A 113,303-nucleotide genomic window follows, 5' to 3' on the forward strand; every position below is an offset into this window, starting at 1 on the left:
CCCCGCTGCCTTCCTCCCCCCCCCCCCCCCCCCCCCCCCCTTCCCCCCCCCCCCCCCCCCCCCCCCCCCCCCCCCCCCCCCCCCCCCCCCGCGCCCTGACGGAATGCCCGCCGCTGACCCTGGTGCCGCCGATGCGCCTGGAAGTCGTGCAGGTGGAAGAGGGCGGGACCGTACTGCTGCTGACGTTGCATCACACCGCTCTCGACGCCCCTTCGGGGCTGCGGGTGCTCGCCACGACCGCCGAACGGTACGGCGGCACGGCAGCCCTCCCGGTTCCCGGGCGGGTCCGGCCGGAGCCCTCGGGTCCGGCTCCGAGCGGGACCGGTGCCACCGGCCGCACCGTACGGGCACGGCCCGTACGGGTCGCGCCGGACTCCCGCCCCGGGTTCGTACGCGCGCGTGCCGTGGGCAACGACATGGTCCAGGCGGACCTGCCCGTTCCGCGGCGTGCGGCGCGAGACGGAAGCCTGCCGCCCTGGACCGTCAACGACCAACTCCTCGTCGCCACCTCACTGATGGTGGGGCGCTGGAACCTCTCGCAGGGCCGGCCGGCCGGTCCGGTGCGGCTCACGATGCCCGTGGACGACCGTCCGCGCGGTACCGACATGCCGATGGGCAACGGGACCCGGCTCGTCGAGGTGGCCATGACCTCCGAGGACCCGCGCGACACGGAACTGCTGCTCGGCGACCGGCCGGACCCGGAGGCCGTGACCCGGCTGCTGCGCACCACCGCACGGCGCACCGGCGCGCTGAAGTCGGCCGACGGCACCCCCATGGGCGCGGGGGCGAGCCTGCTGACCGCACCGCTGCTGCCGGTCGGTGTCCGCGGCGTGCTCACCCGTGGCGCACGGCGGGCGGCGGCGTCCTGGACGTCGACGGCGCTGGTCACCAACATCGGACGCGTGCCGTACGCGCTCGACTTCGGCGACGCGGGACGGGCGACGGCCCTGTGGTTCTCCGCACCGGCGCGAATGCCGAGGGGGCTGAGCGTGGCGGCGGCTTCCACCGGCGGGCGACTGCACGTGACGTTGCGCTGGTCGCGGGCGCTGCTCGGTGACGCGGCAGGCGCGGAACTGGCGGTCCTGTTCGCGGAGTCGCTGTCGGCGACGTCCTTCCCGCAGGACGACACACCGTGTCCGGACGCCACACCGACGGAAACCCGCTCCACAGGACAACCACAAGAGGCCGTGATGACCATCTCAGCCACCGACCCGGCAGCCACCGACCCGGCAGCCACCGGCTCGGAAGGAGCCGGCTCGGAAGGAGCCGACAAGTCGCCAGCGAAGAAGGAGACTTCACCGTCCCCGCCCACCCCCGGGCTGCGGGACTTCTACGAGAACCCCACCGTTCCCGTCGCCTCCGGGGAGGCCCGGACCCTGCGGCAGGCCCGGATGCTGGCCGACGCGCTCGGCCCCGTGGGGCCCGGCCGCCCGGCCGCGACCGTGCTGGACGTGGGCTGCGGGGACGGTTCGGCGGGCGCGATCGCGGCTCGCGTACTCGGCGGGCACCGCATCGTGGGGATCGACTGGTCGCAGGACGCCCTGTGCCGGGCGGCCCCGCGCCTGAGCCAGGTCGTCCGCGGCGAGCTGACCGGCAGCGGGCTGCCGTTCGCCTCCGACAGTGCCGACGCCGTCCTGTTCAGCGAGGTCGTCGAACACCTTGTCGACCCGGACAGTGCCCTCGACGAACTGCGCAGGGTCCTGCGCCCCGGCGGGCATCTCATGCTCTCCACACCGAACCTCGGCGCCTGGTACAACCGCGCGCTGCTGCTCGCCGGAGTCCAGCCGGTGTTCTCCGAGGTGAGTCTGCGGCGCATCCACGGCAGACCGGGCAGCGAGGTCGTGGGCCATCTGCGGCTGTACACGGCACGCGCGTTGCGCGAGTTCGTGGCCGCGTCCGGGTTCGAGGTGGTGACGTTCGCCGGCGCGCCGTTCCACGGAGTCCCGCGCCCGCTCCGGCCGCTGGACAGGCTGGCCTGCGGGGTGCCGTCCCTCGCGTCCATCCTCCTCGTGCATGCGAGAAAGGTGTAGTCCGTGGTGTGGGGTGTGGCCGCCGCGCTGGTGGCGAACGTCCTGTACAGCACCGGCTTCGTCCTGGAGAAGCGGGCACTGGCCGGCATGCCGCCGTTGAGCGCCGCACAGCCGGGCCGGGCCCTCCGGCTGCTGGCCGGCCGGCCCTTGTGGATCTGCGGGGCCGTGGCACTCGGCCTGGGGTTCGCCGCCCAGCTGGCCGTCTACCGCACCCTGCCGATCGCCGCCGCCCAGGGTCTGTTCCTGTCCGGTCTCGTCCTCCTGATCGTGCTTTCGTCGGTGGTGCTCGGCGAGCGGCCCTCCGGCCGCGAGCGGCGTGCGGTGGCCGTCATCGGTCTGGCGCTTGCGATGGTGGTGGCCTCGCTGTACGAGACCAGCGAGGAGATCAGCCGTACCGCTCCCACCGGAATCCTGCTGACCCTGTGCCTTCCGACCCTCGCGGCCGGTCTCGTGCTCTACGCGGCCGCGGAGCGGCGCGCCCGCCGACGGCATCGGCAGCCGACCACCGGAGTGGCCTACGCGGTCGCCGTCGGTCTGATCTACGGCGTCAGCTCGCTCGCGATCAAGGGCGTCTCCGGACAGCTGGACACCGAGGACCTCGTGAGCTCCGTGCCCGCCGTGCTGGCCTCCCCGTACCCGTACCTCCTGCTGCTGACAGGCGTCAGCGGACTGGTGCTGTCGCAGACCGCTCTGCAGCGCTGCCGGGCGTCCCTGATCGTCCCGGTGTGCTCGACCGTGAGCTGCGTGTTCTCCATCGTGAGCGGCACGATCGCGTTCGACGAGCCGCTGCCCGACGACCCGTTGCGGCTGTTACTGCGTCTCGGCGGCACCGTACTGGCGCTGACGGTCCTGCTCACCCTGCCACGACACGAGGCGCACACCCCCACTCCCGAAGGAACCCGCTCATGAAGCCCGACAGCCCGCTGCTGAAGATCCTCGCCTGCCCGCTCGACAAGGGGCCGCTGATCCTGGACGAGATCGGCGGCGCGCTCTACAACCCGCGCCTGCGCCGGCACTACCCGATCGTCGACGGCATCCCGCAGCTGCTCCCCTCGTCCGGTGTGCCCGCCGTCGGGAGCGAACACGACGAGTGAGGTTCTCCCGGCCCACTGCGTGACAGCCCGGTCATGGCGGGCCTCGCGGTCTCACCGGCGGCGGCCGAGGACGGGAGCGGGGCGCGGCGACCTGGGCGTTCGGCTAGGTCGGGCCGGCGACGCAGTCGTGGCAGTTCCGCGCTGCTCCCGCCGTCCGACCGCGGTCGGCTTGCAGGGCGGCGGCGACCGTCGCATAGTCCGAGGTATGGACGCGCGCGAGGCGGCGCTCCGGCAGGCGTACGACCATGCTGTCCGGTGGCTGGCGAGCCTGCCCGACCGCCGGATTCCCGCCCGCGCCTCGGTCGACGAGATCGTGGGCGCGCTCGGTGCCGAACTGCCTGCCGGCCCCGGCAGGCCCGCGGACGTCGTCGACCTGCTGGCCACGGCCTGTGAGCCGGGGCTCACCGCGTTCCCCAGCGGCCGCTTCTACGGGTTCGTGGTGGGCGGCACCGAGCCGGCCGCGCTGGCTGCCGACTGGCTGGTCAGCGCCTGGGACCAGAATTGCGTGATGCGCACCGTCTCGCCCGCGTACGCGGCGGCGGAGGAGATCGCCGGCGCCTGGTTGCTCGATCTGCTCGGCCTGCCGAGGGACAGCTCGGTGGGCTTCACCACGGGTGCGACGATGGCGAACTTCACGTGCCTGGCCGCCGCGCGGGACACGGTGCTGCGGCGCGTCGGCTGGAACGTCGCCCGCGACGGCCTCGCAGGTGGCCCGCCCGTGCGTGTCGTCGCCGGCGAGTCCCGGCACATGGCCGTCGATCTGGCCTTGCGCTACCTCGGGCTCGGTCGGCCCGAGCCGGTGGCGGCGGACGATCAAGGACGCATCGAGCCCGAGGCCCTGCGGGAGGCGCTGACGGCGGGCGGACAGACCCCCACGATCGTGATCCTCCAGGCCGGCGACATCCATTCCGGCGCCTTCGACCCCTTCGCCGCGAGCATCCGCGCGGCGCGCGCGTCAGACGCCTGGGTGCACGTCGACGGCGCGTTCGGACTGTGGGCAGCGGCCTCACCGCGCTTCGCCCATCTGACGGCGGACTGCGCGCACGCGGACTCCTGGGCGACGGACGCCCACAAGACGCTGAACGTCCCCTACGACTGCGGACTCGCGATCGTGCGCGACGCGTCCGCGCTCCGGGCGGCGATGGGCGAGCGTGGCGACTACCTCATCCAGCACGAGCACGGCGACCCCATCGACAAGGTGCCCGAACTCTCGCGGCGCGGAAGAGCGTTCACCGTGTGGGCCGCCCTCAGGTCCCTCGGCCGGTCAGGCGTCTCCGACCTCGTCGAGCGGCTGTGCCGCCACGCCTCCGCGTTCGCCGCCGGCATCGCCGGGATCGACGGCGCCACCGTTCTCAACGAGGTCGCGTTCACACAGGTCTGCGCCGAGTTCGGCAGCGACGGACGCACCGACCGGGTACTCGCCCGGCTGCTCGACGACGGCACCGCGTGGATCAGCGGCTCCACCTGGCACGGCAGACGCGTCATGCGCATCTCGGTGAGCAACTGGTCCACCACCGACGACGACGTGGCCCGCACACTCGACGCGATCCGGCACGCGGCCGCCGACACCTGACACCCGTCGAACCGCCCGTCGCAACGCCCGTCGAACCGTCCGTCGCACGCAGCGCGCTGCCCCACTCACGAGCTCGTGCACGGCAGGCGGTGAGACATCGGGCCGTCGATGACCGGGCCCCACCGAACGGGCACGGACGGGTCGGCCGGCGGGGACAAGGCTCAGGCGAGGGCGTTTACCGCGAGGGCGAAGGCCCGGGGAAGCCGGGCCGCGGTCGGCACGATCTTGTCTGCCAGTCGAGGGCGTTGTCGAGCTCGCAACAGGCACTCGGTCAGCAGCCGATGCCGGAGGGTCGCCTGTTTCCACGCAGCCTCGTACGCGCGGGGCGAGCCGCGACGCAGCTGATCGACCAGGACCCTGGCACCGGCGAGAGCCAGTGAGACGCCCTCACCGGTCAGCGCGTCGATGTAGCCGGCGGCATCGCCCACCAGCAGGACCCGCCCCTGGACGCGAGCGCGGACCTTCTGGCGGAGGGGACCCGCACCACGCACGGCGCCGACCGCGGCCTGTCGCGGCAGGGCGGCCGCGAGTTCGGGGAAGCCGGCCAGCTGTTCGTCGAACGGCGCACGCAGTGAGGTCAGGAGCGCCACGCCCAGGAGCTGTGGCCCGAGCGGGGTCACGTACGCCTCGCCGTGGGGACCCCAGTGGACCTCGACGTACGAGGAAGGCGGCGCCACGGCGTAATGCCGGCGCAGCCCGTAGCGCGGGACACCCTCGCCGGGCATGCCGAGCCCGAGCGAACGTCGCACCGGCGAGTGCAGTCCGTCAGCGGCGACGAGCCACCTGGCGCGCACACCCGTGGCACCGTCGGAGACGCCGGCGGTGTCCTGACGCACGTCCCGCACGCGTACCGGCAGGACGGGGACTCCGGCGGCGACGACGGCCGCGTGCAGGGCGGCGTGCAGGACGGTGCGCCGCACTCCGAGGCCGGGGCCGAGCCGGAACTCCGCCTGGGCGTGGTGCGGGCCCTGCCGGTAGCGGATGCCGACGATCGGGCGGCCCGGCACGTCCAGTCCCAGCGCGCTCAGTTCCCTCACCGCCCCAGGCATCAGCCCCTCTCCGCAGGCCTTGTCGACGGGCAGGCGTCGCGGCTCCGCCAGGACGACGTCCAGCCCCGCCCGCACCGCGTACAGCGCGGTGGCAAGACCCGCGGGGCCGCCGCCCGCGATCAGCAGATCGTGCATGCGGCTCACGCCACGCCCACCCGCCCCAGGGCGGTGTTCTCACACCGGATGCGGACGGTGAGCAGCGCCGCGTTGGCCACGGTGAAGGCGGTCGCTGTCAGCCACGCGGAGTGCACCAGGGGCAGTGCCACGATCTCCGCCACGACCGCGACGTAGTTCGGGTGGCGCGCGAAGCGGTACGGTCCTGCCCGCACGAGACGGGCTCCGGGGACCACGATGACCCGCGTGTTCCAGTACGGGCCCAGGGTCGTGACACACCACCAGCGCAGCGCCTGGGCCAGGACGACCACGACCAGCATGGTCCAGCCGAGTGCGGGCAGGAACGGCCGGTGGGCCAGCCAGGCCTCGGTCAGACAGCTCGCGAGCAGAGCAGTGTGCAGGGCCACCATGACCGGGTAGTGACCGCTGCCGTACTCGACCCCGAGACGGGCCAGGGTCCAGGCCGCGTTGCGTCGGGCCACGACGAGTTCGACGAGGCGTTCCGCGGCGACGGCCGCCAGGAGAAGCGTGTACCAGAGCATGTTCCGTGATTCCTCACCAGCGCAGGAGGACGAACTCGACGCAGAAGCCGGGGCCCATCGCCATCATCAGGCCCCACGAGCCCGGTGAAGGAGGGGCGTTGGTGGTGACGTCCTCCAGGATCCGCAGTACCGAGGCGGAGGACATGTTCCCCGACACGGCCAGGGCCCGGCGAGCCGATTCGAGGGCATCGTCGGGAAGGTCCAGGGCGTGTGCCACCGCTGTGAGGATCCGCGGTCCCCCGGGGTGGCAGATCCAGGTCCCGATGTCGTCCGGAGTCAGGCCGTGGACGGCCAGGAAGTCCCGGAGGTCCGGGCCGATCCGGGCTCCCACGACGTCGGGGATGGCGGCGTCCACCACCGGTCGGAACCCTCCTGCACCGATCGTCCAGCCCAGTAGGTGCTCGGTGTCCGGGTAGAGGAGGCTGCGGGTGGCCACCACCACCGGGCGACCGGACCGGTGGTCGCCGGCCCGCGCGGCATGCGCGACGACCGCCGCCGCGCCGTCGCCGAACAGGGCACCGGCGACGAGGTTGGCCGGCGAGTCGTCACGCTGCTGCAGGGTGAGTGAGCACAGCTCCACGCTGAGCAGCGCGGCCACCTCGCCCTGGTGGCCGCGCAGGTAGTCGTGGAGCCGGGCGAGACCGGCCGCTCCCGCAACGCAGCCGAGCCCGAACACGGGGATCCGCTTCACGTCCGGCCGCATGCCCATGCGTGAGGCGAGCCGGGCGTCGAGCGACGGCGCGGCGATTCCGGTGATGGAGGTGCACACCAACAGATCCAGTTCCGAGGGTGCCAGCCCGGCGGCTTCGAGCGCGGACGTCAGAGCCCGTTCCCCGAGTTCCAGACCGGCCGTCATCCATGCCGCGTTCGTCTCGCCGAAGTCGCCCAGAGACGCGTACTGGTCGATGGGTAGAGCGAGGTGACGGGTCCGCACCCCGGCGGCTCCGTGCAGGCGGCGCAGCACTGTGCGGTCCGCTCCGGGGGCCAGGCAGAGGTCGCCGATCAGCTCGGTGAGTTCGTCCTGGGCGTACCGATGCTCCGGCAGGGCCGTTCGGACGGCGGCGACGACGCTCTGCCGCCCGTCGGGATAGGGCCGCGCATCTCCGGCGCCGTCGGCATGCACCGCCGGAGGCGTGACGGGGGCGAGCCGGTCGGCTGTGGGGACACGCATCCGGGATGTCTCCTCACGACCGACGGCGCGATTACCTTGCTCCCGTGTCTCTATACCTCCCTGGTCTTCCGGTGCGAGCGACACACCGGCTCGCGACGCTGCTCCACTCGTGCCACCCGGAGCCGACGCTCGCGGTGACGGTGTTCGTCACCGCCCTGGCCGCCGCGTCAGGGCGGGGACCGGGGGCTGTCATGGCGGTCGGAGCGGCGGTGCTCGCCGGTCAGCTCTCGATCGGATGGTGCAACGACGCGGTGGACGCCGGCCGGGACTCCGCCAGCGGTCGGCGGGACAAACCGATCGCGGCCGGGGCTCTGCGCCCACGGACGGCCGCCACGGCCGCCGTGGTGGCGCTCGTCGCCTGTGTGCCGCTCTCCTTGCTCAGCGGCCCTGCCGCCGCGGCGGTCCACCTCACGGGCGTGATCGCCGGCGGGTGGGCGTACAACCTGGTCCTGAAGGGAACCGCGGTCTCCCCCGTGCCGTACGCCGTCGGGTTCGCGTCCCTGCCCGCATTCGTGACGCTCGGCCCGCCGACGCACGCCTGGCCTGCCTGGTGGGCCGTGGTCACGAGTGCCCTGCTCGGCGTCGGCGCCCACTGGGTGAACGCGCTGCCGGACATCGCGGACGATCTCGCGACGGGCGTCCGCGGTCTGCCCCAGCGCCTCGGCCCCGAGGCCTGTCGCCGACTCTCACTGGTCACGATGCTGGCCGCGGTCGTTATCGTCACCGTGTGCCCGCCCGGGACGGCAGGGGCGACAGGCTGGGCGTGTGCGACGGCAGCGGGATGTGTCGCGGCGATCGGTACTGTCCCGAGGTGGCGCGAGGGAAGCCGATGGCCGTTCCGGGCCGCGATCGTGGTTGCGGGGCTGGCCGTCGTGCAGCTGCTGTCACGGGGCTCTGCCATCGTCTGAGGCCGGAGAGCAGGTTGGGTTCGCTCACGCGTCGGCGAACGAGGCAGGGGCGTCGTGCCCGAGGTCGTCCCGGCACTCTACGGCTGGGCGCTTGCGGGGGTACGCACGGCGAGCAGGACGATGTCGTCTTCGGGTACCGGGTGCGTCAGCCGGTCGTTGATCCGGTGGAGCAGTTCGTTCAGTGGTCGGTGCCCGTGGCGGGCGAGCAGGGCGATGAGCTGCGCGACGGCTTGGTCCATGTCATGGCCGCGACGTTCGACGAGCCCGTCGGTGTAGAGCAGGAGCGTCGAGCCGGGAGACAGGGGGCGTCGGTGCTCCGTCCGGGCGAACGGGCCGAGTGACCGGTGCAGCAGTACGTCGTGCTCGAGCAGCTGGGTCACGTGTCCGTCGGGCGTGCGGAGCAGGGGCGGCGGGTGGCCGGCGTTGGACCAGGTCAGCATCCAGTCGGGGCTGCCGTCGGCGGGGTCGAGTCGGGCATGTACCAGGGTGCCGCTGGTCTCCATGGGCAGCACCGAGCAGGCCGCGTCGAGGGCGGTGAGCGCGGTGGCCGGGCTGTGGGGAGGATGGTCGAGGGTCGCCTGCCGCAGCATGCTGCGGACCTGCCCCATGATCGTGGCGGCGTGCATGTCGTGGCCGGTGATGTCACCCACCGTGACCATGAGTGCCGTGGCCTCACCGTCGGAGGCGTGAGCACGGGGCAGGTGGTAGGCGTCGTACCAGTCTCCGCCGATCATGTGGTCGTCCGCGGCCGGCTGGTAGAGGGCGCTGATCTCGACGGGGTCGGTGAGGGGGAGGTCGGTGAGCAGGGCGGCCTGGAGCTCCCGGGCGACGGAGATCCTCTCGTCGAGGTACAGGGCGCGTTCCACCGCCTGCGCGATGTAGCCGGACGCGGCGGTGAGCGTGGCCCGCTCGGTGACGCCCACCTGGTGCCGCTTGGCCCAGCAGATCGCGAGGACGCCCAGAAGGGCGCGGCTGCCCCAGAGCGGCAGGCACAGCATCGTGGTGAAGCCCGTGCGGTCGAAGAGGTCGGCTGCCTCGGCGCCGTAGCCGGCGGCCACTGCTGCGCGGTCGGCGACGAACACCGTACGCCGCTCACGCAGGGCCTGGGTGCTCGGGAGGAAAGCCCCGTCTGCGGGCAGGTCGAGGATTTCGCGTTCCACGGCACGAGCGCCGTCGGGGTCGGGGACCCAGTGCAGGTCGTCCTTCCCGGCGACCAGCAGCCCCACGTAGGAGGGCTTGCCGACACCGCCGAAAAGGTCCCTCAGGCGTCGTCGCACGTCCTCGAGACCGGACGTCTGGGCCAGCTCCTCCGACGCCCTCAGCAGCAGCTCGGCATGGTCCAATCCGGCCTGGGCTTCATGTTCCAGGCGTTGGGCGTCACTCCGGGCATGCTCGGCGGCGGCCCGCGCGGTCTCCAGCACCTGCTGCGCGGACCGGCTCTGGGCCGACAGGATGCGCAGACACAGCTCCGCGGAGCACGCCGCGGTCAGGTCCTCCAGGTCGGACAGCTCCCCCGGCCCCCATGCTCGTGGCTGATGGTCGATGGCGCACAAGGAGCCCAGCACGACCCCGTCGGCGTCGGTCAGCGGCATTCCCGCGTACGCGGCGACTCCGAGGTCCGTCACGGCTGGGTGGGTGGCGAACCGCTCGTCCGAGGGGGCGTCCGACACGGTCAGGGGCCGCCCCGAGGCCACCACGTAACGGCAGAACGAATGCGAGAGTGGCAGCGTGCGTCTCCCCGCCCATGGCTCCGGCAGGCCGATCAGGCCGGGCAGGATCTGCCGGTCCTCCTCCACCAGCGAAACGAAGGCCACCGGCACGCGGAGCAGCCGTGAGACCAGCCGGGCGAACCGATCCATCCCGGTGTCGGAAGCGGCCGTCAGACCGGCCCAGCGCAATGCCCGCTGCTGGGCGTCGACGGGGTCCGCTTCAGGTTCCCGGCCCTGCTCCGGCATCCCACCTCCGGACCCCTGCTCGTCCCGAAGCCTTCAACGGCATCGTAGGGCCGTCGGGGCTGTCGGTCGCGCCGGAAGGCGCCGACGGGGGCGGGGAGAGCCTTACCGGCCCTACTGCCGAGGCAGTGGCCGATGCAGTGGTTGTGCACCTCGCCGTCGGCCGGGTCGGGTTCCGGGAGGGCACGGGGGTTGCCCGTGGGGCGGTGGCGTGCCGAGCCGGGCCCCGGAAGGGCACACACGTGGGGTGTGCCGCCGCCACGAATAAGCCGTCCATCTCCTTCTCGGAGGTGAGGCCCGCTTCGTAGGGAAGATTCGGCGCCGGGCCTTTCGCCGGCATGTGGGGAGGAGACCGGGGCACACGGTGTTCCGGAGGTGACAATCATGGTTCCCGTGCTTCTCGTTCTTCTGCTGATCCTGCTTCTCTTCGGTGCCGGATTCGCACTGAAGATTCTCTGGTGGATCGCGATCGCCCTGCTCGTCGTCTGGCTGCTCGGATTCGTCGCCCGCCCCAAGTCCGGTAGTGGCAGGTGGTATCGGTGGTAGGGATCCGTTCGACCGATCCGCGCCGGAATCCCCTCCGGATGAGGCGAATAGGGGGATGAAAGCCGGGTAGGCGGAATTTCGACGAGACGTGAAGTGCGTCGCGCACGACGTACGGAAAGCAGAGACGGCGGGAATCTCCTCGCCGTCCTCCCTTTACCGGAGGAGTTGTTTTCGCGTGACTGAGCATGGGTGGAGTTTCAAGTCGACCTCGGGCCACCTGGCCGGTGCCGATCTCACCGGCTACAAGGTGGAGGCCACCGACGGGAGCATCGGCAAGGTCGACAAGCACTCCGACGAGGTCGGTGACGCCTACCTGGTCGTGGACACCGGCGTGTGGATCTTCGGGAAGGAGGTCCTCCTGCCGGCGAGCACGGTGACCCGGGTCGATCCGGAGGACCGGAAGATCTTCGTCGACCTGACCAAGGAGCAGGTCAAGGACGCCCCCGAGTTCCACCGTGAGAAGCACCTCGGCGACTCGGGGTACCGCGAGGAGCTGGGCACGCACTACGGCCTCCCGCCGTTCGGCGGACACCCGCTCTGATCACCGGGCGCGGTGTGGGGGTGTGGGGCCCGAACTCGTCGAGTTCGGGCCCTCAGACGTGTTGGGCGCGGTGGAAGAGGGCGTGCAGTCCATGCCGGCGCAGCGCAGCCCGGGCGGCGTTCGCGCCCGGCGCGCCATGGACACCGCCGCCCGGGTGGGCGGCCGCGGAGGCCAGGTAGAGGCCCTTGACGGGGGTCTCGGGACGGCCTGTGCCGGGTGTCGGACGGAAGATCGCCTGCTGGTGCAGGGCGGTGGTTCCGTTGTTGATGGCGCCGTTGTGCAGATTCTCGTCCAGGGCCTGGAGAGTGGCCGGGGCCAGGATGCGGCGGGCACGGATCAGCGTCCGGAAGCCGGGCGCGTAGCGTTCCACCTGAGCTTCCATGCGATCGGCCATGGCCTCCTGCTCGCCGGCGTCCCACCGGCCGGTGATGCCGTCGGGGCCCGCGTCGGCGGTGATGCGCTGAGGGAGGTGGGTGTAGGCCCATGCCGATTCCGTACCGGCGGGTGAGCGCCGGGGGTCGGCGGTCGTCATCTGCCCGAAGAGGGCGAACGGCTCGTCGGGGACGTGCCCCGTGGCGAGCTGGGCGGCGAACCGGGTCAGGCCGTCCACGCCGTCGGCCAGGTGGACCGTGCCCGCGCCGACCGCTCCCCGCGCCGTCCACGGCACCGGACCGCTCAGCGCCCAGTCGACCTTGAAGGTCGCGAGATCCCAGTGGAAGCGCTCCAGATCCCGTACGAGGCGGGGCGGGAGGTGTTCCTCGCCCACGAGATCGCGGTACAGGGACGGGGCCGAGGTGTCGGCCAGTACGGCACGGAGCGCGTCGACCGTCTCACCTCCCGCGCTCCTGACACCGACCGCCGTGCCCCCACGCACCACGACCGACGCGACGCGCTCACCGCAGCGCAGGACACCCCCGCGGCGCCGGAAGCGGCTCACCAGCGCGGCGGTCAGCGCGCTGGAACCTCCGGCGGGAACGGGGAAGCCGTGGCTCTGGCCCAGCATCGACATCAGCCAGCCGAATCCTCCGCTTCCCGCCGCCTCCGGGGTGAGGTCGGCGTGCAGGGCGTTTCCGGTCAGAAGGAGCCGCCCGCCTTCCCCCGCGAACTCCTCCTCGCCCAGGCGCCGCACGGGCAGGGTCAGGTTCCGCGCCAGTCGCAGCCCGCCCGTGGCGCGGAGTTTCGCGGCCAGGCGGAGCCCGGCGCGGACCGGCGGGAAGGGCGTGAACAGGGCCTGCACGAGGTCCGGCCCGATCCGGCGCCATGTCCGGTACATGCTTTCCCAGGCGTCGGCGTCGGCGGTCGCGAACTCCGCCAGCCCGGCCGAGGTGTCCTCCACCCGGCGTTCGAGGACCGCGCACCGGCCGTCCATCAGGGGGTGCGCCAGTACGCGCGGGGCGTGGCTCCAGCGCAGGCCCTCGGCGGCCAGATCGAGACGGGCGATGACCGGGGAGGCCGCCGCGAGCGGGTAGAAGGCGCTGAAGACGTCCGAGACGTAGTCCGGGTGCACCCCGCGGTCGCTGCGCACAGCCCCTCCGGGCTCCTCCTGCGCCTCCAGGACTTCCACCGTCCACCCCGCGTCGACCAGCAGATTCGCCGCCACCAGGCCGTTCGGCCCCGCTCCGATCACCACCGCGTCAGGCATGCCGGCTCCCCGTGCGGTCCTGCTCCACGACCCTGGCGAGGCGGGCCAGCATTCCACGGTGCCGGAGCTGGATGGCGGCTTCGCTGACGGAGTTGTGCAGATTCCCGCCCAGGCCTCGGAGCGGGTGCTCGTCGCAGACGACCAGGGTCTCCTCTCCCCACGGCCTGAGCTGGAGGAAGATCCTCGCCGTGCCGAGGGCCTTGAACGCCGCCTCCAGCTCCAGCTCCCGGCCCGGGACGGTGTGGCGGACCGTGGTGGTCCCGTCGGTCGACCAGGGGCCGAGACGGACGGTGTAGCGGAGCCGTGAGCCGACCTCCGGCCAGGAACGGTCGAGGGGCGTGGACTCGGACGGGCCCACCACCCATTCGCCGTAGCGGGTCGGATCGGCGAGAACGTCCCACACGGCATGCGGGGGACGATGGATCAGCTGATGACGAACGGCCATGAGGATGCTCCTCCAACCGGTGCGGTGGGGACGCGGCGAACCCGCTCGGCAGGGCCCCGGCGGGGCGAACCGGTCGGTCCCACGGCTCCTCGGGCACGGCGACCTCCCTCGACAGGTGGCGTCACGGTCATGGTGCACGTGCCCCGATCGCGCCGCATCTCACGCGTCCCGAGCGCGCGCGACCCGCCCTGCTCGGCCTGGAGGGACCGCTTCCGGCGCGGCCATGGCCGGGCCGGCCATCGCACGAGGTGTCATGCGCCCTCATGCAGGCAGCGCATCTGCGCGTTCGGGATGACGTGCGCCACAGCGGGCGTGGAAGGCAGGTCGGGCGCTTCCGTACGCAGTGACCTCTCTGGTAGACGTGGCGGCGTACGTGTTCGATTCATCCCGAAGGCTCCGCCATGAATCACGGCCCCGGCCCCCGTTCCGCCCTGATCGACTTCCGTATCGACCTCACCGTCGAGGAGGCACGTCGGCGTGCCGAGGTCGTGGCCGCCCTGGGGCCCGACTGGGATCCCGCGGCGGTTCTGCGTGAGGAGGAGGCGGCGCACGCCCTGCTGTACTCGGGCTTGGACGAGGAGCAGCAGCGGCTGTACGCGATGCTGGTCGCGGCCGGTGTGCTGCCCGGGGAGGAGCCGGGCCGTGCGTCTTCCGCTTGATCCCCACGCCGACCCGGCTCGGCGGGCCTGGGTCGCGTGCCCCGGTTGCGACGACGCCCGCGACTGCGGGACCTGCCTTGAGCGCCGGAACTGCCGGAGCCACTGGCGCTATCTGATCGGGAACAACGGACCCAGGGTCCACCTGCAGTGTCCGCACTGCACTCACATGTGGACCCTCGACACCTCCCGTGAGCGTCACGGCCGCCGGGCCTGAGCTCAGCAGATCCGCGGCAGCTGCTCTCCGAGCGGCATGTCCACGACGCGGGTGCCGCCGAGTCCGGTGCGAGCCACCACCATGCCCGGATGGGTCTCGACCGCCTCGCCGATCACCGCTGCCCCGGCACCCGAGGGGTGGGCGCGCATCGCGGCCAGTACGGCGTCCGCGTGGTCTCGCGGGACGAAGGCCACGAGCTTGCCCTCGTTCGCCACGTACATGGGGTCGAGTCCGAGCACCGCGCAGGCGTTGCCGACCGCTTCGGGGACCGGAACGGCACGCTCCTGGATGACGACGCCCGTGCCCGACGCCGCCGCGATCTCGTTCAGCGAGGCGGCCAGGCCCCCGCGTGTGGGGTCGCGCAGGACGTGCAGGTCCCGTGTGACGGCGAGCATCGCCTCCACAAGGCCGCCGAGCGGTGCACAGTCGCTGGTGATCTCGACGCCGAATTCGAGGCCCTCCCGCACGCTCATGATCGCCACGCCGTGCATACCGATCGGCCCGCTCACGATCACCACGTCCCCGGGCACCACCCGTTGCGGCCGCAGGTCGACTCCGTCGGGGATCAGCCCCACCCCGGAGGTGTTGATGTAGATGCCGTCGCCGTGACCGGCCTCCACGACCTTGGTGTCGCCGGTGACGACCTGGACGCCTGCCACGCGCGCCGCCGCGCCGAGGGCCTGGGCTACTCGGGCGACCACGTGGGTCTCGACGCCTTCCTCCAGGATGAACCCACAGGAGAGGTAGCTCGCCCGGGCTCCGCTCATGGCGAGGTCGTTCACGGTGCCGTTGACGGCGAGGTCGCCGATGCTGCCGCCGGGGAAGAACAGGGGGCGCACCACGAAGGAGTCCGTGGAGAACGCCAGGCGGGCGCCGCCGATGCGGATCTCGGCCGCGTCGGCGGCGTGTGCGAGGGCCGGTCCGCCGTAGGCGGGCGCGAAGACGTGCTCGATCAGCTCGGCGGACAGCGCGCCTCCGCCGCCGTGGCCCATGACGATGCGCGGTTGGTCGCGCAGTGGCGCCGGGCAGGTCCAGGCGAGCATGTCGGGTGCAGGCTGTGCGGCGTCGACGGCGTCGACCGCCGGTGTGGTGCTGACGGTGTCAGGCACGGGTGCTGCCCTCCAGAGGAGCGGTGACCTGGGGCGGGGTTCCGGAGGCCGCGCGGGTCTCCGCGGGAGGCCGCTGCCCCGGGGTTCCGCCGTCGAGCCGCCGGTAGAGGTAGTAGGCGGCGCAGGCGCCCTCGCTGGACACCATCGTGGCGCCGAGCGGGGAGCGGGGTGTGCAGGTGGTGCCGAACGCCTCGCACTCGTTCGGCTTCAGCAGGCCCTGGAGGACTTCGCCGCTGCGGCACGCGGCGGGCTCGCGGGTGTCGATGCCCTCGACGGAGAAGCGGTGCTCGGCGTCGTGATCCCGGTAGCGATCGGACAGGCGCCAGCCGCTGTCCGGGATGACGCCGATGCCGCGCCAGGCCCGGTCGGTGATCTCGAAGACATCGCTCAGCATCGCCTGCGCCGCCGGATTGCCCTCGGCCGTCACGGCGCGCTGATAGGCGTTCTCGACCGTGTGCTCACCCCGCTCCAGCTGAAGCACGGTCCTGCGTACGCCTTCCAGGATGTCCAGCGGCTCGAAACCGGTGACCACGATCGGCACCTGGTGGCGTTGTGCGAGCTCGGGGTACTCGGCCGTGCCCATCACGCTGCAGACGTGGCCGGCCGCGAGAAATCCCTGGACGCGGCAGTCCGGGGACCGCATGATCGCGTCGATCGCGGGGGGAACCCTGACGTGGGACACGAGGAGACTGAAGTTGCGGATGTCCCGCTTGCGCGCCTGATGGACCGTCATCGCGTTGGGGGGCGCCGTGGTCTCGAAACCGATGCCGAAGAAGACCACCTCCCGGTCCGGGTTCTGCTCGGCGATCCGCAGCGCGTCCAGCGGGGAGTAGACCACCCTGACGTCGCCGCCCTGCCCGCGGACCTGGAACAGGTCGCGGCCCGTGCCGGGCACGCGGAGCATGTCGCCGAAGGAACAGAAGATCACCCCCGGCCGGGAGGCGATCTCCAGGGCCTTGTCGATCATCTCCAGCGGGGTGACGCAGACCGGACAGCCCGGGCCGTGGATCAGCTCGATCTCGGGTGGCAGGAGCTGGTCGATGCCGTGCCGGATGATGCTGTGGGTCTGTCCGCCGCACACCTCCATCAGGGCCCAGGGGCGGGTCACCGTCGCCCGGATCTCGTCGAGCAGCCGACGTGCCAGGTCAGGGTTCTGGAACTCGTCGATGTACTTCACGGCCGCACCTCTCCGTGGACGTCGTCCTGCGTCTGCCACTCGCTCACCGCGGCCTCTGCGGCCTCCCACGGGTCTCCGAACTCCTCCTGGAGCAGGCCGAGGGTCTCGAACAGCTCCAGCGTCCGCTTGGCCGACTCCTCGTCGAGTCTCTGGAGGGCGAATCCCACGTGCACGATGGCGTACTCGCCGGGTTGCAGGTCCGGCAGGTACTCCAGGCACACCTCCTTGACCACACCTCCGAAGTCGACCGTGGCCATCCGGGTGCCGTCCCGGTCCTCGACGTCCAGCACTCTTCCGGGTACCGCCAGGCACATGGGTGTCTCCTCACTGTCGCTCTCGTCGCGGCGCCGCGGGGGCCGCTCGGTCCGTCGTCCGGGCGGCCACGACGAGTTGGCCGAGGGCCAGACCGCCGTCGTTCGGCGGGATCAGGCGGTGGCGCAGCACGGTGAAGCCGTCCTCCCGCAGGCCTTCGGCGCAGGCCGAGGAGAGCAGCGTGTTGGCGAACACTCCCCCGGTCAGGGCGATGCTCTCCACTCCGGTCTCGCCGCGGGCGGCGGCGCAGACCGTGCGCACCAGTCGGGCCACGGCATGGTGGAACCGCGCCGCGACGACGTCTGCCGGGGCCCCGTCCAGCACGTCGGCGACCACTGCCGCCAGGAGGGGTGCGGGGTCTGCGGTGAGCGGGGCGCCGGGCTGCGGCGAACCGAGCCGGAAGACATAGCGTTCGTCCTCCGCCACGCCGGGTGCGCGCAGGGCCGCGGCCTCCAGCTCGATCGCGGCCTGCGCCTCGTATCCCGCGTGGTGGCAGATCCCCACGAGGGAGGAGACGGCGTCGAAGAGGCGTCCCATGCTCGACGTGGGAACGCAGTTCAGCTCGCGCTCCAACTGTCTTGCCAGCAGGGGCAGTTCTTCAGGCCCACAGGCTCGTGTGCAGGGCAGAGCGCGGTCGGCGTCCAGACCTGCGGCGCGCAGATGGGCCAGCGCCATGCGGTAGGGCCGTCGTACGGCCGCGTCGCCGCCCGGCAGGGGTACGTAGGCGAGGTGTGCGAACCGCTCGAACCCGGCGTAGTCAGCGAGCAGGAACTCACCGCCCCACACGGCGCCGTCGAGACCGTAGCCGGTGCCGTCGAAGGCGACGCCGATCACGGGATCCGTGCCGTCGAGGCCGTTCTCGGCCATCGCCGCCGCGACGTGCGCGTGGTGATGCTGTACGGGGACGACGGGCCGCCCCGAAGCGTGTTCGCGGGCCCAGCGGGTGGACCGGTAGGCGGGGTGGCGGTCGGCGGCGACCAGTCCGGGCCGTACCCCCGTGACGGACTCCAGCTGCCGTTCGGCGGAGGCGAGGGCGAGCTGGGTGGCGAGGTCGCCCATGTCGCCGATGTGGGCGGAGAGCCAGGCCTGGCGTCCGTCGCCGAGGCAGAAGGTGTTCTTCAGGTCCCCTCCGACGGCGAGGGCGGGGGCGACCTCCACGGGCAGCGAGACCGGTAGCGGCGCATAGCCCCGGGAGCGGCGCAGCGTCAGCTGCTCGCCGTCGCAGACGCGGACGACGGAGTCGTCGCAGGGGACGTGGATCGGCCGGTCGTGCAGGAGCCAGGCGTCCGCCAGGCCGGTGAGTCTGGTCAGTGCCTCCGCGTCGTCCGTGACGATGGGCTCGCCCGTGAGATTGCCGCTGGTCATCACCAGGAGCCGGGGCCCTTGCCCGTCCGGCCTACCGAGGCCGAGAAGGAGATGGTGCACCGGGGTGTACGGGAGCATGAAGCCGAGGTCCGGGCTGCCCGGCGCCACCGCCCGCGCCGGCGCGGAACTGTGGCGCGGGCGGGCGTCGTCGCGGCGGCGGCGCAGCAGGACGACGGGCCGGGCGCCGCTGGTGAGGAGTTCACGTTCGAGCGTGCCGAGGTGCACGAGGGGCTCGATGTCGGCGAGGTCCGCGGCCATCATCGCGAACGGTTTGTCACCGCGCGCCTTGCGGCGGCGCAGTTCGGCCACCGCGTCGGGGTTCGTCGCGTCGCAGGCGAGGTGGTAGCCGCCGAGGCCTTTGACGGCGAGGATCGCGCCGGAGGCGAGCATCCTGCGTGCGGCGGCGACCGGATCGGCACCGGGTTCGCGACCGGGGTCGGCCCAGCCTGAGTCGGGGGCCGGAGCGGAACCCTGCGCGGCGGGGCCGCCTGGCGCCGTGACCAGCCGCAGCCGGGGGCCGCAGTGGGGGCAGGCGACGGGCTGCGCGTGGAAGCGCCGGTCGGCGGGGTCCTCGTACTCCCGGGCACAGTCCGGGCACATCGGGAAGCCGGCCATGGTGGTGTGGACCCGGTCGTAGGGCAGTCCCGTGACGATCGTGAACCGCGGGCCGCAGTCGGTGCATGTGATGAAGGGGTGCAGGTACCGCCGGTCGGCCGGGTCCGCGAGCTCCGCGATGCAGTCGTCGCAGGTGGCGGTGTCCGGCGGGACGAGGGTGCGGCCGGCGTCGCCCTGACTGGAGGGCACGATGGTGAATCCGTTGCCGCCGCTCGCGGTCACCTCGGCCGCCTCGACCGACTCCACCCGGGCCAGGGGCGGGGCGTCGGGCGCGAGGCGGGCGCAGAAGGACGCGACGTCCGCGGGGTCTCCCTCGACCTCCGCGACGACTCCGTCCGCCGTGTTGGTGACGTGGCCGGACAGGCGCAGCCCGGTGGCGAGGGCGTAGACGAAGGGCCGGAAGCCCACGCCCTGCACGACGCCGCGGACGACCACACGGCTGCGCCGCGGGGCCATGGCGGGGGCGGGTCCGGGCCGTGCCGTGGTCACGCGCCGGCCTGGGCCATCACCGGGGTGTGGACACGGTTGCCCTCGGCCGTCGCGAGGGCCCGGTCAAGGAGGGCGCCGGCCCCTCGGCCGTCGCGTACGGAGCTGAGAACGACCTCGACGCCGGGGTTGACCTGCTGCACGTGGGCGCGGAACGCCCTCTCGTCGAACTCCGCGGCCTCGGCCATGTCGGTCTTGGTGACGATCACCAGCTGGGCGAGACCGAACGCGGTGGGGTACTTGAGCGGCTTGTCCTCCCCCTCGGTGACCGAGGCGAGCACGACGCGGAGGGACTCCCCCAGGTCGTAGCCGGCGGGGCAGACGAGGTTGCCGACGTTCTCGACGAACAGCAGCCGGGTGGACTCCGGCAGCCAGTCGTGCAGGTGCCGGGCGACCATGTCGGCCTCCAGATGGCACAGGCCGTCGGTGAGCACCTGCTTGACGGGGACGCCCGAGCGGGCCAGGCGGCGGGCGTCGTTCTCGGTGGCGAGGTCGGCGGTGAGCGCGGCAGCGCTGACGCCCCGTTCGCCGGCGAGGCGCAGTTCGCGCTCGAGGAGGGCGGTCTTGCCGCTGCCGGGGCTGGAGAGCAGGTTGATCACGGTGGTGCCGCGGGCGTTCAGCTCGGTGCGCAGAATGTGTGCCGCGGCCTCGTTCTTGGCGAGGACTGCGCGCTGGAGATCGACGGCTCGGCACATGCTCAGCTCTCCTCGGTGATCGGTTGGCGATGTTCCTCGCGCGGCGCCCCCGGGTCGGCCCAGCGGACCTCCCGGATCTGGAGTTCGCGGCCGGAGACGAGTCCGTCGGCTGCGGCGCCACAGCCGGGGCAGAGCAGCCGGGGCGGCATGCCGACCGCCCAGTCCTCGCCGCACGCCGCGCAGCGCGCGGTGCCCGGGACGGTACGGGTGATCAGCTCGGCGCCCTCGACGACGGTTCCGGCGCAGGCGAGTTCGAAGCAGAAGGCGAGGGCGTCGGCGACGACGCCGGCCAGTTCGCCCACGTCCAGCTCGATGCTGCTGACACCGACGGCCCCGCGGGCCTTCGCCGCGGTCTCCACCTGGTCGACGACGGCGACCGCGAGGGACATCTCGTGCATCGGTCTCCGTCCTGGGCGCCGGGGTGGGTCTCGGGCGCCATTAGAGAACGGGGGGTGGCGGGCCGGCGCCCGGCGCGCCGGGACCGGACGGCTGTGTCGTCCATTCGGTGCAGCCCGCCACCACCGAGCAGGCGGGGGTCACATCCGGCTGATGCGCAGGTAGCGCCGGACGTCGGGTAGGACTCCGACGACGACGGCCAGGGCGGCCAGGGCGGCGATGGCGGCGGCTGCGGCGCCGAGGACGTTCCTGTGCATGGTGCTCTCCGTTTCGGTCTTCATACGGCGGCTTCCTGGCGGACCAGTTCGGTCACCATGCGCACGGCCTCGGGTACGGCCGCGGCGACCTGCGGGCTGAGCCCGATGCCCTCCTCGAGGCAGGCCGGTTCGCAGCCGACGACGAGGATCCGCCGCGGCGGCGCGGCTCCGGTTCCCGAGCACAGGGTGTCGAGCAGGGCGAGGACGGCGTCGGGCGTCATCCGGTGGCCGTCGAGCGGCGCGGGCTCCATACCGCTGCCCCGGTCGCCGGTCGCCGAGGCGTCGATCAGATAGAGCGTCCCCGGTGCACCGCCGCGGGCCGTGACGTCGACGAGGACGAGGGTGTCCCAGCCGTCGAGGAGTTCGTAGGCGAGGTGGACCCCCCGGACGCCGACGTCGGCCAGCTCGACGGAGGCGGGGAGTTCCTCGCGGGTGAGCCGCCGCAGGGTCTCCACGCCGAAGCCGTCGTCGCCGAGGAGGATGTTGCCCACCCCTGCCACGAGGGTGCGGGCCGTACCGGGCACCCCGGCTTCGGGCGCCGGGCCGTTCACCTGCCCTCCAGGGCTTCGACCTCGTCGGGCTGGAAGTAGAGGAACCGCCCCTGTTCGCGACGGATGTCGGCGCCCGGGTCGTCCTCGACGGTGACCGCGATGTGGACTCCTCCGTCGACGTCGTGGAGGACCGCCTCGACCAGGGCGCTGTGCCCGTCGAGGAACAGGTCCTGGGCGTCCGTGCGGCGGAGCCGCGGGCGCAGGACGACCCTGCTGCCCGCGCGGACCGCGCGTCCGTCGACGAGGACGTGGTCGCTGCCCGGGTCGACGCCGGTGTCGCCGCCCGGGTCCCACCAGGGCGTCTCCGGTTCGAGGATGTTTCCGGCCGGCTTCGGGGACCCGGTGGCGCTCTGGAGGCTCCGGACCGCTCCGTGCAGACGCTCGAGAACCTCGGGGGGCATGGTGTCCGCCAGTTCGATCACCGCCGCCGCGCGGGCGTCGGTCCCCCTGGCCTCGCGCTTCTCCTCGTCGGTGAGGGCCGCCGTGCGCAGGGCGAGGATCTCGTCGATCTCGGTCGCGTCGTAGAGGGCGCCGGGGCTCTCCGGCGCGATCGCCGGATGATCTTCCAGGATGATCGGCGAGGACAGCATCAGGTCGTCACGGCCGGGTTCGCCGGCCAGCACGGGCCAGGTGTGCAGGTTGCGGCAGGCGGCGACGGCGCCCCTGGCCCATTCCGGTGGGTCGGTCATCGACAGGAACGCACCGCCGTCGAGGCGGAGCAGGGTGTGGGTGGCGACGAGGGAGTACGGCAGTGCCGCGTGCCGGTCGGTGTCCGGCTCGGCGGTCCAGGTGCTGGTGTTCTCCACCGTGACCGAGAGGCGCTCGACACGGTACGGGCCGTCGAGTTCTGCCGCCGAGATCCGTACGGTGCCGCTGAGCTCCTCGCGGCGGCGTACGAGTCGGCCGAGGACGCGTCCGTCGGCGTCGGTGACCTCCTCCGTCTCCTCGGCGGCAGGGCGGGTGAAGGGCAGGGCGATGCCGTCGCCCCGCAGTTCGGCGACGGGGACGACGAGGGTGACGCGCTCCTCGACGCCCTCGTCCCAGGCCACCAGAACCCGTTCGGGCAGGCGGATCTCGCCGGTCGGAGCGAAGGTCCCGTCCCTGCGCAGCTCCTCGACGGTACGTCGCTGGGCGTGCAGGAAGCGCACCTCCACGGCGAGTTCGGCGCCGGCCCTGGGCTCCATGAGGCACTCGGTGAGCTGGACGTCGTGCTCCTCGGCGGCGGCGCTCCAGGACGGCGGGACCAGGACTCCGAACTGCCAGCGGAGCCGGTTCTTCGCGGCGGACGCTCGGTACGGGTAGAGGACGTACCCCTCGAAGAGGACGGCGTCGGCGACGTGCCGGGCGACGGCGAACCGGGCCTCGGTGCCGGGGGTGAAGGCGACGGTGGTCATGCTGTCCTCTCCCCCGCCGCTTCGAGCAGGGACTCGACGGTGGCCTCCCACGACGGGAGGGCCCGGCGCGAGCGGTAGGCGAGCAGGGCGTCCATCGCGTCACCCGGGAGCCGGATCCAACCGCAGCCGGGGAAGTGCTGGTCGATCATCTCGCGCCACACCTTCACGGGCATGCGGTGGGAGACCTCCCTGTCCCACGGAACGGGCTCGACGTGGAAGCCTCCGGCGCCGGTGAACGCGGTGCCGGAGAAGAGCAGGAGCAGCGGGACGTCACCGTCGGAGAGCGCCCGGAAGTACCTGGACGCGGCGATGTCGGTGTCGTAGGTGCACGGCACGACGAGGTCGGTCTCGACCTCGCCCGTGAAGCCGGGCACCATGACGGAGGCCTGGGCGAACTGCACCGGGTTGAGGCTGCTGCCCCACCGGGAGCGTTCGCCGAAGAGATCGCCCAGGGCTGCGGCCTCGTGGTCGTCGTAGCCTCGTCGGGCGGGTTCGATACGGATCTGGCAGCGCAGGGCCATGGCGTGGACCCGGGTGCCGCCTGTGGCGGTGATCCTGAGCCGGAACACGAGCGTGGGTCCGGCCGCGTAGGGATCGGCGCGGACGTCGGTGCAGCTGAAGGAGAACTCGGTCACGGCCGGCTCCCCTGCGGCTCGCGTGCCAGGCCTCGTACGTGGGTGAAGAGGGCGTCGAGGTCGGCCCGCGCCTCCGCGCCCCCGTCGAACCCCTGCCAATGCAGTCGCATGCGGCCCACCAGTTCGTAGCAGAGGTCGATCGGTACGAGGAAGCACTCGGTGCGGCCCTCGTGGCGACGGAGCAGCAGGGCCTCCACGTCGGGTTCGAGGTGGGCGGCCAGCCGGGTGGCGTCGAGGACGGACCGCCAGGCGTCCTCCTCCAGTTCGCTCTCGGTGGCGCCGGCTGGGCTCGGGTAGAGCGCCACCGGGCGGTCGAGGGCGGAGTTGCGGAAGAAGAACGCGACGGAGACCGGGATCCGCAGCGACTCCCATGCCTGGTCGTCGATCCGGTGTCCCGGGTCGCTCAGGAAGCGGCCGGGCACCGTCCGGAAGCGGCCCGGGGAGGCGGCGGAGCGGTCCATCAGCTGCGCGCACGGGCCGCAGGCGCAGACCAGGGCCCGCTTGTCCGTGTCGACGAGGTGCGGATGACGCACCTCGGCCGCAAGCGCCGCCCCGCACAGCTCACACCGTTCCTCGCGGGGCGGACGCGGGGTGGTGAACCGGCGCAGGCCCGTGGGCCGCGGGGGCCGCACGGCCCCGTTCGGCGGCCCGTTCACAGGGCCGCCGACGAGCGGCCGTCCGCGCCCGCGAGGGAGGGACGGGTGCCGATCTGGAGCAGCGCCGGTTCGCGCGGGGCGCCGGTCTCCAGCTCCACCCCGGTGACCTCGGGGGCGAAGCAGGCGAGGGCGTCGACGGCCGCCTGGCGGAGGGACTCCTGGGTGCCGGAGCAGCCACAGCCGGTCGAGGCGGTGACTCGCAGCCGCAGCACGCCTGTCACGGTGTCGAACCCGGCGTTCTCCACGGGCTGTGGCAGGTGGGACAAGGCGCGGTCGATGCGGGTCGGCGCGTCGTCGGGGTGCAGTCCGTGCAGATTCAGCAGGCTCGCGACGAGTTCGTCCGCGAGCAGCGGGTCCAGGGGGTCGGCCGGCGGACGGGCCGCGGGACTCCCGAGGAGCTCGACCATGCGGGCGATGCCGCTGCCGTAGAACTCCATGAGGACGCGTACGACTTCCTCCGCGGCCGCGCAGGCCTCGGCATCGCCGTTGTCGGCCAGCCGGTCCAGGACCTCCTCGACGCGTCGGCCCGCCTGTTCGGCGGTGGTCGTGCTCATCCGGCCAGACCGCTCAGGCCGGTGGGCACGTGCATCTGCTTCACGGTCCTGCCGTTGCCCGTGTACATGTGGACGCCGCACGGCAGGCAGGGGTCGAAGCTGCGCACGGCGCGCATGATGTCGATTCCCTTGAAGTTCTCGGGCGTGTTCTCCTCGAAGATCGGGGTGTTCTGCACCGCGTCCTCGTACGGGCCGGGGGTCCCGAACGTGTCCCGTGTGGAGGCGTTCCACGGCGTCGGCGGATAGGGGTGGTAGTTGGCGATCTTTCCGTCCCTGATGACCATGTGGTGCGAGAGGACGCCTCGTACGGCCTCGGTGAAGCCGACGCCGATGGACTCGTCCGGCACTTCGAACTTCTCCCAGGTCTGTGTGCGTCCGGCACGGACCTCCTCCAGGCCCTTCTCGGCGCAGTGCAGGGCGACGGCGGCCGCGTACGCCTGGAAGTAGGTCCTGGCGCGGTTGCGCTCCAGGGCGTTGCTCCACTTCGGGATCTTCCACTCGAAGGTGGTCTCCGGCTTGGTCATCGTCCGGGGGAGGTTGATGACGACGCTGTGCCCGGTGGCCTTGATGTAGCCGATGTCGACGAGGCCGGAGAGCGCGGTGGACCACAGGCGCGCGAGGGGGCCGCCCCCGGTGTCCAGTGCCAGGTGGTCCGTGCCGTCGAACCAGCGCGGGGACATGACCCAGCTGTACTTGTCGTCGAAGTTCCGCTTCTGCGGGGCCGGGATGGTGTGCTGGTTCCACGGGTGGCGCGGGTCGACCGGGTTGCCCAGCGGATCGTGGGTGACGAACTGTTCCTGGCCCTGCCAGTCCTCGTAGTACGAGCTGCCGAGCAGGATGCGGATGCCGAGGTTGATCTCGGTGAGGTCGTTGGTCACCAGCTTGCCGTCGACGACGACACCGGGGGTGACGAACATCCGCCGGCCCCAGTCGCTCATGTTGGCGTAGGTGAAGTCGCAGTGCTCGGGGTCGTTGAGAGCGCCCCAGCAGCCGAGCAGCACACGGCGGCGGCCGACCTCCTCGTAGCCGGGCAGTGCCTCGTAGAAGAAGTCGAAGAGGTCGTCGTGGAGCGGGACGACCCGCTTCATGAACTCCACGTACCGCATGAGGCGGCTCATGTAGTCGGTGAACAGCTGCACGGACGCGACCGTGCCGACACCGCCGGGGTAGAGGGTGGAGGGGTGGACGTGCCGCCCCTCCATGAGACAGAACATCTCCCGGGTGTAGCGGCTGACCTGGAGCGCCTCGCGGTAGAACTCGCCTTCGAGGGGGTTGAGGGAGCGCATGATGTCCGCGATCGTCCGGTAGCCGTGCTCGGCGGCGTGCGGCGCCTCCGTGCGTTCGGCCAGCTCCAGGACGCCGGGGTTGGTCTCGCGGACCATCTTCTCGCAGTAGTCGACCCCGACCAGGTTCTCCTGGAAGATGTTGTGGTCGAACATGTACTCCGCGGACTCGCCGAGGTTGATGATCCACTCACCGAGGTGCGGGGGCTTCACGCCGTACGCCATGTTCTGCGCGTACACGGAGCAGGTCGCGTGGTTGTCACCGCAGATACCGCAGATGCGGCTGGTGATGAAGTGCGCGTCGCGGGGATCCTTGCCCCGCATGAAGACGCTGTAGCCGCGGAAGACGGAGGACGTGCTGTAGCACTCCGCGACGCGCTTCTGCTTGAAATCGATCTTCGTGTGGATGCCGAGGCTGCCCACGATCCGGGTGATGGGGTCCCAGGCCATCTCCACAAGGCCGGAGCCGTCACCCGTCGTCTTCGCCGGAGATGCCATGGTCGCTGTGATGCCCTTCGTCAACTCTTCGACTTCGCGAACAGTGGGATGGATGGTGGGGCCTGCGGGGGTGGTGCGATGGCGTCACGGTCACCAGGGCGGCCGGTAGCCGGTGGTGATGCGCTCGCCGGTGTGCCGCCACTTCGGCTCCTTGTCCACGGTCCTGGCCGTGATGGTCCGCAGGCGGCGGATGACGGAGCCGTACACGCCGCTGGCGGTGCTGGAGACCTTGCCGCCGGGAGGTTCGTCCATGAACGGCATGAACTTGTCCGGGAATCCGGGCATCGTGCACGCGATGCAGATGCCGCCGACGTTCGGACATCCTCCGATGCCGTTCATCCAGCCGCGCTTGGGGACGTTGCACTTGACGACCGGGCCCCAGCAGCCGAGCTTGACCAGGCACTTGGGTGAGTCGTACGTCGAGGCGAACTGGCCCTGCTCGTAGTAGCCGGCCCGGTCGCAGCCCTCGTGCACGGTCGCCCCGAACAGCCAGGTCGGACGGAGCTTGTCGTCCAGCGGGATCATGGGCGCGGAGCCGACCGCCTGATAGAGCAGGTAGGTCAGCGTCTCCGCGAAGTTGTCCGGCTGGATCGGGCAGCCGGGCACGCACACGATGGGGATGCCGGCATGCGACTTCCAGTCCCAGCCGAGGTAGTCCGGGAGACCCATCGCACCGGTCGGGTTCCCCGCCATGGCGTGGATGCCGCCGTATGTGGCGCAGGTGCCGATCGCGACGACGGCGAGGGCCTTGGGCGCCAGCCGGTCGATCCACTCGCTGGTGGTGATGGGCTGACCGGTCTCCGGGTTGTCGCCGAAGCCGCTCCAGTAGCCCTCCTGCTTGATGGCCTCGTTCGGGATCGATCCCTCGACGACCAGCACGAACGGGTCGATCTCGCCCCGCTCCCCCTTGAAGAACCACTCGATGAACGTGTCGGCGCCGCCCACCGGACCGCACTCGAAGTCGATCAGCGGCCAGTGGACCGCGATCCTGGGCAGCCCGGGCAGCCCCGCGAGGGCGATCTCCTCGATGCTGGGCTGCATGGCGGCGGTCAGGGCCACCGAGTCGCCGTCGCAGCTCAGACCCGCGTTGATCCAGAGGATGTGGATCGGCTTCTCTTCACTGCCGGGTGCGGCACCCTGGTCCTCGACCGGGACCGGCTTCACTGCGCTCATGAGTCGCCTCCTGAGGAGGGATGGGGCGAAGGCCTCATGTCAGGCCTAGGTCTTGCTCAACAGTCGGCCGATCCACCCGCGCTCGCACCCGGGGCGTCCGGGAACTCCGCTCGGGGACCTCCTTCCGGACGAAGGCCCGGCGCCGCGCGTGGTAGCTCGCGTCGGGGTCGTCGAAGATCGACCGCATCCGGGAGAGCTCCTGCTCACGACAGGCCGCAAGGGGACTGACGGACTCCCGGCGCTCGTGCTCCGCCTTCTTCGAGGCGATCCGCGGCTGAAGCCCGCTACGAGATGCCAGACGGAGGGCCAACCGGGTGATCTCGGCGGTGAACTCCCCGGGTCCGCAGTCGACGATCCGGTCGACCAGGCCCACGCCCAGCGACTCCACGGCGGACACCGGCCGGGCCTCCTCCATGAGGCGCACGGCCAGGTCCTCACCCACCCTTCCGGGCAGGGTGCGGGTCCAGTACTCCGATCCGTACAGACCCATGCGCCGGTAGTGCGGATTGAGCACCGACCCCGAACGGCACCAGACCTCGTCGGCGGCCAGGGCGAGCATCACCCCGCCGGCGGCGGCGTTGCCGCCGATCGCGCTCACCACGAGCCGGTCGGTCGTGGTGAGAACCGCCTCGACCAGGTCGTTCATCGCATTGATGTTGGCCCAGGACTCCGCGGCAGGGTCGGCGGAGGCCTCGATGACGTTCAGATGGATGCCGTTGGAGAAGAAGTCGCGCTGCCCGCCGAGTACCAGGACGGAGGTGGGACGCCCGCGGGCGGTCTCGTACGCGTCCAGCAGGCGGCGACACTGGTCGGTGCTCATCGCCCCACCGGGGAACGCGAAGGACAGCACGCCGACCGGTCCCTGCTCGCGGTACCGGATGTCGGACCAGGTCCGCCGACCCGGCGCCGGGTCGGCGGGCGCCGGCAGTTCGGGGAGCTCCGGCAGCCGGCCCGCGAGGGCCAGGGTGGCGGGGAGCTTGCAGGCACGCGGCCTGCCACGGCCGGTGCGGGCGCGGAGCTCGGGGATCCACACCGCGCCGTCCACGGTGGCGCGGCAGACCGCGCCCGCCCGGGTGGCGAGGAGGGCACCGGGCCGACCGTGCAGACCGTCCTCCGCGTGGCCGCCGTGCAGGAACCACTCGGCGCCGAGCAGCCGGTCCGGTACGCCGGGCTGCGAGTCGGCGGCCCGCAGGGTGCGCAGGACGGTCTCGGTGGTGTCCTCGCCCCACGAGATCCGGCGCTCCTCCTGGCGGAGCGTCGGGCGGGCGCGGACCTCGCCGGTCTGCGGACGTGGTGTCTCCCCGGCGGCGACCCTCTCGACGGCGAGCAGTACGGCGGCCACGGCGGCGTCGGACAGCTCGTTGCGGTACAGGTCGCTCTTGCCGACCTCCGGGACGCGGAAGGCGGCGGTCGCCCAGACGTCGCCCGCGTCCATCTCCTCGTCGGCCTGGAGGACGGTGACGCCCCACTCCCCGACCCCGTCGTGGATCGCGTGGTCCAGCGAGGACGGGCCGCGGTCCCCCACGGGCCCCGGGTGCACGATCAGGCAACGGTGCGCCATCCACACGTCACGGGGCACGACAGCCTTCAGCAGGGGGGCCACGACCAGGTCGGGCGCGTGGTGCGCCACGGCCTCGCGCACGGCAGCCCCGTCGGGGGTGACCTCTACGGGAACGGTGTGCCCGCGGTCGCGCAGCTCGACCAGGACGCGCTGAGTCAGGCTGTTGAAGCTGCTGGCGACGAGCAGGATGCGCATGGACGGACCCTCCGGGTAGCGGTGGACGGTACGGCCCTGGCAGGGCCGTCCACCGACCGCCTGCGATCCTCGGACACCGCAGACCGGGGAGGAGCGCGACGAGGCCCTCACCTCACCCGTTAGAGGCGTGCGTCCGACCGATTGGCGGCTCGTCCCGGCGGAGCGCACGGAGCGCGAGCAGGTCGCTCGGCCGAGCGGACGTCGATCCCGTTATTCCGGGTATGCGCAGTACGAGGGGCGTCACCCGCGTGCCGGGTGGTCGTGGCGCCGCCTGTTCCCCGGCCTGCTCCTCCGTCCGAAGAGCGCGGAAGGCGATTTCTGATCATGAGGTCCTCACAGACGGTGCGCCCCCCTCCCGTGCGGGCGGGTACGGGAAGCGACTTCGCCCGGCTCTCCCGGAAGATCCATGAGGCCGGGCTGATGACCCGGCGCCCCGGCTACTACGCGCTGCGCATGTCCGCCGTGACGGCGCTGTACGTCGCCGGGTGGACGGCCTTCGTCCTGATCGGCGACAGCTGGCGGACGCTGGCGGCGGCCGGTTTCCTCGCCTTCGTCTTCGGACAGGTGGCGCTGCTCGCGCACGACCTCGCCCACCGGCAGGTCTTCCGGCTGCGCAAGGCCAGCGAGGTGTCCGGCCGCTTCGCCGGGAACCTCGGCATCGGCATGGGGTACGGCTGGTGGCAGGACAAGCACACCCGCCACCACGCCAACCCCAACCACGAGGATCTCGACCCCGACCTCGACCCGGACATCCTCGTCTGGACCCAGGACCAGGCCCGCGCGGCCAGAGGACTGCCGCGGCTGCTCGGCCGCTCGCAGGCGTTCCTGTTCTTCCCCCTCCTCACGCTGGAGGGATTCAACCTGCACCTGTCCGCCGTACGGTCACTGCTCGACCGCTCGCTCAAGCACCGCACGTGGGAGGGAGCCCTGCTCGCCGCGCATCTCGCCGGCTACCTCGGCGCGCTGTTCCTGGTGCTGCCGCCCGGCAAGGCCGTCGCGTTCCTCCTCGTCAACCAATGTCTCTTCGGTGTCTACCTCGGCTCGATCTTCGCCCCGAACCACAAGGGCATGCCGATCCTGAAGGGCGCCGACCGGCCCGACTTCCTCAGGCGCCAGGTCCTGACCTCCCGCAACGTGCGGGGAGGCCGGGTCACCGACATCATCCTCGGCGGTCTCAACTACCAGATCGAGCACCACCTCTTCCCGAGCATGCCCAGCCCGCACCTGCGCAGGGCCCAGACCATCGTCCGCGGATACTGCCAGGAGCTCGGGGTCGGCTACATGGAGACCAGCCTCGTCACCTCCTACCGGCAGACCCTCGCCAGTCTCCACGCGGCGGGAGCCCCCCTCAGAAAGCCGCGGACTGCCTGAACCGTCACCAGCGGCAGCTTCGGCACGTAGCCGGAGCATTCGGCGGAGGGGCAGCGGCCATGGTCGCGAGTGGCGACCTGGCTCCACGCCGGCCGCCGGGATGCGGTCGACCGGCTGCTCGGCCGGTGCGGTGGCCCAGGCCGGTCGGGGCCGCTCCGGCCCGAGGGCGATCCGGTGGCCCTTGAGGATGCCGAGGTCGAAGACCCGGGCTCGTCACCTTGCTGTGGATTTTTTCAGCAGCAGTCGGGTGAGCGGTCATGCGCCGAGGTGCCGGACGGCCGGGCAGGCGCGAGCCTGGGAGAAGTTTTCCCTCGCGCACGACTCGGAGGTTCTCCGCGGTGGACCAACCTCGACCGCCTCGCCTGCCCGGATGGCTCGGGCGGGTGAAGTACGGCGCTGCGGGCCTCAGCGAGCGCCGGGCTCGGCTCCAGGCCCAACGGGAGGCAGAGGACGAAGAAGCGGCGGAGGACTCGCTTCTTCCGGAGCGACGCCCCGGTGACGCCCCAGGAGCGCGGGGCCCCGCAGCTGCAGTGCCCTGGGCAGTTCGGGTGGCGGCGGAGGCCGGGTGGCGCTTTCTGGTGCTGGCCGCGACTCTCTGGGTTCTGATGAGGGTCATCGGGGCGGTACGGCTGGTCGTCCTCGCATTCGTGGTCGCGCTTCTGGTCACGGCTCTGCTCCAGCCGACGGTCGCCCGGCTGCACCGAAGCGGACTCTCCCGTGGCGCCGCAACGGTGGTGACGGCGACCTGCGGATTCGTGCTGCTCGGTCTGGTGGGGTGGTTCGTCGTCTGGCAGGTGCTCGACAACCTTGACAACCTTTCCGAACGCGTCCAGGAGGGGATCGACGAACTCAAGCAATGGCTGCTCGACAGCCCGCTCCACGTCACGGAGAAACAGATCAATGACATCGCTGACAGCCTGAGCGACACCATCGGCAACAGCACGAGCGAGATCACGTCCGCAGGACTTCAAGGTGTGACCGTGCTGGTGGAGGTGATCACCGGGCTGTTGCTGGCCATGTTCGCCACGCTGTTCCTGCTGTACGACGGCAGGCTCGTCTGGCGGTGGACGCTCAAGCTCGTCCCCGCAGCGGCACGCCCCGGAGTCGCCGGCGCCGGCCCGCGTGCCTGGCGGACCCTCACCGCCTACGTCCGCGGCACCATGATCGTAGCCATGATCGACGCGGTCTTCATCGGTGTGGGCATCCACTTCCTCGGCGTGCCACTCGCCGTCCCCATCGCCGTGGTGATCTTCGTGTCCTCCTTCGTGCCCCTGGTCGGCGCCGTCGTCTCGGGAGCACTCGCGGTGGTCGTCGCACTCGTCACCGAGGGCGTCTTCACCGCGCTGATGGCTTTGATGGTCGTCCTCGTGGTGCAACAGATCGAAGGGCACGTGCTGCAGCCGTTCATCCTGGGCCGGGCTGTCCGAGTCCACCCGCTGGCCGTCGTCCTGGCCGTTGCCACGGGAGGCACGGTGGCGGGTATCGGGGGAGCCGTCGTGGCGGTCCCCCTCGTCGCCGTGGGCAACACCGTGGTCGGCTACCTGCGCGCCCACCCCCCTGCGAGCGCGGCGGCCGCGGCGATCCCGCAGGATTCCGCGGCCGGCGACCAGGAGGCGAAGGACGAGAACGGCGGCAACGAGAAGGGCGGGGACGAGTGAGTTCGAGACGATCGGAGTTCGGTCCGTCGGGGCGGCCTGATGCGCCGCACGAATCAGGGCCTTCTGCTCCCGCCGGTTCAGAACGCGAGGATGACGGCGTACACGAGGAGGAACAGAACGGCGAGCACGACCGACCCCAGATCAGCGGGAGCGGGCCGCGGCCCGGCCGGCTTCGGAGCGCCGACGAGGTCCGGCAGCCGCGCCGAGGCGCGGGCGACATCCTCAGGCTGGGTGTGTCCGCTCGCCTCGTTCTCGCCGACGAGAAACACGGGCACACCGGAGTTGCTGCGGAGACTGGACACGAAGTCGCGCAGCGCTCTCGTGTCCCGAGCCACGGCGTGCACGTACGTGGGCTGTCGTCGTGTTCATGGCTCACGCTTCCGTGGCGCTCGGCGGCGGGGCCCTGGCCTGTCCGCGGTTTCCGCGCCCGTGTCCTCCTCCACGCCCGCCTTCTCCAGGGCCTCACTGCCCGCGTCCGCGGCCCAGAATTCGGCGGTGTCGCGCGGCGCACGGCCGGTATCGAGCGCGTCGCGTCGCAACGCGTCCAACTCGGCGCGCAGCCGCCGGTTCTCCTCCGCCAAAGGGCCGCCCGTGTGCTTCGAGGAGAGCGCCGGGTCGTGCTCCCACCAGTCGATGCCCATCTCCTTCGCCTTGTCCACGGAAGCGACCAGGATCCGTAGCTTGATCGTCAGCAGTTCGATGTCCAGCAGATTGATGCGAATGTCCCCGGCGATCACGATTCCCTTGTCCAGGACACGCTCGAGGATGTCCGCGAGATTGGCGGACGAACCCGGCGGCCCGTACGGCATGGGAGCGGCGCGGGAGGGAACGGACCGGTCGGGCAGGGGCTCAGACATACCGTCCTCGATTCCGCGTCATGGCATCCGCTGCCTTCAGGCGGTGATCTCCGTCCGCCGGACGATCAGCTCGTCCTCTCGCTGGTCGAAAGGTCGACTGATCGATCTCCCCCGCAGCTTCGGTCTTGTGTCCCTTGGTGCATCACAAAGCCGTCACCACACGAAGCGGTACGGTGACAGAGGGCCGGTTCAGTCGGCACTCGACCCCGCCGTCGATCTTGCGGGCGAGGTTCGACTCAGCCGTCAGCAAGCCCTCCACGCGGTCACGCTCGTCGGGCCGGCCGCCGCCTGGGAGCGGGCTCCTCCTCCGCTTCCTCCTCTGATTCCTCCTCCGGTTCCTCGTCGCTACGCGACGTGCCGGTCAGGGTCTCGGAGACCGCGTCGACTGCCCCGCTGAGCGCGCCCTTGGACTTGCCATGAGCGCCGCCGTCCACCATGTTTCCGAGGACCTCGGGGAGCTGGGCCGGAGCCTTCCGGCCCGCTTCGAGGTCGAGCCGGTTGCACGCTTCGGCGAAGCGCAGGTACGTGTCCACGCTGGCCACGACGATCCGGGCGTCGATCTTGATGATCTCGATCCCCAACAGTGAGACGCGGACAAAGACGTCAATCACCAGGCCGCGGTCGAGTATCAGTTCCAGGACGTCGTAGAGACTGCCCGTGCCGCCGCCCCTGCTGACGGGGCCACCGCTCTGCGGCACCATGGTCATGGCGCCTCCCTTCACGGCCAACCGGTCTCAGCTCGGCCGATCGATCATTCCGCGGTTGTAGCCACGCGTCCGCTCGAAGGAGATCGACGCGCCTTCCTCGTCCGGTACGCCTTGAAGCCGGCCAACACGCTTGTCGTGTCCGGGATGCGCTCGGGTTCGACGACCTCGACCCGCCCCCCGGGTCCTCACGCGGCTCGGTGCTGATCGCCCACGAGCGACAGGGGCGCTCTCGACGTCCGTCGTCGAAGGCACGAGAGCAACCCCTCATGGATGAGCCGGACCTGAGGCCATAGGTCCCTTCCAAAGAACTTACCGCCGACAGAAGATAGAATTCCAGTTTATAGGGCGAAATATCATCCCGGAGAGCCAAGGCTCCCCACCGCCCGAGCGGGCGGCCTTTGCGGGCGACGGTGCGGATGCGCGGCCGGGTGTGGAGCCCCTTGCGAGGGGGACAGTGAGGCCGCAAGCGCCCAGTGAAGGGACAGGCCATGGAAGACACGACCAAGATGGCCCTGGCTGCAGCAGTGGCCGGGGGCTACGTCCTGGGACGGACGAAGAAGGCTCGCCTCGCATTCACGGTGGCGACCTATCTGGCGGGACGCCGCTTCGGGCTCGATCCCAAACAACTCATGACACAGGGGCTGAGCAAGCTCCAGGACCTGCCGCAATTCGCTGACCTGAGCGATCAGTTGCGAGGTGAAGCCTTGGACGCCGGCCGTAAGGCGCTCAGCGCAGCGGCCGACCGCAAGCTCGCCGACTTCGCCGACTCGCTTCACGAGCGCACGCTGGCGCTCAGCAGCGACGACGAAGACGAAGGGCGTGACGAGGAAGAGGAAGAGGAGGGGTACGAGGACGAGGGCGAGGACGAGGAATTGGCGGGCCGGGACGAGGAGCCCGAGGAGGAGGACGAAGAGGGAGACGTGGAGGAGGACGAGGAGGGGGACGAAGAACCTCCGGAGGAGGAGCCTGAGGAGGAGGACGAGGAGGAGCCCGAGAAGCCACGGACCCGCCGGACGCGTGCGTCGTCCCGGGCCAGTAAGGCGTCCGAGGGGCGCGGCAGGTCCGCGGCCCCGGCAAGGAAGACGTCGGCCAAGAAGGCGGCGTCGGGGAAGGAGACGGAGAAGCGGCCGGCCAAGAGCAAGGCGCCCGCGAAGAAGACCGCTCCCGCGAAGAAGACTGCTTCCGCCAAGAAGTCAGCTCCCGCGAGGAAGTCCTCCAGGTCCGGGCCGGCGAAGAAGACGGCAGCGCGCAAGCCGTCGACGCGGAGGTAGGTCATGGCAACGGAAGACCGTAGCCAGGAGAAGGAATCCGGCTCCGGGATGGACCGACTGCTTGGCGAACTGGGCGGCTTCCTCTCGGCCCAGGTCGGCCAACTGGCTGACAAGGCAACGGACAAGGTCGGCGACATCACCGACCAGCTGACCGACGTGGCGGAGAACGGCGGGAAACTCACCGACATCGGCGGCCGCATGCTCAAGGGTGACTCGCCTGCCAAGGCGATGCTGGGCAGCACGTTCGGCGGCCTGAAGGACAAGGTCACCGATGCCGCGTCGAACCTGTTCGGTGGCTCGGGCAAGGGCAAGCGCAAGAGCGGCACCCAGAAGATGACCAGCATCGTCGAGACGATCGACGTGGGCGCCCCTCTCCGCCGGGTCTACGACCACTGGACCCAGTACGAGGACTTCAGCGGGTTCACCAAGGGAGTGCGACACGTCTCGCAGGGCGACGAGGTATCCAGTGACTGGAAGGTCAAGGTAGGTCCCTCGACACGCAGTTGGAAGGCGACCGTCCAGGAGCAGGTTCCCGACGACCACATCGTCTGGACCTCCGAGGGAGCCAAGGGCTCGACACGAGGCTGCGTCAGCTTCCACGAGCTGGGCCCGTCCCTTACCCGGATCCTTCTCACCGTCGAGTACTACCCCTCGGGCCTGTTCGAGAAGACGGGCAATCTCTGGCGCGCCCAGGGCCGCCGTCTTCGGCTGGACGCGAAGCACTTCCGCCGCTTCGTCACTCTCACCGACGACGAGCCGGATGGGTGGCGCGGAGAGATCCGCGACGGCGAAGTGGTCCGCACGCACGAAGAAGCCCTCGAGGAGGAGGAAGCGGAGAAGGAAGGCGGGGAGTCCGAGGAGGAGGACGGCGACTACGAGGAAGGGCAGGAGCCTGAGGAGGGGTACGAGGACGAGGACGAGGACGAGGACGACTTCGACGAGGAGGAGGAACCTGAGGCCGAGGACGAGTACGAGGAGGGCGGGGAGGACGAAGAGGGCGGGGAGGACGATCAGGGGCACGAGGACGAGGACGCGGAGGACGAAGACGAGACCGCTGGTCGTCGTCGGCGTAGGCGCTGATGCACCTGGCAGAGGAGCGGCCGCGTGATGGCCGCTCCTCTGCGAGCGTCGGGCGCCGAACCCGACGGGGAGCCGGCGATCTCCTCGGCGCGTGCGACGACGTTGCCGGGGAAGAGGATCCGGTCGGCGTTCCCCGCGAGGACGAGGTCGCGCAGCCGGTTCTCGTCCACGCGTCGGCTGAGGCCGACCAGGCCGCCGACCGCGTCCGGGGCGAAGCCGAAGCCCAGCTGGATTCCGGGATGGCCGAACTCCGCCCCGAGCAGGACGAGGAAGGACAACTGCCGCCCGTCGACGGGTAGTTGCAGCGGGCCGAAGACCTGGACCTGCACGAAGCCGAGGTCGATGTCCAGGGCTCCCGCGTAGGCGCCGCTGCCGGGGGTGGCGACGACGGGCGCGTCGGGCGTCACGGCGACTCCCATGGCGATGCCGTGCGTGGAGACGTGCGGGCCTTCGGCGGGGCCGCCGGTCAGCTCCCCCTGGCGGGTGGCGGTGATCGTCGCGGTGCCGGCCGGAGGGACCGGCGCGGAGCCGGGTGAGTGGGTCGCGTTCCAGAGCTGGTCGGACCGGACGTCGAGGGTCACCAGCCAGTCCCAGCCCGCGTCGCCGAGCGTGTGGTTGAAGGCGGCACCGGAAGCGACGACGACGTCGACGGTCGGTCCCTGGCCGTCCGGGCCCGGGGTGATCACGAGGCTTCCCCCGGTGACGGCGACCCTGCGATACGCGCGGCGGCAGGTGATCCGGCTCGACGCGACGGGGGAGCCCCGGTTCGTCAACCGTAGGCCCGTGTACCGGTGATGGCGACTTCCTGGCGGGTCCGCCCCGGTATTCGGCAGGCGGAAGGCCCCTCAACGGCGGCGACGACGACAACCGGCGTCCCGGTGGGCGGCTGCTTCGGTACCGTCGGGGCTCCTCGTGTGCGGGGGGGGCACGTGTCCCCACCGGATCCGGTTCGGTGGGCAGGCGTCCTCACCGGGATCCTGAACCGGATCCCGACGGGCGAGCGCTCGTACCGTCGATCCGGGGAACCGTGCGGGGAGGGCAGGCGTGTACACCCGAGAAACGGGGGAGGCCCCCGGTACGACGGCGGGGAGGCGGGTCGGTGGGCGGAGCGACGGTACTTGCGGAACGGATCGCCGAGCGGCGGTCCGGGCCAGGTGACCCCAGGGAGCTGGTGGGGGAGCTGCGGCGTGCCCTCGTCCTCGTCCCGGTGGACTCCGGGGGTCTGTGGACGGCGGAGTTCGGCGGGGTGCGCTGGATCTGCGCCTTCACCGACGAGGCGGCGCTCGCCCGGTTCGCCCGGGCCCGGGACGCGGCCGGCGGGGACACCGGGCGCGAGGCGGGCGGTGCGTGGGAGTTCGCGGAGCTGCGCGGGGCGCGGCTGCTCGACGAGATCGTCCCCGCCCTGGGCGTCCCCGCCGGGGTGGCAGTCGACATCGCCGATCCGGAGGGGGCGATGGCCTTCCCGCCGGTCCGGGGCATCGTGCCCGACGACGTGGCGATCGACGTCCCGACCGACGGGCCGGCGCCCTCTCCGCCCGACGGGCCGGCCGCGGCCTCGGGGCCGGCCGCCGGCGGTGACGCCCGATGAGCGGGGGCGGGCAGGAGAACCTGCGGTTCGACGCGGAGAGCATCAAGAAGATCACCGAGGGGATCCGCGCGGCCACCGCCGAACTCCGGGACATCGGCACGGGCACGGGGGCCGTGCTCGGCAAGGGCTTCTCCGACCTCTCGATGACCGGCATGGAAGCCGGGCACCACGGTCTCTCGGTGGACTTCGAGGACTACTGCGAGCGCTGGGAATGGGGCGTACGGGCGCAGATCCAGGACGCCAACACCCTCGCCGCGACGCTGGGCCTCGCCGCCGGACTCGTCTGGGAGGAGGACCAGTACCTCCAGGGCACCTTCAAGATCGCCGTGAACTCCGCCGTGGGCAACCCGCACGCCTCCGAGGCCGACATCGTCAAGCAGGACTGGGGTGACGTGTTCACCCCGGACTACCTGAACCCCGACTGGAGTCCCGAGTCCTTCCAGCACGCCGGGGACGAGGCCGCCCAGACCTGGAAGGACACCGGGCGGGCGGTCCTCACGGAGGGCCAGGGCGGGAGCCGGGCGCGGATCCTCAACGAACTCCTCGGGGTGGACCAGGGCGACTTCGACCGTGCCGTGGACGAGACGTTCGGCCCGTCCCCTGAAGAGCGGGCGCAGCAGCAGGACACCGGGGGGAACTGACCGTGGGTATCGGGGACTTCATCAGCGACATCACTCCGGATGTCGTCGAGGACGCGGTCGAGGACGGCGTCGAGTGGGCCGGCAACCGGGTCGAGGACGCCGGGAACTGGACCGCGGACCGGCTGGACGACGTCGGCTGGGAGTCCGGCGCCGACTGGGTGCGCGAGCAGTCGCGTTCACTGGCGAACCGGATGGGCGCCGAGGTCGACGAGATGGACCTCGGGCAGACCGAGGACAAGACCAAACTGATCTACGGCAGTCCCTCCAAGCTGCGGGACACCGCCTCCCATCTGCGGGACCTCCAGGCCTCTTTCGAGAAGGTCGGCCAGGGACTGAAGGGCCTCGACTCATCCGCCGTGAAGGGCGAGGCCGCCGACGCGTTCCGGGAGAAGGTCGCGGTCGAACCGCCCAAGTGGTTCAAGGGCGCGGACGCCTTCGGCAAGGCCGCCGACGCCTTGGCGAGCTTCGGCCTCACCGTCGAGTGGGCCCAGGGACAGGCCCAGACAGCCATCGACAAGTGGAAGGCGGGCACCAAGGCATCCGCCGACGCGGCCGACGCGCACAACAAGAGCGTCGACGACTACAACAAGGCCGTCGACGGCTACAACGCCCAGCCCGCCGACAAACGGAACCCGGCCTCCCTGCCGCCCAAGCCGGGCGCCTTCACCGACCCCGGCAAGGCGGGCATGCAGGAGGCGCAGGAGATCCTCGCCGAGGCCCGCAAGCAGCGCAACGCCGCCGCCGAGACAGCCCGCACCGCCGTCCGGGCCGCCCGGGACGCGGCCCCGCCCAAACCCTCGTACGCCGACCAGGCCATGGACGGGCTCGAAGAACTCCAGGTGATGCAGGCCCACTTCGGCGGCGGCATCGTCAAGGGCACGGCAGGGCTGCTCAGTTTCGTCCGGAGTGTCAACCCCACCGACCCGTACAACATCACCCACCCCGCCGAATACCTCACCCAGCTCAACAGCCTCGCCTCCGGCCTCGTCCTCATGGCCAACGACCCGTGGGGCACGGGCAAGCAGATGATCGACAACTTCATGAAGGACCCGGCGGAAGGCTTCGGCCGCCTCGTCCCCGACCTGCTGCTCACCGCCGCCACCGCCGGCGGTGGCGCGGCCGTCAAGGGCGTCCGGGTCGCGGCCGAGGGAGCGGACCTGGCGTCCGACGCCAACCGCGCCCGCCGCCTGATCGACGGATCGCCGAACGGCACCCACAACCGCCCCGACGCCCACCGACTCGTCGACGAGACCGACCCGGTGGACCTCGCCTCGGGCCGGATGTTCCTGCCCCAGACCGACGTCTCCCTCCCCGGCACCCTCCCGCTCACCTTCACCCGACGCGTCGAGTCCGGCTACACCGCCGGACGCTTCTTCGGCCCCTCGTGGTCCTCCACCGTCGACGAGCACCTGGAGATCGACGCGCAGGGGGTCGTCCACGTCACGGACGACGGCCTCCTGCTCCCCTACCCGCACCCCGTGCCCGGCCTCCCCACGCTCCCCGAGTCCGGCACCGGCCGCCGGCCGCTCGCCCGCGACGAGTCCGGCGACTACACGCTCACCGATCCGGACACCGGTCTGACCCGGCACTTCGCCGCGCCCGTCGGCACCGAACCGGGCGGCGACGGAGAGGCATGGCTCGTACGGACGGTGGACCGCAACGGCCACGCCGTCACCGTCGACCGTACCGAGGACGGAACCCCGCTCGCCCTCGTCCACACGGCGGGCTACCACGTCGACGTCACGGCCGAGAACGGCCGGGTGACGCGCCTCGCCCTGCGCCTTCCCGACGGCACCGGACAGGAACTCGTCCGCTACGGCCACACCGACGGCGACCTGACCGCGGTCACCAGGCCCTCCGGCGCCACCCTCGCCCTCGCCTACGACGACCGGCACCGGGTGATCACCTGGACCGACTCCAACGGCAGCCGCTACGACTACGCCTACGACGAGCACGACCGGGTCATCGGCGAGGGCGGCGAGGACGGCCATGTCCAGCTCACCCTCGCCTACGGCCACCCCGATCCGGCCACCGGCCACCGCACCACCACTCTCACCACCGCCGACGGACGGGTCACCCGCCATCTGATCGACGGCGCCTGCCACGTCCTCGCCACCGTCGACCCGCTCGGCCACACCACCCGGCTCGGCCACGACGCCCGCGGGAACCTCCTCACCCGCACCGACGCCCTCGGCCGGACGACCGCCTTCTCGTACGACGACGAGGGCCGGCTGCTCACGGTCCTCCGGGCCGACGGCAGCCGGCTCTCCACCGTCCGTGACGACCGGGGCCTGCCCGTGGAGTTCACCGACGCCGACGGGGGGCGGACCCGCCAGGAGTTCGACGACCTCGGCAACCTCACCGCCGTCACGGACCCCGCCGGCCGCACCACCCGCTACACCTACGACGACCGGGGCCACCTCGCCACCACCACCGACCCCTCAGGCGCCGTCACCACCTTCCGCTGCGACCCCGCCGGGCTCCCCCTCGAGGTCGGCGACCCCCTCGGCGGCACCACGCGGTGCGAGCGCGACGCCCACGGCCGGCTCGTCCGCGTCACCGACCCGCAGGGCGCCGTCACCACCCTGGAGTGGACCGAGGACGGCGAACTCGCCCGGCGCGTCCGCACGGACGGGACCGTCGAGGCATGGGCCTACGACGGTGAGGGCAACTGCACCGCGTACACCGATCCGAACGGCTTCACGACCCGCTTCGAGTACACCCACTTCGACCTGCTCGCCGCCCGCACCGGCCCGGACGGCGCGCGCCACGCCTTCGAGCACGACGCGGCCCTCCGCCTCACCCGGGTCACCGACCCCCAGGGGCTGACCTGGGACTACACGTACGACCGGGCCGGCCGCACGGTCGCCGAGACCGACTTCGACGGGCGGACCGTCTCCTACGAACTGAACGCGGTCGGGCAGGTCACCGCCCGCACCACCCCCACCGGCCAGACCGTCCGCTACGAGCGGGACGCGCTCGACCGGGTCGTCCGCAAGGACGCGGCGGGAGCCGCCACCTCCTACGCGTACGACGCCGCCGGCCGGATGGTCCGCGCCGAGGGCCCCGACAGCGAACTCGTCCGGCAGTACGACCGCCGCGGCGAACTCACGACAGAACTCGTCGACGGCCGCCCGCTCACCTACACCTACGACGACACCGGACGCCTCTCCCGCCGCATCACCCCCACCGGACACGTCACCAGCTACGCCTACGACGCCACGGGCCGGCTCGCCCGGCTCACCAGCGGCACCCGGCGGATCTCCTTCGCCCACGACACGGCCGGACGGGAACTCCGCCGCGCCTTCGGCGACACCCTCGCACTCACCACGTCCTGGGACGAGTACGGCCGGCCGGCCGGCCAGCACCTGACCGCGGGCGGCCGCACCGTCAACCGCCGCGCCTACACCTATCGCGCCGACGGCCACCTCACCGCGCTCGACGACGCCCTGCGCGGCTCCTTCCGCTACGGCCTCGACACCACCGGCCGCGTCACCACCGTCACCGCCGAGGGCTGGAAGGAGTCGTACGCCTACGACGCCTCCGGCAACCAGACCTCCGCGTCCTGGCCCGGCGGCCACCCCGGCCAGGACGCCACGGGCCCCCGCAGCTACACCGGAACCACCCTCACCCGCGCCGGAGCGGTCCGGTACGAGCACGACGCCGGCGGCCGGATCACCCTGCGCCGCCGGGTCACGCTCTCCGGAAAGGCGGACACCTGGCGGTTCACCTGGGACGCCGAGAGCCGCCTCACCGCCGTCACCACGCCCGACGGGACGCGCTGGCGCTACCGGTACGACCCGCTCGGCCGACGCACCGCGAAGCAGCGGCTCGCCGACGACGGCGAGACGGTGGTCGAGGAGACCCTGTTCACCTGGGACGGCCCGACCCTGTGCGAACAGGTGACGACCGCACCCGAGCTGCCCCGCCCCGTCGCCCTCACCTGGGACCACCGGCACGCCAAGCCGCTGGCCCAGACCGAACGCGTCCTCGGCGCCGACGCCTCCCAGGAGGCCGTCGACGAGCGCTTCTTCGCCATCGCCACCGACCTCGTCGGCACCCCCACCGAACTCGTCGACGAGACCGGCCGGGTGGCCTGGCACAGCCGCGCCACGCTCTGGGGCACCACCACGTGGAACAGCGGCGCCACCGCCTACACCCCGCTCCGGTTCCCCGGTCAGTACTTCGACCCCGAGACCGGTCTCCACCACAACTACTTCCGGCAGTACGACCCGGAGACCGCCCGCTACCTCACTCCCGACCCGCTGGGGCTCCTCCCCGCCCCCAACCCGGCCTCCTACGTCCACAACCCGGTCACCTGGTCCGACCCGCTCGGCCTCTCCCCCTACCGCGGGCTCGGACTCAGCGACGAGGCGATGAACGCCATCCAGAAGCTGGAGAACATCAAGGCCGACCCGATCGGCCGCATCAACTCCGAGCCCAACCACAACCACTACTCGGCGGCGCGGCGCGAGGCGGGCGGCGAGGTGGTGGCCCGCAAGCCGGACGGCACCCCCTTCGACCACGTCCAGGACCTCACACAGGCCGCGAACGGACTGGAGAACGTCCGCAAGGCCCTGTGGAAGGAGATGGAGAAGCTACCGGACGGCATGACCGAGCGCGGGCTCGAAGTGCTCCTCAAGAAGCACGACGAGACCGTCTACCACCTGGACCGTGTGAAAGGCTTCCTGCACCAGATCAAGCAGCAGCCATGACCGACCCCAGAAACGGAACAGTGCGCCCATGACCGACGAGAACAGCCACGCCACCGAGGTACGCGAGCGGTGGGCCCGCCCGGAGAACGCCCCCGCCCTCGACGGCATCCGCGCCGCCCTCGCCGGCGGTGGCGACTGGCGCGCGCTCGTGCGCGAATGGACCCTGCCCTGGGGCACCGAGAACGATCTGGCCGGCATTCCGCTCGCCGGTGTGGGCCTCGGCGGCCTGGACCTGAAGGACGTCATCCTCAGCTACGCCGACCTGCAGGGATGCGACATGAGCGGCTGCGACCTCACCGACGCGTTCCTGACGGGCACCGACCTGCGCGAGGCCACGCTGGTGAACGCGACCCTCACCCGCGTGAACGCCGGGCTCTGCGACCTCAGCGGGGCCGACCTCAGCGGCGCGAACGCGGACGACGCCGTGTTCTCCCGCGCCCGCCTCGTCGGCACCCGGCTGTCCGGCGCCTCCCTGCGCCGGGTGAAGTTCGTCGCGGCCGAACTCGGCGACGCGGACTTCTCGGACGCGGACCTGTCGGACGCCGTGATGGTCGCGGCCAGGACGGCGGGCACGATCCTGGACGGCGCACGCCTGGAGGGGGCCCGCCGCGGCTCACTGAGGCCGTAGACCCTCAGCTGTCGACGGAACACGAAGGTCCCCTCACCGATCACGAGGGCTGCCGCGAAGACGGCGGCCCCACCTGATCAGCCGTCACCCCGCGTGCCACGGGTGCCGCGGCCGCTCGGCGCCGTGAGGCCGACCGCCGACCGCACCCCCCTTCGCGGCCGATAGCCGAGGCCCGTCGTACTCTTCCCCGAGTTCGACTGCCCCGGGAGATCCGCTTGTCCGTTCATGCTCGGCTCCGTGCCACCGTCCCCGCTCTCATGCCCTCGTCGCAGGCCGGTCCGCCGGAGATCACGGGGCTGCCCGGGCGCAGGTGGCTCGTCCAGCGGAGCGACGACGAGATCGTGGCCCAGCCCCTGGACGACGCCTTCGTCGCACGCGCTGGGGCGAGTGTTCGCTTCCCCGCGCCCTGGCCCCGGAGTCGCGGAACGTGGGAAGTGGCGCCGGACGCGAGTCTGGCCGTCTTCGCCGGGGTCCATGCCGTGCGCGCGGTGGATCCGTCGGGAGCGACGCGTTGGGAGGTCCGCCACGGGTGCTGGTACGGCGCGTGCCGCGAGATGCACGAGGCGTACGACGCGTACGCGGATCGGCAGGACCATCGGTATCCCGAGAGCGGCTCGGTCGGTTTCTCGGCGGACGGCAGGCTCGTCTGGGCGCACGTACGCGGCCCGTTGTCCGAGGGCGAGCTGAGCCCCGGCACGGCCGACGAGTGGCTGGTCATCGACGCCGAGAACGGTCGCGTGCTCGCGCGGGCCGACGCCGAAGCGGCAGCCGCCGGCAGCGTTCACCTTCCCCACCCGACCGATCCTCACCAGATGGGGCTGAGCATCGGCGAAGGCCAGGACGGCGCACCCCTGCGATGGGGCCGCTGGGACGGGAGGGAACTGACCGTGGACTGCCTGGACGGCGATCTGTGCCTGCTGAGCCTCAGCCCGTCGGGCGACCGGCTCATGACCGTCTCCCACGACCAGGACTCCCTCGCCGTACGAGACTCACGCGGCGCCGTCGTCGAGGCGCTGGACTGGAACGCCGAGGCAGCGATTCCCCGCCACCCTGGTGCTCCCACCGCCACGGACTCTGACGCCGCCGAGGACGAGGACGAGGACGAACTGGACGTCTGCTGGGACTGGGCCGGCGGCTTCCTCGACGAGACGACCCTTGTCGCCTCGACTGTCGAGTGCGACGAGGAGTGGGGGCAGGGCCGGCACTGGCTGGTGGACACGACGGGAACGCGCGGTTTCACGCCGATCGACTACCCCACGCCGGTCTCCGGCGAGCCGACCGCGCTGGGAAGCGGCGCCTGGTCGACGCTGTCCGAGACCCGTGACGTCCTCCACGTCTGGGGCCTCCACGGACTGGAGGGCTGATCTCGGCAGGACTCCCACATGACGGCCGCGGGCCCACGATGCTGTACGCCATCTCAGCCCACAGCCGCAGGTCGAGGGGCCCTGAGGTCGTGGGGCCCGGGGCGAATCCGTCGCCCCCACCCGAAGGAACGAGGCATCCGGAACACACCCGATCACGGCCGTCCAGTGGCGCCGTCGCGCCGCCACCGACTGGACTGCCTACCTCCAAGCGCGCGGGGGACGAAAAGACCTGGACCCGTCGTCCTGGCCGAGGCGTGCCGCTACCGCATCGTGATCGGCGTTCGCGTCGACGGCGGATCCATCCCCGGAGTCACGTACACCGCCACCACCTACCACCGGGAGATAGAGGGCCGGCCAGCCCGTAGGCTCGACGCATGGTCGGGAAGCGGGTGCGGGAAGAGGGGCGGGGGCCGGGACGGCCGCGCGAGGAGCGGGTCGATCGCGCCGTGCTCGACGCGGTCGTCGCCCTGGTGACGGAGAAGGGCCTGGGCGCCGTCACCATGGACGCCGTGGCCCTGCGGGCGGAGGTCAGCAAGCCGTCCATCTACCGGCGCTGGCCCACGAAACAGGATCTGCTGATCGCCGCCGCCGAGTCCCGCGTCGGCCCGCTGTCCGTCCCTGATCTCGGGGACTTCCGCGCCGAGCTGAGGGTCGTGCTCGAAACCCGGCTGGAGGCGTACCGGGCCCCGGGGGTCGACCGGCTGATGGCCGGCGTCATCGGGGCGGCGGCCGAGGCCGGCGCCGTGCGCGGCGCTTACGGGGACTACTCCGCCCGCGTCATGAGCGAGACCCGGCACATCCTGGAGCGGGGGGTCGCCCGCGGCGACGTACGACCGGACATCGACGTCCGCGCGGTGGCCACGATGGTGGCCGCTCCGCTCGTGTTCCGGCTGGTCGGAGAGATGGAACCACCCGACGCCACGCTGGTGGACACGGTGGTCGACCTCGTCTCGCGCGCCGTGTCCGCGCGGGACTGACCGAAAACAGTCTCCCCAGGGGGCGCCGAAATCGATAGGCGCGAACCCCTTGCCCTCACGCGGCCCAATATCGATACTCCCGGTAACGAATTCCCGGTCGTCACAGTCGTCAATGTCGTCACTGCGGAGGTACTCCATGGCCACGCCCGCCACCACCCCCCAGCCCGTCCTCGACAAGCCCCTGCTGCACTATGGGCGGCGTGTTCTGGAGCGCACGGCTCCGGACATGCCCCCCGCCGAGTACCGGCTCCTCGACGTCTCGCCGCTCACCCCTCACATCGGCGCTGAGATCAGCGGGGTGGCCCTCACCGGGCGGATCGGCGAGGAGCTCGCCGCCGAACTCCGGCTGGCCCTGCTGGAGTGGAAGGTGATCTTCTTCCGCGACCAGCACGACTTCACCCCCCAGCACCACCTCGCCCTCGCGGGCGTCTGGGGCGTGCCCGAGGCGAACCCCTTCTTCCCCAAGAGCGAGACCGTCGGCGTCTCCCGGCTGGCCAAGGACGCGATGGCCGTCGGCCAGGAGAACATCTGGCACAGCGACCACTCCTTCATGGCCGCCCCCGCCCTGGGCTCCGTCCTGCGCGCGGTCGAGGTGCCGCCCGCCGGCGGCGACACGATGTGGGCGGACATGGGCGCCGCGTACGACAACCTCTCCGAGGAGATGAGGGCGCGCGTCGAGGGCCTCACCGCCGTCCACGACTGGGTGCCCAGCTGGGGCTCCGTCATGACCGAGGAGCAGATCGCCCACTTCCGGCAGTCCCTGCCGCCCGTCGAGCACCCGGTCGTCGTCCGCCACCCGCAGACCGGTCGCAAGCTGCTCTACGTCAACGAGCCCTTCACCATACGCATCGTCGGCCTGTCGGACGAGGAGAACCGCGAACTGCTCGACGCGCTCGTCCTCCAGGCCCGTATCCCCGAGTACCAGGTGCGCTTCCGCTGGCAGCCGGACTCCATCGCGATCTGGGACAACATCGCCGTCCAGCACTACGCGATCAGCGACTACTACCCGCAGCGCCGCGTCATGGAGCGCATCGCCGTCGCCGGGGTGCCACTCTCCTGACCGGCGGGCCGTCGTCCTGACCGGCGGAGCGCCCACCCGTCCGACGGGTCCGCGTTCCGACCGGCGGACCCTGCCGCTCGCCCGGCAACGACCGGGCGTGCGGCGGTCCGAGCGGCCCGTCCGCTCTCCCCGTCGTCCCCCTCCGCCCGCTCTCTCCCCTCCCCGGCGCGGCACCCGCACATCCGCACGCGCCGCCCCTCTTCTCCGGAGGTTCCCGTGACCGCCGCCGACACTTCGGCCGTAACACCGCTCGCGCGGGCCACGCAGGCAGCTCACGACCCCGGCGTCCGCGCCTGGATCGTCACCGGCATGCTCGTGGTCTTCATGATGATCAACTTCGCCGACAAGGCCGTGTTCGGTCTCGCGGCCGACGAGATACGGGCGGATCTGGGTCTGTCCGCGACCGATTTCGGGCTGGCGAACAGCGCGTTCTTCCTGCTGTTCTCGGCGGCCGCCGTCGTGGTGGGCCTGCTGGCCGACCGGGTGTCCCTGAAGTGGCTTCTGCTGGTCATGGCTCTGCTCTGGTCGGTGGCGCAGGTGCCCGCCGCCCTCGGTGGCGGGCTCGCCGTCCTGATCGGCACACGGGTGGTGCTCGGCGCCGCCGAGGGGCCGGCGTTCCCGGTCGCCCAGCAGGCCGCGCTGTCCTGGTTCCCCGACCACCGCCGCAATCTGCCCGGAGCCCTGGTCACCCTCGGAGTCACGCTGGGCGTGATCACCGCTGCCCCGGGGCTGACCTGGGTCATCCAGAACCACGGCTGGCGATCCGCCCTCTGGGTGGTCGCGGGCCTGGGGCTGGTCTGGGCCGTGGTCTGGCTCCTGGTCGGCGCGGACGGCCGGTTCCGCGACAGCGACGGCGGTACGGCCGCGCCCGCCGCGTCGACCGGGTCCGCCACGCCCGCCCGGTCCCGGGCCTGGCCCGCGTACCGGCGTGTCTTCGGCAGCCGTACCTGGATCGGCACCACCGTCGCGTACTTCACCAGCTACTGGTGCGTGGCCCTGATGCTGGTGTGGCTGCCGTCCTACCTGAAGAGCGGCCTCGGCCACTCCTCCGCGACCGCCGGCACGCTGGTGGCCTTGCCCTGGGCGCTCGGCGCCGTGGTGCTGCTCGGTCAGGCCGCGCTGACCGGGTGGCTGATGCGCCGCGGCGTGGGGAGCCGGTGGGCGCGCGGCCGCGTCGGCGCGGGTCTGCTGTTCCTCGGCGCTCTGTGCTTCCTCGCCGTTCCCCCGGCCGACGGCACCGGGGCCAAGACGGCGCTGCTCATCGCCGGTTGCGGCCTCGGCGGCTCCTTCGCGACCGTCGCGATCACCACCGTCGCCGAACTCGCCCCGACCACCCGTCGCGGCGGCGCCCTCGGCACGATGAACGCCGTGGTGACCACCGCGGGCCTGATCGCCCCGACCGTCGTGGGCCGCATGGTCGACCGCCAGGGCGCCTCCGGCTACCAGAACGCCGTCGTGGTGTCCGCCGTCCTGCTCCTGCTCGGCGCCGTCGCCGCCTTCGCCCTGATCGACCCGGCGCGCGACGCGGCACGCACCGGCGCCTGACGCGCCCGGCCGCCCCGCCCCCCCGTACATCCGCCCCGTACTCCCCCACCGATCCACGCCGACCGGCGCCCGCCGTCCAAGGAGCCCGACCATGACCTCACTCATCCTCGACATCGAGGCGCTGGACCGCGCCGTCGCCGAACTACGGGAGAACGCCGGCACCTGGACGGCCACGCCGCTCCCCGAGCGCGTCGAGCTCCTGGAGCGGCTGCTGCCGCGGATCGCCGACGGGGCCGAGGACATGGTCGCGGCCTGCGCCCGCGCCAAGGGCTACGGCCCCGACTCCTCCTGGGCGGCGGAGGACTGGGCGGGCGCGCCGTGGGCGCTGGCCCAGACCACGAGCGCCTATCTGCGGGTGCTGCGCCGGATCGCGGCCGGCGAGGAGCCGGTCGCGGCCGGGGCCGTACGGGAGCGGGACGGCCGGGCGGTCGTCGACGTCTTCCCCGCCAGCGGCTGGGACGGCCTGCTGCTCAACGGGTTCACGGCCCAGGTGTGGACCCGGCCCGGCACGACGGCGGACGGGGTACGGAGGCGGGCGGCGGGCCCGTACCGAGGCCGGCCCGTCGACCCCGGCGTCGCCCTCGTCCTGGGCGCCGGCAACGTCGCCGCCATCACCGCCCTCGACATCCTGCACAAGCTGTACGTGGACGGCCAGGTCGTCCTCGCGAAGATGAACCCGGTCAACGCCTACCTCCGCCCCCATTTCGAGCGGGTCTTCGGCGAGTTCGTCCAGCGGGGCTGGGTGCGCTTCGTCGACGGCGGCGCTGCGGAGGGCGCCCACCTCACCACGCACGAGGGTGTGGACAGCATCCACGTCACCGGCAGCGAGCGCACCCACGACGCCATCGTCTGGGGCACGGACGAGCAGGCCGAGGAGCGCCGCCGCGCGGACACCCCGCTGAACACCAAGCCGTTCAGCAGCGAACTGGGCGGCGTCAGCCCCTGCGTCGTGGCGCCCGGGCCCTGGAGCGCGGCGGACTTCCGCTTCCAGGCCGAGCACATCGTCACCAGCAAGATGAACAACTCCGGCCACAACTGCGTCGCCAGCCAGATCCTCGTCCTCCCCCGCGACTGGGACGGCACCGAGCGGCTGCTTGCCGAGATCCGGCGGGTCCTGCGCGAACTGCCCGCCCGTACCGACTACTACCCGGGCGCGGACCGGCGGCTGGCGGCCGTGCGGACGGCGCACCCGGAGGCCGAGGCCCACGGGGAGGGCGACTGCCGGCTCCTGGTCCCCGACATCTCCGATGTCTCCGACGTCTCCGGCGCGGAGGGCCGGGACATGATGCTGACCGACGAGGTGTTCGGCAGCGCGCTGGGCGTCGTACGGCTCCCCGGCGACACCCCGGACGCCTTCCTCAGCGAGGCCGTCGCCTTCGCCAACGACCGACTCCCCGGCACCCTCGGCGCGACGCTCCTCGTGCACCCGAGGACGGAGAAGGAGCACCGCGCCGCGGTCGACGCGGCCGTCGCGGGCCTGCGGTACGGCACGGTCGGCGTCAACTGCTGGTCCGCGATCGGGTTCCTGCTCGGCTACACCCCGTGGGGAGCCCACCCCGGCCACACCCGTCAGTCCATCGGCAGCGGCGTCGGCTTCGTCCACAATGCCTTCATGCTGGCCGACGACGACATCGAGAAGACCGTGCTGCGCGCGCCCTTCGCGCCCGCTCCCCGTGGCCTGTTCACCGGTTCGCCTTCGCTGTCGCCGCGCCCACCGTACTTCGTCACCAACCGCACCGGTGCCACCACTCTGAAGCGGGTCACCCGCTTCACCGCGGCCCCGGGCCTCGCGAAGCTGCCCGGCATCTTCGCCTCCGCACTGCGCGGCTGACACACGTCGACCGCCCCTCCCTTCCCTTCGGTCCAGCCCTCAGAAGGACACCCTCATGAACCTCTCCGACCTCCTCGGCCGCAGTGCGGCCCGGTGCGGCCCGAGCATCGCGATCGAACTCGGCGACACGTCGCTGACCTACACCGCGCTCGACGAACTCGCGGGACGGACGGCCGCGCTGCTGACCGCCCGCGGTGTCGTGCCCGGCGACCGGGTCGGCCTCATGCTGCCCAACCTGCTGGAGTTCCCGGCCCTCTTCTACGGCGCGCTGCGCGCGGGCGCCGTCGTCGTCCCGATGAACCCGCTGCTGAAGGCGCGCGAGATCGCCCACTACCTCAGGGACTCGGGCGCGGTGCTGGTGTTCGCCCACGAGTCCCTCGTCGAGGAGGTGGAGGCGGGCCGCGCCGCCGCGGGAGCGCGGGTCGCGGTGGTCCCGATCGGGTCCGGCTCGCTCACCGGGCTGCTCGCCGACCACACCGAGCCCGTCACCACCTCGGTCGGCGCGGGCGACGACACCGCCGTCATCCTCTACACCTCCGGCACCACCGGCCTGCCCAAGGGCGCCGAGCTCACCCACACCAACCTCGGCCGCAACTCCGAGATAGCCGCCCGGGCGCTGTTCGACCTCACACCGGCGGACAACATGCTGGGCTGTCTGCCGCTGTTCCACACCTTCGGCCTGGTCGTGGCGATGAACACCGCCGTCACCGTCGGCGCCCGCCTCACCCTGCTCCCCCGCTTCGAGCCCGTGCTCGCGCTGCGGACCATCCAGGAGCGCGGGGTCACCATGCTCGCGGGTGTGCCGACGATGTACGCCGCCCTGCTCGGCACGCACGTCCAGGAGCCCGACGCGTACGACGTCTCCGCCCTGCGGCTGTGCGTCTCCGGCGGCGCCTCGCTGCCCGTCGAGGTCCTGCACGGCTTCGAGAAGGCCTTCGACTGCCTGCTCCTGGAGGGCTTCGGCATGTCCGAGACGTCTCCCGTCGCCTCCTTCAACCACCCGGACCGCCCGCGCAAGGCCGGGACGGTCGGCACGCCGATCGAGGGCGTCGAGCTGCGTCTTGCGGACGTCGTCGACGGTGTCGGCGAGCTGTGCGTGCGCGGACACAACGTCATGAAGGGGTACTGGGGCCGCCCGGAGGCCACCGCCGAGACGGTGAAGGACGGCTGGCTGTACACGGGGGACCTGGCCCGCGTCGACGAGGACGGCTACTACTCCATCGTCGACCGCAAGAAGGACCTCGTGATCCGCGGCGGCTACAACGTCTACCCGCGGGAGATCGAGGAGGTCCTGTACGAGCACCCGGCCGTCGCCGAGGCCGCCGTGATCGGGCTGCCCGACGACGTGCTCGGCGAGGAGGTCGCCGCCGCGGTCGCGCTGCGCCCCGGCGCCGAGGCGACCCCCGAGGAGCTGCGGGAGTTCGTGCGCGGCCAGGTCGCCGCGTACAAGTACCCCCGGGTGGTCTGGATCCTCGACGCGCTGCCCAAGGGCGCCACGGGCAAGATCCTCAAGCGGGAGATCGCAGCCACCCGTCCCTGACGTCCTGGCACGCCGAAGGGTCGCACCCGAAGCGCCGCACACCGAAGGGCCCGGCACCCCCTGGGGGAGCGCCGGGCTCTTCCTCTCGGTTACGGGCTACCGCGCGCCGGCGCCGGTCCGGATCAGCAGGTTCCGGCCGGGCGGTCGCGCATCACCAGGTCGGTGGAGCCGGTGGTGCCGTCCAGCCAGACCACCCGCTTGCCGGTGTCGGCGGCGGCGTAGACCTGGTCGCCGCGGTTGCAGGAGACCCGCTTCACGCCGCCCTTGCCGTCGGGCGCCACCTGGTACAGCTTGGGCAGGGTGGCGTTGGCCCAGGACGTGGCCGGCGGCAGCGAGGTGAGGGTGACTGCGTCGTCGGAAGCGGTCAGGGAGTAGCCGTAGACCGGGGCCTCGATGGCCTCGGGCAGGACGGTGACGGGGTTCGAGCCGTCGACGCCGGCCCGCTCCAGGGAGGCCTTGCCGCCGTCCGTGACGTCGGCGTCCCGCAGCCAGAAGACGCCGTCGTCGGTGATCGCGGTCTGGCCGATTCCCATCGTCTTGGCGGTGTCACCGGGCATCAGGGTAGTGGTGCCGGTCGCGGTGTCGAAGACCTCGGCGCCCAGGTGGTAGCCGTCGGGCTGCGACCACACCTTGGCGTAGGCGATCTTCCCGTCACGGACGGAGGGCAGGGCGGTGGCACGGTCGGCGCGGCCCTGGTCGACGGCGGTCCTGACGCCCGTCCTCATGTCGAAGTGCACGACGTGCTCCAGGCCGAACCTCGGGTCGAAGTCGGTGAAGACGATGTCGTCGCCGTCGACCGCGAGGGAGGCGGCGCTGATGCCGGCGTGGGCGACGGTCCTGACCACGCCGCCGGAGACCGCGCGGGCCTTGATGGCGATGGACGTGGAACCGTACTCGGCCCAGACGACGGTCTCTCCGTCGGTGTCGGCGTACACCTGGTAGTTGCCGGTGTTCCCGCTGACCAGCTCCGGGGTTCCCTTGCCGTCGGTGCGGCCGATCCACACCGAGTAGGGCTCCTCGCCGGAGGCGTTGGAACGGGAGACGGCGTACGTGCCGTTTCCGGCGCCGACGCCGGTGCCGGCGATGTTGACGCCGGTCATCAGCGTCTTCGTGTCGACGCCGAGGTCCCGCTCCCAGCCCTCGACGACACCATGGTCGTCGAACGCCTTGCTGACAGTCGCCAGTTGGCCCTTCGTCGCGCCCAGCTCCCGCGCGGCGGCGAGGACCGCCTCACGGCCGTCGGTGAAGCCGTCGAGCGGGGTCATGTAGGCGGACAGGGCGCGGTAGACGATCTCGTCGGCGAAGTCGTCGTCCAGGTTCTGCCGGATGTCCCACAACGCGCCGGAGAAGATGGTGGAGTTGAGGTGGACACCGCCGTTGTCGCCGCGGTAGGTGACGCCGATGAAGTCGTCCTGGGTGGTCGCGCCGTCGTCGAGGTCGCGCAGCGCGCAGTCGCGGGGCGCCATGGTGGTGCACAGGTCCTCGCCGAGGAGGGCCGTGTCGGGGTCGTCCATGGAGAGGCCGTTGGCCTCGACGTCGATGGCGTTGCCGAAGTAGTCGGCGATCGCCTCGTTCATGGCGCCGGACTGGCCGACGTACACGAGGTTCGCGGTGTGCTCGATGACTCCGTGGGTCATCTCGTGGCCGACGACGTCGGTGTCGGCGGAGAAGGTGCGGTAGTCGCCGCCACCCTGGCCGTACACCATCTTGGCCCCGTCCCAGAAGGCGTTGTTGAAGGGGCGGCCGTTGCTGACCACGCCGACGAGGGAGTTGACGAAGCCGGCCTTGCCGTCGAGGCCGTCCCGGCCGAACTTCGAGAAGTAGAAGTCGTAGACCTTCCCGGCCCCCCAATGGGCGTCGACGGCGCCCGAGTTCGTGAAGTCCTCGCCCAGGTCGGTCATGGCGGAGCGGAAGGTCTGGATGCCGCTGGGCCAGCGGCCCGACGCGGAGGAGGCCTCGCGGCCGCGGGCGTCGTAGGTGGACAGCAGGACGCCGCTGAAGGGGCTGGAGGCGGGCCGCTTGCTGTAGTCGATCATCTGGTAGACGCCGTCGGCGCCCTGGTACAGGTTCACCTCGGCCTTCTGACCGTTGTAGCGGGTGCCGGTGCCCTTGACGACGAGCTGTTGGGCGGTCGCGGTGGGCGCGTCGGCGGTGGCCGTCCCGTCCGTGGCGGTGCCGGCCGCCGTACCCGGCGTCGCGCCGAAGGTCTTGATCGAGCTGTACTGCATGACGGGGAAGCCCGAGCGGGCGTCGACGAACACCTCCTGCTTCACCGGCAGTCCGTCGACCGGGCCGGCGCCGGTGACGGTGATGTGCCGGGTGAGCACGCCCTTGCCCTGGGGGAGGACGGTCAGGCCCTGGACGGTGCCGGTGAGCGGGGCGGCCTGCTCGCCGGCCTGCGCCGGGCGCGTCAGCGGGCCGGTGCGGAGCTGCGCGGCGACGGCGGCCACCGCACGGTCGATCGCGGTCTTCTCGGAGACCGCGGGCTCCACCGTGCCCAGGTCGAGCTGGGTGAAGTAGCGGCCGGAGGTGCCGGTGACGGCCCGCTTGCCGGCCTTCTTCTCCATGCGGACGAGGTACTCGCCACCGAGGACCGGAATGCCCTGGTAGCGCTGTTGGAGGCGTACGGTCTCCCGGCCGCCCTCGCTCTCGGTGTCCGCGGCCACGAGGTCCTTCCCGGGGTCCGCGATGTGGTACCGGTCACGCTTGGCGGCGAGGTGGCCGCGGGCGGCGTCGGCCGCGCTGCCGTCGGAGGCGACGCCCTCGTCGAGGCCCGTGACGAGGGCCGGGGTGTCGGTGGCGGGTATCTCGTCGGCCGCGGACGGGGCGGTGTCCGCGTGGGCCGACGTGGTCGGCAGGAGCAGGGCGGCCGCGGCGAGAACGGCGGTGATTCCGGAGCCGGCGGCGGCACGACGGCGGCCGTACCGCGTGGGTGAGGTGCGCAAGGCGTTCCCTTTTCGAAGTGACGGGAGTCCTGAGGAATTGGGCACATCGAAGTACGCCGCGGCCGCCCGGACAACGGATCCTCCGTGCCGAATAGTGGACACCCTCACTTGTGTGTCGGGGACCGTTCGGGCGAAGATCCCTGCCCATGAACTGGCCTGACAGCAACTCCGACTGGGAAGAGCTCGGTCTCGGGCCCGATGAACTGACGCTCTACGAGGCCCTCCTGACGTCGCCGCGGCCCGCCTCGATCGCCGACCTCGCCCGGGCGGCCGGCCTGCTCCCTGACCGGCTACCGGCCGCTCTCGGCACGCTCGCGAACCAGGGTTTCGTCCTCCCCCCGACGCCCGGCGAGACCCTTCCGGGCGTGGTCCCGCCCGCCGCCGCACTGCGCAACCTGATCCATCTCCGCCAGGCCGAACTCCTCGGCCGCTCGGCCCGCCTGGAGGTCTTCAGCGCCTCTGTGGACCGGCTGGCCGCGCGGCTGTCCGGCGGCGTCCCCGACGAACGGGCCTCCGGCATCGAGACGGTGCGCGGCCGGGAGGCCATCGCCGCGCGGGTGCGGTCCCTGATGACCTCGGCCACCAGCGAGCTCGCCCTCCTCGACCGTCCGCCGTACGCGTCCCACGACGGCAGGGGGATGCCCGCCCCGCTCGCGGTCACCGATCTCGTGGAACGCGGCGTGACCGTACGGGTGGTGGTGGACCGCGACGGTCTCGACGCCCCGGGGCGGGTCCGGGGGCTGAACGAACTGGCCGGGCGGGGGGTCGAGATCCGGGTCGCCGCCGACCTGCCGACGAAGCTGATCGTGGTCGACGGGCGGGTCAGCCTGCTGCCCCCCACGGACGCGGCCGACCCCACCGCGTCGGCCCTGGTCGTCAAGGACGCCACCCTGCACCATGTGCTGGTACCGCTGTTCGCGTCGGTGTGGGACCGGGCGATGCCGATCGGGCGGGACGCGCGGGACGGCGTCACCCCGCAGGACCGCGAGATCCTGACGCTGCTGGCGTCGGGGCTGAAGGACGAGGCCATCGCCCGCCGCCTCGATGTGCACGTGCACACGGTCCGGCGCCGCATCAAGGCCCTCCTGCTGGTCCTCGACGCGGACACGCGTTTCCAGGCGGGAGTGCAGGCGCTGCGCAGGGGCTGGCTGACGGCCTGAGGGCGCCGGCGCCCGGGCGGGGGCGGCCTCCTCCTCTGTCGTCGTGCTCCCTCATGACTGCAGTAACGGACGAGTAACGCGGTCTTCCTAAGCTCCCCTCGGTGCCGGACGGCTCGTCCCGACAGGGTGGCGGGCCGCCCGTTCTCCCACCCCCGGAAAACACGCAGGAGCCCTTCCCCATGCCCCCCTCTGCCAGCTCATCACGGCCTCGCGCCGCACGGATCGTCCGGGCAGCCGCCGTCTCCGCGGCCTGCGCCGCCCTGACATCCCTCACCCTCGTGCCGGCCTCCCAGGCGGCGCCCTCGCGCACCATGGCGGCGCAGGGTGCGAACGCCGCCGCGCCGGTCGACCCGGCCGTCCTCTCCGCTGTTGGGAACGGTCACAGCGCGACCTTCTTCGTCGTCCTGAAGGACCGCGCCGATCTGTCCACGGCACGCACCGCCAAGGGCGACAAGGGCCGTGCCAAGGCCGCCTTCGCGGCCCTGCGGTCGCACGCCGACGCCGGCCAGAAGTCCCTGCGCGCCGTACTCGACAAGGACAAGGTCGGCTACGAGTCGTTCTGGATCACCAACGCGCTGAAGGTGACCGGCGACGCGAAGCTGGTCGAGAAGCTCGCCGCCCGCCCCGACGTCGCACGCATCCTGCCGGAGCAGGAGTACGCGGTCGACACCGAGGTCACCTCCCCGGCCGCGAACACCACCGCCGCCACGACCTCCGATGCCACCGCCGAGCCGGCGGAATGGGGCGTCAAGGACATCAGGGCCGACGAGGTCTGGTCCCAGTACGGCACCCGCGGCGAGGGCGTCGTCATCGCCAACATCGACACCGGCGTCCAGGGCAACCACCCGGCCCTCAAGACCAACTACCGGGGCTGGAACGGCACATCGGCCGACGACGACTACAACTTCTTCGACGCCACCGGCCAGTGCTCCGGCACCAGCCCCTGCGACGACAACGGCCACGGCACCCACACCATGGGCACCATGGCCGGCAGCGGCGGCATCGGCGTCGCGCCCGGCGCGCGCTGGATCGCCGCGAAGGGCTGCGAGGCCCGCTCCTGCTCGGACTCCAGCCTGCTCGCCGCCGGCCAGTGGATCCTCGCGCCGACCGACAGCAACGGCCAGAACCCCCGGCCCGAGATGGCCCCGGACATCGTCAACAACTCGTGGGGCGGCGGCCAGACCACCTTCTACGCGGACATCGTCGCCGCCTGGCGGGCGGCCGGCATCTTCGAGACCTTCGCCGCCGGCAACGACGGCGACGGCGTGACCTGTGCCACCGCCAACGCCCCCGGTACCCAGGCCGGTTCCTACGGCGTCGGCGCCTACGCCGCCACCGGCGCCATCGCCTCCTTCTCCGGCTTCGGCCCGTCGCTCGTCGACGGCTCGGCCAAGCCGAACATCTCCGCCCCCGGTGTCGACGTCCGCTCCGCCTGGCCCGGCAGCACCTACCGGCTGAGCAGCGGAACGTCGATGGCCGCGCCGCACGTCGCGGGCGCCGCCGCCCTGCTGTGGTCGGCCGCCCCGTCGCTCGCCGGGAACCTCGACGCCACCCGAGCGGTGCTGAACGACTCCGCCCGTGACGTGGACGACACCCACTGCGGCGGCACCGCCGACATGAACAACGTCTGGGGCGAGGGCAAGCTCGACGTCTTCGCCGCCGTCGACGCCGCCCCGCACACCTCCGCCATCGTGACCGGGGCCCTGACGGACTCCACGACGGGCAAGACCCTGGCGGGCGTCACCGTCACCGCCGCGAACACGGAGATCACCCGCACCACCGTGACCGGCGCGGACGGCTCCTACCGCCTCACCCTGCCGCCCGGCGCGTACACGCTCACCACGCGCGGCTACGGCTACCACGGCGGCACCGCCGCGCTCTCCCTGGAGGAGGGGAAGACCTCCGACGGCTCGCTGACCCTGAACCCGGTTCCGCACCACGCCGTGACGGGTACCGTCCTCGACGCCCAGGGCAGCCCCTTCGGCGGAGTGACAGTCCGTCTGACGGACGCGCCCGTCGCCGCGGTGACCACCGCCGCCGACGGCACGTTCGCCCTGCCCGACGTCGCCGAGGGCTCCTTCTCCCTCACCGCGACCCCGGCCGTGCCCGCCCTGTGCAACGGCGCCCACTCCGTTGCCCTCGGCGTCGACGGCGCCGAGACCCTGACGGTCCGCCTGCCGGCCCGTACGGACGCCTCCGGCACCACCAGCTGCGCCCCCGCCCCGTACTCGTGGGTGAAGGGCAGGACCACCGTCGCGCTCTCGGGTGACGAGGACGCCGCGACCGTCCAGCTGCCGTTCCCGGTCTCCTTCTACGGCGTCGACTACACCAGCCTGAGCGTCACGAGCAACGGCCTGGTCAACTTCCTCGCCCCGCGCCTCGGCGACTACGCCAACACCGACCTGCCGGCTGCCGCGCAGCCCAACGGCGTCATCGCCGCCTACTGGGACGACCTGCTGCTCGACCGCTCCTCCGCCGTGAGGACGACGGTCACCGGCAAGACCGGCAGCCGTGTCTTCACCCTCTCGTGGGAGAACGCGGCGCTCACCGCCACACCCTCGGTCCGCGTCAGCTTCCAGGTCCTCTTCGCCGAGGCCACCGGCGCGATCACCCTCCAGTACAAGGACATCGCCCCCGGCGGGGCCTCGGCCACCGTCGGCGTCGAGAACCAGTCCGGCACCGACGGCCTCGCCTACCTCTACGACCAGAACGTGCTGAAGAGCGGCACCGCCATCCGCTTCACCCAGGAGAGCACCCGATGAACTCCACCTCCCGACGCGGCGTGCGCATCGCCGGGGCCCTCGTCGCCGCCGGTCTCGCGCTGACCTGCGCGCCCGCCGTCCACGCCGAGGACGGCCAGGGGATCCTGACCCTCACCCAGGAGCAGGCCGACCTCCTCCAGGAGCAGACGCGGTTCGACCCGTACGCCTCCGCCGACACCGCCTCCACCGAGGAGACCCCGGCCGAGGACGACGGGACGGCCGACGGCACCGAAACCGGCACCGACACCGCCACCGGCGCCCTGAAGATCACCGAGACGGCCTCGATGGAGAGCGTCCGCGGCACCGGTGACACCGTCGCCCTGGAGGGCACGGACGGCGACTACCTCGCGATCAACAGCCTGGGCGTGATCCAGCGCCTCGACCGCGACGGCGAGACCGTCTGGTCCCGCACCAACTCCTCGTACTACGAGGACGACTGGAGCGTCACCCCGATCCGCCCCTGGCAGACCGAGGATTTCCCGGCCCGCGTGGTGATGGGCTACAACGCCGTCGACCCGTTCTCCGCCGTCTCCGCCCTCGGCTACGACACCGGGGACCTCAACGGCGACGGCGTCGCGGACCTCGCCGTCTCGCTGAGCGTCGGCGAGAGCCCGTACCGGCCGTTCACCAGCCCCGACAGCCCGCTCCAGTACGGCACGTTCGTCTCCGTGCTCGACGGCGCCACCGGCAAGACGCTGTGGACGAAGCTGTACGCCCGCGCCGGCGCCGTCCACCTCCAGGGCGACACGCTGATCGTGGGCGACTCCCCGGGCTTCAACACCAGCGCCCCGGCCGCCGCCACCGCCACCCTCCAGGCCATCCGGTTCACGAAGGGCGCCGACGGCACCCTGACGCAGGCGACCGCCTGGACGTACGACACGGGCGTCGGCGACAACGGATCATGGGGCGGGCTCCAGGAGCTGCCCGGAAACCTGCTGGCCGTCTCGTACAACGAGCGCAAGATGGCCGGCGCCCCCGGCAAGGGCCACACCCTGCTCCTCGACGTCACCGACGGCTCGGTGCGCTGGAGGCAGGACAGCCCCCTCTACTCGCGCCAGCTGCGCCACGACGCCGGCCGGAACCGCGTCGTCGCCGTGGAACAGGCGGACTACACCGACGGCGTGCGCTACGAGGTCGTCGCGTACGACGCCGCCGACGGCACGCGGACGGTCCTGGACTCCCGGATCAACGCGCTGCCGCTCGCTCTCGCCGTGGGCGACGTGCGCGGGGGCAAGCACGCCGAGTACGTCGTCAGCGAGTCGACGATCAGTGCCACCGACCAGATCAGCAGCAGCAGCGTGCGTGCGCTCGACGGCACGGCCGGAAGCCCGCAGCTGTGGTCGTACACGATCAAGCCGTCCGGCCTCGCCGGTGGCCCCGGCATCTGGGGCGTGAACATCGCCGACCGGAAGGTCGTCCTCAACATCCAGGAGGACCGCTGGAGGAGCGACGGGACGAACCGCACCGGCACCCGCCTCGCCCGGATCGCGACCCTCGACGGACGCTCCGGCACGATCGACTGGTCCCACGAGGGACTGGTGGGTTCCGGGATGTCCTCCCAGCTGTGGAAGGAGCGCGGCGCCTGGCACGTCCGCACGGTCGACGGCCAGCAGAACATCCTCGGCTACCGGCTGCGCGACGGCGCCGCCGACTCCGTGACGCCGCTGCGCGGCGACCTGTCCTTCGCCCGGGCGACCGACATCAACGGTGACGGCAAGAAGGACCTCGTCATGGGCGGCGAGTCCCGCGGCCTGTGGGCGTACGACGGCCCCTCCATGACCGCCGGACAGCCGAAACTGCTGTGGAAGGCCACACTCCCCGGCGCCGTCCACGGCATCGAACTCATCGACGCCGACGGCGACGGCCGCGAGGAACTCCTCGTCGCCGCCGACACGGCCGCCGCCGTCGTGAACAGCGCGGACGGCACGATCCGTACGACCGTCGACAGCGCCGGCCAGTACGTCCACACCGCCACCGGCGCCGACCTGGACGGCGACGGCAAGGACGAGATCGTCGTCCCGACCGACCAGGTGCGGGCCTACACGGGCACGGGCGAGAAGCTGTGGTCCTACGCGGCTCCGGCCGAGGACGTGGTGTTCTCGAACGCCGTCGTCACCGACGGCCGGGTCCACGTCCAGTGGAACTCGCGCGGCTCGCTCGCCGTCGCCGCGCCGTCCATCGACGGTGTCGCGCTCGACGCGCGCACCGGTACGGAGCTGTGGCGGGCCAAGCCGGCCAGCCCGGTCGCGGACAGCAGGCTCTGGGCCGCCGGACTGCGCAACGCTGTCTTCGCCTCCCCGGACATCCCCTACGCCGACGGGCACGCGGTCGTCCACACCTGGATCACCCGCACCCCCGGCTTCTGGCCGCTGGTCACCGAGATCCGCGACGGCCGCACCGGCGAGCTGCTGCACACGACCGTCGGCGGCGCGTTCCTGCTGCACGGCAACTTCTTCACCACGCCCGGCACACTGCACGGCACGGGCAAGGCGATCGTCCGCTCGTGGACGGCCGGGCAGGAGAACGTCATGAGCACCCTGCCCACCATCGACATGGGCGGCACGATGACGGGCCCCGGCGGCCGGAGCCTCTTCATCGGTTCCGGTCAGGACGGCGCCGCCTTCCTCTGGGACACCGACGCGCTCACCACTCCCTCGACGACGCACGTGAGCCCCATCGCGAGCTTCACTCCCGAGGGAGCCGAGCGGGCCCTCACGGCCGACCTCGACGGCGACGGGGTCGACGAGATCGTCGCCCTCTCCCCCGACCACTACGGCTACGACCGGGTGGCCGCCCTGTCCGGCGGCGGCTACTACCTCAACGGCAACGACATGCACATGACGGCGGTGGGGAGGATCACCTCCGGCTGACCCGCCCGTGGTGCGCCGGCCGCCCCGGCCACCGGGGCGCCACGCCCCCGGGGGCTCCTGTCCCCGGGGGCTCCTGTCCCCGGGGGCTCCGCCGGATCCCCACAGGTCACCCGGTTAAAGTGTCGACCCTCATGAACGCGGCACGACAGGACCAGGACGTCCAGCAGAACGAAGGCCACCGAACCCCTCTGCTTCGCCTGCGCCTTTTCGGGGGTTTCCGCGCGGACCGCGACGGCGGTCCTGAGCTGCCCCGGCGCTGGCCCCGCCCCAGCGCCCAGACGCTGGTGAAACTGCTCGCCGTCGTCCCGGGACACAGCCTCCACCGCGAACAGGTGCTGGAGATCTGCTGGCCGAACGCGACCCCGCAGGCGGCCGCCAGCAGTCTGCGGGTCGCCCTGCACGCCGCCCGGCACGCCCTGGAACCGGAGATCGCGCCGCGTGCCGCTTCGTCCTACCTCATATCCGACGGCACCCTCCTTCGTCTCGACCCGCACCGGGTGTGGATCGACGCCGACGAGGCCGAGCGGCTCTCCACCGGCGCGCTCGCCGGGACCGGTCCCGGGACCGGAGCCGACGCCCTGGCCGCCGCACTCGCCGCATTCGACGGCGGCGAGCTGCTCCCGGAGGACCGCTACGCCCCGTGGGCCGAGCAGCGCCGCGACGAGGTCGCCGCACTGCGGCGGCGGGTCCTGCTGGCCCTGTCCGAGAGGAGCCTGACCGCCGGGGCGTACGAGGACGCGGCGGACGCGGCGCGAAGGGTCCTGGCGGACGCGCCGGCCGAGGAACGCGCCCACCAACTGCTCATGGGCGCCTGCCTGGAGCAGGGACTGCACACCCAGGCGGTGCGCCAGTACGAACTCTGCCGGGACACCCTCGCAGCGGAACTCGGCATCGTCCCCGGGCCGGAGACAGAACGGCTGCGGCTACGCGCCATCCGCTCCACCACGGGCGCGGGGACACCGCCGGCAGCCACCACCGGCACGGCGCTGCCGGCCGCCGTGCGGGCGGCCGCGGACGGCACCCTGCACGGACGGGAGGATCTGCTGCGCGAGGTGCTCACCGCCACGCGCCGTCCGGTGGTCCTCCTCAGCGGAGAAGCCGGCATCGGAAAGACCCGCATGGCTGCCCAGGCAGCCCGTCGCCTCGCCGAAACGGGCACCACGGTGCTGTGGGGCGCGGCGCACGATGCCGAAGGACGCATGCCGTACGGTCCGTTCGTCGAGGCTCTGGACGGCTGGCTCGCCCGCCGCCCGCCTGCCGAGCGGACGAGGATCGGCGGCGCCTGCCCCGAACTGGCCCCCTTGCTGCCCTCGCTCCGGCCGGTCACGGGGCCCGCGCCGGCGATCGGCGCCGATCTTCCCCTCATGGGGAGCGAAGGCGCCGACATCGAGCGTGCCCGGCTCTTCCACGGCATCGAACGCCTGCTCGCGGAGATCGGGCAGGACGGTGGCGTGGTCGTCGTCCTGGACGACCTGCACGCCGCCGACACCGGTACGTACCACCTCCTGGCACGCGTGGCGCGGCGGGTCTCCGAGGAGGGTGACGGGTTCCGCTGCCGTTTCCTCGTGACCTGCCGCGACGACGAACCCGCCCCGGAGGCGGACCTCCTGCGTGTGGACAAGCTGATCCGGACGGGGCTTGCCCGGCGCATCGCCGTACCGCGTCTGGGCAGGCGGGACGCGCTCGCGCTGGTCCAGGACGTCAGGGCGCGGCTGGGGCTGCGAGACGACGACCGGGAGACGGACCGGGTGTGGCGGCTCTCCCTGGGCAATCCGCTGTTCACCGTCGAACTCGCCCACGCCCGGTCCGAGGACCGCGACGGGGCGTCCGGAGCACCGCCCGCGCCCCAAGGCGTCCGGCACCTGGTCGCCCAGCGGCTCCTGCGCCTGGGGGCCCCGGCCAGGCGCATGGCCGAGGTCGTCGCCGCCGCCGGGGGCACGGCCCCGCTGACCGAGGTCCTCGACGTGGCCCGGGACGGACTCCACCCGCCGCTCTCGGCGGCCGAGGCCACCGCGGCCCTCGAGGAGGCGGTGACCGCGTCCCTCCTCACCGAGCAGCAGGTCACCGCGGCAGGCAGGACCGTCACCGGACTCGCCTTCCGCCACCCCCTGCTCCGCCTCACTTGTTACGACCTCCTCACCCGGCTGCGCTCCCGCGGGCTCCACGCCGCCTGGACCGAAGCGCTGCTCCGGCACCGGCCGGACGACGTGGACGCCCTTGCACGGCACTTGGTGCGGGCCGAGGACGACCGGGCGGCGGACTACCTCCGCCGAGCCGCCGAACGGGCCGCCGCGCTGTACGCGAACGAAGCGGCGGAAGGGTACTACCGAGCGTTGACGCCCCTCGCCGCCGCCGACCCCCGGTCGGCCGCCGGCGTGGGCCTGGACCACGGTGTCCTGCTCCAGCGGATGTCCCGGTACAAGGCCGCCTGCGAGGTCCTGCGTGCGGCGCTCGACGCGGCGGACCGGGCCGGGGCGGCCGACACCGCCGTGGCGATCGCGGCCCGGCTCGCCGAGGCCCTGAACCGGGAGGGCGGGCAGGAGGAGGCCCTGGAGACACTCGACGCATGGAGTCCCGGCCCGTCGACCCCCTCGGACGCGGTGGCCGCCCACCGGCTGGCCCGCTCGGTCCTGCTCTTCGTCGCGGGGCGACACGTCGAGGCGGTGGAGTCCGCCGCGGCATCGGAGGAGGCCGCCGCGGAGGTGCCGGGCCGGACCGGCAGGCGGGCCCTCGGGCGTGCCCTGGCCCAGCAGGCCGCGGCCCTCGGGATGGTCCAGCGCCTGCGGGAGTCACAGGGCGTCGCGGAACGGGCCCTGTCGCACGCGACGGCAGGGGGCGACCTGGAAGGGGAGACCCTCGTGCTGTCGATCCTCCGGGAGAACGCCCGGAGGATGGGTCGGCTTCCCGAGGCGGTTTCCTACGGCGAGCGTGCGACCCGACTGGCCGACCGGGTCGGCAGCCCGGAGGCCGGCGCCTTCGAGCGCACCAATCTGGCGGAGCTGTATCTGCTCCTCGGCCGGGACGCGGAGGCCGAGGAGTTCGCCGTTTCCGCGGAGAGGACGGCCCGCGAGCACGCGCCGCGCACCCTTCCGTACGCTCTGACCGTCCTGGCCCGGACCCGTATGGCCGGGAATCCGGAGGAGGCGCGGGCCTTCCTCGCGAGCGGCGAGGAGTGGGCGGGCAGGACGGGAGACCGGCAGGCGCTCGACGAAGTGCGGCTGGCCTCCGCCGAACTCGCCCTGCGCGACGGTCGTCCGGACGGCGCTCTGGAACTCCTCGGCCGTATCCCCGCCGCCCCGCGGGCGGCCTGCCTGAAGGGATGGGCGCTGCTGCGGACGGGCCGTCACGAGGAGGCCGTCGCGCTCATGGAGCGGGAGGCTTCGAGCGCCGGGGAGGCGGGGCAGGAACTGCTCGTCGTGGAGGCGACCGCGGTCCTCGCGCTCGCACTCGGTCTCTCCGGTGAGGCGGACCGCGCCGCTTCCGCGTTCGCCGAAGCCCGCGCGAGGGCCGAAGCCCTGCCGTACCCGTCGGGTCTCGCCCGAGTCCGGGCCGCCCGAGAGGCCCTTCTCGCCGCACGCTCCTGAGCCCGCGGTCGCTCTTCGGTCCCGCAGGGGCCAAGCTACGGCCGTGGCACGACCCCCCAGAGATGTCGGAGTTCAACGCGGCGTAGTCAGCACCAAACCCGTCAGCACCGCACCACCAGAACGTGCCCGATCAGCGCAACCCGGACAGCCCCTCTCGAGGCACCTCTCGGGCCCACGGCAGGGTCGCAACAGCGGGCCATGGCGGCCGGACGCATGCGGGGGCGCCGAACTATGGTGTCCCACCACATACGCCCCTGACCTGCGGCTTCCTACGGTGTGGCGACACCGAATCGTCCCCGTACCCGCCTGGAAGTGGTGCACATGGCCGCCGCAACAACCTCCCCGACGCCACCCGGTTCGCTCAAGCGGATCGTCGCCGCCAGCCTCATCGGCACCACCATCGAGTGGTACGACTTCTTCCTGTACGGGTCCGCCGCCGCTCTCGTGTTCAACAAGCTGTTCTTTCCCGATTCCGATCCGCTCGTCGGGACGCTGCTGTCCTTCCTGACATACGCGGTGGGGTTCGCCGCCCGGCCCCTCGGGGCGCTGGTGTTCGGGCACTACGGCGACCGCCTCGGGCGGAAGAAGCTGCTGGTGCTCAGCCTGCTGCTGATGGGTGGGGCCACCTTCGCGATCGGACTGCTGCCGACGCACGCGACCGTCGGGTCCGCCGCCCCGGTGCTGCTGACCGTGCTGCGGCTCGTGCAGGGGTTCGCGCTCGGTGGTGAGTGGGGCGGGGCCGTCCTGCTGGTGTCCGAGCACGGGGACGCCAAGCGTCGCGGGTTCTGGGCCTCGTGGCCGCAGACCGGTGCGCCGGCCGGTCAGCTGCTCGCGACCGGTGTGCTGTCGGCGCTGACCGCGCTGCTCTCCGACGCCGCCTTCGCCTCGTGGGGCTGGCGCATCCCCTTCCTGCTCTCCGGTGTGCTCGTGATCGTCGGCCTCTGGATCCGGCTGTCCGTCGACGAGTCGCCCGTCTTCAAGGCGGCCCTCGCCGCCGCCGAGGAGCGCAAGGCCGTCGCCGGGCAGGTCGAGAAGATGCCGCTGGTCGCCGTGTTGCGGCACCACTGGCGGGACGTGCTGATCGCGATGGGCGCCCGCATGGCGGAGAACATCTCGTACTACGTGATCACCGCGTTCATCCTGGTCTACGCGACGACCGAGGTCGGACTCTCCAAGCAGACCGCCCTGAACGCCGTACTCATCGGCTCCGCCGTCCACTTCGCCGTGATCCCGCTCTGGGGCGCGCTCTCCGACCGCCTCGGCCGCCGTCCCGTGTACCTGATCGGCGCGATCGGTGTCGGCGCCTGGATGTTCCCGTTCTTCACGCTCATCGACCGGGGCACCTTCGGCTCCCTGCTGCTCGCCGTGACGGTCGGCCTGGTCCTCCACGGGGCGATGTACGCGCCGCAGGCCGCCTTCTTCTCCGAGATGTTCGCGACCCGGATGCGGTACTCCGGTGCCTCCATCGGCGCCCAGTTCTCCTCCGTCGCCGCGGGCGCGCCCGCCCCGCTCATCGCGACCGCGCTCCTCGCCGACTACGGCGACTCGACGCCGATCGCCCTGTACGTGATCGCCGCCGCGCTGCTCACGGTGATCGCCATCGCCTGCGCCAAGGAGACCCGCGACCGTGACCTCGGGGAGATCGAGGAGCGGACCGCCGCCGACGCCAAGGTCGGCGCCGACGCCTGAGTTCCCGGACCGTCGTGGACGGCCCGGTGCCCCGCTCGTGACGAGCGGGGCACCGGGCCTTTCTCACGTGGCCGTCACCGCGTCGGCCAGTGCGTGGAGACGCAGTGCCAGCTGGATCTCCAGCGCGCGGGCCGGGGACTGCCAGTCCGGGCCGAGGAGGCGGCCGACCCGTTCCAGGCGCTGGGCCACCGTGTTGACGTGGACGTGGAGTTCGTCCTTGGTCCGGGCCGGGCTCATGCCGCTCGCGAAGTACGCGTCCATGGTGCGTATGAGGTCCGTGCCCCGGCGCCGGTCGTACGCGACGACCTGGCCCACCGTCCGGTCGACGAAGCCGTCGATGTCCCGGCTGTCGGCGAGCAGCAGCCCGAGGAAGCCGAGGTCCTCCGCCGCGGCGCCCTGGCCGGAGCGGTGCAGGAGCCGGAGCGCGTCGAGGCAGCGGCGGGCCTCCTCGTACGCGACGGCCACCTGGTCCGGGTGGTCCAGCGGCGCCCGTACGGGGGCGGAGGCGCCCACGGTGACGGGTTCGCGCAGGGTGCCGCCGAGGCTGCGCGCGGTCTGCCGGGCGAGTTCGGCGGCGCTCTCGCCGGGGCCGAGGGGCAGCAGCAGGACCGTTCCGCCGTCGCGGGCCGAGGCGAGTCCGTGACGCGTGGCGGCCAGGTGGGTGGCCGCCGACCAGAGGCGTTGGCGGTCGGCGCTCTCGCGGCCGCCGGCGTCCGGATCGGCCGTGCCGCCGGCCCGGTCGATCCGCGCGGCGAGCACCACGTGCGGGGCTTCGCTGTCGGTACGGAGCCGGGCGGCGCGCTCCTTGAGCAGCCGCCGGTCGCGGTCGGGCGCGTCGAGGAGGTCGTCGAGGAGTTCGCCGCGTACCCGCTGTTCGGCCTCCCCGGCGGAACGGCGGGCGAGCAGGAGGAGGGAGGTGACGAGTGCGGCGCGCTCCAGGGTGCGCTGGTCGACCGGGTCGAGGTCCGGCTGGCCGTGCAGCACGAGGGCGCCGAGGGTCTCGCCGCCGGCGGAGACGGCGGCGACCCAGTCGTCGCCCTCGCGGACGGCGTGGCCCCCGGCGCGGCGGGCCGTTCCGGCGCCCTCCTCGGTGAACTCCACCGTTCCGCCGAGGACCTCGGAGACGGCGTGGGCCACGTCGTGGACACCGCCGCCGTGCAGGACGAGCTCGGAGAGCCGGTCGTGGACCTCCGAGGCGCGCTCGATGACGCCGCTGTGCTCACGGATGATGTCGTTGGCGCGCTCCAGCTCGGCGAGGGCCGAGCGGGTCTCCGCGAGGAGGTTGGCCGTGTCGATGGCGACGGCGGCGTGCGCGGCGAAGGAGCAGAGCAGCGCGACCTGCTCGCGCTCGAAGACCCTGGCCCTGCGGTCGGCGGCGAAGAGGACGCCGATGACCTGGCTGCCGAGGCTGAGCGGTACGCCGAGGATGGCGACGAGGCCCTCGTCCCGTACCGCCGTGTCGATCGTCCTGGTGTGCTGGAAGCGCGCGTCGCCGAAGTAGTCGTCCGTGACGTACGGGCGGGCGGTCTGGGCGACGAGCCCGCCGAGGCCCTCGCCCATGCCCAGGCGCACCTGCTGGAAGCGCGCGGAGACGGAGCCCTCGGTGACCCGCATGTACGTGTCGCCCGCGGCCGGGTCGTTGAGGCTCAGGTAGGCGACCTCGGTGCCGAGGAGCGAGCGGGCGCGCTGGACGATGGCGCGCAGCACGGCGTCGAGGTCACGCAGTCCCGCGAGGTCGTGGGCGGTCTCGAAGAGCGCGGACAGTTCGGCCTCGCGGCGCCGCCGCCCCTCCAGCTCGGCCCGGACCCGCAGGGCGAGCTGTTTGGCCTCTTCGAGCTCGGCCAGCGCCTCGGGGCCCGCGCCGCTCGCACGGGCGAGCAGCACGGGCCGGTCGTAGGCCTCCGTCGCGGCTCCTCTGGCGAGGAGTTCGAGATAGGAGACGGGTTCGTGGGACATGGACACAGGGATACCTGCCGAACGTGTGGTCGCACCACCCCTGTGGACGACCTTCACGGGGAAGCAGGGACACCGGGGACGCCGGGGGCAGGGGCCCCTGAGGCGCCGGGCAGGGGCCTCCGAGGCTCCGGGGCAGGGGCCTCGGGGGCGTCCCTCAGTGGGCGGTCCAGCCGCCGTCGAGCGTGAGGGAGGTACCGGTGATGAACGAGGCCTGGGAGGTGCAGAGGTAGAGCACGGCCTCGGCGACCTCGTCCGGCTCGATGAGCCGCTTGAGCGCCGAGTCCTTCAGCAGGACCTCGGTGAGGACGCGCTCCGGCGGAATGCCGTGGGCGGCGGCCTGGTCGGCGATCTGCCGTTCGACGAGCGGGGTGCGCACATAGCCGGGGTTGACGCAGTTGGAGGTGACCCCGTGCGGGGCTCCTTCGAGGGCGGCGGTCTTGGAGAGGCCCTCCAGACCGTGTTTGGCCGCCACATACGCGGATTTGAAGGCGGAGGCCCGCAGCCCGTGGACGGAGGAGATGTTGACGATCCGGCCCCAGCCCTGGGCGTACATGTGCGGCAGGGCGCCGCGGATCAGCCGGAAGGGCGCTTCCAGCATGACCGTGAGCACGGTGTGGAAGACGTCAGGCGGGAACTCCTCGATGGGGCGGACGAGCTGGAGCCCGGCGTTGTTGACGAGGATGTCGGTGCCGTCGGCCGCGGCCTCGGCGGCGTCCAGGTCGGTGAGGTCGAGGAGCCGGGGTTCGAGGCTCCCGGGGAGCTCGGAGGCCTCCTCGGCGAGGGTCTCCAGGCCTTCGGCCGCCCGGTCGACGGCTCTGACCCGGGCCCCCGCGGCGGCGAGCCGCAGCGCGCAGGCGCGTCCGATGCCGCCGGCCGCGCCGGTGACGAGCGCGGTGCGGCCGGTCAGGTCGAGGACGACGGCGCGGGGCCGGGGTGCGGCGGCGGGTGGACCGGGGTCCGACACGGCACCGAGGGGGGCGGTGATGGGGGCGCTCATGCTCCGCACCCTATGAACCGTCCACTCCCCCACCGATGTGTTCCGGGCCCATAGTTCAGCTGGTTGCCGTGGTGCGGAACCATGTGGGTTCGTCGGCCAGCGCCTTCTCGATCCGCAGCAGCGAGAAGCGCTTCATCTCGGGCAGGTCGTTCACGTCGAACCAGCCGACCTCGGTGGACTCGTCGTCGTTGACCCGCGCCTCGCCGCCCACCGCACGGCAGCGGAAGGAGACGTCCAGGAACTGGCACTGGTCGCCGTTGGGGTAGACGACGGGCTTACGAAGGGTCTCGACGAGCACGATCCGCTCGACCTCGCAGTGCACGGCCGTCTCCTCGAAGACCTCCCGCACCGCGCAGTCGGCGGGCTGCTCGCCGGGCTCGACGATGCCCCCGATGACCGCCCAGCGTCCGTTGTCGGCGCGCCGGCCGAGCAGCACCCTGCCCCGGTCGTCGAAGACGACCGCGCTCACTCCGGGCAGGAAGAGGAGCTGGTGGCCGGCTGTCTCGCGCAGGGCCCGGATGAAGTCAGGGGTAGCCATGCACCGACCCTAGATCATCTGCGGGCCCCGCCACCGGGGAGGAAGGTCCCTCTACTCCGCCCCGGTGCGCCGGGCGCGTACCGAACGGAGGGCCGACCAGCCGAGACCGACGGCCGCGAGCGCCACGAGGAGGGCCTCCGGCAGGGTGCCCATCCGGGTCGCCGGGGTCAGCGAGGAACGCAGCGGCACCTTCTCGACCAGGACGTCCGGGGTGAACATCTTCGTCTCCGCGACGATCTCGCCGTCGGGGCGGATGACCGCGCTGACCCCGCTGGTGACGGGCACGACCACCGACCGGCTGTGCTCGACGGCCCGCACCCGCGACATCGCGAGCTGCTGGTAGGTCATCTCGCTGCGGCCGAAGGTGGCGTTGTTGCTGGGGACGCTGATGAGCTGGGCGCCATGGGTGACCGTGTCGCGCACGGCCCAGTCGAAGGCCGCCTCGTAACAGGTGGCGAGGCCCACCTTCGTACCGGCCAGGTCGAAGACCCCGACCTCGGTGCCGGCGCCGAAGTCACGGCTCACCCGGTCGACGTTGCTGTTGAAGATGCGGACCAGGGGCCGCATCGGGATGTACTCGCCGAAGGGCTGGACGTGCCGCTTGTCGTAGGTGGCGACGGGGCCGCGGTCCGGGTCCCACTCGATCAGCGTGTTGCGGAGCTTGCCGGTCTCGGGGGCGATGACCGCGCCGACCACGGTCGGCGCGCCGATCGCGCGGACGGCGCCGTCGATGACCTCGGCCGCGTCCGCGTTCGCGTACGGGTCGATGTCCGAGGAGTTCTCGGGCCACAGCACGAAGTCGGGCTGCGGCGCACGGCCGGCCTTGACGTCCGCGGCGAGTTCGCGGGTGCGGGCGACGTGGTTGTCGAGGACGGCCCGGCGCTGGGAGTTGAAGTCGAGGCCGAGGCGGGGCACGTTCCCCTGGACGGCGGCGACGGTGGCGGTGCCGTCCTCGGCCGAGTCGTCGACGAGCGGCAGCGCCGCGAGGGCGCCGGTCACCGGGACGAGCACGGCGAGCGCGGCGGCCACCAGCGGGCCGCGCGGGAGGGTACGGGGGCGGGCGCCGGCGGTTGCTTCGAGCCCGGTGCCGGTGCGCCCGGCGAGTCCGCCGCCCGCGCCGTTCGCGCCTTCCGCGCCGTTCATGCCGTTCGTGCCGGCGTCGGTGGCGGTGGGGGCCTCGGCGTCCTCGTCGCGGACGGAGGCGGTCGCCGTCCCGGCGGACCGGCGGGCCTGGATCTGGCGGTACGTCTCGTACAGGCCGAAACCGCAGAGGGCGACGGCGAAGCCGAGCACCGGTGTGCCGCCCACGGCGGCCAGCGGCAGGAACAGCCCGTCCGCCTGTCCGAAGGCGATCTTGCCCCACGGGAAGCCGCCGAAGGGCACGCGCGCGCGTGCCGCCTCCGAGAGGATCCACACCCCGGCGGCGAAGAAGGGCCACCACGGGAGGCGGGAGACCGCCGCGATGCCGAGGCCGGCGAGCGCCACGAACAACGCCTCGAGGGCGGCCAGGGCGAGCCAGGGCCCCGGGCCGACCTCCTCACCGGTCCAGATGAGGAGCGGCAGCAGGAACCCGAGCCCGGCGAGGTATCCGAGGCCGAATCCGGCGCGGAGCCGGCGGCCCCTCAGGCTCCAGCCGAGCAGGGCGAAGGCGGGCAGCGCGAGCCACCACAGGGGACGCGGCGGGAAGCTCAGGTAGAGCAGGAGCCCGGACAGCAGAGCCGCCCCGGGCCGTACGAACCGTCGCAGCCGGGAAGCCGGCGTGGGGGCGGTGTCGGCTGGGGACGCGTCGACGGGGGTGATGGTGGCGCTCACCTTGCGGAGTCTACGGGTCGTTCCTGTCGACGGAGCAGAGCGGGCGGGCCGGGCGTGGGGCCCGGAGAGCCGCTCCGGCTCAGGTCACACGGGCCGGCCGGTCGGCGTGGGCGGTGCGGGCGGGGTCACGTCGCGGAGCCGGTCGCGGATGACGCGGACGGCGGATTCGGCGTCGTCGACGGTGACGGTGAACGTCCGTCCGTCGCCGAGGCGCAGGATCAGGCCCTCGCCCCGCCGGACGACCACGGCCGTGCCCTTCTCGGGGCGCCAGCGGTAGCCCCAGCCGCCCCAGTGGCGCGGGGTGACGCTCGGCTCGAAGTCGGCGCCGACGACCTGGGAGAGGAGGATGCGGCGGCGCGGCACGCCGATGTGGCCGCAGCGGACCTCCATGGCGCTGTCGTCGACCTTCACGGCCACATGGACGAAGGCGAGCGTGCCGAAGAGCACGAGCAGTCCGACGGCGACGCAGCCGATCACGGCCATCAGCAGGGGCGCGATGCCCGAGGTCCAGGCCGACTCGACGGCAAGGGCGATGCCGAGGGCCATGCAGGCCGCACCGGCGGCCGCCGCGACCCACTGGAAGCGGTTGGTGGCGCGGCCGGTCCAGACGGCGGGCGTCCGCTTGTCGGTGTACTGATTCCGGGCATGGTCCCTCATATCGGGAAGAGTACCCAGGATCGCCCGGAACAGCGCGACGGAACGAGGTCACCCGCGCACGCTCGGTGATCGCCATGGGGGCAGCGGCCGGGACGCCTCACCCGATGGCCGGTGACGTCGCCGAACAGTGGCCTGGCGACGACGCCCGCTCAGCGGCCCGGTGACGCCGCCGAACAGTGGCCTGGCCACGACGCCCGCTCAGCGGCCCGGTGACGTCGCCCGCTCAGTGGGCGGGTGCGACCGCCGCGAGGAGCCGGCCTTCGGCGTAGCCGAGGGCGGTGGCGGGGAGCGGGCCGGGGCGGCCGCTGAGCAGGACGGAGAGGCTGCCGGTCGGGTCGGCGTCGGGGGCGGGTTCGGCGCCGACGCGGCGGAGCGCCTGCGCGGCGACGGCGTCGGCGGAACCGTGGAAGACGAGCGGGGGCAGTCCGGCACGGCCGCGGGCTTCGAGGGCGGCGAGGATGCGCTCCTCGACCAGTTCGTAGTGGGTGCAGCCGAGGACGACGGTGCGGACGTCGCGGGGGGTGAGCGCGGCGGCGGTGGCGACCGCGCGGTCCACGGCCTCGGGGTCGGCGTGCTCCACGGCGTCGGCGAGTCCGGGGCAGGGCACTTCGGTGACCTCGGCGCCGCCCGCGAAGTCGCGGATGAGTCCGCGCTGGTAGGCACTGCCGGTGGTGGCCGGGGTGGCCCAGATGGCGACCTTGCCGCCACCGGCGGCGGCGGGCTTGATCGCGGGCACGGTGCCGATGACGGCGATGTCGGGTTCGAGGGCGGCGCGGATGGCGGGCAGGGCGTGCACGGTGGCGGTGTTGCAGGCCACGATCAGCGCCTGCGGGCGGTGCTCGGCCGCGGCGAGGGCGACGGCGACGGCGCGCTCCGTGAGGTCCTCGGGGGTACGCGGCCCCCAGGGCATTCCGTCCGGGTCGTTCGAGAGGAGAAGGTCGGCGTCCGGCCGGAGCCGCCGCACCGCGGCCGCTGCCGGGAGGAGGCCGATTCCGGAGTCCATGAGCGCGATCTTCACCCGGTCACCCTAGCCGATGAGCGTTCTGGGGCCCGCGAACTGGGGCAGACTGCCGCGAATGAGCACCCTCGCCTGGTTCGCGCTCGTCTCCCTGACCGTCTGGGTCTGGCTGCTGCTCGGCCAGGGCTTCTTCTGGCGTACGGACCAGCGGCTGCCGTCGGTCGCCCGGGATCAGCCGTCGGCCTCCCGGGGCCACTGGCGACGCACGCGCGTGGAGCCGGATCGGTGGCCTCGCGTGGCCGTGGTCGTACCGGCGCGGGACGAGGTCGAGGTGCTGCCGCTGAGCCTGCCGTCGCTGCTCGCGCAGGACTATCCGGGTGTCGCCGAGGTGATCCTGGTGGACGACGGGAGTACGGACGGCACGGGCCGGCTGGCCGTCGAGCTCGCCGCTCGCCATGGCGGGCTGCCGCTGACCGTGGTCTCACCGGGTGAGCCGGAGACGGGCTGGACCGGGAAGCTCTGGGCGCTGCGGCACGGCATGGCGCTGGCACGCACGCGTGGACCCGGATTCCTGCTGCTGACGGACGCGGACATCGCCCATGAGCCGGACAGTCTCCGTCTCCTGGTGTCGGCGGCGGAGACGAACGGGCTGGACCTGGTGTCGCAGATGGCCCGGCTCCGGGCGGAGAGCCTCTGGGAGCGTCTCGTCGTGCCGGCGTTCGTCTACTTCTTCGCGCAGCTCTACCCCTTCCGCTGGATCAACCGGGCGCGTCCGCTGGCGACGGCCGCCGCGGGTGGCTGTGTGCTGCTGAGGACGGAGACGGCGGTGGCGGCGGACGTGCCGGAGGTGATCCGGCAGGCGGTGATCGACGATGTGTCGTTGGCGCGGGCCGTGCGGCGGGCCGGTGGCCGGATCTGGCTGGGGCTCGCGGAGCGGGTCGACAGCGTGCGCCCCTATCCGGGGCTCGGCGATCTGTGGCGGATGGTCGCCCGCAGCGCGTACGCGCAACTGAGGCACAGTCCGCTGCTGCTCCTGGGGACGGTGGCCGGACTCGTCCTCGTCTATCTGGTGCCGCCGGCGGCCCTGGCGGCGGGTGCGGTGCGCGGGGACGGGGCGGCGGCCTGGGCGGGTGGTGCGGCGTGGGTGGTGATGGCGGGGACGTACGTGCCGATGCTCCGTTACTACCGGCAGCCGCTGTGGCTCGCTCCGCTGCTGCCCTTCACCGCGTTCCTCTATCTCCTGATGACGGTGGACTCGGCGGTCCGGCACTACCGGGGTGTGGGTGCGGCGTGGAAGGGCCGGACGTACGCGCGACCGGAGTCGGCACCGGACCGGTGCCGTGACGTCGCACCGGGCGAGTGACCGCGACGCCGCTCGGATCGAGTGACCGTGACGTCGCTTCAGGTGAGCGCGCCGCCCTCTTAACGGAAATAGGTTTTCCCGACACGGGGAGTAGCGCCGTCAATTCGGCGTGTACACATCGCCCGCGAGATCCGCGGATTGACGCTTAAGCATGCCCATGATCACTCCCCACACCCCTTCCGGGCACCTTTTCTTTATGTGTTCTTCATGCCCGGGGGCGGCCGACCGGTCCAGGACTCCCGACCCGTCGGTAACCCCCTCCGAACTCGGCTTTTACATGATCTTGAGACGTTCCGCCGCCCGTTTTTGGCACGTTCGCTCGGATTGGGGATCCACTTCTTCACGAAGCCCGTCAAACAACCCTCTAATCAGGCTCCCCAACCAGCACATCGTGGGCTTAACTTATGTGCCATGACCTCCCCCCGCTCCACCTATGGAGGCGGTTACCACACCGCGCCGTCCTTCCCGGACACCCCGATCTACGACTCCCTGGTCGCGGAGCGGGGCACGCCTCAGATCGCCCCGATCCGAGTGCCCGCCGCCTACGACACCGGCAGCAGCTTCCCCGCAACCGGAAGCAGCTTCCCCTCCAGCGGTTCCTACCTGCCGGCGCTCCCCGCGGCACTGCCCGCCCTCCCGGCGGCTCCCAGCCCGCAGCCCTCCTACGGCAACGGCTACGGATACCCGCAGCCCGCGCAGCAGATGGCCCCCGTGCCGCTGCAGCACGCCCCCACCCCGTACATCCCGCAGCAGCAGGTGGCCCCGCGCGGCTACCAGGGCGGCCAGTACGCGCAGCCGCCCCGCCCCGCCCCCGCGGGGTACGAGGCGATGCGTCCGGCGGCACCCCGGCCCGCCCCCGCGCCGATGCAGTACGACGACCCGTACAACCGTCCCTACCAGGGCGGAGGCTACTGACCGGCTTTCGCCCTCCGGACGGCGTCGGGCCCGGAGCGGCTGGCAGGATGACCGCATGGCGACTCCTCTGCTCCGCTCCGTCCACGTCCATCCGGTGAAGGCCATGCGTGCGCTGGCCCCCGCGGCGGCCGAGGTCCAGCCCTGGGGGCTGGCCGGGGACCGTCGCTGGGCCGTCGTCGACGCGGCGAGCAAGGTCGTGACCCAACGCCGTCACCCCCGGATGGCGTTGGCCACGGCGGAGCCGCTGCCGGGCGGCGGGGTCGTCCTGTCCGCGCCCGGTCACCCCTCGCTGACGGTCGAGGTACCGCACCCCTCGTCCACGGTCACGGTGGAGATCTTCGACAAGCCGGTGGAGGTCGTGCCGGCCGGCCCCGAGGCGGCCGGCTGGCTCTCGGCGTACCTGGAGGGCGAGTTCCGGCTCGTCCACATGGACGCGCCCGAACACCGGCGGCCCGTCGACCCGGACTACGCGCTGCCCGGCGAGACGGTGAGCTTCGCGGACGGCTATCCGCTGCTCGTCACCACCACGTCGTCGCTCGACGCCCTCAACTCCCTCATCGCGCAGGGGGACCACGCCCACGAGGGTCCGCTTCCGATGAACCGCTTCCGGCCGAACCTGGTGGTCGAGGGCGCCGCTCCCTGGGCGGAGGACGGCTGGACGCGGCTCGCCGTCGGCGAGGTCACCTTCCGGGTCGCGCGGCCGTGCGGACGCTGTGTCGTCACCACGACGAACCAGTTCACCGCCGAGCGCGGCAAGGAGCCGCTGCGGACCCTCGCCCGCCACCGCAAGAGCGACGGCCGTGTCGTCTTCGGCCAGAACCTCGTCCCCGAGCACACCGGCATCGTCCGGGTCGGCGACGAGGTGAAGATCCTGGACTGAGCAGCAGTCCGCTTCCTCCGGCAGTCCGCGAGGACCGGGCCGAGGGGACCCCCGTCACACTTCGACGGCCCGACAGGCGGGGAACCCGCCTCCGGGGCACACTCGTTGAAGGAGCTGTGGACAACGAGGGGGTTCCGACGTGCGCGCTGCCATCGGACTCTGGCGCTGGCGGCACAACCCCCTGCGCCGGACCACGGATCTCGTCGAGGCCTGGGTCGCCTTCGTGGCGGTCGCGCTGCTCTGTCTCGTCGTGCCCCTCATCGGCTGGGCCGCCGGCGCCTCCGCCCAGGGCTCGCTCCAGCGCGCGGTCCACACCCAGCAGGAACAGCGCGTGCCGACGACGGCCCGGGTGCTCAGGCCCGCCGACCGGGCCGCGGGCGGCCCCAGGACCGCCGAGGCGGCCGGCGAGGAGCGCCTGCGCCGCTCCGTCGTGGCCGAGTGGACCGCACCCGACGGCTCGGCCCGTACGGGAACGGTGACGACGGCCCGGCGGACGTCCGCCCCGGGCGCCACCTTCCCTCTCTGGACCGACCGGTACGGACACCCCGTGGCCCCGCCGATGCAGGCGGACACCGCCCGAGCCCACGCGGTCCTCGCCGGCCTGACGGCCGCTCTGCTCGCGGGACTCATGGTCGAGATCGTCCGCCGTCTCGCCGTACGCCGCCTGGTGCTGACGCGGTACGCCCGTCTCGACCGCGCCTGGGCGGCGACCGGACCGGACTGGGGCCGCACCGGAACCGGCAGTTGAACCCACGCTCGTACGGGGGGCGGGATCCGGCGGTGAGGCCGACATCCCGCCGGCGCCCGACCCCCGTCCGACCGCGCCGCTGCGCGACCGAGCCCGACCGACCTCGACCATCGGCGACCGTCCCCTGACCGGGCGTGACATGCCCCCGGCGCCCGTCCCGCCGCAGGTACGCGTGCGGTCCTCGACCCGTCAACCCCGCGCCCTCGCGCGCGCTACGGTGGGGCATCGGATCAGCGGCGAGGCATGAGGCGGGGGCAGGACACACCCATGGCACAGGGCACGGTCCAGGTGACGCACACCGGCACATCGCGGTGGCGGCGCCGCACGGGTGAGTACCCCTCGCTCGCCGCCGCACTCGAAGCGGCGGGGGACGGGGACGTGCTCACCATCGCTCCCGGTACCTACCGGGAGAACCTCGTGGTGCGGCAGGCCGTCACCCTGCGCGGCCCCGAGGGCTCGATCGGCTCGGTGCGGATCGCACCGCCGGACGGGGTGCCGCTGACGCTGCGCGCCTCCGTCACCGTCCAGGACCTCCACATCGAGGGTCAGGACGTCGCCGCACCGGCACTGCTCGTCGAGGACGGCACCCCCGAGCTGCTCGATCTCCGGATCATGACGCGCTCTGCGGCCGGGATAGAGGTGCGGGGCGCGGCCAGGCCGACGGTCCGCCGCTGCACCGTCGACAACCCCGCCGGGGTCGGCATCGCCGTGGTCGACGGCGCGGGCGGGGTGTTCGAGGAGTGCGAGGTGGTCTCCGCGGGGCAGGCGGGCATCTCGGTGCGGGGCGGCGCGCATCCGCGGCTCGAACGCTGCCGGGTGCACCACGCCTCCGGCGCCGGGATCGCCGTGACCGGTGAGGGCAGCGGACTCGAGGGCATCGGCTGCGAGGTGTACGAGATCAAGGGGGCGGGTCTCCAGATCGCGGCCCGCGCGACCGCGCACCTCACCGACTCCTCGGTGCATCGCACCTCGGGCGACGGCATCACGCTCGACACCGACGCGGTGCTCACGCTCTCCGACTGCGACATCCACGACGTCCCGGAGAACGCCGTCGACCTGCGCTCGCGCTCGGTCCTCACGCTGACCCGGTCGACGGTCCGCCGCTTCGGCCGCAACGGCCTCTCGGTGTGGGACCCGGGTACCCGGGTGGACGCCAACCAGTGCGAGATCCACGACAGTACGGGCGACTACCCGGCGGTGTGGGTCAGCGACGGGGCGACCGCCGTCCTCGACTCCTGCCGGGTGCACGACGTACCCGACGCCCTGTTCGTCCTCGACCGGGGTTCGCGCGTGGACGTCGTCGACAGCGATCTGTCGCAGGTGCGGAACACCGCGGTGTCGGTCAGCGACGGGGCGACCGCGCAGCTCGACGACTGCCGGATCCGGGAGGCGTCGACGGGCGCCTGGTTCCGGGACCACGGCAGCGGCGGCACGCTCGGGGGCTGCACGATCGACTCCGTGCAGACCGGGGTCATCGTCACCAAGGGGGCCGATCCCACGATCGACCGGTGCACGGTCACCTCGCCCGCCGAGGCCGGCTTCTACGTGTCGGCGGAGGGCCGCGGTTCCTTCACCGGCTGCCGGGTCACGGGCAGCGGCGGGTACGGGTTCCATGTCACCGACGGCTGCCGGACCACTCTGCGCAAGTGCCGTACGGAGCGGTGCGCGCGCGGCGGTTACGAGTTCCCGGAGGAGGGCGCGAGCGCCGAGGACTGCACCAGCGACGAGAGCGCGGTCCGGTCCTCCGTGCCAGACGGCGGGACGGTGCTGACGGCCACCCAGTCGGGCGGACTGCTCGGCACGGTGCCGACGCCGCGCGTCCCGGCCGCCGTACCGGTCCCGGACGTTCCGGCGGTGGACGCCCGCTCCTCGCAGGACGTGCTCGGGGAGCTGGACGCCCTGGTGGGCCTGGAGAGCGTCAAGCTGGAGGTGCGGACGCTCACCAACATGATCGAGGTGGGGCGCAGGCGTCAGGAGGCGGGACTCAAGGCCGCCTCGGTCCGCCGTCATCTGGTCTTCACGGGCAACCCGGGCACGGGCAAGACGACCGTGGCCCGGCTGTACGGCGAGATCCTGGCCTCGCTCGGGGTCCTGGAGCGCGGGCACCTGGTGGAGGTCTCCCGGGTGGACCTGGTCGGCGAGCACATCGGCTCGACGGCCATCCGTACCCAGGAGGCCTTCGACCGGGCGCGCGGCGGGGTGCTGTTCGTCGACGAGGCGTACGCCCTGTCGCCGGAGGACTCGGGGCGGGACTTCGGCCGTGAGGCGATCGACACGCTGGTGAAGCTGATGGAGGACCACCGGGACGCGGTCGTGGTCATCGTCGCGGGTTACACGGCGGAGATGGAGCGCTTCCTGACGGTCAACCCCGGTGTGGCGTCCCGTTTCTCACGAACCATCACCTTCGGCGACTACGACCCTGACGAGCTGCTGCGGATCGTGGGGCAGCAGGCCGACGAGCACGAGTACCGGCTCGCAGCGGGCACGGACGAGGCGTTGCTCGTGTACTTCACGAAGCTGCCCAAGGGCCCGGCCTTCGGCAACGGGCGTACGGCGCGGCAGACGTTCGAGTCGATGGTCGAGCGGCACGCGGGCCGGGTCGCCGAGCTCGCCGAGGCGAGCACGGACGACCTGACGCTGCTCTACCCGGAGGATCTGCCCGAACTCCCCTGATCAGCCGTCGCGTTCGATTCGCGCTGGTGGGGTACGGCGGGCGGGAGCCGGTCCAGGAGGGCGCCCCGCCGGTGGGCGAACGCCGGGTCGGCCTGGTAGTCGGAGTGGCCCAGGATCGGTTCGGGCAGCGGGTGGGCGCGGGTGCGGTTGTAGGCGACCGGGTCGAGCAGGACCGCCGCGTCGACGGCCGGCCTGCCGTCCTCGGCGGGGACCCGGACGGGACCGCCGATGGGGTCGGTGGCGCGGTACAGATTGCTCCAGCAGTGGACCGTGCGGTTCAGGGCGCGCAGGGCCTCCGGGCCGAAGTAGGCCGGGAACCAGCGTCCGTAGAGCCGCTCCAGGGGCGACCCGTACGTGAGGAGTGCGACCCGGCCGCGGGTGGCGGGCGGCAGCTGCCAGACGGCGGCCGCGGCGAGCACGCTGCCCTGCGAGTGTCCTGAGATGACGAGCCGGCCTCCGGTGCTCCGGGTCCAGGAGCTCATCCGCCAGGTCAGGTCGGGGACGGCCCGTTCGGCGTAGCAGGGCGGGGCGAACGGGTGGGCGGCACGCGGCCAGAACGTGCCGACGTCCCAGAGGATGCCGATGGTGCGGCGGGCCGAGGCGTCGCGGTAGGCGCGGCGGCCCCAGGTGACGAAGAGCAGAAAGCCGAAGCCGATCATCCAGGAGCCGATGGCCTGGGTGACGGTGGCCAGGGAGGCGATCGCCGGATGGGCTCCGTCGAAGGCGCGGCCGGGGACGTTTCCGCTGGCCCAGGCGCCTGCGACGGAACCGGCCCCGAGGAGCAGGGTGGCTCCGGAGACGACTCCGACGAGGACGGGGGCGGAGTCGGTGAGCGACGCCCGTGCCCGGCCGGCCGCGATCTGGCCGGTGCGGACGGGATCGCGTTCGTCGGCGGCGGCGTAGTCGGCCTCGACCTGGGCGCGCAGCCGGCGTCCGGCGAGCACGGTCCGTACGGCGAGGAGCGCGGCGGGCACGAGGAGCAGCAGAAGCAGCACGGGGATGACGGACGCCTGCCAGCTGAGCAGCACGGGCGGGCCGATCCGGGGGCCGCCGTCGCCCATGCCGGGGGTGGCGGGCCCGTCGAGCCAGTCGGCGACGCGCTGGGCGACACCACCGGACATCACGCCGGCGAGGGCGCAGGCGAGCATGGCCACGGCGGGCCCGCCGAGTCCGCGCAGTGCGGTACGGGCGTCCCGGCGGGGTCGCTGGAGGAGCACGGCGACGACGCCGAGGGCGACGACGAGGCCGCCCTGGGCGAGGGTGAGTCCGCCGAAGGCGACGTTGCCGGGCAGGGTTCCGCCGGAGGTCCAGCCGGGGCGGGACCAGCCGGCGTAGAGGGCGGTGAGCGCGAGCACGGCGAGCGAGACGCCGGGAAGCCAGGACACGAGGGTGCGTTCGACGCGCAGGTCCAGGCGGCGCTCGCTGCGGCCGCGTCGGCAGACGACCCAGAGGACGAGCACGGCGAGAGCGGCGACGGCCGCCTGGAGGACGCGGCCGATGAAGGCGCCGGCACCCGGGGTGGTGACGTCGTGCCGGGCGGTGGCCGTGGCGAGGGCGGCGGCGACGGTGAGGAAGCCGGCGGCGGTGTGGGCGGCCCTGAGGCGGGCGACGAGTCGGCGGCCGTACCAGAAGCCGGGGCGGCCGAGGGCGGGCCGCAGCTCGTAGGGGCCGGGAGCGTCGTCCCCGCGGTCGGCGCTCTCCGTGTCGGCGGACCCGTCGGTGACCGGGTCCGGTGCCGGGGCGGCCCGTGGCGCGGGCACGGGGTCGTCGTATCCGGTGGGCGGGCGCTGGGCCTCGTACGCGCTCCACGTCCGGTTCGACAGGTACCAGAGGAGGCCGACGAGCAGGGTCGGCACCAGGGCGGCGAGGGCGAGCCGACGGCCGGGCTCCGACCACCAGCCGCCGCGCGCCTCGGAGAGGAAGCCGAGCCAGGAGTAGGCATCGGTGCAGGCGGCGCTCGCGGCGCACTGCCAGGCCGTCAGGTCGAGGGCGACCTCGCAGGCCGCGGCCGTGAGCAGCACGGTGAGGGTGAGGGCCACCAGCCGGACGAGGACCCCGTAGGTGCGGACGAGCCCCGGCCTGCCCTGGGCGGGCGGGCGCATCCAGTGGGCGAGGTTGGCGACCATGAAGGGCAGGAGCAGCAGCCACAGGGCGCGGGCGCCGTCGCCCGAGGTCAGGTTGGACCAGACGTACGCCTCCGGGACCGGGCGGGCGGCGTACCGCTCCGGGTGGTCCTCGGCGTCGACGTCCTCGGTCCGCCGGTGCATGGCGGCGGTGCGGTCGCCGGTGATCCGTACGGTCCTCGGGTCGTCGAGCATGTCCTGGGGGGTGGCTCCGCCGACTCCGTGGACGAGGAGTTCGAGCGCCGCGCCGCCGCTCTCCGGAGCGGGTGTGGCAGGGGACACTGAGGGGACTTCCTCTCAGGGTGGGAAGATGCGACGTCGGCACCAGGATCGCGGACAGTGGTGCGCCCGCGCACCGATCCTCACCGAATCCGACACCCATCCCCTTGTCTCCTACGGAAGGACCGGCCCCGGCGGTGACTGACAACCAGAACCTCCTCGCGGAGCAGCGGCGTGCCCTGATCCTCGACGAGGTACGGCGGCGCGGCGGTGTACGGGTCAACGAGCTGACCCGGCGCCTCAGCGTCTCGGACATGACGATCCGTCGCGACCTGGACGCGCTGGCCCGGCAGGGCATGCTCGCGAAGGTGCACGGCGGGGCCGTTCCGGTGGTCGAGGCGAGTACGCACGAGCCGGGCTTCGAGGCCAAGTCGGTGCTCGAACCGAGCGCCAAGGACGAGATCGCCCGGACGGCGGCGGCGATGGTCGCGCCGGGCAGCGCGATCGCCCTGTCCGGCGGCACGACGACGTACGCCCTGGCCCGGCATCTGCTCGACGTGCCGGACCTGACCGTGGTGACGAACTCGGTCCGGGTCGCGGACGTGTTCCACGAGGCCCAACTGGCGGGCGGCGGTGGGGAGTCCCGGCGCGGGGCGGCCACGGTCGTCCTGACGGGCGGGGTGCGCACCCCGTCCGACGCCCTGGTGGGGCCGGTGGCGGACCGGGCGGTCCGCTCGCTCCACTTCGACCTGCTGTTCCTCGGGGTGCACGGCATCTCGGTGGAGGCGGGTCTGTCGACTCCGAATCTGGCGGAGGCCGAGACGAACGGGTGCCTGATGCGGTCGGCGCGCCGGGTGGTGGTGGTCGCCGACCACACCAAGTGGGGCACGGTGGGCCTGAGTTCGTTCGCCGGTCTGGACGAGGTGGACACCTGGGTGACGGACCGGGGCCTGCCCGAGGACGTACGGGCCGAGGTGGCGGAGCAGCTGCCGGGGCTCGTGGTGGCGGGCGAGGAGCAGGCGTGAGCGTCGTCCGCGGGGACCGGGCGTGACCCTCTTCCGGGTCGAGCGGACGGTGTCGCCCGCACCGGACGAGGTGTGGCGGCGGCTCACGGACTGGCCGGCCCACGGCCGCCAGGTGCCGCTGACCCGGACGAGGGTGCTGACGCCGGGGCCGAACCGGTCCGGTACCCGCTTCACGGCCCGTACCGGCATCGGCCGGCTGTCCTTCGACGACCCGATGGAGGTCGTGGTCTGGGAACCGCCGGGGCCGGGCCTGTCGGGCGTCTGCCGTCTGGAGAAGTCCGGCCGGGTCGTACGGGGCTGGGCGCTCGTCGAGGTGTCGGAGCTGCCGGGCGGCGGGAGCCGGGTGGTGTGGACGGAGGAACTGTCCGTACGGGGCGTGCCGCGGGTCTTCGACCCGGTGCTCGGGTGGGCGGGGCGGGCCTTGTTCGGCAGGGCGGTGGACGGGCTGCTGCGGCAGGGGTGAGGCGGGCGCGGGCGGGCCGGGTCCGGGCCGGTGGAGTGAGCGGGGCCACCGTCCGCACCCCCTGTGCTGTTGACATTCCGTCAGCTAGGGTGCACTTCCGCTTCCGTCCTGTTCCGTCCTGGGGAGGTTGGTCCATGGCACGCCGACTGAGGCCGGTGGAGCTCGACTTCACCGCGTCCGCGCCCGTCCGTCTGGTCTTCACGGCGACGCTCGCCGCCCCGCCCTCGACCGTCTACCGGTCCCTCGCCGTGGAGGTGGGGAGCCTGCCCGCCTGGTTCACCCCGGTCTCCTCCGCCGTCCCGTCGGGTGACGGGGCCGGCCGGACGGTCCGTCTCCGGGGCGGGATCGTCTTCGAGGAGACGATCCTCGCCGCCGAGCCCGACGCCCGGTACGCCTACCGGGTCGACTCGACCAACGCCCCCGGCATGGCGGCCCTCGCGGAGGAATGGGCCCTCTCCCCCGTCGGCCGGGGCACCCGGCTTCGGTGGACGATGGCCGCCGACGGCGCCGCGCCGTTCCGGCTGGCGCTGCGCCTGGCGGGGCCGGGCGTGGGGCTGTCCTTCCGGGACGCCGCGCGCCGCCTCGACCGGCGGCTCACTCCGGCCAGGCCCCCGTCGCCAGGAACCGTTCGATAGCGGCGCTGTACGGGCCGATGTCCAGGCCCTGGGCGGCCAGCCAGTCGTCGGAGTAGTACTTGTCCAGGTACCGCTCGCCGCCGTCGCAGATCAGGGTGACGACACTGCCGGTCCGCTCGTGGGCGACCATCTCGGCGATGATCTTGAAGGCGCTCCACAGGCCGGTGCCGGTGGAGCCGCCCGCCTTGCGGCCGATCGCCGTCTCCAGGGCGCGGACGGCGGCGACGCTCGCCGCGTCGGGCACCTTCATCATGCGGTCGACGGCCCCGGGCACGAAGCTCGGCTCCATCCGCGGACGGCCGATGCCCTCGATCCGCGAACCGCAGTCGGCGGTGGCGTGCGGGTCGTGGTGCGTCCAGCCGTCGAAGAAACAGGAGTTCTCGGGGTCGGCGACGCAGATGCGGGTGTCGTGCTGCATGTAGTGGACGTAGCGGGCGATGGTCGCCGAGGTGCCGCCGGTGCCCGCGGTGGCCACGATCCAGGCGGGCTCCGGGTACCGCTCCAGCCTCAGCTGCTGGTACATCGATTCGGCGATGTTGTTGTTGCCGCGCCAGTCGGTGGCCCGCTCCGCATAGGTGAACTGGTCCATGTAGTGACCGCCGGTGCGCTCGGCGAGCGCGGCGGCCTCCTCGTACATCGTGCGCGAGTCGTCGACCAAGTGGCACTGCCCGCCGTGGAATTCGATCAGCCGGCACTTCTCGGGGCTGGTCGTGCGGGGCATCACGGAGATGAAGGGGACGCCGATGAGCTTCGCGAAGTACGCCTCGGAGACGGCGGTCGAGCCGCTGGAGGCCTCGATGACGGGCTTGCCGGGCCGGATCCAGCCGTTGCAGAGGCCGTACAGGAAGAGCGAGCGGGCGAGGCGGTGCTTCAGGCTGCCGGTGGGGTGGGTCGACTCGTCCTTGAGGTAGAGGTCGATGCCCCACTTCTCGGGGAGCGGGAAACGCAGCAGATGCGTGTCGGCCGAGCGGTTGGCGTCGGCCTGGACCTTGCGGACGGCCTCCTTGAGCCAGGACCGGTACGCCGGATCGGTGCGGTCGACGTCGACGGTCACCGCCGCGGCGGTGACACCGCTCTCCACACTGTTCTCGGTGGTGCTCATCCGCGCCTCTCCTCGATCACGTCCCAGGGACTCCCCCGCTGCCGACAATACCCCTCCCACCTGGGCAAACGTTTCCTTTGACTGTCCATAGGGATGACTTGCGGACGCCGTTCGGGAGGGCCTCTGGTGCGGGCCGCGGCGGCCCGGCACACTGGAGGGGCAACCGGCTGAGAGGGGCGGATCGGCATGTCGGAACCCGAGTTCAGCGCCAGGGGCGTACGGATCGCCCGCTGGCCGCGTTCGCTGACACGCGCCGGCGAGGTGCGGATCGAGGACGGGCGGCTCGCCCTCCTCACGAGTTACGGCAGCGAGATCGACAGCGCGCCCGTGACCGCGGTCCGGGCGGGGCGCCCGTGGTTCGCGAAGCCCGACGAGGCGGTCGCCACCGTGAACGGCACGCGCTACCGGCTCACCCTCGACAAGGGCGGCTCCACCGGGGGCGACGTCCGCGGCGCGTCGGAGGAGTCGGGGCGGTTCCTTGCGGCGCTGAAGCGGGCGGCCGGCCGACGCTGAGGCGATGCCCCGGAACGTCGCGGACGGCCGTGAGTTGCGGGACGCCCACCACTGGTTCACGCTGATACCACCTCACCGAGGGTTGAACGGTGGTGACAGTGCGCTCAGGTCACCATCCTGCTGTACCGCATGTGAGATCCGAATCTTCGTCTTCTTCCGGACTACTTCGGGGAGTCGCAGCCGTGATCAGCGAGCCGAGCAGGTATTACGCGGTGGAGCTCCAGGCCCTGCCGTCGCGGATCGGACAGGTCCGCAGGATTGTCTCCGCGCATCTCCGACATTGGCAGCTCGACGCTTTGATCGACCATGCCGTGCTCGGTGTCACCGAGCTTCTGACGAACGTCCACCGGCACGCCCGGCCGGACAAGCGGTGCACCGTCGAGATCGAGCTGCTGCTCGACCGCCTCACGGTCTCCGTCCGGGACCACGACCCCCGCATACCGGAGGCCCTGGGCTGCCCGGACCCGCTCGACGCGTACGACGCGGGCGACGGGTACGACGAGCTGGCCACGTCCGGCCGCGGCCTCGCCATCGTCGGCGCGGTCAGCGAGAGTTGGGGTGTCCGCCCGTGCGGGGCCGACGGCAAGGTGGTGTGGTTCACGCTCGCCGCGCCGCCCCCCGCCGTCCCGGTCGAGACGCGTTCCCACGCCGTGTACGGCACGATGGCCGAGGGCCCGCTCCGGGGGTACGCGCCGTTCCCCGGCGTCCCGCTCAGCGCCCCGGCCGAGCCGGCCCCCGCGCCCGCCCTCGTACCCGCTCTCGCGCCGTCCCCCGCCGTGGTCACGGCCCGCCGGGTGCCGGCGGGCCGCACGGGCTGACCGGGCAGGCCCGAGCGGGCCTGCCCCGGCCCTCCCTCACTCCGCGGCGATCGCCCGGAGGATCTCCAGACGGGCCGCCCGGCGCGCCGGGCGCAGGGCCGCCACGGCCCCGGCGACCAGACCCACCAGGGCCACCGTCGCCAGCTGCACCACCGGTACGGCGAACGCGAACGCGCTGTCGCCCGATCCCTCCGAGGCGCGGACCAGCACCCAGCCGAGGAAGCCGCCGAGGACGAGTCCGCCGAGCGTGCCGAACCCCGCCACCAGGACCGACTCCCAGCGGACCATCGCCCGCAGCTGGGCCCGGGTCTGGCCGACCGCCCGCAACAGACCCAGCTCGCGCGTCCGTTCGTGGACGGACAGGGTCAGCGTGTTCGTGATGCCGAGCAGCGCGATCAGGACGGCGAGGGCGAGGAGCGCGTACACCAGGGTGAGCATCATGTCGATGCCGCCCGCCGAGGACTCCGCGTACTCCTCCCGGGTCTGCACCTCGGGCTGCCCGTAGCGGTCGGCGACCTCGGTCACGGCCGACTTGCCCTCGTCGGTGCCGACCCCGTCCGCGAAGGAGACGGCGACCAGCGTGTCGGAGTCCTGGGTGCGGTGCGGGGCCCAGGCCTCGCGGGTGACGAGGTAGTCGCCGGCCAGGTCGGAGCGTTCGTAGACCGCCCGGACGGTGAAGGTGTGCCGGGTCCCGTCCGTGAACGTGAGCTCGGTCGTCCGCCCGGGGGCCAGCTCCGCGGAGGCCGCCTCGTCGGCGGCGACGGCGAGCCCGTCCGTACCGAGGCCGGCGAGGGAGCCCCGTACCTCGCCCAGGTCGAGGGCCCGGGAGAGCGCGGCCGGGTCGGTGACGGTCAGGGCGCGGCCCCTGCCGTCCACCTGCGCCACCCCGCGCCCCAGGCCCACAGCGGTGTCGACCTCGGGCAGCGCGCCGACGGCCGGTGCGAGCCGCGGGCTGAGCCCCGCGCCGCCCGCGCCGAACGTGGCGCCGCTGATGGCCACGTCGCCCGCGAAGGAGCGGTCGACGGTGCGGTCCATGGTCGTCTTGAGGGAGGCGCCGAAGACCGTGAAGAGGGTGACCACCGCGACGCCGATCATCAGGGCGGTCGCGGTCGCCGCCGTACGTCCGGGGCTGCGCAGGGCGTTGCGGCGCGCGAGGCCGCGGTTGGCGCCGCGCAGGGGGCGGCCGAGGACCCGTACGGCGACCGAGGCGGCCACCGGGCCGAGGACCACGAAGGCGGCGACGGCGAGCACCGCTCCGGTCGCGGCGAACCAGAGCGAGGGGGTGCCGAGGACACCGGCGAGGACCGTGCCGACCGCGACGGCGAGCAGGACGCCGCCGGTCCCCACGCGCGCGCGTGACGTGCCCGAGGTGTCCACCTGCGTCTCCCGGAGCGCGGCGAGCGGGGCCGTTCGCCCGGCCCGAACGGCGGGCAGGAGCGCCGATCCCGCGCAGACCGCGAGGCCGACGGCGAGCGGCAGCACGAGGGAGGTGCCGGTCACGACCAGGTCGCCCTCGGGGAAGGGGAAGCCGATGGCGGGGAAGAGGGCCTGGAGTCCGGCCGCCACGCCGATGCCGGCGAGCAGTCCGGCCAGGGAGGCGAGCAGACCGACAGCCAGCGCCTCGGCGAGGGTGCCGGCGACGACCTGGCGCCGCGCGACGCCGATCGCGCGGAGCAGGGCGTTCTCGCGGGTCCGCTGGGCGACGAGCACGGCGAACGTGTTGTGGATGCTGAAGACGGAGACGAGGACCGCGACCCCGCTGAAGACCAGCAGGAAGGTCGTGAAGAGGCTGAGGAAGCGGCCCGAGACCGTCTCGGTGTTCTCCTCGGCGGCGCGCTGCCCGGTGATCGCCTCGACGTCGTCCGGGAGGGCGGGGGCGAGGGCGGCGACCAGGTCCTCCTGGGAGACGCCGGGCCCGGCCCGTACGGCGATGCTCGTCGCCTCGCCGGGGTGCGCCGTCAGATACCGCTCGGCGTCGGCGCGGGTCAGACCGGTCCAGGTGACCTGGCCCATGCCGTCGGCGCCGCCGAAGGTGGCGAGGCCGACGACGGTGACGCGCACCGGGTCGGGGGTGCGCAGCACCGTCGTGTCCCCCAGGGCGAGACCCGCGGCCTTCGCGGCACCCCGGTTGACGACAGCCTCGCCGGGGGCGCTCGGGGCACGGCCTTCCGCGAGCTTGTACGGGTTGAGGGCCGGGTCGTCGATCCAGTTCCCGGCGAGGGTCGGCGGGCCGTTGCCGCCGACGGGGGTGCCGTCGGCGGCGAGGAGCTGGCCCGCGCCTTCGATCCGGGGCGCGGCGGCGGCCACGCCGGGCTCGCGCGCGAGGCGTTCGGCGAGGTCGGCGTCGACGGGACCGCGGGTGCCCTGGGCGTCGCCCGGGGCCGTCACCGTGACGGCGCTGCGGACGACGGCGTCGGTGCCCCGGCTCGCACCGGTGAACATCGAGTCGAAGCTCGCGCGCAGGGTGTCGCCCATGACGAGCGTGCCGGTGAGGAAGGCGACGCCGAGGAGGACGGCGACGAAGGTGCCGATGAACCGGCGCCGATGGGTGCCGAGGGAGGAACGGGCGAGGCGGAGCGAGGCGGGGGCGGAGGGAGTTCTCATGGGGACACGCCTCCGGGGGTGAGCGCGGTCGACTGGCCGCCGGTCGCTCGACCGTCGGTCGGATGACTGTCGGTCGGGTGGCTGTCGGTCGGGTGCTCGTCACCCGTTCGGCCCAGGGTCCCGCTCGCCGTCTCGAAGGCCTTCATCCGGTCGAGGACCCTGTCGGCCGTGGGTGCCGTCATCCGGTCGACGAGCCGGCCGTCCGCGAGGAAGATCACCTCGTCGGCGTGGGCGGCGGCGACCGGGTCGTGGGTGACCATGACGACCGTACGGCCGGTCTCCCGCACCGTACGGCCGAGCAGCCGCAGGACCTCCTCGCCGGAACGCGAGTCGAGGTTGCCGGTCGGTTCGTCGGCGAAGACGACGTCCGGGTCCCCGGCGAACGCGCGGGCGACGGCCACGCGCTGCTGCTGGCCGCCGGAGAGCTCGCTCGGCCTGTGGTGGAGGCGGTCGCGGAGCCCGACCGTGTCGACGATCCGCTCGAAGCGCTCCCGGTCGACGGTGTGGCCGGCGAGGTCCAGCGGAAGGGTGATGTTCTCGGCGACGGTGAGGGTCGGCAGCAGGTTGAAGGCCTGGAAGACGAAGCCGATCCGGTCGCGGCGCAGCAGCGTCAGACGACGGTCGTCGAGCGTGGCGAGATCGGTGTCGCCGAGGAGGGCGGCGCCGGAGGTGAGGGTGTCGAGCCCGGCGGCGCAGTGCATCAGGGTGGACTTGCCGGAGCCCGAGGGGCCCATGACGGCGGTGAAGCGACCGAGGGGGAAGTCGACGCTCACCCCGTCCAGGGCCCTGACCTCCGTGTCGCCGTGGCCGTAGACCTTGACGGCGTCGACGACACGGACGGCGGCGGGACCGGTGGCGGGCACGGTCCGGGGGCGCTTCTCGGTGGTGGTCATGCCCGGCGCCCCTTGGAGTCGTCGGTACGGCGGCCGAACTGCTCTTCGAGGACGGTCAGCCGCCGCCAGTACTCGTCCTCGTCGATCTCCCCGGCGGCGAAACGGTGGCCGAGGAGGGCGATGGGCGAGCTGTCGTCCGGCCCCCCGGCCCGGCCGGGGCCGACGTCCCGCCACGGGCCGCGGCCGCGGCGCCATCCGGCGCGGCGGGCGATCGTGACGATGCCGACGACCACCACCGCCCAGACGAGGGGGAAGAGAAGGACCCACGGGCCGGGGCCCGCGTGGGCGAGTGTGTTCATGAGGGTTCAGCTCCTTTGTCGGTGGTTCGAGACTCCCTCCGGACGGGGGTCGGGCGCGTCGTACGGGCAGCGGCATCGCGTGTACGACGGCGGGAGTACGGGGCGGCTCCAGCCCTCCTTCCCTCCTGTACCTACTGGTATGTACAGTGCGGTCATGAGCACCTCCGAGCGACTGATCGAGGCGACCCGCGAGCTCCTGTGGGAGCGGGGGTACGTGGGGACCAGCCCCAAGGCCGTGCAGCAGGCGGCGGGGGCGGGCCAGGGCAGCATGTACCACCACTTCGCGGGCAAGCCCGATCTGGCGCTCGCCGCGATCCGGCGTACGGCCGAGGAGATGGGCGCCGCCGCCGAGGCCGTCCTGAGCGGGGACGGCACGGCGTACTCCCGCATCGAGGCCTATCTGCTGCGCGAGCGGGACGTCCTGCGGGGCTGCCCGGTGGGCCGGCTGACGATGGATCCCGAGGTCGTCGCCGATCCCGTACTCCGCGCGCCGGTCGACGAGGTGCTCGTGCGAATGCGGGCCCAGCTCGCCGCGGTCGCCCAGGAGGGCCTGGACAAAGGCGAGTTGAGCGCAGGCCTCGACGCGGAGAACATCGCGGCGACGGTCCTGGCAACCGTGCAGGGCGGATACGTACTGGCGCGCGCGACGGGGGCGCGGGAGCCCTTCGACCGTGCCGTACGGGGGTTGTTGAGCCTGCTCGCCCCACGTACCTCCGTCGACTGAACACGCCCTCCCCGAAAGACGATGGGAGCCTTCCCTTGCACGCCATGCAGTACGAGATCACCCTGCCCGCCGATTACGACATGGGGATCATTCGCGAGCGGGTGGCGACGAGGGGCCATCTGCTGGACGACTTCCCCGGGCTCGGCCTGAAGGCGTACCTGGTGCGGGAGCTCGGGGACGCGTCGCCGGTCAACCAGTACGCGCCGTTCTATCTCTGGGCCACCCCCGAGGGCATGAACTCCTTCCTCTGGGGCCCGGGTTTCCAGGGCATCGTGCACGACTTCGGCCGGCCCGTCGTGCAGCACTGGCCGGGCCTTTCGTACGAGGAGGGGCCCGCGTCCGGTGCGGTGCCGGGTTCCGCGACGCGCCGCAGGGTCCCTCTCGGCGAGGGAGTCCCGCCCGGCGAGGCCGTGGCGGACGCGGTGGCCCGGCACGCGCGCGTGGCGCGGCGGGACGGGGTGGTGGCCTCCGCCCTGGCGGTCGATCCGCGCCACTGGGAACTGCTCGTCTTCACCCTGTGGGCCGGCACGGAAGCGCCCCCCGACGAGGGCGAGCGCTTCCGGGTTCTGCATCTGTCCGCCCCGGGGCGTGGGCGGTTGGGGGCCGGGCGGCAGTGGTGAGACCGGGCCCGCCGGCCGCGGATCAGTAAGGACCGGACCTGCCGGCCGCGGATCAGCAGGGACCGGACCCGTCGGCCGCGGCTCTGGAGGACCCGGCTCGTCGGTCGCGCATCGGTAGGGACCGGGCCGTCCGCCCCCCCCCTGCCTGAGGGGTCAGGCCACGGCGACGAGCGTCAGGTAGGCCATGCCGAGGACGCGCCGGTAGCCGTTCACCCATGTCGAGCGCTGCCGGTCGACGCGCTCCCGGGTCTCGGCGGCGAGCGGGTGGTCGGGGTGGGCGGCGAGCCAGAGCTCTGTGTCGTACCGGTAGCCCGACTCGAACTCCTCCCACTCCTCGGCGGTCGCCGTCTCGATCCACGCGGGCCGGAACCCCGCCTCGACCGCGAGGTCGACGAGGGCGCCGAGGGACGTGTGCTCCCCCTCGTTCGCGCCCGGCCACATCCCGGCCAGTTCGTCGGCGGTGGGAGTGCGGTCCCAGAAGCACTCACCGAGCACGACATGCCCTCCGGGCCTGACGAGACGACGGAGTTCGCTCAGGGCCGCGGCGAGGTCGTACGGCTGCTCGGGGTCGCAGAGGGCCTGGCTCGATCCATGGCAGAGGAGCACGTCGACGGGTCCCCGCCCGGTGCCGAACGCCGACTCCTCGATGAACTCGACGCGGTCGGCGAGGCCTCGGGCCTCGGCCAGGGCCCGGCCGCGGGCCAGGTCCTCGCCGTTGATGTCGATCCCGGCACCCTTGGCCGCCGGCGCGGCCTCGACGACGCGGAGCAGCAACTCGCCCCAGCCGCAGCCGATGTCGAGCACATCGGCGGGCTCGACGGCGGCGAGCCGCCGGACCATGCGCGTCGCACGGGCCTCGGAGAGCGGACTGTGGAAGGTGAGGCTGCCGAGACGCGGAGGAAGATCATGATCAGAAACGGTCATGAGGGGGAACGGTACGTCGTCCGACCGGCACCGGCCAGGGGATTACGGCCGATGGGGTTCCGCGTCGAGGGCCGGCCCGGCCGACGCCGTGGTGAATTCGGCAAGCCGTCGTCACCAAGCCGTGAAGTTTCTTCGGGACCCTGGAGTTCGGGCCGGCCAAGCTCGGACCGGGTCAGATCGCATCTGATCAGTTCGTCCAGTACCGCGCTGTGCGCGCTTCTCATCGGGGGACACCATCATGAGCACCGTCCGCAGATCCGCCGCCCTCCTCGTCGCCCTCGCCGCCGTCGCGCTGACCGCCTGCGGGCCCGACGAGGACGGGGCGGCGGGCGGTCCCGCAGCGCCGTCGGCGACTCCGTCGAAGTCCGTGACGCCGACGGACGCACCGACCGCGGCCCCCACGGACACACCGAGCAAGGCTCCGACGGGCACTCCCCCGAAGGCCCCGGCCCCCTCGAAGCCGGCGTCGCCGTCGGTCGACCCCGACTACGACGTGTTCCCCTGCAGCACCTTCGACGTGACCTTCACCGCGACCCTGGCGGAGCCCACGACCAGCAGCTACCTGCTGAAGATCACCAACAAGGGCAGCAAGCCCTGCCGGGCCCTGGGACACCCCGTCGTCACCTTCGGCGCCCTCGACGGGCAAGCCGTCGAGCGGGGTCCGGCCCCCGGGATCGAGGACGCGATCCGGCTCGCGCCGGGGCAGTCGGCGTACGCCGGGCTCATGGGCGGCCTCAAGGACGGCAAGGGGACGACCGTCCACTCGATCGCGATGACGATGAGCACCGACTCCGACCTGGAGCAGAAGCCGCTCAAGGTCTCGACCCCGGGCCTGTACGTGTCGCCGGACAAGAACTCGGTGACCGCGTGGATGACGAACGCGGAGGACGCCCTCAGCCTCTAGGCGAGGCCGCCCTCAGCCCCTAGGCACTGTCGTCAGACTCCCGTCGTCGCCCGCAGGCGGGAGTTCGACGACAGGGCCTAGCCTGGGAGATGTGTACACGACGCGCGTGTCCCGCCATGTCGACGCCCCGCCCTCGGCCGTCTACCGGGCCCTCCTCGACCCGGAGGCGGTCGCGCGCTGGCGCGTTCCGTACGGGATGACCTGCGAGGTCCACGAGTTCGACGCGCGCGAGGGCGGAACCTTCCGGGTCTCCCTCAGCTACGACACCGCGGACGGAACCGGCAAGTCGGGGGCCCGCACGGACACGTACCACGGGCGCTTCGTGGAGCTGCTCCCGGACGAACGCGTCGTCGAGATCACCGAGTTCGAGACCTCGGATCCGGGGCTTCAGGGCCCCATGACCCTCACCACGACCCTGATCGCCCTGGAGGGCGGCACGGAGGTGGTCCTCGTACACGAAGGGGTTCCCGACGGCGTGCCCGCCGCCGACAACGAGGCCGGTACGCGGATGGCCTTGGAACGGCTGGCCGCGCTCGCCGAGGGGCGGCCCGACCCGCAGGCGTGACGTCCCCGGCGGGGCCGGTGGTCGGACCCGTTCAGGCGGGGCGGGCGGTCAGACCCGCTCGCGGCTCAGCGCCGCCAGCGGATCGTCCAGCACCGGCTGCCACGCCAGTTCGGCGGCACCGACGAGGCTGTTGTGGTCCAGGGTGCACGGGAGGATCGGCACTCCGCCGCTGCGGCCCCAGAGGCTGCGGTCGGCGACGACCGCGCGGAGGCGCTCCGGGTCCGCGTCGAGCAGCTCGCGGTGGAGGCCGCCGAGGATGATCCGGTCCGGGTTGAGGATGTTCACCAGGCCCGCGAGGCCGAGACCCAGACGGTCGATCAGCTCCCCCACCGCGACCCGTACGCCCGGGTCGTCGGGGCTCGTGCGCAGCAGGTCGCGGGACTGCTGGAGCAGGGACACCTCAGGGCCGGGGGCGCGGCCCGCGGCCGTCAGGAAGGCGAGCGGATCGGTCTCCACGTCCAGGCAGCCACGGCCGCCGCAGTGACACGCGCGGCCCTCCGGGTTCACCGTGAGGTGGCCGACCTCCAGGGCGAGGCCCGCGCTGCCGGTGTGCAGGCGCCCGTCCAGGACGAGGGCCCCGCCGACGCCTCGGTGGCCGGTGGCCACGCAGAGCAGGTCGCGGGCGCCGCGGCCCGCGCCATGGCGGTGCTCGGCCAGCGCGGCGAGGTTCACGTCGTTTCCGGTGAAGGCGGGGCCGTCGATGCCGGCGGCCCGTACCCGCTCGGCGAAGATCTCCCGGACCTGCGCTCCGGCGGGCCAGGCGAGGTGCAGCGGGTTCAGCGCGGTGCCCTCGGGCTCCGCCACGGCCGAGGGGGCGGCGAGTCCCGCGCCGACGCAGCGGCGGCCGCTCTCCCTGAGCAGGGCGACTCCGGCCTCGACGACCTCGCCGAGGACCTGGGCCGGGTCGGCGGAGACGGTGACGCAGCCGGGGACGGTGGCCACGAGGGTGCCGCCGAGGCCGACGAGTGCGGCGCGGAAGCCGTCGGCGTGGACCTGGGCGGCGAGGGCGACGGGGCCCTTCTCGTCGACGGCGAGGCGGTGGGAGGGGCGGCCCTGGGAGCCCGCGGCGGCGCCGGGGTTCGAGTCCACGCGGATGAGGCCGAGGGCCTCCAGTTCCGCGGCGACCGCACCGGCGGTGGCACGGGTGACGCCGAGCTCGGCGGTGAGGACGGCCCTGGTGGGAGCCCTGCCGGTGTGCACCAGCTCCAGTGCGGGGCCGAGCGCGTTGCGCCCCCTGTCCAGCCGTGTCCGGGTCGTCGTCGCCTTGCCGTTCATGGGGGCGAGTCTCCCATGATCGGGGGGCGGGATGTCCCCCTGGGCGCCTGCACCGGAGCGTGGGGCCGCCGGGCGGGGTGGTCCGCGGCGCGCGGCCTGGACCGCCGGGCGCGGCTTGGGCCGCCGGGGGCTTGGGCCGCCAGGCGGGGGCTCGGTGGGGTCTGCGTCCGGCGGGTGGTCGGGCGGGGCCCTCGTGGGCGCCGGCGGGGAACGCTCCGGTCCGCCGTGCGGACCTGCCTGCGGACCTGCCTCCGGAGTGGGGGTGGCCGGGCGAGGTCTGCGGCCTCGCCCGACCGGTGTCAGGTCAGTGGGCGCCGAGGAACGCGCCCTCCGGGCCCTTCTCCCAGCCCTTCTCCGAACACGAGCCGGTGAAGATCGTTCCGTACACGGCCGGAACGCCGGCCACCGCGCAGTGCGAGCTGAAGCCCGCGCCACCGGCGGAGAAGTACCCCGCCCCGAATCCGTCGTCGGCCAGCGCGGAACCGGCGCCGCCCAGCAGGATGCCCACGGCCAGGACAGACGCGGCGAGAGAACGCATGACTACTCCTCAAGATCTCGGGATGACGGGCCAGAAGGTGCTCGTCTGCCGGTCAAACGCCTCCGGAAAAGGCGAGACACGGCGTCTCACTCCAATGCAGGGCATTCGGATCTCGGGGTCGTACGCGCGCAGAAACGATGCTCTCCAGTGGCCCGTTGGGGAGTGCCCACACTGCGATGACCTGGGCTTTGTCACCCGGACAGCGTCACGCCGTGCGCGTATCGCCCCGGAGCGGAGGCCGCCGGGAGGAGTCCGCGGCTCCGATGATCAAGGGCCGCTCCCAGGTTCGCCCGCCGCTCGCTTGATTGCGGCCGGGGCATCCCCCTATCCTGAGTTTGTGCCGCTACTAAACAAAGTACGGACGGCCGTTCCGGGGGGCTCCGGCGGAGACACCGCCACCCACTCCCTGTCCCGCCTCCGCTTCGCCCTGACCCTCTTCTTCGCCCTCGACGGCTTCCTGTTCGCCGGCTGGGTCGTCCGGATCCCCGCCGTCAAGCAGCAGACCGGTGCCTCGGCCGGTGACCTCGGCCTCGCCCTCCTCGGGGTGTCCGCGGGCGCCGTCATCACCATGACGCTGACCGGGCGGCTCTGCCGTCGGTACGGCTCCCACGTCGTCACCGTCGCCACCGCCGTACTCCTGTCGCTGTCGGTCGCCCTGCCGGCGCTCACCCGGTCGCCGCTGGCCCTCGGTCTCGTCCTGCTCGTGTTCGGCGCCGCGTACGGCGGGATCAACGTCGCCATGAACAGCGCCGCCGTCGATCTCGTGACCGCGCTGCGGCGCCCGGTGATGCCCAGCTTCCACGCCGCGTTCAGCCTCGGCGGCATGATCGGCGCGGGGCTCGGCGGCCTGCTCGCCGGGGGCCTCTCCCCGACCGCCCACCTGCTGGGGCTGACGGTGGTCGGACTGGCGCTCACCACCGTCGCCGGGCCCGTACTCCTGCGCCACCCCTCCCCCGCACCGGCGCCCGAATCCCTGACGCCCGCGGCCGGTACGAAGGGCGCGCGGTCCGGCGGGTCGCGGCGCGTCGTCCTCGTCTTCGGCGTGATCGCGCTCTGCACGGCGTACGGCGAGGGCGCACTCGCCGACTGGGGCGCCCTCCACCTGGAGCAGGACCTCGGTGCACACCCGGGGGTGGCGGCCGCCGGATACTCCGTGTTCGCGCTGACCATGACAGCGGGGCGCCTCTCCGGCACCGCCCTGCTCGAACGCCTCGGCCAGACCCGGACCCTGGTCCTCGGTGGCGCCACGGCCGCCGCCGGCATGCTGCTCGGCGCACTCGCGCCGAGCATCTGGGCCACGCTGCTCGGCTTCGCGATCACCGGTCTCGGGCTCGCCAACATCTTCCCCGTCGCCGTGGCCCGCGCCGGTGCCGTCGCCGGCCCCAGCGGGGTGGCGACCGCGTCCACGCTCGGTTACGGGGGCATGCTGCTCGGCCCGCCGTCCATCGGGTTCCTGGCCGACTGGTTCTCCCTGCCGGTGGCGCTCACGACCGTCGCCGTGCTGGCCGCCGGTGCCGCCGCCATGGGCTACTGGGCGCGGAACGCCGGAGCTTCTCGTACGAGTTGAGCCCTCGGCGGGACCGCGGCTGGGAGACTTCGTCCATGGACGCGTCGCATGAGGGAACGTTGAGGGTCGTCGATCACATCGACGCCCTGGAGGCCGCCGGCCGGGCCCTCGCGGTGGCGGCGGCCGAGGCCGGTCCGGACGCGGAGGTGCCGACCTGTCCCGGGTGGCGGATTCGGGACCTCCTCCGGCACACCGCGATGGTGCACAGCTGGGCTACGGATCTCGTGGCCCACGCGCGCACCACGTATCAGCCGGACGGTGGCGAGACCTCGCTCGACGGTGACGAGCTCCTGGCCCACTTCCGCGCGGGGCACGCGGCTCTGGTCGCCGCTCTGCGGGCGGCGCCGGAGTCACTGGAGTGCTGGACCTTCCTGCCCGCGCCCTCGCCGCTCGCCTTCTGGGCGCGGCGGCAGGCGCACGAGACCACCGTCCACCGCGCGGACGCCGAGTCGGCGCTCGCGGCGGGACCGCTGCCGGTGGAGCCGGCGGTCGCGGTCGACGGCATCGACGAGCTGCTGATCCGGTTCCACGGCCGGAACCGCAGCCGGGTGCGGACGGCCGAGCCCCGGACGCTGCGGGTGAGGGCGACCGACACGGGCGACGTGTGGACCGTGCGGCTCTCGGCGACCGAGCCGCCCCGGACCGAGCGCGACGGTCGGGTCGCAGAGCCGGTGGACACCGAACTCGCGGGGGCCGCCGACCGGCTGTACCTCGTCCTGTGGAACCGGCTGCCCGTCGACGCGGTGACGCTCACCGGCGACGAGGAGCTCGCACGGGTGTGGCGCGAGACCTCCGGGATCACCTGATCCCGACCCCGGGACCCCTCAGGCCGTCCCGTCCAGCATCCGGGTCAGCACATCGCGCTGGAGCGGCCGGACCTCGGCGTGGCGGGCAAGGCCCTTCTCGGTCAGCTTCACCTGGACACCGCGCCGGTCCTCGGCACACATCCCCCGTACGACCAGGCCGTCCTTCTCCAGGCGCGCGATCAGCCGGGACAAGGCGCTCTGGCTGAGGTGGACCCGGCCGGCCAGTTCCTGGACCCGCCAGGAGCCCGGGCCGTCCTCCGCCGCGCCCTCCGCGAGCACGTCGAGGACCTCGAAGTCGCTGGCGCCGAGGCCGTGCGGATGGAGCGCCCGGTCGAGCTCACAGGTCGTACGGGCGTGCAGGGCGAGGACGTCACGCCACTCGTCCACGAGCGCGCGTTCGGACTTGTTCGCTGCCATGGCCGCACGGTAGCAGAAACCACCTCTTTTGTTGCACGTGCATTAAATGCACTTGCATTCAATGCACGTGCATGTACCGTCCTGACCATGACCTCTCCGCTCACCGACGCGCCCACCGGTGTGTCCGACTCCGCGCAGGAACGCTGGAGTCCGCGCCTCTGGGGCACCCTGCTCGTGCTCTGCGCCGCGATGTTCCTCGACGCCCTCGACGTCTCCATGGTCGGTGTGGCCCTGCCCTCGATCGCCACCGACCTCGGCCTCTCCACCGCCACCCTCCAGTGGATCGTGAGCGGCTACATCCTCGGCTACGGCGGCCTGCTCCTCCTCGGCGGCCGCGCCGCCGATCTGCTCGGTCGCCGCCGCGTCTTCCTCATCGCACTGGCCGTCTTCGCACTCGCCTCCCTGCTCGGCGGACTCGTCGACTCCGGCCCCCTCCTGATCGCCAGCCGCTTCATCAAGGGGCTGAGCGCCGCCTTCACCGCCCCCGCCGGCCTGTCGATCATCACCACGACCTTCAAGGAGGGCCCGCAGCGCAACCGGGCCCTGTCCATCTACACCACCTGCGCCGCCACCGGCTTCTCGATGGGTCTGGTCCTGTCCGGGCTCCTCACCGAGCTGAGCTGGCGCTGGACGATGCTGCTCCCCGCACCCGTCGCCCTCATCGCCCTGGTCTTCGCGCTCCGCCTCATCCCGCACAGCGCCCGGGAGAACTCCTCCGGCGGCTACGACCTGCCGGGCGCCGTCACCGGCACGGCCGCGATGCTGCTGCTCGTCTTCACCGTCGTCCAGGCCCCCGAGACGGGCTGGACCTCCGTGCGCACCCTGCTGTCCTTCGCCGTCACCGCCGCCCTGCTCGTCTCCTTCGTCCTGATCGAACGCCGCAGCGCGAGTCCTCTCGTACGGCTCGGGGTGCTGCGCTCCGGCTCGCAGGTACGGGCCCAGCTCGGCGCGGCGGCGTTCTTCGGCTCGTACGTCGCCTTCCAGTTCATCGTCACCCAGTACATGCAGTCACTGCTCCACTGGTCCGCGCTCCAGACGGCCCTCGCCTTCCTGCCGGCCGGAGTGCTCGTGGCGCTCTCCTCCACCAAGATCGGCGGCATCGTGGACCGCTTCGGCACCCCCCGGGTGATCGCCGCCGGCTTCACGCTCCTCGTCGTCGCGTACGCGCTGTTCCTGCGGATCTCCCTCACCCCGCAGTACGCCGCCGTCATCCTGCCGTCGATGCTGCTGCTCGGCGCGGCCTGCGCGCTGGTGTTCCCCTCGCTCAACATCCAGGCGACCAACGGGGTCGACGACGACGAGCAGGGCATGGTGTCGGGGCTCCTCAACACCTCGATCCAGGTCGGCGGCGCGCTGTTCCTCGCCGTCGTCACCGCCGTGATCACCGCGGACGGCGGCGAGGGCACCGCCTCCCCGCAGGCGGTCCTGGACGACTTCCGTCCGGGACTGGCCGTGGTCACGGTCATCGCCCTGGCCGGACTGCTCATCACGCTGCCGGGCCTCCGGACGAAGCGGAAGCAGGACGCCGAGCCGTCGGTCGTCGTCGCCCGCTCCACGCCGTCGGACACGAGCGCCACGGCCGCCGGGACCGGCACGGCCACCGAGAACGCCCCGGCGGAGGTCGCGGTCCGCGACTAGGAGGATGCGCTCCGGGTCCCGTCGGGCGACGTACCGCCCGACGGGACCCGCGGGCGTCGGCCGGGCTCCCGTCCGCGGTCAGCCGAGCCAGCCGGGGCGTACCAGACCCGACTCGTAGGCCATGACGACGAGTTGGGCCCGGTCCCGGGCACCGAGCTTCACCATGGCGCGGCTGACGTGGGTCTTGGCCGTGAGGGGGCTGACGACCAGCCGGCGGGCGATCTCCTCGTTCGACAGGCCGATGCCCACCAGGGCCATCACCTCCCGTTCCCGCTCGGTCAGGGCTCCGAGGGACTCCGTCGCCCCCGGGGCCTTGGAACGGGCCGCGAACTCCTCGATCAGGCGGCGGGTGACGCCCGGGGAGAGCAGGGCGTCCCCGTGGACCACGGCGCGCACGGCCCGCAGCAGCTCCTCCGGCTCGGTGTCCTTGACCAGGAATCCGGAGGCGCCCGCACGGATCGCCTCGAAGACGTACTCGTCGAGTTCGAAGGTGGTCAGCATGACGACCCGGACCTCGGCGAGGTCCGGGTCGTCCGTGATGCGGCGGGTGGCTCCGAGACCGTCGAGCCGGGGCATCCGGATGTCCATGAGGACGACGTCGGGGCGCAGTGCGCGTACCCGCTCGACGGCCTCGTCGCCGTCGGCGGCCTCCCCCGCGACCTCGATGTCCGGCTGGGCGTCGAGCAGCGCGCGGAACCCAGCCCGGACCAGCGACTGGTCGTCGGCGAGCAGTACTCGGATCACGGGGTCTCCTGCGGTGACGGGGGTTCTTCCTGGGGGAACGGGAGTACGGCGTGGACGCGGAAGCCGCCGTCCGGGCGTGCGCCGGCCTCGATGCCGCCGCCGAGGCCCGCGGCCCGCTCCCGCATGCCGGCGAGTCCGTTGCCGCTGCCACCCGCCTCGGTGCCGGTGGCCGGGCCGTCGTCGTCGACCGTCAGGTCCAGCTCGCCGGAGCCGTAGCCGATCCTCACCCTGGCCGTACGCGAGCCGGAGTGGCGCACCACGTTGGTGAGCGCCTCCTGCACGATCCGGAAGGCGGCGAGGTCGGCGCCGGGCGGCAGGCCGGTACGCGGTCCGGTCGTCGCGACGGTGACGGTGAGGCCCGCGGCGCCGGCCTGCTCGACGAGTTCGGGGAGCCGGTCGAGTCCGGGGGCGGGGGCGCGGGGCGCGTCGCCTCGGGTGCGGAGGGTGTCGAGGACCTGGCGCACCTCGCCGAGCGCCTCCTTGCTGGCCGCCTTGATGGTGGTCAGCGCGGTGCGGGCCTGTTCGGGGTCGGAGTCCAGGAGGGCGAGACCGACCCCGGCCTGCACGTTGATCACGGAGATCGAGTGGGCGAGCACGTCGTGGAGCTCCCTGGCGATACGCAGCCGTTCCTCGTCGGCGCGCCGCTGCTCGGCGGCGGCCCGGTCGGCCCGCAGCTGCGCCCGCTGCTCGCGCCGTACGCGAACCGTCTCGGAGGCGGCCAGTACGGCGACGGCGAACGCGGCCGCGGGCAGCTCCTGCCCCCAGGGGGCGGGCCCGTCGCCCGCCGGGGGCAGCCAGCGGTAGAGCCAGTGCGAGAGCAGCAGATGGCCTGCCCAGAGCAGGCCGAGGGCCCAGGCGGCGGCGGTGCGGTGTCCGTGGACGACGGCCGCGAAACAGGCGACGGCGACCATGACGAACACCGGGCCGTACGGGTAACCGGCCGCCAGATAGCCGAGGGTGACGGCCGCGACGCCGAACACCACGGGCACCGGCCACCGGTGACGGAACAGCAGGGGCGCCGCTCCCAGGAGCAGCAGGGCACGGCCGAGCGCGTCGAGTGCCTCCCGGTCGGGCTGGTTCCTCGCGGCGAACCCGGTTCCCGCCATGACGACCACGGCGATCAGGAGCGTGGACCGCCAGGGAAGAGCGCTGTCGCCGGCCCCGCGCTGCCACCGGCCCCCCGCGCGGCCGGCCGGCCTGCCCGGTCGCCCGTCCGCCCCGTGCACGTCCGCCCCCTGCGCGCCTGCCCGATGCCCGTCCGCCCGGTGATCGTGCGACTGGTGCTCGCGCGCCCGCCGCTCCCCCGGCCCGCGTGTCGGCCCCGCGCCGCGCCCGCGGCCCAGTCCGAGCTCGTGCCCGCGCCTCCGCTCCTGGTCCATGTCCGCCACGCTAGCCGTGCGGGACCCGTGGAAACGTCAGCCCGGCGGGGTGGTCACCCGTACTCCCGGCGGAGTAGACGGCGTCCCGTCCGTACGGGTGCGACCACGGGTCGGCAGGTCATGGAGGCGGGCTCTCATGGAGGTGGGCTTGGCTCACGGGGCGCGCCCAGAGGGTTCAGCCGCGCGGCAGCAGGCCCACGTCCTGGCCGAGGCGGCGTGCGGCCGCCTCGAAGAAGGCGTCGTGCTCCTCGACGATGTTGCGGAAGTGGCCGAACACCTCGAAGGAGATCAGCCCGAAGAGCTGTGACCAGGCGGCCGCGAGCGCGAGCGCGAGGGCCGGGGGGAGGTCCGGGGCGATGTCGGCGGCCAGGCGGGCGGCTTCGGGGCGGAGCTCCTCCGGGAGCGGCGGCAGGGCGACCCCCTCGCCGGTGTGCGCGCTGCGCGCGGTCTCGACGAGGACGAGGCCGACGCGGGAGGCGGGGACGATCGTGTCCTGGGGTGCGCTGTAGCCGGGAACGGGGGAACCGTAGATCAGGGCGTACTCGTGCGGGTGGGCGACGGCCCAGTCGCGGACGGCCCGGCACACGGCGGTCCACCGGTCCAGGGGACGCCGGCCCGCCGCCTCGGCGGCGGCCTTCTCCGCCGCGGCGCCGATCGCGTCGTACGCGTCGACGATCAGTGCGGTGATCAGATCGTCGCGGCTCGGGAAGTAGCGATAGAGCGCGGAGGAGACCATGCCCAGCTCACGGGCGACGGCCCGCAGGGACAGCTTCGCGGCACCCTCGGCAGCGAGCTGGGTACGGGCCTCGTCCTTGATGGCGGCGGTGATCTCGATACGGGCGCGGGCGCGGGCTCCTTGAACGGTCGTCATGGAGAGCAGTGTGCCACTTTCAGAGCGGCGACACGAAAAGAGAGCAGCGCTCTTGATTGTGAGCGGCGATTCCGGCAAGCTCGAATCAAGCGAGAGCAGTGCTCACACTTTGCTCCCGACCGATACCGCTCGACACCTGTCGACACCCGCACCACTCAGCACCGCTCGATCCCTCAGGAGGAACCCATGTCCGCACGGCCCACCCACTCCGACCCGGCCGCCCACGTCATCAAGCCCGGCTGGTTCACCGTGAACGTCTTCAACCGCACCGTCGCCTGGGTGACCCGCCGCGGCTTCAGCGTCTGGGGCTCCCGCGTGCTCGCCGTCCGCGGCCGCAAGAGCGGCGAGTGGCGCCGTACCCCCGTCAACCTCCTGACGGTGGACGGCGTCCGCTACCTCGTGGCCCCCCGCGGCCACGTCCAGTGGACCCACAACATGCGGGTGGCCGGCGGCGGGCAGCTGATCCTCGGCAAGCACGTGCAGGACTTCATCGCCGTGGAGGTCGCCGACGACGACAAGCCCGTGCTGCTGCGCGCCTACCTCAAGCGCTGGAAGGCCGAGGTCGGCGTCTTCTTCGGCGGCGTCGGCCCCGACTCATCCGACGAGGAGTTGCGCGCCGTCGCGCCGAAGCACCCCGTCTTCCGCGTCACGCCGACGGGCCCCACCACTCCCGCCGCGTGAAACCGGCCGGAGCGGCGGAGCCCGTCCGCTTCCCTCACTTCATGTGCGCCAGATGCGCGCCAGGTGCGCCAGGTGCGCCTTCGCAGCGTCAGACCGCTTCCGGGGCCCCGGGAGCCTCCGGCTTCGCGGAAGCGTCGGCCTTCGCGCCGGACTGCCCCTCGGCCTTCACCTCGGCCTTCACCTCGGCCTGTGCCTCCGCCTTCACCTCGGCGTTCGCCTCGGCCTCGGGTGCCGACCGCTCGCCCTTGCCGACGCCCCGGCCCGCCGGGCCGACGCCCGACGAGGTGTCCATGCGCTTGTCGAGCATCTCCAGGGCCCGCCGGGCCATGCCGTTCGAGCGGACCATGCCGCCGAGCGTCGCCGAACCCCGCGTGATGTCGGCGAACGCGTTCCAGGCGGGACGCAGCCCCGTCAGCGTGGCGTGCAGCAGCCCCGGCCGCCGCTCGAACACGGCGAGCATCCGCCGCCCGACGGCCATCTCGACCCCGAGCCCGGCCTTGATGGCGAAGGCGTAGTTCAGGGCCTGACGCCGTGCGTCGACCGCGTCGTTGGCCTCGGCGACCCGTACCGCCCACTCGCCGGCCAGCCGGCCCGAGCGGAGCGCGTACGAGATGCCCTCACGCGTCCACGGCTCCAGCAGCCCCGCCGCGTCACCGCAGACGAGGACCCGGCCGCGGGAGAGCGGCGAGTCGTCGGTGCGGCAGCGTGTCAGATGGCCGGAGGAGATCGTGGGCTCGAAACCGGACAGGCCGAGCCGGGCGACGAAGTCCTCCATGTACCGCTTGGTGGCGGCGCCCTCGCCGCGTGCCGAGATGACGCCGACCGTCAGGGTGTCGCCCTTGGGGAACACCCACCCGTAACTGCCGGGCATCGGACCCCAGTCGATGAGGACGCGGCCCTTCCAGTCCTCGGCCACGGACGGCGGTACGGGAATCTCCGCCTCAAGGCCCAGGTCGACCTGACCGAGCTTCACTCCGACATGCGCGCCTATCCGGCTGGCACTGCCGTCGGCGCCGACGACCGCGCGCGCGAGCACGGTCTCGCCGTCGGCGAGGACCACGGCGACGGTCCGCCGGTCCGGCACCGCCGGGCCGTGCTGCTCCACGCGGGTCACCGTGACCCCGGTCCGCAGCTCGGCGCCCGCCTTCTGGGCGTGCTCGACGAGCTGGGCGTCGAACTCCGGGCGGTTGATGAGCCCGAAGAGCATCTTCCGCGAGCGGCGGGTACGGGCGAAACGGCCGTCCAGGGAGAAGGTGACGGCGTGCACCCGGTCCTGGAGGGGCAGTTCGAAGCCGGGCGGCAGACAGTCGCGGGAGGGGCCGATGATGCCGCCGCCGCAGGTCTTGTACCGGGGCAGCTCGGACTTCTCCAGGAGCAGCACCCGTCGCCCGGCCACCGCCGCCGCGTAGGCAGCGGACGCGCCGCCGGGCCCCGCGCCGACGACCACGACGTCCCAGACCTCGGTGTTCTCGCCCGCCGGGCCGTCCAGACCGTCCGGGGCGGTCGCACCGCCCGGGACGGTCACGGCATCCGGGGCGGTCAGGGCATCGTCGTCCACGGCGTCCAAGGCCTCCTCGGCGGGCACTCCGTCGTGCGATACGTGGGACGCCTCGGCGTCCGTGACCTCGTCCGACACCTCGTCCGACGTCGCGTCCGGCACCTCGTCCGTGACCTCGTCCGACATCGCGTCCGACACCTCGTCCGTGACGCCCTCAGGAGCCGCGCCTTCGGGCGCGGTGTTCTCCGGACCGGCGTTCTCCGCTTGCTCGCTGCTCACGATGTGCTTCTGCTCCTGATCCGACCGGTGGTCTGCTCCTGACGCATCCTACGGCGCGGTAGCCAGAGGCCCGCGCCGTAGGATCGGCGGTGCGTTCGCCGTACCACGACATACGCCGAACACCGTCCCTACGTCGTAAACGTCGCACCCATCAGGAGCGTGCCCATGACCTCGAATCCGATCGCCGAGACCGTCCGGTCCCTGATGCCCCGTGCCAAGGCCGAGCTCACGGAGCTGGTGGCCTTCGAGTCGGTGGCGGACGAGGCCGTGGCGCCCCGCAGCGAGTGCGAGGGCGCCGCGAACTGGGTCGCGGACGCGCTGCGCGCCGAGGACTTCCAGGACGTGGCACTGCTCGACACGCCGGACGGCTCGCAGGCCGTGTACGGCATCCTGCCCGGCCCGGCCGGCGCGCCGACCGTCCTCCTGTACGCGCACTACGACGTGCAGCCGAAGCTGGACGAGTCCGCCTGGCTCACCCCGCCGTTCGAGCTGACGGAGCGGAACGGGCGCTGGTACGGGCGTGGCACGGCCGACTGCAAGGGCGGCTTCATCCTGCACCTGCTCGCGCTGCGCGCCCTCAAGGCGAACGGCGGCATTCCCGTGACGGTCAAGGTGATCGTCGAGGGTTCCGAGGAGCAGGGCACCGGCGGTCTCGAGCGGTACGCGGAGCAGCACCCCGAACTGCTCGTCTCCGACGCGATCGTGATCGGCGACGCGGGCAACTTCCGGGTGGGTCTGCCGACCGTGACCGCGACCCTGCGCGGCATGACGATGATCCGGGTGGGGATCGACACCCTGGAGGGCAATCTGCACTCCGGTCAGTTCGGCGGCGCCGCGCCGGACGCGCTGGCCGCGCTCATCCGCGTACTGGACTCGCTGCGTGGCCCGGACGGTTCCACGGTCATCGACGGGCTGCCCGGCGACCAGGTGTGGGAGGGGCTGCAGTACCCGGAGGAGGACTTCCGCCAGGACGCCAAGGTCCTCACCGGGGTGTCCCTGCCGGGTGCCGGTACGGTCGCCGACCGGATCTGGGCGCGTCCCGCCGTCACCGTCATCGGCATCGACTGCCACCCGGTGGCCGGGGCGACCCCGTCGATCCCGTCCTCGGCCCGCGCCCAGCTCAGCCTGCGGGTGCCGCCGGGTCTGGACTCCGCCGAGGTGACGAAGCTGCTCTTCGCGCACATCGAGAAGCACACGCCGTGGAACGCCCGGGTCTCCCTCGAACAGGTCGGTCAGGGCCAGCCGTTCCAGGCCGACACGTCGAGCCCGGCGTACGCGTCGATGGCCGAGGCGATGCGGATCGCGTACCCCGGCCAGGAGATGCAGACGGCGGGCATGGGCGGCTCGATCCCGCTGTGCAACACGCTGGCCTCGCTGTACCCGGAGTCGGAGATCCTGCTGATCGGTCTGAGCGAGCCGGAGGCCCAGATCCACGCCCCCAACGAGTCCGTCTCGCCGGAGGAGCTGGAGCGGCTGTCCGTGGCCGAGGCGCACTTCCTGCTCAACTACGCGCACTCGAAGCAGAACTGACGGTCGGACAGGTTCAGCGTTCGGCGAAGCTCGCCGAGAGCGTAGAAGCATACGGCGGACCTGCGGAGATACGTAGGTTCGCCGTATGGCATCCATCGAGCTCACCAGGATCACCCCGCGACTGCACCTCCTCGACTACTCCATCGGCCAGGCCTACCTCTGGCAGGACGAGGAGGAGCTGACCCTGATCGACGCCGGCTGGGCCGGCATGGCGGACCAGACGGCCGCGGCGATACGGTCCGCCGGCCTGGACCCGGACCGGCTCGGCCGGATCGTGCTGACCCACTGCCACCGGGACCATGTGGGCTCGGCGCAGGAGCTGGCCGACCGGCACGGTGCCGAGATCCTCGCGCACGGGCTCGACGCGCCGGTGATCCGGGGCGAGGCGCCGGTGCCGGAGCCGCACCTCCTGGACTGGGAGATCCCGCTGTTCGAGCACGGTGTGACCGCGCCGGAGGCGCCGCCGACCCGGGTCGACCGGGAGGTCGAGGACGGAGAGGTGCTCGGCTTCGGCGGCGGGGCGGTGGTGGTGCATTCCCCCGGCCACACGCCCGGTTCGATCGGGGTCCATCTCCCGCGCCACGGCGTGCTGTTCACCGGGGACACGGTGGCGTCGGTGCCGGACGTGGTGTTCGGCGTGTTCCATGTCGACCGTGCGCTCGCGCTGGACTCGATGCGGCTGCTCGCGAAGCTGGGCCCGTCGGTGTTGTGCTGCGGTCACGGCGCTCCGGTGACCTCGGACACGGCGGAACGGCTGACCGCTGCGGCCGCGGCGGCCACGGCCTGACCCCGGGTCCGCCGGTCCACGGGTCCGCCTTACCCCGGGTCCGCCGGTCCACGGGTCCACCAGGTCCGCCGGGCCCGCCCGGTGCACCGATTCCCCGGGTCTCCCGGTCGTCGCGCTCAGCCCACCGGGTCCCCGGCCTCCAGGTTGAGCACCGTGCCGCGCTCGCGGGCGCGCAGGGCCCAGCGGAGGCGGCGGTAGCGGACGGGGGGCAGCAGGTCGGCGGCCTCCTCCTCGGTGACGAAGCGCCAGTCGCGGAGTTCGGCACCCGGGAGGTGGAGGCGCTCCGTGTCGGCGGAGCCGAGCGTGCCGCCGTCGAAGAGGAGGCGGAGTCCGCCGTAGCCGGGCGGCTCGGGGCGTTCCCAGTCGACGAGCAGGAGGCGGGGTACGGCGTCGAGTTCGAGGCCTATCTCCTCGGTCACCTCGCGCATTCCGGCGCGGGCCGGGGGTTCGCCGGCCTCGACGACGCCGCCGGGGAACTCCCAGCCCGGCTTGTAGGTGGGGTCGACCAGGAGGAAGCGGTCCCGCTCGTCGAAGAGCAGGACTCCGGCGGCGACGGTCTCGCCGGTCGGTTCCGGGGTCTGGACGATGCCGCAGGGGGCGGCGTGGCCGGCCCGCACCGCCTCGGCGACGGACCGGGCGGCCTCGGCCACGGTGAGCGCCGACGTGTCGACCACGTACGCGTCCTCGGTGAGCCAGTCGAGCGCGGCCCGGTACGGCGCGAGATGGCTGTGGCACCACTCCCGTACGCGGGCGTCGACGTCGGGGTCGTCGTACTCGGACCTGTCGTCGATGCGCTGCCGCAGGATCGTTTCCTCCGGGGCGAGCAGCACATGGCGGACGTCGATGCGGCGGGCGGCGAGCCCGCCGAAGATCTCGTCCCGGTACTCCTGGCGCAGCAGGGTCATGGGGACGACCAGGACGCCGCCGAGCTCGGCGAGCAGGGCTGCGGCGGTGTCGACCACCAGGCGTCGCCAGATCGGCAGGTCCTGGTAGTCCTCGACCTCGGCGAGCCGCTTGGCCGGCAGAAGGCCGCGCAGGCCCCCGCCGGTGACCTCGGGGTCGTACAGCGTGCTGTTCGGGATCAGATCGACCAGTTCGCGCGCGGTGCCGGACTTCCCCGCGCCGAACGCACCGTTGACCCAGACGATCACGTTTCCCCCTCTTCGACGGCCCCCTGTGGATTGCCCCCAACACCCTGCCACGAAAACCCCGCACGCATGTCCTGGCATATGCGTCCCCGTGGGCATGAGCGTGACACTTCCGCGCGGGGGTCGTTGAGAACGGCAAGCACGAGGGGGTGCGGAGAAATGAGTCGTAGGGTTCTCGAACGTTTTCCGGCCGGCGGCCCGCGGGGCAGCTGGCCGGCGGAGGAGTTCGCCGGGGCGCGCAGGGACGAGGGGGTGCCGGCCCGGGTCGTCATGGACCTGGAGTCCGACGCCTTCCTGGTGATCGTCGAACAACGGACGGCCGAGCGGGTACGGGAGGAGTGAGCCGGGGGCGGCCCGCCCGCCGGGCGTCCGGCGGGCGCGTCAGGACACCGCAGCCGCCGCGGCGCCCAGGAGGCCCGCGTCGGTGCCCGTGAGGGCCGGGACGACCGTCAGGTTCCGGACGAAGTCGAGCGTGGCGTACGTGGTGAGGCTCCGGCGCAGCGGGGCGAAGAGGACCTCTCCGGCGCCCGCCACCCCGCCGCCGACGACCGCGATGTCGATCTCGACGAGGGTCGCCGTCGCGGCGATGCCCGCCGCGAGGGCCTGGGCCGCCCGCTCGAACGAGGCGACGGCGACCGGGTCCCCGGCGTGCGCCGCGGCGGCCACGGCGGCCGCGGAGGTGTCTCCGTCGGGCCCCGGGCGCCAGCCGTGCTCCAGAGCGCGGCGGGCGATGTGCGGGCCGCTGGCGACGCGTTCGACACAGCCGCGTCCGCCGCAGGCGCAGGGCTCGCCGTCCATGTCCACCACCATGTGGCCGATGTGTCCGGCGTTGCCGGTGGGACCCGAGTGGACCCTGCCGCCGAGGACGAGCCCGCCGCCGACGCCCGTGGAGACCACGAGGCAGAGGGCGTTGTCGTGGCCGCGGGCGGCGCCGAGCCAGTGCTCGGCGGCCGTCATGGCCACGCCGTCGCCGACCAGGGTGACGGGCCGTCCGCCCGTCGACTTGTGGACCCGCTCGACGAGCGGGAAGTCGCGCCAGCCGGGCACGTTGACCGGGCTGACGGTCCCCCGGTACGCGTCGACCGGGCCCGCGCTGCCGACGCCGACGGCCCCCGCCGCCTCCCACAGGGGCGAGCCCGCGAGTTCGGCGAGCACCTCCCCGACCGCGCCCATCACCGTCTCGCCGTCCTCACGCGCGGGCGTGGGCCGCTGGGAGCGGACGCGGATGCGCCCCTCACCGTCGACCAGGGCGCCGGCGATCTTGGTGCCCCCGATGTCGAGAGCGACGACGAGTCCGTCGAGAGGGCCCGTGGCGGGATCGGTCTGCATGGGCGCGGGGTCTCCAGTCGGCGACGGGCGAACGGAACCTTGTCTATGGTGTCCCGTTCCGTACAGTCTCCCCTCCCGTGACAACGTTGTCCAGGCTCTATGATTCGGCCAGGGAGTCGATCAGACACCGCAGCACGACCGGCCGGACCGCCCTTCGGCCGGACGACCCGACCTTCGACGGAGGAACCGCGCACCGTGGCCGACATCGCCCGCCGCACCGAGCACCGCTACGGCAACCGGCCCACGATGAAGGACGTCGCCGCGCGCGCGGGCGTCGGCCTGAAGACGGTGTCCCGGGTCGTGAACGGCGAACCCGGGGTCACCCCGGACACCGAGCGACGGGTCCAGGAGGCCATCGAGGTCCTCGGCTTCCGCCGCAACGACAGCGCGCGGGTCCTGCGCAAGGGCAGGACGGCGACCGTCGGCCTCGTGCTCGAGGATCTCGCCGACCCGTTCTACGGGCCGCTCAGCAGGGCGATCGAGGAGGTCGCACGGGCGCACGGGGCGCTGCTCATCAACGGTTCCAGCGCCGAGGACCCGGCCCGGGAGCAGGAGCTGGCGCTCGCCCTCTGCGCGCGCCGGGTCGACGGCCTGATCGTGATCCCCGCCGGTGACGATCACCGGTATCTGGAGCCGGAGATCAGGGCGGGCGTCGCCACCGTCTTCGTCGACCGTCCCGCGGGACTGATCGACGCCGACGCGGTGCTCTCCGACAGCTTCGGCGGGGCGCGCGACGGCGTGGCCCATCTGATCGCCCACGGACACCGCCGGATCGGCTTCATCGGCGACCGGCCCCGGATCCACACCGCGTCCGAGCGGCTGCGGGGCTACCGCGCGGCGATGGAGGACGCGGGCCTGCCGGTCGACGGCGCCTGGGTCTCGCCGGGCTCCACGGAGCCGGAGCGGGTGAGGGCGGCCGTCCGGGAGATGCTGGAGGCGCCGGAGCCCGTGACGGCGCTGTTCGCGGGGAACAACCGGGTGATGGTCACGGTGGTCCGCGCCCTCGCGGGGCATCCCCGGCCGGTGGCCCTGGTCGGCTTCGACGACATGGAACTGGCCGACCTGCTCGGCATCACGGTCATCGCCCAGGACGCGGCCGCGCTCGGCCGGACGGCGGCGGAGCGCCTCTTCCGGCGTCTCGACGGGGTCGACGACGCGCCGGAGCGGGTGGTGCTCGGCACCACGCTCCTGACGCGCGGTTCGGGCGAGATCCCGCCCTCGGCCGTCTGAGCGACGTTCGCCGGGACGGCGGCCGCCCGCGCGGGGGCCGCCCACCGGGACTGCCGCCGTCGAGGCGACGACCGCCAGGGCAGCCGCCGTCCGGACGACGCCGTCGGGGCCCCCTCGCTGCGGCGGGGGCCCGACGGCGTTCCCCCTACTCGGCGGAGGCCGTCAGGTCGCCGCGGCGCGGGGCCGCGAAGCGGTCGAGGGCCGCGCGGTTCATGCCCGTGAGCGCGTCGACCTCGGCGGTGTCGAGGGCGCCGCAGTCGATGCCGCGCAGCAGGTAGGAGCTGAGGGCCTTGGCGGTCGCCGGCTCGTCCATCACGTCGCCGCCGGCGTGGTTGGCGTACGCGGAGAGGCGCTTGGCGGCGGCCTCGAAGCCCTCGCGGTAGAAGGCGAAGACGGCGGCGTACCGGGTGGGGATGTGGCCCG

Annotated in this window: 98 protein-coding genes (1 of these 98 running past the window's edge); 50 read left to right on the forward strand and 48 right to left on the reverse strand. The window is 72.7% G+C overall.

Translation table 11 applies throughout. The features are described 5' to 3' along the window. The first annotated feature begins 1,319 nt into the window (after positions 1-1,319). From ACZ4XX_RS08300 to ACZ4XX_RS08315, 4 genes are all read left to right on the forward strand, one after another. Complete coding sequence (locus ACZ4XX_RS08300; RefSeq protein WP_468507323.1) at positions 1,320-2,030, forward strand: class I SAM-dependent methyltransferase; 711 nt, start codon at positions 1,320-1,322, stop codon at positions 2,028-2,030. A gap of 3 nt (positions 2,031-2,033) precedes the next feature. Then, a complete protein-coding gene (locus ACZ4XX_RS08305; RefSeq protein WP_468507140.1) occupies positions 2,034-2,939 on the forward strand; it encodes a DMT family transporter in 906 nt (301 codons plus the stop codon). Then, complete coding sequence (locus ACZ4XX_RS08310; protein ID WP_468507141.1) at positions 2,936-3,124, forward strand: Trm112 family protein; 189 nt, start codon at positions 2,936-2,938, stop codon at positions 3,122-3,124. Before ACZ4XX_RS08305 ends, ACZ4XX_RS08310 begins: the two co-directional genes overlap by 4 nt. 205 nt (positions 3,125-3,329) lie before the next feature. Further along, positions 3,330-4,697: a pyridoxal phosphate-dependent decarboxylase family protein gene (locus ACZ4XX_RS08315; protein WP_468507142.1), complete on the forward strand. Its 1,368-nt coding sequence runs from the start codon at positions 3,330-3,332 to the stop codon at positions 4,695-4,697. 161 nt (positions 4,698-4,858) lie between these two features. Here the strand turns inward: ACZ4XX_RS08315 and ACZ4XX_RS08320 are convergent, their stop codons facing one another. Genes ACZ4XX_RS08320 through ACZ4XX_RS08330 form a run of 3 tightly spaced genes read right to left on the reverse strand, consistent with a single transcriptional unit; the run spans position 4,859 to position 7,573 of the window. After that, the gene (locus tag ACZ4XX_RS08320) at positions 4,859-5,890 is read right to left on the reverse strand and encodes an NAD(P)/FAD-dependent oxidoreductase (protein WP_468507143.1); all 1,032 of its coding nucleotides are present in this window, start codon (positions 5,888-5,890) and stop codon (positions 4,859-4,861) included. Then, positions 5,887-6,402: an isoprenylcysteine carboxyl methyltransferase family protein gene (locus ACZ4XX_RS08325; RefSeq protein ID WP_468507144.1), complete on the reverse strand. Its 516-nt coding sequence runs from the start codon at positions 6,400-6,402 to the stop codon at positions 5,887-5,889. The genes ACZ4XX_RS08320 and ACZ4XX_RS08325 overlap by 4 nt, the downstream gene beginning before the upstream one ends. Before the next feature lie 13 nt (positions 6,403-6,415). Continuing rightward, the gene (locus tag ACZ4XX_RS08330) at positions 6,416-7,573 is read right to left on the reverse strand and encodes a type III polyketide synthase (RefSeq protein ID WP_468507145.1); all 1,158 of its coding nucleotides are present in this window, start codon (positions 7,571-7,573) and stop codon (positions 6,416-6,418) included. 5 nt (positions 7,574-7,578) lie between these two features. Here ACZ4XX_RS08330 and ACZ4XX_RS08335 point away from each other — a divergent pair, with 5 nt between their 5' ends. Further along, positions 7,579-8,481: a UbiA family prenyltransferase gene (locus ACZ4XX_RS08335; protein WP_468507146.1), complete on the forward strand. Its 903-nt coding sequence runs from the start codon at positions 7,579-7,581 to the stop codon at positions 8,479-8,481. Positions 8,482-8,558: 77 nt separating this feature from the next. On the opposite strand, the gene ACZ4XX_RS08340 is transcribed toward ACZ4XX_RS08335, so the two are convergent. Beyond that, positions 8,559-10,436, reverse strand: a complete 1,878-nt coding sequence (locus tag ACZ4XX_RS08340) for a SpoIIE family protein phosphatase (RefSeq protein ID WP_468507147.1) — start codon at positions 10,434-10,436, stop codon at positions 8,559-8,561. Positions 10,437-10,817: 381 nt separating this feature from the next. Here ACZ4XX_RS08340 and ACZ4XX_RS08345 point away from each other — a divergent pair, with 381 nt between their 5' ends. Continuing rightward, the gene (locus ACZ4XX_RS08345; RefSeq protein ID WP_468507148.1) at positions 10,818-10,979 is read left to right on the forward strand and encodes a hydrophobic protein; all 162 of its coding nucleotides are present in this window, start codon (positions 10,818-10,820) and stop codon (positions 10,977-10,979) included. 175 nt (positions 10,980-11,154) lie between these two features. Further along, positions 11,155-11,520: a PRC-barrel domain-containing protein gene (locus tag ACZ4XX_RS08350; protein ID WP_468507149.1), complete on the forward strand. Its 366-nt coding sequence runs from the start codon at positions 11,155-11,157 to the stop codon at positions 11,518-11,520. 52 nt (positions 11,521-11,572) lie between these two features. Here ACZ4XX_RS08350 and ACZ4XX_RS08355 read toward each other — a convergent pair whose 3' ends face one another. Both ACZ4XX_RS08355 and ACZ4XX_RS08360 read right to left on the reverse strand, forming a co-directional pair. Beyond that, the gene (locus tag ACZ4XX_RS08355) at positions 11,573-13,162 is read right to left on the reverse strand and encodes a phytoene desaturase family protein (protein WP_468507150.1); all 1,590 of its coding nucleotides are present in this window, start codon (positions 13,160-13,162) and stop codon (positions 11,573-11,575) included. Further along, a complete protein-coding gene (locus ACZ4XX_RS08360; RefSeq protein ID WP_468507151.1) occupies positions 13,155-13,607 on the reverse strand; it encodes an SRPBCC family protein in 453 nt (150 codons plus the stop codon). The genes ACZ4XX_RS08355 and ACZ4XX_RS08360 overlap by 8 nt, the downstream gene beginning before the upstream one ends. A gap of 401 nt (positions 13,608-14,008) precedes the next feature. On the opposite strand from ACZ4XX_RS08360, the gene ACZ4XX_RS08365 reads away from it, so the two are divergent. Both ACZ4XX_RS08365 and ACZ4XX_RS08370 read left to right on the forward strand, forming a co-directional pair. Then, positions 14,009-14,266 carry a DUF6400 family protein gene (locus ACZ4XX_RS08365; protein ID WP_468507152.1) on the forward strand — a complete coding sequence of 86 codons (258 nt, stop codon included), beginning with the start codon at positions 14,009-14,011 and terminating at the stop codon, positions 14,264-14,266. After that, positions 14,250-14,480 carry a hypothetical protein gene (locus tag ACZ4XX_RS08370; protein WP_468507153.1) on the forward strand — a complete coding sequence of 77 codons (231 nt, stop codon included), beginning with the start codon at positions 14,250-14,252 and terminating at the stop codon, positions 14,478-14,480. Before ACZ4XX_RS08365 ends, ACZ4XX_RS08370 begins: the two co-directional genes overlap by 17 nt. Before the next feature lie 2 nt (positions 14,481-14,482). Here the strand turns inward: ACZ4XX_RS08370 and hypE are convergent, their stop codons facing one another. The 15 genes from hypE to ACZ4XX_RS08445 all read right to left on the reverse strand — a co-directional run bounded on the left by hypE (position 14,483) and on the right by ACZ4XX_RS08445 (position 29,392). Next, positions 14,483-15,523, reverse strand: coding sequence for a hydrogenase expression/formation protein HypE (hypE, locus tag ACZ4XX_RS08375; protein ID WP_468507324.1), 1,041 nt, complete (start codon positions 15,521-15,523; stop codon positions 14,483-14,485). A gap of 58 nt (positions 15,524-15,581) precedes the next feature. Continuing rightward, positions 15,582-16,766 (reverse strand): hydrogenase formation protein HypD, encoded by a 1,185-nt coding sequence (hypD, locus tag ACZ4XX_RS08380; RefSeq protein ID WP_468507154.1) that lies wholly within the window; start codon positions 16,764-16,766, stop codon positions 15,582-15,584. Continuing rightward, a complete protein-coding gene (locus ACZ4XX_RS08385) occupies positions 16,763-17,080 on the reverse strand; it encodes a HypC/HybG/HupF family hydrogenase formation chaperone (RefSeq protein WP_468507155.1) in 318 nt (105 codons plus the stop codon). Before ACZ4XX_RS08385 ends, hypD begins: the two co-directional genes overlap by 4 nt. 10 nt (positions 17,081-17,090) lie before the next feature. Then, the gene (hypF, locus tag ACZ4XX_RS08390) at positions 17,091-19,514 is read right to left on the reverse strand and encodes a carbamoyltransferase HypF (RefSeq protein WP_468507325.1); all 2,424 of its coding nucleotides are present in this window, start codon (positions 19,512-19,514) and stop codon (positions 17,091-17,093) included. A 29-nt stretch (positions 19,515-19,543) separates the two neighbouring features. Beyond that, positions 19,544-20,239, reverse strand: coding sequence for a hydrogenase nickel incorporation protein HypB (gene hypB, locus ACZ4XX_RS08395; protein WP_468507156.1), 696 nt, complete (start codon positions 20,237-20,239; stop codon positions 19,544-19,546). 2 nt (positions 20,240-20,241) lie between these two features. Continuing rightward, positions 20,242-20,637 (reverse strand): hydrogenase maturation nickel metallochaperone HypA/HybF, encoded by a 396-nt coding sequence (locus ACZ4XX_RS08400; protein WP_468507157.1) that lies wholly within the window; start codon positions 20,635-20,637, stop codon positions 20,242-20,244. 138 nt (positions 20,638-20,775) lie between these two features. Further along, complete coding sequence (locus ACZ4XX_RS08405; protein ID WP_328490449.1) at positions 20,776-20,916, reverse strand: DUF6893 family small protein; 141 nt, start codon at positions 20,914-20,916, stop codon at positions 20,776-20,778. After that, positions 20,913-21,443, reverse strand: coding sequence for a hydrogenase maturation protease (locus tag ACZ4XX_RS08410; protein ID WP_468507158.1), 531 nt, complete (start codon positions 21,441-21,443; stop codon positions 20,913-20,915). Before ACZ4XX_RS08410 ends, ACZ4XX_RS08405 begins: the two co-directional genes overlap by 4 nt. Continuing rightward, positions 21,440-22,837: a hypothetical protein gene (locus ACZ4XX_RS08415; RefSeq protein WP_468507159.1), complete on the reverse strand. Its 1,398-nt coding sequence runs from the start codon at positions 22,835-22,837 to the stop codon at positions 21,440-21,442. Before ACZ4XX_RS08415 ends, ACZ4XX_RS08410 begins: the two co-directional genes overlap by 4 nt. Continuing rightward, on the reverse strand, positions 22,834-23,472 hold the full coding sequence (locus ACZ4XX_RS08420; protein WP_468507160.1) for a DUF6084 family protein: 639 nt from the start codon (positions 23,470-23,472) through the stop codon (positions 22,834-22,836). The genes ACZ4XX_RS08415 and ACZ4XX_RS08420 overlap by 4 nt, the downstream gene beginning before the upstream one ends. After that, positions 23,469-24,128, reverse strand: a complete 660-nt coding sequence (locus ACZ4XX_RS08425; RefSeq protein ID WP_468507161.1) for a DUF5947 family protein — start codon at positions 24,126-24,128, stop codon at positions 23,469-23,471. The genes ACZ4XX_RS08420 and ACZ4XX_RS08425 overlap by 4 nt, the downstream gene beginning before the upstream one ends. Then, positions 24,125-24,682, reverse strand: coding sequence for a hypothetical protein (locus ACZ4XX_RS08430; protein WP_468507162.1), 558 nt, complete (start codon positions 24,680-24,682; stop codon positions 24,125-24,127). Before ACZ4XX_RS08430 ends, ACZ4XX_RS08425 begins: the two co-directional genes overlap by 4 nt. Continuing rightward, on the reverse strand, positions 24,679-26,463 hold the full coding sequence (locus ACZ4XX_RS08435; RefSeq protein WP_468507163.1) for a nickel-dependent hydrogenase large subunit: 1,785 nt from the start codon (positions 26,461-26,463) through the stop codon (positions 24,679-24,681). Before ACZ4XX_RS08435 ends, ACZ4XX_RS08430 begins: the two co-directional genes overlap by 4 nt. Before the next feature lie 90 nt (positions 26,464-26,553). After that, positions 26,554-27,636, reverse strand: a complete 1,083-nt coding sequence (locus ACZ4XX_RS08440; RefSeq protein WP_468507164.1) for an NADH-quinone oxidoreductase subunit B family protein — start codon at positions 27,634-27,636, stop codon at positions 26,554-26,556. Between the two features lie 34 nt (positions 27,637-27,670). Next, positions 27,671-29,392, reverse strand: a complete 1,722-nt coding sequence (locus tag ACZ4XX_RS08445; protein WP_468507165.1) for a hydrogenase maturation protein — start codon at positions 29,390-29,392, stop codon at positions 27,671-27,673. A gap of 324 nt (positions 29,393-29,716) precedes the next feature. Between ACZ4XX_RS08445 and ACZ4XX_RS08450 the strand changes: the two genes are divergently transcribed. Further along, the gene (locus ACZ4XX_RS08450) at positions 29,717-30,763 is read left to right on the forward strand and encodes a fatty acid desaturase family protein (protein WP_468507166.1); all 1,047 of its coding nucleotides are present in this window, start codon (positions 29,717-29,719) and stop codon (positions 30,761-30,763) included. A 257-nt stretch (positions 30,764-31,020) separates the two neighbouring features. Then, positions 31,021-32,421 carry an AI-2E family transporter gene (locus ACZ4XX_RS08455; protein WP_468507167.1) on the forward strand — a complete coding sequence of 467 codons (1,401 nt, stop codon included), beginning with the start codon at positions 31,021-31,023 and terminating at the stop codon, positions 32,419-32,421. A 77-nt stretch (positions 32,422-32,498) separates the two neighbouring features. Here ACZ4XX_RS08455 and ACZ4XX_RS08460 read toward each other — a convergent pair whose 3' ends face one another. The 3 genes from ACZ4XX_RS08460 to ACZ4XX_RS08470 all read right to left on the reverse strand — a co-directional run bounded on the left by ACZ4XX_RS08460 (position 32,499) and on the right by ACZ4XX_RS08470 (position 33,985). Continuing rightward, the gene (locus ACZ4XX_RS08460) at positions 32,499-32,756 is read right to left on the reverse strand and encodes a hypothetical protein (RefSeq protein ID WP_468507168.1); all 258 of its coding nucleotides are present in this window, start codon (positions 32,754-32,756) and stop codon (positions 32,499-32,501) included. A gap of 30 nt (positions 32,757-32,786) precedes the next feature. Continuing rightward, on the reverse strand, positions 32,787-33,278 hold the full coding sequence (locus tag ACZ4XX_RS08465; protein ID WP_468507169.1) for a gas vesicle protein: 492 nt from the start codon (positions 33,276-33,278) through the stop codon (positions 32,787-32,789). Between the two features lie 263 nt (positions 33,279-33,541). Further along, positions 33,542-33,985 (reverse strand): gas vesicle structural protein GvpA, encoded by a 444-nt coding sequence (locus ACZ4XX_RS08470; RefSeq protein ID WP_468507170.1) that lies wholly within the window; start codon positions 33,983-33,985, stop codon positions 33,542-33,544. A gap of 488 nt (positions 33,986-34,473) precedes the next feature. Between ACZ4XX_RS08470 and ACZ4XX_RS08475 the strand changes: the two genes are divergently transcribed. Next, positions 34,474-35,256, forward strand: a complete 783-nt coding sequence (locus tag ACZ4XX_RS08475) for a histone protein (RefSeq protein WP_468507171.1) — start codon at positions 34,474-34,476, stop codon at positions 35,254-35,256. Between the two features lie 3 nt (positions 35,257-35,259). Beyond that, positions 35,260-36,336, forward strand: coding sequence for an SRPBCC family protein (locus tag ACZ4XX_RS08480; RefSeq protein WP_468507172.1), 1,077 nt, complete (start codon positions 35,260-35,262; stop codon positions 36,334-36,336). Here the strand turns inward: ACZ4XX_RS08480 and ACZ4XX_RS08485 are convergent. Further along, positions 36,267-37,022, reverse strand: coding sequence for a DUF6603 domain-containing protein (locus tag ACZ4XX_RS08485; RefSeq protein WP_468507173.1), 756 nt, complete (start codon positions 37,020-37,022; stop codon positions 36,267-36,269). The two genes, ACZ4XX_RS08480 and ACZ4XX_RS08485, sit on opposite strands and share 70 nt — an antisense overlap. Before the next feature lie 413 nt (positions 37,023-37,435). Here ACZ4XX_RS08485 and ACZ4XX_RS08490 point away from each other — a divergent pair, with 413 nt between their 5' ends. The 10 genes from ACZ4XX_RS08490 to ACZ4XX_RS08535 all read left to right on the forward strand — a co-directional run bounded on the left by ACZ4XX_RS08490 (position 37,436) and on the right by ACZ4XX_RS08535 (position 52,225). Beyond that, a complete protein-coding gene (locus ACZ4XX_RS08490; RefSeq protein ID WP_468507174.1) occupies positions 37,436-37,924 on the forward strand; it encodes a hypothetical protein in 489 nt (162 codons plus the stop codon). Then, entirely contained in the window at positions 37,921-38,565 is a 645-nt protein-coding gene (locus ACZ4XX_RS08495; protein WP_468507175.1) for a hypothetical protein, read from the forward strand. The genes ACZ4XX_RS08490 and ACZ4XX_RS08495 overlap by 4 nt, the downstream gene beginning before the upstream one ends. 2 nt (positions 38,566-38,567) lie before the next feature. Continuing rightward, the gene (locus ACZ4XX_RS08500) at positions 38,568-43,280 is read left to right on the forward strand and encodes a putative T7SS-secreted protein (protein WP_468507176.1); all 4,713 of its coding nucleotides are present in this window, start codon (positions 38,568-38,570) and stop codon (positions 43,278-43,280) included. A gap of 28 nt (positions 43,281-43,308) precedes the next feature. Continuing rightward, complete coding sequence (locus ACZ4XX_RS08505; RefSeq protein ID WP_468507177.1) at positions 43,309-43,908, forward strand: pentapeptide repeat-containing protein; 600 nt, start codon at positions 43,309-43,311, stop codon at positions 43,906-43,908. Positions 43,909-44,123: 215 nt separating this feature from the next. Beyond that, entirely contained in the window at positions 44,124-45,272 is a 1,149-nt protein-coding gene (locus ACZ4XX_RS08510) for a hypothetical protein (RefSeq protein WP_468507178.1), read from the forward strand. A gap of 374 nt (positions 45,273-45,646) precedes the next feature. After that, positions 45,647-46,249, forward strand: coding sequence for a TetR/AcrR family transcriptional regulator (locus ACZ4XX_RS08515; protein WP_468507179.1), 603 nt, complete (start codon positions 45,647-45,649; stop codon positions 46,247-46,249). A gap of 136 nt (positions 46,250-46,385) precedes the next feature. Continuing rightward, the gene (locus tag ACZ4XX_RS08520) at positions 46,386-47,309 is read left to right on the forward strand and encodes a TauD/TfdA dioxygenase family protein (RefSeq protein ID WP_468507180.1); all 924 of its coding nucleotides are present in this window, start codon (positions 46,386-46,388) and stop codon (positions 47,307-47,309) included. A gap of 216 nt (positions 47,310-47,525) precedes the next feature. Beyond that, positions 47,526-48,854 (forward strand): MFS transporter, encoded by a 1,329-nt coding sequence (locus ACZ4XX_RS08525; protein WP_468507181.1) that lies wholly within the window; start codon positions 47,526-47,528, stop codon positions 48,852-48,854. Between the two features lie 91 nt (positions 48,855-48,945). Continuing rightward, positions 48,946-50,685, forward strand: coding sequence for an aldehyde dehydrogenase family protein (locus tag ACZ4XX_RS08530; protein ID WP_468507182.1), 1,740 nt, complete (start codon positions 48,946-48,948; stop codon positions 50,683-50,685). Positions 50,686-50,740: 55 nt separating this feature from the next. Then, positions 50,741-52,225, forward strand: a complete 1,485-nt coding sequence (locus ACZ4XX_RS08535) for a long-chain-fatty-acid--CoA ligase (RefSeq protein WP_468507183.1) — start codon at positions 50,741-50,743, stop codon at positions 52,223-52,225. Positions 52,226-52,347: 122 nt separating this feature from the next. Here ACZ4XX_RS08535 and ACZ4XX_RS08540 read toward each other — a convergent pair whose 3' ends face one another. After that, complete coding sequence (locus ACZ4XX_RS08540) at positions 52,348-55,170, reverse strand: M4 family metallopeptidase (protein ID WP_468507184.1); 2,823 nt, start codon at positions 55,168-55,170, stop codon at positions 52,348-52,350. A 146-nt stretch (positions 55,171-55,316) separates the two neighbouring features. Here ACZ4XX_RS08540 and ACZ4XX_RS08545 point away from each other — a divergent pair, with 146 nt between their 5' ends. From ACZ4XX_RS08545 to ACZ4XX_RS08565, 5 genes are all read left to right on the forward strand, one after another. After that, positions 55,317-56,330: a helix-turn-helix transcriptional regulator gene (locus tag ACZ4XX_RS08545; RefSeq protein ID WP_468507185.1), complete on the forward strand. Its 1,014-nt coding sequence runs from the start codon at positions 55,317-55,319 to the stop codon at positions 56,328-56,330. Positions 56,331-56,509: 179 nt separating this feature from the next. Beyond that, positions 56,510-59,092, forward strand: coding sequence for a S8 family serine peptidase (locus ACZ4XX_RS08550; RefSeq protein ID WP_468507186.1), 2,583 nt, complete (start codon positions 56,510-56,512; stop codon positions 59,090-59,092). Then, positions 59,089-61,962, forward strand: coding sequence for an FG-GAP repeat domain-containing protein (locus ACZ4XX_RS08555; RefSeq protein WP_468507187.1), 2,874 nt, complete (start codon positions 59,089-59,091; stop codon positions 61,960-61,962). Before ACZ4XX_RS08550 ends, ACZ4XX_RS08555 begins: the two co-directional genes overlap by 4 nt. Positions 61,963-62,093: 131 nt before the next feature. Beyond that, the gene (locus ACZ4XX_RS08560; protein WP_468507188.1) at positions 62,094-65,546 is read left to right on the forward strand and encodes an ATP-binding protein; all 3,453 of its coding nucleotides are present in this window, start codon (positions 62,094-62,096) and stop codon (positions 65,544-65,546) included. 321 nt (positions 65,547-65,867) lie between these two features. After that, positions 65,868-67,235, forward strand: coding sequence for an MFS transporter (locus ACZ4XX_RS08565; RefSeq protein ID WP_468507189.1), 1,368 nt, complete (start codon positions 65,868-65,870; stop codon positions 67,233-67,235). A gap of 63 nt (positions 67,236-67,298) precedes the next feature. On the opposite strand, the gene ACZ4XX_RS08570 is transcribed toward ACZ4XX_RS08565, so the two are convergent. The 6 genes from ACZ4XX_RS08570 to ACZ4XX_RS08595 form a co-directional block, all read right to left on the reverse strand. Continuing rightward, positions 67,299-69,191: a helix-turn-helix domain-containing protein gene (locus tag ACZ4XX_RS08570; protein ID WP_468507190.1), complete on the reverse strand. Its 1,893-nt coding sequence runs from the start codon at positions 69,189-69,191 to the stop codon at positions 67,299-67,301. Between the two features lie 154 nt (positions 69,192-69,345). After that, positions 69,346-70,188 (reverse strand): 3-hydroxybutyrate dehydrogenase, encoded by an 843-nt coding sequence (locus tag ACZ4XX_RS08575; RefSeq protein ID WP_468507191.1) that lies wholly within the window; start codon positions 70,186-70,188, stop codon positions 69,346-69,348. 55 nt (positions 70,189-70,243) lie between these two features. Further along, positions 70,244-70,726, reverse strand: coding sequence for an NUDIX hydrolase (locus ACZ4XX_RS08580; protein WP_389030708.1), 483 nt, complete (start codon positions 70,724-70,726; stop codon positions 70,244-70,246). 51 nt (positions 70,727-70,777) lie between these two features. Beyond that, complete coding sequence (gene lnt / locus ACZ4XX_RS08585) at positions 70,778-72,538, reverse strand: apolipoprotein N-acyltransferase (protein ID WP_468507192.1); 1,761 nt, start codon at positions 72,536-72,538, stop codon at positions 70,778-70,780. Positions 72,539-72,622: 84 nt separating this feature from the next. Next, complete coding sequence (locus ACZ4XX_RS08590) at positions 72,623-73,195, reverse strand: hypothetical protein (protein ID WP_468507193.1); 573 nt, start codon at positions 73,193-73,195, stop codon at positions 72,623-72,625. Positions 73,196-73,418: 223 nt separating this feature from the next. Beyond that, positions 73,419-74,213, reverse strand: coding sequence for a glutamate racemase (locus tag ACZ4XX_RS08595; protein WP_468507194.1), 795 nt, complete (start codon positions 74,211-74,213; stop codon positions 73,419-73,421). Between the two features lie 58 nt (positions 74,214-74,271). On the opposite strand from ACZ4XX_RS08595, the gene ACZ4XX_RS08600 reads away from it, so the two are divergent. From ACZ4XX_RS08600 to ACZ4XX_RS08620, 5 genes are all read left to right on the forward strand, one after another. Next, entirely contained in the window at positions 74,272-75,516 is a 1,245-nt protein-coding gene (locus tag ACZ4XX_RS08600) for a glycosyltransferase (protein WP_468507195.1), read from the forward strand. Positions 75,517-75,927: 411 nt separating this feature from the next. Beyond that, a complete protein-coding gene (locus tag ACZ4XX_RS08605) occupies positions 75,928-76,431 on the forward strand; it encodes a DUF6643 family protein (RefSeq protein WP_468507196.1) in 504 nt (167 codons plus the stop codon). Between the two features lie 55 nt (positions 76,432-76,486). Beyond that, positions 76,487-77,311, forward strand: a complete 825-nt coding sequence (locus ACZ4XX_RS08610; RefSeq protein WP_468507197.1) for an MOSC domain-containing protein — start codon at positions 76,487-76,489, stop codon at positions 77,309-77,311. Positions 77,312-77,450: 139 nt separating this feature from the next. Then, positions 77,451-78,059 carry an Rv1733c family protein gene (locus ACZ4XX_RS08615; protein WP_468507198.1) on the forward strand — a complete coding sequence of 203 codons (609 nt, stop codon included), beginning with the start codon at positions 77,451-77,453 and terminating at the stop codon, positions 78,057-78,059. Positions 78,060-78,326: 267 nt separating this feature from the next. Beyond that, the gene (locus ACZ4XX_RS08620; protein ID WP_468507199.1) at positions 78,327-80,732 is read left to right on the forward strand and encodes a right-handed parallel beta-helix repeat-containing protein; all 2,406 of its coding nucleotides are present in this window, start codon (positions 78,327-78,329) and stop codon (positions 80,730-80,732) included. Here the strand turns inward: ACZ4XX_RS08620 and ACZ4XX_RS08625 are convergent. Next, positions 80,702-83,137: a hypothetical protein gene (locus ACZ4XX_RS08625; RefSeq protein ID WP_468507200.1), complete on the reverse strand. Its 2,436-nt coding sequence runs from the start codon at positions 83,135-83,137 to the stop codon at positions 80,702-80,704. The two genes, ACZ4XX_RS08620 and ACZ4XX_RS08625, sit on opposite strands and share 31 nt — an antisense overlap. Positions 83,138-83,271: 134 nt before the next feature. Between ACZ4XX_RS08625 and ACZ4XX_RS08630 the strand changes: the two genes are divergently transcribed. The 3 genes from ACZ4XX_RS08630 to ACZ4XX_RS08640 all read left to right on the forward strand — a co-directional run bounded on the left by ACZ4XX_RS08630 (position 83,272) and on the right by ACZ4XX_RS08640 (position 85,197). Continuing rightward, positions 83,272-84,099 (forward strand): DeoR/GlpR family DNA-binding transcription regulator, encoded by an 828-nt coding sequence (locus ACZ4XX_RS08630; protein WP_468507201.1) that lies wholly within the window; start codon positions 83,272-83,274, stop codon positions 84,097-84,099. Positions 84,100-84,121: 22 nt separating this feature from the next. Next, a complete protein-coding gene (locus ACZ4XX_RS08635) occupies positions 84,122-84,562 on the forward strand; it encodes an SRPBCC family protein (protein WP_468507202.1) in 441 nt (146 codons plus the stop codon). Positions 84,563-84,696: 134 nt separating this feature from the next. Next, complete coding sequence (locus tag ACZ4XX_RS08640) at positions 84,697-85,197, forward strand: SRPBCC family protein (RefSeq protein ID WP_468507203.1); 501 nt, start codon at positions 84,697-84,699, stop codon at positions 85,195-85,197. Here ACZ4XX_RS08640 and cds1 read toward each other — a convergent pair. Beyond that, a complete protein-coding gene (cds1, locus tag ACZ4XX_RS08645) occupies positions 85,157-86,299 on the reverse strand; it encodes an L-cysteine desulfhydrase Cds1 (protein ID WP_468507204.1) in 1,143 nt (380 codons plus the stop codon). The two genes, ACZ4XX_RS08640 and cds1, sit on opposite strands and share 41 nt — an antisense overlap. 186 nt (positions 86,300-86,485) lie before the next feature. Here cds1 and ACZ4XX_RS08650 point away from each other — a divergent pair, with 186 nt between their 5' ends. Beyond that, positions 86,486-86,812, forward strand: coding sequence for a hypothetical protein (locus ACZ4XX_RS08650; protein ID WP_468507205.1), 327 nt, complete (start codon positions 86,486-86,488; stop codon positions 86,810-86,812). A 182-nt stretch (positions 86,813-86,994) separates the two neighbouring features. After that, the gene (locus tag ACZ4XX_RS08655) at positions 86,995-87,630 is read left to right on the forward strand and encodes an ATP-binding protein (RefSeq protein WP_468507206.1); all 636 of its coding nucleotides are present in this window, start codon (positions 86,995-86,997) and stop codon (positions 87,628-87,630) included. Between the two features lie 36 nt (positions 87,631-87,666). Here the strand turns inward: ACZ4XX_RS08655 and ACZ4XX_RS08660 are convergent, their stop codons facing one another. Genes ACZ4XX_RS08660 through ACZ4XX_RS08670 form a run of 3 tightly spaced genes read right to left on the reverse strand, consistent with a single transcriptional unit; the run spans position 87,667 to position 91,426 of the window. Next, positions 87,667-90,234 (reverse strand): FtsX-like permease family protein, encoded by a 2,568-nt coding sequence (locus tag ACZ4XX_RS08660; protein WP_468507207.1) that lies wholly within the window; start codon positions 90,232-90,234, stop codon positions 87,667-87,669. After that, entirely contained in the window at positions 90,231-91,127 is an 897-nt protein-coding gene (locus tag ACZ4XX_RS08665) for an ABC transporter ATP-binding protein (protein ID WP_468507208.1), read from the reverse strand. Before ACZ4XX_RS08665 ends, ACZ4XX_RS08660 begins: the two co-directional genes overlap by 4 nt. After that, the gene (locus ACZ4XX_RS08670) at positions 91,124-91,426 is read right to left on the reverse strand and encodes an SHOCT domain-containing protein (protein ID WP_468507209.1); all 303 of its coding nucleotides are present in this window, start codon (positions 91,424-91,426) and stop codon (positions 91,124-91,126) included. Before ACZ4XX_RS08670 ends, ACZ4XX_RS08665 begins: the two co-directional genes overlap by 4 nt. A 139-nt stretch (positions 91,427-91,565) precedes the next feature. On the opposite strand from ACZ4XX_RS08670, the gene ACZ4XX_RS08675 reads away from it, so the two are divergent. Beyond that, the gene (locus tag ACZ4XX_RS08675; protein WP_468507210.1) at positions 91,566-92,150 is read left to right on the forward strand and encodes a TetR/AcrR family transcriptional regulator; all 585 of its coding nucleotides are present in this window, start codon (positions 91,566-91,568) and stop codon (positions 92,148-92,150) included. A 35-nt stretch (positions 92,151-92,185) separates the two neighbouring features. Then, positions 92,186-92,770, forward strand: a complete 585-nt coding sequence (locus ACZ4XX_RS08680) for a DUF4865 family protein (RefSeq protein ID WP_468507211.1) — start codon at positions 92,186-92,188, stop codon at positions 92,768-92,770. A 153-nt stretch (positions 92,771-92,923) separates the two neighbouring features. Here ACZ4XX_RS08680 and ACZ4XX_RS08685 read toward each other — a convergent pair whose 3' ends face one another. After that, positions 92,924-93,694, reverse strand: a complete 771-nt coding sequence (locus tag ACZ4XX_RS08685) for an SAM-dependent methyltransferase (RefSeq protein ID WP_468507212.1) — start codon at positions 93,692-93,694, stop codon at positions 92,924-92,926. Positions 93,695-93,932: 238 nt separating this feature from the next. On the opposite strand from ACZ4XX_RS08685, the gene ACZ4XX_RS08690 reads away from it, so the two are divergent. After that, entirely contained in the window at positions 93,933-94,598 is a 666-nt protein-coding gene (locus tag ACZ4XX_RS08690; protein ID WP_468507213.1) for a DUF4232 domain-containing protein, read from the forward strand. Positions 94,599-94,689: 91 nt separating this feature from the next. Continuing rightward, positions 94,690-95,163 (forward strand): SRPBCC family protein, encoded by a 474-nt coding sequence (locus tag ACZ4XX_RS08695; protein WP_468507214.1) that lies wholly within the window; start codon positions 94,690-94,692, stop codon positions 95,161-95,163. Between the two features lie 48 nt (positions 95,164-95,211). On the opposite strand, the gene ACZ4XX_RS08700 is transcribed toward ACZ4XX_RS08695, so the two are convergent. Next, complete coding sequence (locus ACZ4XX_RS08700) at positions 95,212-96,438, reverse strand: ROK family protein (protein WP_468507215.1); 1,227 nt, start codon at positions 96,436-96,438, stop codon at positions 95,212-95,214. Between the two features lie 304 nt (positions 96,439-96,742). Next, positions 96,743-96,976 (reverse strand): hypothetical protein, encoded by a 234-nt coding sequence (locus tag ACZ4XX_RS08705; RefSeq protein ID WP_468507216.1) that lies wholly within the window; start codon positions 96,974-96,976, stop codon positions 96,743-96,745. Between the two features lie 337 nt (positions 96,977-97,313). Here ACZ4XX_RS08705 and ACZ4XX_RS08710 point away from each other — a divergent pair, with 337 nt between their 5' ends. Both ACZ4XX_RS08710 and ACZ4XX_RS08715 read left to right on the forward strand, forming a co-directional pair. Next, a complete protein-coding gene (locus tag ACZ4XX_RS08710; RefSeq protein WP_468507217.1) occupies positions 97,314-98,543 on the forward strand; it encodes an MFS transporter in 1,230 nt (409 codons plus the stop codon). Positions 98,544-98,602: 59 nt separating this feature from the next. Beyond that, positions 98,603-99,349 (forward strand): maleylpyruvate isomerase family mycothiol-dependent enzyme, encoded by a 747-nt coding sequence (locus tag ACZ4XX_RS08715; protein WP_468507326.1) that lies wholly within the window; start codon positions 98,603-98,605, stop codon positions 99,347-99,349. Between the two features lie 18 nt (positions 99,350-99,367). On the opposite strand, the gene ACZ4XX_RS08720 is transcribed toward ACZ4XX_RS08715, so the two are convergent. After that, positions 99,368-99,766: a MarR family winged helix-turn-helix transcriptional regulator gene (locus ACZ4XX_RS08720; protein ID WP_468507218.1), complete on the reverse strand. Its 399-nt coding sequence runs from the start codon at positions 99,764-99,766 to the stop codon at positions 99,368-99,370. An 87-nt stretch (positions 99,767-99,853) separates the two neighbouring features. Between ACZ4XX_RS08720 and ACZ4XX_RS08725 the strand changes: the two genes are divergently transcribed. Further along, positions 99,854-101,404, forward strand: coding sequence for an MFS transporter (locus tag ACZ4XX_RS08725; RefSeq protein WP_468507219.1), 1,551 nt, complete (start codon positions 99,854-99,856; stop codon positions 101,402-101,404). Between the two features lie 78 nt (positions 101,405-101,482). Here the strand turns inward: ACZ4XX_RS08725 and ACZ4XX_RS08730 are convergent, their stop codons facing one another. The 3 genes from ACZ4XX_RS08730 to ACZ4XX_RS08740 all read right to left on the reverse strand — a co-directional run bounded on the left by ACZ4XX_RS08730 (position 101,483) and on the right by ACZ4XX_RS08740 (position 104,398). After that, entirely contained in the window at positions 101,483-102,148 is a 666-nt protein-coding gene (locus ACZ4XX_RS08730; RefSeq protein ID WP_468507220.1) for a response regulator transcription factor, read from the reverse strand. Next, on the reverse strand, positions 102,145-103,527 hold the full coding sequence (locus tag ACZ4XX_RS08735; RefSeq protein ID WP_468507221.1) for a sensor histidine kinase: 1,383 nt from the start codon (positions 103,525-103,527) through the stop codon (positions 102,145-102,147). Before ACZ4XX_RS08735 ends, ACZ4XX_RS08730 begins: the two co-directional genes overlap by 4 nt. 175 nt (positions 103,528-103,702) lie before the next feature. Beyond that, complete coding sequence (locus ACZ4XX_RS08740; protein ID WP_468507222.1) at positions 103,703-104,398, reverse strand: TetR/AcrR family transcriptional regulator; 696 nt, start codon at positions 104,396-104,398, stop codon at positions 103,703-103,705. Between the two features lie 186 nt (positions 104,399-104,584). Here ACZ4XX_RS08740 and ACZ4XX_RS08745 point away from each other — a divergent pair, with 186 nt between their 5' ends. Further along, positions 104,585-105,079 carry a nitroreductase/quinone reductase family protein gene (locus tag ACZ4XX_RS08745; RefSeq protein WP_468507223.1) on the forward strand — a complete coding sequence of 165 codons (495 nt, stop codon included), beginning with the start codon at positions 104,585-104,587 and terminating at the stop codon, positions 105,077-105,079. 88 nt (positions 105,080-105,167) lie between these two features. On the opposite strand, the gene ACZ4XX_RS08750 is transcribed toward ACZ4XX_RS08745, so the two are convergent. Next, on the reverse strand, positions 105,168-106,763 hold the full coding sequence (locus ACZ4XX_RS08750; protein WP_468507327.1) for a geranylgeranyl reductase family protein: 1,596 nt from the start codon (positions 106,761-106,763) through the stop codon (positions 105,168-105,170). A 258-nt stretch (positions 106,764-107,021) separates the two neighbouring features. Between ACZ4XX_RS08750 and ACZ4XX_RS08755 the strand changes: the two genes are divergently transcribed. After that, entirely contained in the window at positions 107,022-108,386 is a 1,365-nt protein-coding gene (locus tag ACZ4XX_RS08755) for a M20/M25/M40 family metallo-hydrolase (protein ID WP_468507224.1), read from the forward strand. A gap of 85 nt (positions 108,387-108,471) precedes the next feature. Continuing rightward, a complete protein-coding gene (locus ACZ4XX_RS08760) occupies positions 108,472-109,173 on the forward strand; it encodes an MBL fold metallo-hydrolase (RefSeq protein WP_468507225.1) in 702 nt (233 codons plus the stop codon). Between the two features lie 116 nt (positions 109,174-109,289). On the opposite strand, the gene ACZ4XX_RS08765 is transcribed toward ACZ4XX_RS08760, so the two are convergent. After that, complete coding sequence (locus ACZ4XX_RS08765) at positions 109,290-110,324, reverse strand: NUDIX domain-containing protein (RefSeq protein WP_468507226.1); 1,035 nt, start codon at positions 110,322-110,324, stop codon at positions 109,290-109,292. A 156-nt stretch (positions 110,325-110,480) separates the two neighbouring features. Here ACZ4XX_RS08765 and ACZ4XX_RS08770 point away from each other — a divergent pair, with 156 nt between their 5' ends. Continuing rightward, the gene (locus ACZ4XX_RS08770) at positions 110,481-110,663 is read left to right on the forward strand and encodes a hypothetical protein (RefSeq protein WP_327160675.1); all 183 of its coding nucleotides are present in this window, start codon (positions 110,481-110,483) and stop codon (positions 110,661-110,663) included. A gap of 39 nt (positions 110,664-110,702) precedes the next feature. Here the strand turns inward: ACZ4XX_RS08770 and ACZ4XX_RS08775 are convergent, their stop codons facing one another. Next, the gene (locus ACZ4XX_RS08775) at positions 110,703-111,650 is read right to left on the reverse strand and encodes an ROK family protein (protein ID WP_468507227.1); all 948 of its coding nucleotides are present in this window, start codon (positions 111,648-111,650) and stop codon (positions 110,703-110,705) included. Positions 111,651-111,845: 195 nt separating this feature from the next. Here ACZ4XX_RS08775 and ACZ4XX_RS08780 point away from each other — a divergent pair, with 195 nt between their 5' ends. Beyond that, positions 111,846-112,880: a LacI family DNA-binding transcriptional regulator gene (locus tag ACZ4XX_RS08780; protein WP_468507228.1), complete on the forward strand. Its 1,035-nt coding sequence runs from the start codon at positions 111,846-111,848 to the stop codon at positions 112,878-112,880. A 145-nt stretch (positions 112,881-113,025) separates the two neighbouring features. On the opposite strand, the gene ACZ4XX_RS08785 is transcribed toward ACZ4XX_RS08780, so the two are convergent. Continuing rightward, a protein-coding gene (locus ACZ4XX_RS08785; protein WP_468507229.1) for a DUF6986 family protein crosses the window boundary here: on the reverse strand, positions 113,026-113,303 show its final stretch. It continues 1,012 nt past the right edge of the window; the window shows 278 of its 1,290 coding nt (coding positions 1,013-1,290); the start codon falls outside the window, past its right edge; it ends in the stop codon at positions 113,026-113,028.

It is taken from the genome of Streptomyces sp. NPDC029956, from assembly GCF_055574655.1.

Excerpts from the sequence above, each read along its gene's own strand:
- ACZ4XX_RS08310 (WP_468507141.1), top strand. The coding sequence starts at position 2,936 with ATGAAGCCCGACAGCCCGCTGCTGAAGATCCTCGCCTGCCCGCTCGAC.
- ACZ4XX_RS08315 (WP_468507142.1), top strand. The coding sequence starts at position 3,330 with ATGGACGCGCGCGAGGCGGCGCTCCGGCAGGCGTACGACCATGCTGTC.
- ACZ4XX_RS08325 (WP_468507144.1), bottom strand. The coding sequence starts at position 6,402 with ATGCTCTGGTACACGCTTCTCCTGGCGGCCGTCGCCGCGGAACGCCTC.
- ACZ4XX_RS08330 (WP_468507145.1), bottom strand. The coding sequence starts at position 7,573 with ATGCGTGTCCCCACAGCCGACCGGCTCGCCCCCGTCACGCCTCCGGCG.
- ACZ4XX_RS08335 (WP_468507146.1), top strand. The coding sequence starts at position 7,579 with ATGTCTCCTCACGACCGACGGCGCGATTACCTTGCTCCCGTGTCTCTA.
- ACZ4XX_RS08340 (WP_468507147.1), bottom strand. The coding sequence starts at position 10,436 with ATGCCGGAGCAGGGCCGGGAACCTGAAGCGGACCCCGTCGACGCCCAG.
- ACZ4XX_RS08345 (WP_468507148.1), top strand. The coding sequence starts at position 10,818 with ATGGTTCCCGTGCTTCTCGTTCTTCTGCTGATCCTGCTTCTCTTCGGT.
- ACZ4XX_RS08355 (WP_468507150.1), bottom strand. The coding sequence starts at position 13,162 with ATGCCTGACGCGGTGGTGATCGGAGCGGGGCCGAACGGCCTGGTGGCG.
- ACZ4XX_RS08360 (WP_468507151.1), bottom strand. The coding sequence starts at position 13,607 with ATGGCCGTTCGTCATCAGCTGATCCATCGTCCCCCGCATGCCGTGTGG.
- ACZ4XX_RS08365 (WP_468507152.1), top strand. The coding sequence starts at position 14,009 with ATGAATCACGGCCCCGGCCCCCGTTCCGCCCTGATCGACTTCCGTATC.
- hypE (WP_468507324.1), bottom strand. The coding sequence starts at position 15,523 with ATGCTCGCCTGGACCTGCCCGGCGCCACTGCGCGACCAACCGCGCATC.
- ACZ4XX_RS08385 (WP_468507155.1), bottom strand. The coding sequence starts at position 17,080 with ATGTGCCTGGCGGTACCCGGAAGAGTGCTGGACGTCGAGGACCGGGAC.
- hypF (WP_468507325.1), bottom strand. The coding sequence starts at position 19,514 with ATGGCCCCGCGGCGCAGCCGTGTGGTCGTCCGCGGCGTCGTGCAGGGC.
- hypB (WP_468507156.1), bottom strand. The coding sequence starts at position 20,239 with ATGTGCCGAGCCGTCGATCTCCAGCGCGCAGTCCTCGCCAAGAACGAG.
- ACZ4XX_RS08400 (WP_468507157.1), bottom strand. The coding sequence starts at position 20,637 with ATGCACGAGATGTCCCTCGCGGTCGCCGTCGTCGACCAGGTGGAGACC.
- ACZ4XX_RS08405 (WP_328490449.1), bottom strand. The coding sequence starts at position 20,916 with ATGAAGACCGAAACGGAGAGCACCATGCACAGGAACGTCCTCGGCGCC.
- ACZ4XX_RS08415 (WP_468507159.1), bottom strand. The coding sequence starts at position 22,837 with ATGACCACCGTCGCCTTCACCCCCGGCACCGAGGCCCGGTTCGCCGTC.
- ACZ4XX_RS08430 (WP_468507162.1), bottom strand. The coding sequence starts at position 24,682 with ATGAGCACGACCACCGCCGAACAGGCGGGCCGACGCGTCGAGGAGGTC.
- ACZ4XX_RS08435 (WP_468507163.1), bottom strand. The coding sequence starts at position 26,463 with ATGGCATCTCCGGCGAAGACGACGGGTGACGGCTCCGGCCTTGTGGAG.
- ACZ4XX_RS08440 (WP_468507164.1), bottom strand. The coding sequence starts at position 27,636 with ATGAGCGCAGTGAAGCCGGTCCCGGTCGAGGACCAGGGTGCCGCACCC.
- ACZ4XX_RS08445 (WP_468507165.1), bottom strand. The coding sequence starts at position 29,392 with ATGCGCATCCTGCTCGTCGCCAGCAGCTTCAACAGCCTGACTCAGCGC.
- ACZ4XX_RS08450 (WP_468507166.1), top strand. The coding sequence starts at position 29,717 with ATGAGGTCCTCACAGACGGTGCGCCCCCCTCCCGTGCGGGCGGGTACG.
- ACZ4XX_RS08455 (WP_468507167.1), top strand. The coding sequence starts at position 31,021 with ATGCGCCGAGGTGCCGGACGGCCGGGCAGGCGCGAGCCTGGGAGAAGT.
- ACZ4XX_RS08465 (WP_468507169.1), bottom strand. The coding sequence starts at position 33,278 with ATGTCTGAGCCCCTGCCCGACCGGTCCGTTCCCTCCCGCGCCGCTCCC.
- ACZ4XX_RS08470 (WP_468507170.1), bottom strand. The coding sequence starts at position 33,985 with ATGACCATGGTGCCGCAGAGCGGTGGCCCCGTCAGCAGGGGCGGCGGC.
- ACZ4XX_RS08475 (WP_468507171.1), top strand. The coding sequence starts at position 34,474 with ATGGAAGACACGACCAAGATGGCCCTGGCTGCAGCAGTGGCCGGGGGC.
- ACZ4XX_RS08480 (WP_468507172.1), top strand. The coding sequence starts at position 35,260 with ATGGCAACGGAAGACCGTAGCCAGGAGAAGGAATCCGGCTCCGGGATG.
- ACZ4XX_RS08495 (WP_468507175.1), top strand. The coding sequence starts at position 37,921 with ATGAGCGGGGGCGGGCAGGAGAACCTGCGGTTCGACGCGGAGAGCATC.
- ACZ4XX_RS08505 (WP_468507177.1), top strand. The coding sequence starts at position 43,309 with ATGACCGACGAGAACAGCCACGCCACCGAGGTACGCGAGCGGTGGGCC.
- ACZ4XX_RS08515 (WP_468507179.1), top strand. The coding sequence starts at position 45,647 with ATGGTCGGGAAGCGGGTGCGGGAAGAGGGGCGGGGGCCGGGACGGCCG.
- ACZ4XX_RS08520 (WP_468507180.1), top strand. The coding sequence starts at position 46,386 with ATGGCCACGCCCGCCACCACCCCCCAGCCCGTCCTCGACAAGCCCCTG.
- ACZ4XX_RS08530 (WP_468507182.1), top strand. The coding sequence starts at position 48,946 with ATGACCTCACTCATCCTCGACATCGAGGCGCTGGACCGCGCCGTCGCC.
- ACZ4XX_RS08535 (WP_468507183.1), top strand. The coding sequence starts at position 50,741 with ATGAACCTCTCCGACCTCCTCGGCCGCAGTGCGGCCCGGTGCGGCCCG.
- ACZ4XX_RS08545 (WP_468507185.1), top strand. The coding sequence starts at position 55,317 with ATGAACTGGCCTGACAGCAACTCCGACTGGGAAGAGCTCGGTCTCGGG.
- ACZ4XX_RS08550 (WP_468507186.1), top strand. The coding sequence starts at position 56,510 with ATGCCCCCCTCTGCCAGCTCATCACGGCCTCGCGCCGCACGGATCGTC.
- ACZ4XX_RS08555 (WP_468507187.1), top strand. The coding sequence starts at position 59,089 with ATGAACTCCACCTCCCGACGCGGCGTGCGCATCGCCGGGGCCCTCGTC.
- ACZ4XX_RS08560 (WP_468507188.1), top strand. The coding sequence starts at position 62,094 with ATGAACGCGGCACGACAGGACCAGGACGTCCAGCAGAACGAAGGCCAC.
- ACZ4XX_RS08565 (WP_468507189.1), top strand. The coding sequence starts at position 65,868 with ATGGCCGCCGCAACAACCTCCCCGACGCCACCCGGTTCGCTCAAGCGG.
- ACZ4XX_RS08570 (WP_468507190.1), bottom strand. The coding sequence starts at position 69,191 with ATGTCCCACGAACCCGTCTCCTATCTCGAACTCCTCGCCAGAGGAGCC.
- ACZ4XX_RS08575 (WP_468507191.1), bottom strand. The coding sequence starts at position 70,188 with ATGAGCGCCCCCATCACCGCCCCCCTCGGTGCCGTGTCGGACCCCGGT.
- ACZ4XX_RS08580 (WP_389030708.1), bottom strand. The coding sequence starts at position 70,726 with ATGGCTACCCCTGACTTCATCCGGGCCCTGCGCGAGACAGCCGGCCAC.
- ACZ4XX_RS08590 (WP_468507193.1), bottom strand. The coding sequence starts at position 73,195 with ATGAGGGACCATGCCCGGAATCAGTACACCGACAAGCGGACGCCCGCC.
- ACZ4XX_RS08600 (WP_468507195.1), top strand. The coding sequence starts at position 74,272 with ATGAGCACCCTCGCCTGGTTCGCGCTCGTCTCCCTGACCGTCTGGGTC.
- ACZ4XX_RS08605 (WP_468507196.1), top strand. The coding sequence starts at position 75,928 with ATGACCTCCCCCCGCTCCACCTATGGAGGCGGTTACCACACCGCGCCG.
- ACZ4XX_RS08610 (WP_468507197.1), top strand. The coding sequence starts at position 76,487 with ATGGCGACTCCTCTGCTCCGCTCCGTCCACGTCCATCCGGTGAAGGCC.
- ACZ4XX_RS08620 (WP_468507199.1), top strand. The coding sequence starts at position 78,327 with ATGGCACAGGGCACGGTCCAGGTGACGCACACCGGCACATCGCGGTGG.
- ACZ4XX_RS08640 (WP_468507203.1), top strand. The coding sequence starts at position 84,697 with ATGGCACGCCGACTGAGGCCGGTGGAGCTCGACTTCACCGCGTCCGCG.
- cds1 (WP_468507204.1), bottom strand. The coding sequence starts at position 86,299 with ATGAGCACCACCGAGAACAGTGTGGAGAGCGGTGTCACCGCCGCGGCG.
- ACZ4XX_RS08650 (WP_468507205.1), top strand. The coding sequence starts at position 86,486 with ATGTCGGAACCCGAGTTCAGCGCCAGGGGCGTACGGATCGCCCGCTGG.
- ACZ4XX_RS08660 (WP_468507207.1), bottom strand. The coding sequence starts at position 90,234 with ATGAGAACTCCCTCCGCCCCCGCCTCGCTCCGCCTCGCCCGTTCCTCC.
- ACZ4XX_RS08665 (WP_468507208.1), bottom strand. The coding sequence starts at position 91,127 with ATGACCACCACCGAGAAGCGCCCCCGGACCGTGCCCGCCACCGGTCCC.
- ACZ4XX_RS08670 (WP_468507209.1), bottom strand. The coding sequence starts at position 91,426 with ATGAACACACTCGCCCACGCGGGCCCCGGCCCGTGGGTCCTTCTCTTC.
- ACZ4XX_RS08675 (WP_468507210.1), top strand. The coding sequence starts at position 91,566 with ATGTACAGTGCGGTCATGAGCACCTCCGAGCGACTGATCGAGGCGACC.
- ACZ4XX_RS08685 (WP_468507212.1), bottom strand. The coding sequence starts at position 93,694 with ATGACCGTTTCTGATCATGATCTTCCTCCGCGTCTCGGCAGCCTCACC.
- ACZ4XX_RS08690 (WP_468507213.1), top strand. The coding sequence starts at position 93,933 with ATGAGCACCGTCCGCAGATCCGCCGCCCTCCTCGTCGCCCTCGCCGCC.
- ACZ4XX_RS08700 (WP_468507215.1), bottom strand. The coding sequence starts at position 96,438 with ATGAACGGCAAGGCGACGACGACCCGGACACGGCTGGACAGGGGGCGC.
- ACZ4XX_RS08705 (WP_468507216.1), bottom strand. The coding sequence starts at position 96,976 with ATGCGTTCTCTCGCCGCGTCTGTCCTGGCCGTGGGCATCCTGCTGGGC.
- ACZ4XX_RS08720 (WP_468507218.1), bottom strand. The coding sequence starts at position 99,766 with ATGGCAGCGAACAAGTCCGAACGCGCGCTCGTGGACGAGTGGCGTGAC.
- ACZ4XX_RS08725 (WP_468507219.1), top strand. The coding sequence starts at position 99,854 with ATGACCTCTCCGCTCACCGACGCGCCCACCGGTGTGTCCGACTCCGCG.
- ACZ4XX_RS08735 (WP_468507221.1), bottom strand. The coding sequence starts at position 103,527 with ATGGACCAGGAGCGGAGGCGCGGGCACGAGCTCGGACTGGGCCGCGGG.
- ACZ4XX_RS08740 (WP_468507222.1), bottom strand. The coding sequence starts at position 104,398 with ATGACGACCGTTCAAGGAGCCCGCGCCCGCGCCCGTATCGAGATCACC.
- ACZ4XX_RS08745 (WP_468507223.1), top strand. The coding sequence starts at position 104,585 with ATGTCCGCACGGCCCACCCACTCCGACCCGGCCGCCCACGTCATCAAG.
- ACZ4XX_RS08750 (WP_468507327.1), bottom strand. The coding sequence starts at position 106,763 with ATGTCGGACGAGGTCACGGACGAGGTGCCGGACGCGACGTCGGACGAG.
- ACZ4XX_RS08755 (WP_468507224.1), top strand. The coding sequence starts at position 107,022 with ATGACCTCGAATCCGATCGCCGAGACCGTCCGGTCCCTGATGCCCCGT.
- ACZ4XX_RS08760 (WP_468507225.1), top strand. The coding sequence starts at position 108,472 with ATGGCATCCATCGAGCTCACCAGGATCACCCCGCGACTGCACCTCCTC.
- ACZ4XX_RS08770 (WP_327160675.1), top strand. The coding sequence starts at position 110,481 with ATGAGTCGTAGGGTTCTCGAACGTTTTCCGGCCGGCGGCCCGCGGGGC.
- ACZ4XX_RS08775 (WP_468507227.1), bottom strand. The coding sequence starts at position 111,650 with ATGCAGACCGATCCCGCCACGGGCCCTCTCGACGGACTCGTCGTCGCT.